The sequence below is a fragment of the Streptomyces sp. NPDC048002 genome (assembly GCF_040653275.1).
In the GTDB taxonomy this organism is placed as follows: Bacteria; Actinomycetota; Actinomycetes; order Streptomycetales; family Streptomycetaceae; genus Streptomyces.
In genome coordinates, this window is sequence record NZ_JBEZNL010000004.1 from 287,862 (window position 1) to 372,911 (window position 85,050).

Below are 85,050 nucleotides of genomic sequence, written 5' to 3' on the forward strand. Positions count from 1 at the left end.
TACGGGAGGATCGCCGGGTACGCGGCCACCTTCGACCCGGCGCCGGGATCGGGCGGCCCTTCGCGGCTGCGTGACGCCGCCGAACTCGCCCTGCGGGACGCGCGGGTGACCGCCGCCGAGGTGGACGTGGTGTTCGCCGACGCCGCCGGTGTCGAGGCCGCGGACCGCGCTGAGGCCCAGGCGCTCGCCGAGCTGTTCGGCCCGTACGGCGTCCCGGTCACCGCGCCGAAGACCATGACCGGACGGCTCTCCTCGGGTGCGGCCTCGCTCGACCTTGCGGCGGCCCTGCTCTCGATGCGCGACCAGGTGATCCCGCCGACCGTCAACGTCGACGGACCCGGCCCCGGGCTTCCCATCGACCTGGTGACCGAGCGGCCCCGTCCGGCCGCCGTGCGCACCGCACTGGTGCTGGCCCGCGGCCGGGGCGGGTTCAACGCGGCGATGGTGGTGCGCGACAAGGGCTGACCGGAGCCGCGTCCGGGGCTGACGGAACCTCACCCGGGCCTGACGGAGCCGCGACCGGGGCTGACAGAGCCCCACCGAACTCCCGCACAGCCATACAGCCGCACCGCCGCACAGCCGCACCTGCACCGAATCCGGTTCGACTGCGCGAACGCGGATGCCAACCCTCCCAGGAGAAGGAGACATCATGCCGACGGAACTCACCCTCGACGATCTGACCGGTCTGCTGCGCGAGTGTGCGGGAGAGGACGAGACGGTCAACCTGGACGGAGACGTACTGGACAAGCCGTTCGTCGAACTCGGTTACGACTCGCTCGCGGTGCTCCAGACCACCGGCCGGATCGAGCGGGAGCACGGTCTCTCGATCGACGAGGACGCGGTCGCCGACGCCGAGACGCCCCGCGCCTACCTCGCCGTCGTCAACGCGGCGTTCTCGGCCGCCAGGGCGGCAAGCGCCTGATCCGCACACCGGCCGGCGCCGAAGCGTCGGCCGGTGTGCGTTTCCCGCGCGGGCCGGCTACCAGTTGAGCCCGCCGTTCACCTCCAGCACGTGCCCGTTCACATAGGAGCTCTCCGCCCCCGCGAGGAACACCGCGGCGGCGGTCACCTCGTCCGGGGTGCCGAGCCGCCCCGTCGCCAGCTTCGGCCCGTACACCGCCCACACCTTCTCGTTGTCCCGGATCGAGCGGGTCATCCCCTCGTCGATCAGACCCGGGCACAGCGCGTTGACGGTGATGCCGCGTGGCGCGAGCTCGACCGCGGTCACCCTGGTGAACATCTCCACCGCCGCCTTGCTCGCCGCGTAGGCGGACGCGCCCGGGGCGACCCGGCTGGCCAGCGCCGAGGACAGGTTGACGATCCGCCCGCCGAACTCGCTGCGCTCCAGGTACGGCACCGCGGAGCGGGTGCAGTGGAAGACCCCGCCGAGGTTCGTGGCCATGGTGTCCGAGAAGTCCCCCGGATCGAGCTGCGCGGCCGGTCCCGGCCGGCTGACCCCGGCATTGGCGACCACGATGTCCAGGTGGCCGAAGTACTCGGCGGCGGTGCGCATCAGGTCGTCCACCGACTCGGCGTCCCGTACATCCGTCTCGTGGACGATCACGTCGCCGCCGCCCTCCACGAGGTCCGCGCCGGCGCTCTTGTCCCGGCCGGCGGCGACGACCTTGCAGCCCTCGCGCACGAACGCCTCGACGATCCGCCGGCCGAGTCCCTTGGTGCCGCCCGTGACGACCGCGACCCTTCCGTCGAGCCTCATCAGATGTCTCCCTCCGGAGGTGGCTTGTCCTGGAGGGAAGCGTCGTGGCACCCGCTGTGCGATGAATCGAGTCCACCTCAAGAGACCGCTGTCAGTCTCTGCCCGGACGCGGAGGCATCCGCGCGCCGACGAGACGAGGGGACGAGTCCGATGACCGAAGCCGCGGCCGTGCCGGACCAGGCCCCGGAGGGCGGCCTGTACCAGCGGATCCAGCAGTTCTACGCACGACAGATGCGGCTGCTGGACCACGGCGCCGTCCAGGAGTGGGCGGACACGTTCACCGAGGACGGCGTCTTCGACCAGAACGTCGCCGCACCGCTGAAGGGCCGCGTGGACATCGCCGCGGCCTCCCAGAAGCGGGTGGACCAGATCGTCGCCGACGGCATCACCCGGCGCCACTGGCTGGGCATGCTCGAAGTGGACCCGCAGGACGACGAGGGCGTCGTACGCACCCGCTACTACGCCGTCTCCCTGGCCACCGAGCGCGGCGCGGTCGTACCGCCGCGCATCACGGCCAGCACGTACGCCGAGGACACGCTGGTCCCCTCCGAGGGCGGCTGGCTCGTCCGGTACCGGCGGGTCACCCACGACGGCACGGTCTGAACCCACTTCCCATACCCCTGAAGGAGGCGCACATGGCAACGCAGCGGGTCGCCCTGGTGACCGGTTCGACATCGGGCATAGGCGCGGCGACCGCCCGGACCCTGGCCGCCGCGGGCTACCGGGTCGCGGTCAACTCCCGCAACTCGCCCAAGGAGGGCAAGGAACTCGCCGACTCGCTGGCCGGTGCCGTCTATGTGCAGGGCGACATCGCGGTCGAGGAGCAGGCGGCCGTGATCGTCGCCACCGTGGTCGAGCGGCTCGGCCGGCTCGACCTGCTGGTCAACAACGCGGGCGCCACCCGCCTCATCCCGCACGCCGACCTCGCCGCGGCCTCGCCCGCGGTGTGGCGCGAGATCCTGGACGTCAACGTCGTGGGCACCTGGCAGATGAGCGTGGCGGCCATGCCCCACCTCAAGGCCGACGGCGGCGGAGCCATCGTCAACATCTCGTCGATCGCCGGCGTCAAACCGACGGGAAGCTCGATCCCGTACGCCGTCAGCAAGGCGGCCATCAACCATCTGACGCGGCTGCTCGCCAACGTGGCCGGGCCGGACGTGCGGGTCAACGCGGTGGCCCCCGGACTCATCGACACCCCCTGGACCGCGGACTTCACCGGCCCGCGCGAGGCCGTCACCGCGGGCGCCCCGCTGCGCCGGATCGGCACACCCGAGGATGTCGCCGAGGCCGTGCTCTCGCTGGCCGGCGCGGCCTACTCCACGGGTGTGGTGCTGCTGGTGGACGGCGGCATCCACAACCTCTGAGCGGACAAGAGCCGGCATCGGATCCCCGATGCCGGCTCTGTCGCGCCCGTGACCCGCACCGGTCACGCTGCGGCGAACGCCTCCAGTTCACCGACCATGGCGGCGGGAGAGGGCTGCTCGCCGACCTCGGCGGCCACCCGCCGGGCCGCGGCCCGCAGGCTCTCGTCCGTCAGCACGCGGGCCAGGGTGTCCGTGGTGACCTCGTGCGGGTCGACGGCCAGCCCCAGGCCCGCCCGGTCGATGACATCCGCGTTCATGAAGTTGTCCGCCCCGTGCGGCAGCAGCAGTTGGGGCATGCCGAAGGTGAGCGCGGTCAGCGTGGAACCCGAACCGCCGTGGTGCACGGTGGCGTCGCACCGCTCCAGCAGCGCGTTCAGCGGCAGCCAGCGCACCACCCGCACGTTCTCCGGCACCAGCGGCAGGTCCTGCTCGCTCATGCCCGTGACGACGAAGTCGGCGTCGGTCTCGGCGGCGGCCCGCAGCAGCTTCTCCAGCCCGCCGGTGCCCAGCATCCTCGGCACGATGGTGCCCAGGGAGACCGCGATCCTGGCTCGCGTGCGGGGGGCCGTGAGCCAGCCGGGCAGTTCACCGCCGGCGTTGTAGGGCACGTACCGCATGTTCCAGCCGCCGCCCTCGCCGCGCATCAGGCTCGGCGGGGCGACATGCAGCACCGCCGAGGCCGGCAGCTCCACCGGCACGCCGTGACGTTCGAAGGAGGGCGCCAGGTACGGCAGGAAGCCCTGCGCGAAGCCGCCCTCGCGCAGCATCCCGAACCCGTGCTCCACCGCCGGCACCCCCAGCCGCCGCGCGGCGAGCAGCCCCGCGCCCTGGAGCCGGCCGTGCACGACCAGATCGGGCCGCCACTCCTCGGCGACGGCCAGCGTGCCGTCCGCCATGAGGTCGCACACGGTCGCGAAGCGCTCCAGCACCGCCGGTGTGGTGGCGCCCCCCGCCTTGACGATCGCCTGCCCGCGCGCCTTCATCTGCTGCGCCAGCCGGTTCGGGGCGAGTTGGGGTCCGCCGCCGAAGACCTGGTCGAAGTCGGTGCCGGGGGAGACGTCGACGACGGGCAGGCCCGCCTTCACGGCCGCGTCCACCGCCGTGTCCGACGAGGCGACGAGCACCTCGTGGCCCGCGGAACGCAGCGCCCACGCGAGCGGGATGACCGGGAAGAGATGACCCAGGGCGGGGGGAGAGGCGAACAGCACGCGCATGGTGGGGACTCCGTTCGTCGATCGGAACGACCGGTGCCCCGAGGAGGGCCGGAGCGCGACTCTCGGGGCACGGTGTCGGGGTCGGGGGTTACGAGGTCCGGGTGGCGACGACGTCCACGGTGAAGGTGCTCACCACGTTGCCCTGGAGGTCGAGGACCTTGGACACCCCGTGCGAGGTCCAGTGGTCGTTGTCGCTCAGCACCGCGTCCTGGTGCCCCACGACCGAGCCGTCGACGGTGCCGGTGGAGTCCTTGTGGGGGTGCGCGATGTCGTACGAGAACGTGGTCCGGCCCGTGCAGTACCAGGTGTCGGTGGCGTTGCCCATCGTCCCGTCGGCGAGGAACACGAAGCTGGTCGTGCCGGAGCTGGGTATCGAGGTGATCACCTGGGCGGACCAGGTGCCCACCGCCGAGTAGCGCTTGGCCGCAGTGGTGTCCGCCTCGGCGGCGCCGGCGGCCATGAGCAGCGACGGAACGGCCAGCACGGTGACGGCCAGCGAGCGCAGGACGCGGCGGCGGGTTCGGGGAGAGGTGACGGTTGCTGCGGACATGGCGGCTGCTCCTTGTGGTGAAGGCTCGAAAATGAGCCGTGCGAGGCGCAGCTTTACGGCCTCCGCTCGAAATCCGCTGACGCGGCACTTGAACCCTCGTCGCTCTCCGGCGCGTCCGGTTCCGCGTCCTGGCGGGGGCGGCCCGGCAGGAACATCGCCGGGATCAGGCCCAGCGCGCACAGCCCGGCGGTCCACCAGAACGTCGTGTTGAACGCGTCGGCGAGCACCGCCGGGGACGGCTCGGCGCCGCCCTCCGCCCGCCCGCCCAGCTGTCCCTGGAGGAGTACGGCGAGGGCGGCCGTGCCCAGAGAACCGCCGATGCGCTGGACGATGACGAGCGCGGAGGCGGCCCGGGGCACGGCGTCCTTGGTGAGCGAGCGGTACGCGGTGGCGGTCAGCGGGGTGGCGACGGCGCCCAGACCGAGGCCGCGCAGCACGAGCGAGCCGGTCAGCAGGGCGTCACTGGTGCCCGGATCCGCCGAGGTGAAGGCGAGGGTGCCCAGGATGGTCAGCGCGATGCCCGACAGCACGATGTAGCGGGGGCCCAGACGGTCCACCAGGGTGCCCGCGAGGGCGAGCGCGATCACCGTGCCGGCGCCCTGCGGGGCGAGCAGGAGCCCCGCCTGGAGCGCGTCGTGGCCCTGCACCTGCTGGTAGTACAGCGGCAGCAGGAACATGGCGCCGAAGAGGGTGGCGCCGAGCAGGAACAGCAGCCCGGAGGAGAGGGCGAACGCCCGGTTGCCGAACAGCCGCAGATCGACGACCGCGGGCCGGTCCCTTCGGCCCAGCGCCCGGGCGACGAACACCGCGAGCAGCACCAGTCCGCCACCGACGCAGGCCAGCACCTTGGTGGAGCCGAAGCCGTCCGGGGACTCCTCGACCACGGACAGCCCGTACAGCAGCACGGTCAGGCCGGGGGAGAGCAGCAGCAGGCCCAACACGTCGAGGCGGGGGGTTTCGCCGGGCGCGGGGCTGTCCTTCTCCAGGGCCAGCCAGGCGAAGAGGAGGGCGACGGCCCCGAGGGGCAGATTGATGTAGTAGATCCACCGCCAGCCCAGGTCGTGAATGAGCAGGCCGCCCACGCTCGGCCCGACGATCGGCGCGAGCTGGGTGGGCACGCTGACCATCGTCATCACCCGCCCGATGCGCTGCGGTCCGGCGGCCCGCACCAGCAGGATCTGGGCGAGCGGCGGAATGAGTCCGCCGCCCAGGCCCTGGAGCAGCCGGAAGGCGATCAGGCTCTCCACCGACCAGGCCGCGCCGCACAGCACCGAGGCCCCGACGAACAGCGAGAGCGCGAACAGCCACATCCGCCGCGCGCCGAAGCGCTCCGCGGCCCAGCCCGTCACCGGTACGACCATGGCGAGGGCGAGCAGATACCCCGCGGCGACCCACTGGAGCGAGGAGAGCGGCGCGGAGAACTCACGGCCGACGCTGTCCAGGGACACCGACACGATGGTCGCGTCCATCGCCGAAAGAAACGCGCCACACACAATGATCGCGCCGAGTTTCACCAGCCCCGCGTCCAGCTTGTCATTTTCAGCCATGGTTCTCTCCCGCTGGGTGAGACGCATCCTTGAGCCCCTCAACTGCCAAGCATCGTAGGGTGGTTGAGCAGTGCATCAGCGCTCCGGGCGCCTTCGGCAACCTGACGGGAACCCGGCCCGGACCGGTAACGGGAGGAAAATCCGCATGGCCACGGCAATTGCGTTCTCCGCCTACGGCGGCCCCGAGAAGCTCAGCCCGCTGGAGATCGACGAACCGGACGCGGGCCCCGGCGAGGTCCGCGTCCGCGTCCGCGCGGCCGGCGTCAACCCCGTCGATGTGAAGCTGCGGCGCGGCGACTTCGCGGGCACGGTCGCGGTGACGTTCCCGCAGCGCCTCGGCAACGAGTTCGCGGGCGTGATCGACCAGGTCGGAGCGGACGTCACCGCCTTCGCCGTGGGCGACGAGGTGCTCGGCTTCACCGCGATGGCGGCCTACACCGAGGTCCTGACGGTCCCGGCCGGCTCGGTCGCCGCCAAACCGGCCGCCCTGTCCTGGGAGGTGGCCGGCGCCCTGTCGGCCGTCGGCCAGACCGCCTGCAACGCGCTTCAGGAGCTGAAGGTCGCCTCCGGCGAGACCCTGCTGGTGCACGCGGCGGCCGGCGGCGTCGGCACCGTCGCCGTGCAGCTGGCCCGGCGTCTGGGCGCACGGGTCATCGGTACGGCGAGCGAACGCAACCACGCCTACCTGCGCTCCCTCGGCGCCGAACCGGTCGTGTACGGAGCGGGCCTGGTCGAGAGGGTGCGGGCACTGGCCCCGGACGGTGTGGACGTCGTCCTCGACGCGGTCGGCGGGCCCGCGGTGGACGCGTCGCTGGAACTCGTCGCCGACCGCACCCGGATCGGCACCACCGTGGACCAGCGGGCGGCCGACGAACACGGCATCCTCCGGCTGCGGGGCTCCCGCTCCACGGAGATCCTCGCCGAACTGGCCGGCCTCGCCGCCGGCGGTGAACTGGAGTTGCCCGTCGCCGCCGTCCACCCGCTCACGGCCGCCGCGCAGGCCCACCGTGAGGTCGAGGGCGGCCATGTGCGCGGCAAGGTGGTCCTCGCCGTCGGCTGACAGCGGCACGGCGGGGAGGGCACCGGCAGCGAATGCCGGTGCCCTCCCTGTGCGCGCGGCCGTCGCGGGCGGTCTCGTCACCCGCCGCGCCGCCGGCGCTCCGCGAACTCCTTCGCCCGCGCCAGGACTTCGGTGCTGCTGGTGCTCAGTGCCCGCCGGGTGAAGTCCCCGGCCGCGACCACGTCCGCCCCCTCGCCGAGCACGCTCGCGATGCCGGACGGGGAGAGGACCACGGTGTGCCGGGACGATACGAGGGTTCCGTCGCCGTCGGCCGTCACGGTGTACGCGCCGGTGTGCACGGCGGCCAGCGGCGGCAGCAGCAGATGCCGGTAGACGATCCGCTCCGAGGGGAAGCACACCCGGACGACCTTGGAGGGGTGGTCCACACCCCGCTCGGTGTGGGTGACCCAGTCCAGCAGCTGTACGCCGTCGCCGCCCTCCCGCGCCGCCACCGACACGATGTGGGGGATGCGCTCGGGCCAGGCGGCCGCGTCGGACAGGAACTCGTAGACGTCCTCGACCGATCCGTCGATCCTCGCGGTGTCCTCGATCGGCACCACCAGCCGCTCGTCGGCGGCCTCCCGTTCGGCCGCCTCCTTCAGCGCGGCCAGTTCGGCGGTGCTGTTGCGGTCCAGGGTCTCGGCGATGAACTTCAGGACGGCGGGGTCGGTCGAGGCCGGCCGGCAGTCGTGCAACAGCCGCACCAGGCAGGTCCGTTCCGAGCGCGGCTCCACGACCCAGGAGCCGCCCATGTCGGCGACCGGCGCCTGAGTGGTCTCCTGCCGGTAGTCGATCCGCAGTTCCGCCGGTCGCAGCACCCGCAGCGCCACCCAGGGGAACACCCGGTCGCCCGACATCAGCCAGACGCCCACGCGTTCGGTGGTGCCGTCGCCCGAGAACCGTTCCATGTGCGCGATGTTGGGGAACAGCCGCGGCCCGTGGGCGACATCGGAGAGCAGCCCGTAGACCAGGGCCGCCGGCGCGGCGACCTCGGCACGGTGCTCCACCTCGTGCACCTCACCGGGCGCGGTGCTCGCGGGCGCGCTCATACGGCATCTCCCCCTGACGCGGCGGACTTCGCGTCCAGGCCCGCCGTGAAGCGCCGGCAGGCGTCGTAGTCCGGGAGCAGCCCGTCCTCGGCGAGCTGTTTGACGGTCGGCGCGGTCGAGTCGCGCTCGGACAGCCGCGGCTCGCCCAGGGCCGGCCACTCGATCGCCAGGTCGGTGTCCATCGGGTGCACGGCCCGCTCCCGCTCGGGGGCGTAGACCGCGGAGCACAGATAGGCGACGGTGGCCGAGTCGGTCAGCGCGCAGTAGCCGTGCCCCAGGCCCTCGGAGATGTACACCGCCTTGTGCATGTTGCTGTCCAGCCGGACCGCCTCCCACTTCCCGAAGGTCGGCGATCCCTCCCGCAGGTCGACGATCACGTCGAGCACCGCACCCGAGGGGCAGGTGACGAACTTGGCCTGTCCGGGCGGTACATCGGCGTAGTGGATGCCGCGCACCACCCCGAGGGAGGAGACCGCGAGGTTCGCCTGCTGGAGTTCCAATGGGTGTCCCACCGCCTCGGCGAGGTGGTCGAAGCGGTACCACTCCATGAACCGGCCGCGGCTGTCCGGGTGCTGGCGGGGAGTCACCTCCCACAGGCCCTCGATCGACAGAGCTCGAATCTGCACGGCGCCTCCTGTGGCTCCTACTGGTCGGCTGTGGCAGGCGTCGCGGCGGCCACGGCGGCGCTGAACCGGGCGGACGGTGCGGCGGCCAGGTCGGCGCCGAACCGGGCGGACGGATCGAGGAGTTCGAGCAGGTACGGGCCGTACCCGCTCTGCATCAGCGGCTCGGCGAGACGGGCGAGCTGGGCGTCGTCGATGAGCCCGGCACGCCAGGCCGCCTCCTCCACACAGCCGATCATCAGCCGCTGCCGTGTCTCCAGGACCCGGACGAACTCACCGGCCTGCATCAGCGAGGTGAACGTGCCGGTGTCCAGCCAGGCGGTGCCCCGGTCCAGCACGGTGACCTGAAGTTGACCGCGCCTGATGTACTCCGCGTTGACGTCGGATATCTCCAACTCGCCCCGCGCGGACGGGGTGAGCTTGCGGGCGATGTCCACGACCTCGTTGTCGTAGAAGTACAGGCCCGGCACCGCGTAGGGGGACTTGGGACGCTCGGGCTTCTCCTCGATCGAGGTCACCCGGCCCTGCTCGTCGAACTCGATCACGCCGTAAGCGGTGGGGTCCTTGACCTGGTGGGCGAAGATCCAGCCGCCCTTGATGTTCCGCCGGGACCGCAACTGCGTTCCCAGACCGACCCCGTGGAAGATGTTGTCGCCCAGGATCAGGGCGACCGGGTCCTCGCCGATGAAGTCGGCACCGAGCAGGAACGCCTGGGCGATGCCCTCGGGGCGTTCCTGGGCGAGGTACTCCAGCCGGAGCCCCCACTGCGATCCGTCGCCGAGGAGCCGCTGGAACTGGTCCTGCTCATGGGGCGTCGTGATGACCAGGATCTCCCGGACACCGGCATTGATGAGGGTGCTCAACGGGTAGTAGATCATCGGTTTGTTGAACACTGGCATGAGCTGCTTGGAGACCGCCTGGGTGAGGGGCCGTAAACGCGACCCCGTGCCACCGGCGAGAAGAATGCCGCGCATGTTCGGCAGCATAGGCGCAAGGCACTTCCGCGGTACACCCGGGCACAGTTGAATTCAACTGCCTCGCGAGCACGACACCACCGCATATTGAGCCGATGGTTCCAGTCTCTGCGGTCATGAGGATTCTCGTGACCGGCGGCGCCGGATTCATCGGCTCCCATTTCGTGCGCAATCTGCTCTCGGGACGATATCCGAAGATCCCGGAACCGAAAGTCACTGTACTGGACGCGCTCACCTACTCGGGAACACTCACCAATCTCCGGCCGATAGCGGACCATCCCCGGTTCACTTTCGTCGAGGGTGACATCCGGGACACGGAACTGGTGAACTCCGTACTGCCCGGCCACGACGCGGTGGTCCACTTCGCCGCCGAGTCCCACGTCGACCGCTCCATCCACGGGGCGCTGCCCTTCGTCACGACGAACGTGACCGGCACCGGCGTCCTCCTCGACGCCGCCCACACCCACGGCCTCGGCCGCTTCGTGCACGTCTCCACCGACGAGGTGTACGGCTCCATCCCGACCGGCTCCTGGAGCGAGGAACAGCCCCTGGCACCCCGTTCCCCCTACGCCGCGAGCAAGGCCGGCTCGGACCTGCTGGCGCTCGCCTACCACCGCACCCACGGCCTCGACGTCGTGGTGACCCGCTGCTCCAACAACTACGGCCCGTACCAGTTCCCGGAGAAGGTCATCCCCCTCTTCGTGACCCGGCTGCTGGCCGGGCAGGACGTCCCGCTGTACGGCGACGGCGGCAACGTACGCGACTGGCTGCACGTCGACGACCACTGCGCGGGCATCGAACTGGTGCTGCGGGGCGGCCGGCCCGGCGAGGTCTACCACATCGGCGGCGGCACCGAGCTGACCAACCGCGAGCTGACCGGCCTGCTGCTGGGTGCCTGCGGAGCGGACTGGGACCGGGTGCGCATGGTCGAGGACCGCAAGGGGCACGACCGCCGGTACTCCCTCGGCATCGACAAGATCAAGGAGGAACTCGGCTACCGGCCCGGTACCTCCTTCGCGGAGGGGCTGGCGGCCACCGTCGCCTGGTACCGGGACAACCCGGCCTGGTGGGAGCCGCTGCTCGACCGCGCGGCGCTGGGTGTGTGACGGTCCGCCGGCGCGCCCCCGGCCATTCGGCGTCGGGGGCGCCGCTGCCGGGTGCCCGGGGGGCGCCGGGTGCCCGGGTGCCCGGGTGCCTTGGTGTCGTGGCGTCCGGGTGTTGTGGACAGGCATCAGGGGTGCCGTCCCGGACAGCCCCGCCGGGCCCGGGACGGCACCCCCGGTCAGGCTGCCCGCAGCGGGAACAGCCCCGGCAGCACCTGCTCGGCCAGCAGGCGCAGTGTGGTCGCGGCGTCCTCGTAGGACAGATGACCCGAGTGGACGCCCAGACTGAGGGTGAGGTCGTCGCCGTACCACTCGGCGAGCGTCTCGAGTTGGCCCCGGACGCTGTCCGGCGTGCCGACCAGCAGCTTGTTCTCGGCCACCTTGGCGTCGAAGTCGGAGCCCTTCGCCAGCTTCTCCGCGAGCTTGCTGTACCCGGGATACGCCGTGCTCGACACATGGCGCCAGGAGTCGACCGCGGCCCGGAACGACGCCGTGTTGGCCTCGTCGTCCGTCCGCCCCGCCTTCCGCGCCCACTCGGCGTCCTCGCTCACCACGGTCGGATAGCTCAGGTGGATCCGGGGCTCCCCGGCCCCCGCCCACTCCGCGCGGAACAGGCTCAGCCGCTCCTGAAGCCCCTCGCGGGACATGGCGTTCGGCACCGTCTGGAGATGGTGGCCGAGCCGGGCGGCGTCGGCGACGGAGTCCAGGCTCTGCGCGGTGGTCACGAAGACGGGCGGATGCGGCCGCTGCACCGGCCGGGGCAGCAGCGTCACCGGGCCGAACCGGTGGAACTCCCCCTCCCACACCACGTTCTCCTCCGACCACAGCTTCTGAATGGCCGCCACATTCTCGGTGAAACGGCGGCGGCTTTCATCGATCGGAATACCGAACGCCTCGAACTCGTCGGGCAGGAAAGCCCGGCCGAAAGCCGCGTCCAGACGCCCCTGGGAGAGGTTGTCCAGCATCGCGAGTTTCCCGGCCAGCTTCACCGGGTGTTGGAACGCCGGAATGGTGGCACTGGTGCCCAGCCGTACCCGCCGGGTCCGGCCGGCCGCGGCGGCGAGAAAGGTCGTGGCGTCAGGACTGTATCCGCCGTACGTGAAGAAGTAGTGCTCCACTATCTTGACGTGGTCGTAGCCCAGCTCTTCCGCCAGATCGACGAGCCGAAGGCATTCGTCGAAATACTGGTCGGCAGGTTTGTCGCCCGGCCCCACGGTCGGGAAAAAGACGATTCCGATACGCATGCCCACTCCTGTCGGTCCTGCCGCGGATTCAGCTCTCCAACGCTTCGATGCCGACGTTGCGGTGGCGCACCAGCCAGTGACCGCCCTCCCGCACCAGAACGTCGCGGCAGATCACATGCCCGAAGATGTCCGGCCGCTGCCCGCGCGGTGCCCGCATCGCCAGCGAGTAGTACCGCGCGTGTACGGTTCCGTCCGGCTGCTCCGCGACGACCAGGCTGTTCACCCAGTGCCGCATCACGGTGCCCGCCGCGGCGAGTTCCGCGACGCGCTTGGTGATCGAGGCTCTGATGGCCTCCCGGCCGTACAGTGCGTCGGTGCGCCCCGGCTCCTCGAACACGGCGTCCTCGGTGTACGCGTCGGCCCAGGCGTCCGGCTCGCCGTCGTCCATCAGGCACATGTGCCAGGCGTAGAACTGGGTTATCTCGGCGTAGAGTTCGGGATCGGCGAACGCGGGTCGTGCCGTCGCGGGCGGAGCGGTCTCTCCTTGCACCTCAGTCACCTTCTCCTCTGGATGTGCCGGTCGTGGTAGTGGGTCAGGTCGTCCTCGTGGCTGCCGGCGGAGTCCCCAGCAGCTGACTGCCGTACGCGCCGCCCGCGGTCTCGAAGCGCAGGGCGACATGGCTCGCCACGCAGTGCACATCCCGCCAGATCCGCTGAAGCGGATCGTCCTGGGCCTGCGCGCCGGATCCGGCCGAGCGGAACAGCCGCTCCACCGCGTCGACCAGGAACTCCGCGGCCAGCGCGCAGTCCCTCGGCCCCCGCGCGCCGTCGGCGCCGGCCCGCCCCTCGTCACCCGAGCGCGCCACCCGGCGCAGCAGCAGCGCCGCGCTCTCGATCTCGCCCTCGGCGCGGGCCAGCACGGCGTGCGTCGACGGACCGCCCCGGCCCGACATGCGCGCCGACCAGGCCCGTACCGCGGCACGTGCCGCACCGAGCGCGGGGGCGGCGAACAGGGTGCCGCTGATCGCCCGCAGGGGTGCGGTGTGGCAGTCGGCGTCGGAGCCGACGGCCCGCCCCTGCCAGATGGCGTCCCGTGTGACGGACCGGTGCTCGGGGACGAACACGTCGTCGACGACCAGGGTGTTGCTGCCCGTCGCACACATACCGACGTTGAACCAGGTGTCGGCGACGCGGTAGGCGCCGCGAGGCACGGCGAAGAACCGGGCGACCTCCTGGTCGCCTTCGGCCGTCAGCGCGCAGATCAGCGCCCACTCGGCGAAGTCCACCCCGCTGACGAGCGACCACTGCCCGCGCAGCCGCCAGCCGCCCGGTACGGCGGTCGCCCGCCCCGTGGGGTTGAGCGCTCCCACGACGACGGTGTCGGCCCCGGCGGCCCACAGCTCGCGCTGTCCCTCCTCCGGCAGGCAGACCCCCATCCGGCCGGCACCGGAGGCGACGGCGGCGATCCACGCGGCCGAGGTACAGCCCTCGCCCACCGTGGCCACCGACTCCAGCAACTCCCCGAACCCACCGGCCCGGCCGCCCCAGCGGGTCGGCACGAAGTGCCGCACGAACCCCGCCGCGACCAGCGCCTCCACCACCTCACCGGGCAGCCGCCGCGCGATGTCCGCCTGCACGGCATGCCGGGCGGCCACCTCGGCGGCCACCCCCACCGCACCGGCTCTACCGGTGCGGTCCAGTAAGGAACCGGACATACGCGCTGCCTCCTCGCGATCGGACCTTGGAGTGCCGCACATCAACTTGGTCGACCGGGCTGGAGGGGGGTTGGGGGATCTCTGGAGACCCGGTGGAGGGCGGGGGCGGCTGACTCAATCCACTGTCCGTGCAGCGGCTGCTTCGATGCCTGACGCCCGCAGCCTGCGCGCCAGGCGTTCCATCTCGGGCAGGGTCCCTGAGTACTGCCCGGTCAAGACCTGCTCCAGGACGGCCCGGACACCGTCCAGACCGATGCCGAGTTCCGCTCGCAGCACCCGCATGATGGCGGCGTTCCTCGTCGTCGGAGCTACCCGTAGGCTTGCCCGCCCGTGCTCGGAGAGCATTCGGCCACGCAATTCCGCCGTCAGGTCACCGCCACAAACGGCCAGGGCGAACTCGCAGGCCGCGCACGTCGACTCGACATCCCACCGCAGTGCCTCGCCCACCAGCGCCCGCGAACGTCTTCGTGAGGCGCCAATCCAGAAGCGAGGTGCTTCGGGCGAACTCGGCAAGGGGGCGCTCGTGCTGAGCCGTTTCCTGGGAGCGGATCTGCAGGCCTGATCCAGGGCGTAGATGAAGAGGAGTGCCCGGCGGGTTCCTACAGCTTGGCGCCGAAGGCCTGGGTCCACCAGGGGCCGCCGGGGCCGTCGTGCATGCCGATGCCGATGTCTTTGAACGAGCAGTTGAGGATGTTCGCGCGGTGGCCGGGGCTGTTCATCCAGGAGTCCATCACGGCGGCCGGGGTCTGCTGGCCCTTCGCGATGTTCTCGCCGTAGGTGGACCAGCGGTAGCCGGCCGCCGTGATGCGCTGACCGGGGTCGGTGCCGTCGGGGCTCGTGTGGTCGAAGAAGTCGCGGGCGGCCATGTCCTGGGAGTGACCGAGCGCGGCCTGGTTCAGCAGGGAGTCCGCCGCGAGCGGGCCGCAGCCGGCGCTCGCCCGCTCCTCGTTCACCAGCGCGACGACCTGTCCGACGGTGCCGGTGGGGGCTGACTGCGCCTGGGGCGTGCTGGACGCGGTCCGGGTCGGCTTCGGGGTCGGGCTAGGAGTTGGCGTCGACTTCTCGGTCGCTTTGGGGGAGCTGGAGGGCTTCGCCTTCTTCGAGGCCGAGACCGACGGAGAGGGGGACTCCGACGGCGGCGCCGAGGTCTTGAGGGGACCGGACTCCGAGAGTTCCGGGACGGGCGCGCCGGCGCCGGTGGCCGTCGCAGGCTCCTCCGTCCCGGTGCCGGGGTCCGAGCCGAAGTACCACAAGCCGCCGCCCGCCACGCAGGCCGCGACGACCGCACCTGCGGCGGCCCGGCGTCGGTTGCGTCTATTGCGGCGCGCTTGCACGCGGGAGACGCCCCGTCCGCCCGGGGCGCGACGCCCGGCCCCGGCGCCGCCGTGTTCACCCGAGGCGCTCACCGCCAAGGCCGACCCGGCCGGAGCCATCCGGTCGGCGGCGGACAGCACCCGCTCCAGCAGCAGTGGCGTCGCGGCGACCAACGCGAGGCCGGCCAGGAGCCCTTCGGCGGGCATCAACCCGCTCCACATACCGGAACAACGCCCACATTCCCGGGCGTGCCGGGCTATTCGCTTGCGCCACAGTGCCGAGGGTCGACCGTCCCACGGCGCGAGCAGGTCGTGCAGCTCCTCGCAGCGCGGGCGCGCGTCCAGCGCCCGCACGACCACCCGGGCCGCCTCCAACTGCGCCTTCATCCGCTGCACCCGCACCGCCGTGTGCTGCGGCGACAGTTCCAGCGCCGCGGCCACCTCGGTCCGGGTCAGCTCGCCGGCGCACTCCAGCCACCACAGTGACAGCAGGCCCCGGTCGTCGGGCTCCAGCCAGCGGGTGGCACGCGCCGCCTCCTGGCGCTGCCCGGACAACTGCAACTGGACCATGGTCAGATCGACGAAGTCGGCGCCGGGGTCCGCCAATTCCGTGGCCTCCTCCACACCGCCCGGGGCGCTCTGCCGGGTGTGCCAGTGCGTCCGGACCTGGTTCATCGCGATCGCCACGAGCCAGGAGCGGAAGCTTTCGGGAGTCCGCAGGCCGTCGAGTGAGTCGAGGGCGCGCATCATGGTCTCCTGGACCACGTCGTCGACGTCGACGGAGCCGTTCAGCGCCCGCCCCACGATGTTGTAGACCAGCGGAAGGTACGCGCCGACCAGGGCGTCCTGGGCCTCCGGGTCGCCACTCCGGGCGGCCGTCACCAGTGCCGCGAGCTCCCTCGTGGGCTCTGTACTCATCACAAGCTTCCCTGTCCTCGACGCCGAACGATGCTGTCCGATACCTGGGAGATCGCTGGGTGGACCCCGGATAACAGTTCTTGACGCGGTTCTTTCGGACGCGTGTTCCAGGAGAGCCTCACGAGGCTGACGCGACGGCGCAAGGAAGAACGTCACATCCACGGGCCCTTGGCACGGAAGAACGTGGCGATATGAATTGAATGCCCTGTTCCGTACCGCGCCCGGAGCGGTTCACCTTTGCCAACCCCTGAGCGTTGCATGGTGAGTTCCGTTCCGCCCCTGTGGGCAACCATCCTTGTCACCCGGCGGTCACATCCGCAGCGGCGGGCCTGACCATGAACGCCCGCCCTTCCCGTGAGCACTGGTGTGAAGGAGTCTGTCGGTGAGTCCAGCGAGGTGGACCATCGCGGTGGCGGCCGCGGTGGCCCTGGCCCTGGGAGGGCTTCTGGTGCTGCCCGCGCTGCTGCGGGACAGCGCGTCCGTCACTGCCGTGCACCGGGCTCCCGACTTCGATGGCGATGGTCGGGGAGATCTGGTCATGCCGGACCAGGACGGCAGAGTCGATGGGCTGAATCAGGCCGGATATGTTGCCGTGGCTTACGGGCCCGAACCCGGCCGGACTCCGAAGACGCAGGTCATCACCGAGGACTCGGCCGGAGTGCCCGGTCGTGCGGGCGCTCACGAATACTTCGGCGGCGGTTGCGTGTGGTGGGACTTCGATGACGACGGCTACACGGACCTGGTGGTGGGCGCTGCCGGCCGGGCGAGCGTGGTGTGGGGCGGACCGGAAGGTCTGTCGGGCGGCACCGTCCTCGTCGCAGGAATGAGCGAGGCACTGACAGGACAGCTCGTCGTCGGCGACTTCGACGGCGACGGTCGTCAGGACGTCGCCGCGGAAGGGTGGATCGCCTACGGGCCCCTCACCCGCACCGGCGGCGCGGCCCGCACGGAGCGGATCCACCTGGACACCGGCGAGCACGCGGTGCAGGAGGCGGAGGAGGAGTACTGGAAGACGTATGACATCGCGGCCGGGGATGTCGACGGTGACGGTTTCACCGACCTGCTCGCTGTGGCCTCAGTGGACCACGACGGCGAACCCGGCGACGCCCTCCTGCTGTTCCTCAGGGGGAGTTCAGCTGGTCTGAAGGCGCCGGTCACCGTGCGCAAGGGGGAGAGCGGGGATCGTCCGGACAACGTCGGCCGCGAGATCGAGACGGGCGATCTGAACAGCGACGGTTACGACGACATGGTCTTCGGCGACTGGTCCGGTACGGGCTCGGTGAAGGTGGTTCTCGGCAGCGCCGCCGGACCGGATCCGGACCGGATCAGGACCGTCGACCAGAAGTCATCCGCGGTGCCCGGTCCGCGGACCGGCTCCGGTTTCGCCTCGTCCGTCGCGGTCGGTGACGTCGACGGCGACGGGAACCTCGACGTGGCGGTGGGCGACCCGTACGCGAGGGTGGGCAAGCAGCAGCGCGCCGGGCGGGTCGTGGTGCTGAAGGGCGACGGAGCAGGGAAGCTGACCGCTCCGGGCGCCCAGTCGGTCCACCACGCCCTGCCCGGCGTGCCGCTGGAAGGAACGTCCTTCAGCGCATGGCACCTCGCACTCCTGGACACCGACTTCGACGGCCGCACCGACGTCGTCGTGGGCACCAACCCATGGGGTGCCCACCCGGACGGCTACTGCGTCCTGCCCGGCACGCGCGAGGGGATCACCGGCACAGGCTCGTACTGCATCGCCGTACCCGAGCCGGGCAGGTGAGCCGACGCGCTGATGACGGCATGGAAAGCCGTGGCCTGAGGTGGCGTACCCCCTCCTCCCTCCAGAGGGCTCCTCTCCCGCTGTACGGGCTCACGGCGGCGCATGGGGTGCGGCATCGGTGGGTCGCCGGTCAGCGGTCGGCGAGAGCCCGGATCTCGTCGGCGATCAGCTCGGGGTCCTCCTCGGCCATGAAGTGGCCGCAGGTGACGGTGCGGTGGCGAAGGTCCCCGCTCCAGGCACTCCACAGGCCCTGAGCGTGGTAGCCGAGCGCCGCGCCCCAGTCCTGTTGGAGGACGGTGACCGGCATGGCCAGCTTGTTGCCGGCCTCGCGGTCGATGGCGTCGTGGTCCACGTCCGCACCGGCCGAGGCCCGGTAGTCGGCGACGATCGAGGGCACGGCCGCCGCGGAGGCGGCGAGGTAGTGGGCGCGGACGTCGGAGGGGATGGCGTCCGGGTCCTTGGTCCAGGCGTCGAGGAAGTAGCCGAAGAAGCTGTCGGCGGCCCCCTGGATCATTTCCTCGGGCAGGCCGGGGGCCTGAGCCATCAGGTAGAGGTGGAAACCGACGGCGCCGTTCACGCCGCGCAGCGCGTCCCACATGTCGAGCGTGGGCAGGACGTCGAGGAAGAGGGCGCCGGCCACGGCGTCCGGGTGGTCCATGGCGGCGCGGAAGGCGACCAGGGCGCCGCGGTCGTGGCCGGCGAGGGTGAAGCGGTCGTGTCCGAGCCCGGCGGCCAGACGCACGACGTCACGGCCCATGGTGCGCTTGGAGTAGACGTCCGGCCCGGTCTCGGCGGGCTTGTCGCTGGCGCCGTAGCCGCGGAGGTCGGGGCAGATCACGGTGTTGTCGGCGGCGAGGTCCTCGGCGACGTGCCGCCACATCAGGTGGGTCTGCGGGAATCCGTGCAGCAGGACGACCGGGGTGCCCGTGCCACCGACGGCGGCGGTCAGAGTGACGCCGTCGTCGACGCGGACGCGGTGCTCGGTGAAACCGGGGATGTTCAGGGTGGTCAACGTGACTCCGGTGCTTCGTGGCAGAGTGGACGTTTCCGGGCTTTCGGCCTCGGCGGCCCCGGTGATCCGGGGACGGCACCAAGGTTGCGAGCCCCGGATCAGCGATCGATGAGTGGACATGCGGCACGCCCGACGGCGCCGCCCGTGAAGGGACCCTGCGGTGGGCGTGGAGTTCGGACTGCTGGGGCCGGTGGTCGCCCGGGACGCCGACGGTTCGTCGCTCCCGCTCGGCGCACCCCGCCATCGGGAGGTGCTCGGGCGACTGCTGGTGGCGCGGGGCCGGGTGGTGCCGGTCGCCCGGCTGGTGGCGGATCTGTGGGAGGGCGAACCGCCGGCGGGTGCGGTGGGTTCGGTCCGCACCTTCGTGGCGGCCCTGCGGCGGGCACTGGAACCGGGCCGCCTTCCACGGACCCCGTCCCGCCTGCTCGTCACGGACGGTCCCGGCTACGCCCTGCGCGCCGGACGCGACGCGGTCGACGCCTGGCGGTTCGAGGACACCATCGCGCGGGCCGCCGAGGCGCCGCCCCAAGCGGCCGTCGCCCTGTGGGACGAGGCGCTCGCCCTCTGGCGGGGGTCTGTGCTGGCCGACTTCCCCGCGGCGGCGTGGGCCTCCGCCGAACGCGCCCGCCTGGAGGCCCTGCGCCTCGACACGGTGGAGCGGCGCGCGGACGCCCTGCTGGCGACCGGCGCCGCTCGGGACGCCGTCGCCGATCTGCGGGCGCATGTCGCCGCGCACCCCGGCCGGGAGGACGGCTGGGTGCTGCTGGCCACCGCATTGGATCGCGCCGGGCGGCGCGGCGAGGCCCTGGAGGCGCTGGCCCAGGCGGGCGACGCCCTCGCCGGGGGACGCGGCGGGCGCGCCCTGGCGCGGACCGAGGCACGCATCCTCAGCGGTACGGAGGACTCGGCGGCCGAACCGGCCGGGACGGCCGACAGCATCTGGAACCGGGCGGCGGCCTCCTGGGACCGCTCGGTGCCCGCCCGGTCGCGGGCCCGGCTGCACGCCACCGCCGGCCTGCTGCGCGACCTCGCGGTGACAGGAGCCGACGGACTGGTGGAGGCCGGCCGGCACCGCCGGGACCTGGTCGCTGCGGCCGAGACGACCGGCGACACCGAACTCGCCGCCCGGATCATCGGCTCCTACGACGTCCCGGCGGTGTGGACCCGCGCCGACGACCCCGAAGCCGCAGGTGAGCTGTCCCGGGCCGCCGCCCGCGCCGCCGCCAGGCTCGGCCCCGACGGACCGGCGGCGCTGCGCGGCCGGCTGCTGTCGGTCGTGGCCGTCGAGTCACGGGGCGACGCCGCCGCCGACGCGCCGCTCGCCCGGGCCGCCGACGCACCCGCCGACGCACCCGCCGCCGAACCGTGGCGGCGACGTGCCGCGGGCGCCTCCGAGGAGGCCGTCCGGCTCGCCCGGCGCCTCGGCGACCCCGCCCTGCTCGCGTTCGCACTCAACGCAGCCTTCATGCAGTCCTTCGGCGACTGCGGGTCGGCGGCCCGTCGTGACGCGCTCGGCGCCGAACTGGCCCGGCTCGCCGTCGACCACCAACTCCCCGAACACGAGGTGCTGGGCCGCATCGTCCGCCTCCAAGCGCTCGCCGGCCTGGGCGACTTCACGGCAGCCGACACCGAGGCCGAGGAGATCGACCGGCTCGCGCACCGCAACGAACGCCCCCTGGCAGGGGTGTTCACCGCCTGGTACCGGGCCCTGCGCATCTGCGAGGCCGAGGGCTGGGCGGCAGCCCGCACCCCTTACCTCCAGGTTCTGGCGGACACCGCGGACTGCGGCATGCCCGGCCTCACGCGGGGAGCCGCCGCGCTGGTCGCCCTGGTCCCGATCATGCGCGAAGACGCTCTGCCCGACCCCGGCGACTTCGCCCACCTCGACGCCGGCCCCTACCGGCCCTGGCTCGACCCCCTGCTCCTCGCCGCCTCGGGCGCCACCGAACAGGCCCACAAGGCACTCGCGACGGTGCCCCGGCCACCGCACGACCACCTCCAGGAGGCGCTCTGGTGCGTACTCGCCCGCGCCGCCGGGGCAGTCGGGCATGTGCCGGTCCTGCGCCGCGCCCGAGAGGAACTCACCGCTGCCGAAGCCGAGTACGCCGGGGCCGGCAGCGGCCTGATCTCCTTCGGCCCGGTCTCCCACCACCTGGCCGCCATCAACGCGGCACTCGACGCGCACGCCCCCTCTTCCAGCGCAACAGCCGACGGCAAGCTGTAGAAGCACGTCACCCGGCAGTCTTCATCAACCGCTCGGCATGGCACCGACGTAGGCGTCGATCAGCCGGGCCGCCTCACCGAATTCCACGCGGAAGAACTCACGGTCCTTACGCAGCCGGTACTCCGCGAGCAGCGCGTGGACCTCGGATTCGACGTGGCGGGCATGCGGAACCATCCAGGCCCCGCGCGCCCCGTACGGGATCGGTACGCCGGTCGAGGCATTGATCTCCCGCGCACGAGTGGCGATGTCCCTGTCCGTGTAGCCCACCTTCAGGATGCCGGGCGTCTCGCGGGTCGACAGCACGTAGATGAAACCGTGGCCCGGCTTGCGCAGCGGCGTTCCCGCGACGAAGCGCTGGAGGGTTTCAACCAGCCCTCGACCGCTCAGTGAGGCGATGAGCCGGGCCGTCTCGGTGCTTTCGCAGGCTTGTATCGCCCGGCGGAGCGCGAGAAGTTCACCGGATGCCGCCCGCGCTGTCCGGTAGGCCGGAAAGCCGAGTTGGCTCCAGACCGTGAACCAGTCCCACTGGTCCTTCTTGTAGGTGCGCGTGTACAGCCCCTTGATCACGGACAGGTCGTCCAGCCGTCCGAGAGCCCCGGTACGGCCGTTGGCCAGCGTCTCCAGCGTGGTCAGTGCAGCCCTGGTGCGTTCGGCCTGCACGTTGGGCTTGATCGGCGCCATGCCGAAGCCCCACTTCTGCTCGACCCTGCCCGGTTCTCTCACCTCTGCGCTCATTCGAGTGATCTTACGAATGGCTCCTGGGCGGGGTTGGGACAGGGGCCCTCATTGTCCTGCCAGGGCGAAATAGCAGCAAGGGAGCGGATTACGCCTCGGCCGTCCGGCGCTTCCTACGTCCGTGACCTCGCCCAGATCGAGCAGGCGAACGCCTCCGGCCGCATTCCCGCCGTGTTCATTCATGGTCTGTGGCTGCTGCCCACCAGTTGGGACCGCTGGGCCGCCGTTTTCGAGGAAGCCGGCTTCGCCCCGGTCCTGCCCGGCTGGCCCGACGACCCGGAGACGGTCGAGGAAGCCAACGCCCACCCGGAGGTGTTCGCCGGCAAGAGTGTCGGGCAGGTCGCCGACCACTTCTGCGACCTGATAGGCAAGTTGGAGAGGAAGCCCGTCGTCGTCGGCCATTCCTTCGGCGGCCTGATCACCCAGATCACCGCCGGACGGGGGCTGTCGCAGGCATCCGTCGCCATCGACCCGGCCCCGTTCCGCGGAGTCCTGCCGCTCCCGCTGTCCTCCCTGCGCGCGGCGAGCGCGGTCCTGGGCAACCCCGCCAACTACCACCGCGCCGTACCGCTGACGTACGAGCAGTTCCGCTACTCCTTCGCCAACGCCGTCAGCGAGGAGGAGGCGCGCGAGCTGTACGACACCTTCGCCGTTCCCGCCCCCGGTGAGCCCCTGTTCCAGGCCGCGGCAGCCAACCTCAACCCCTGGACCGAGGTCAAGGTGGACACCACCGCCGCAGACCGAGGCCCCCTGCTGATCATCTCCGGCGAGAAGGACCACACCGTCCCCTGGGTCATCGCGAACGCCTCCTACAAGAGGCAGGCGCAGAACGAGCACGCCGCGACCGAGATCACCGAAATGCCCGGCCGGGGCCATGCCCTGACGATCGACGACGGTTGGCGCGAGGTCGCCGACACCGCGCTCACCTTCGTACGGCGATTCGTCGCCCCGACTACCTGACAGGCGTCGCCCGGCTGGCCCTCCCGCCGGCCCTGCGCCGACGGCTCACCTCGTCGGCCGCGCGACCGTGCTACCGGAGCCGACGGGTGCTCGGCTGCCGGATCCACAGCAGCCAGGCCATCAGGCAGGTTCCCGCGCCGAACACCAGGAGATCGGTGAGGGGGCCGGGTACGGAGCGGGCTGTGCGTTCGAGGAACACGGAGAGGATCAGGACCGTCAGGGCGCGGGCATAGCGGACTCGTGGGGCGAGCATCGTCCACGCCCCGACATACGGCTGCCAGAAGCGCCGGGTGGTGCCGGCGACTGCCAGCGCCGCGGCCACGGTCCCCAGGCTGACCAGAAACCGGATGAGGACGTTGCCGTCGAGCGCGTAGCCGATCGCGGACGACGCGGTCAGCACGATGACCGCGGTGGCCTCGACGGCGGCGGTGGCACGCGCCGCGCGTTTGGCGTCGAACGAGTGCACCACGGTACGGGCATCCTGGACCGGCTGGGACCGGTAGCTGGCGCGACCGCGGTGGCTGGCAGCGAAGGCATCGAGTGCGGTGAGGGCCTGCGCCCGACGGGCGGCGTCACCCCGCACGATGCGTACCAGGGTGTTCACAGCCTCGGCCTGCTTGTGCTCCGCGCTGCTCGACAGAGAGCTGACGGCATGGTCCATCTCCTGGCGGGGTCGGGTCATGGCCCCAGTGAAGCAGCCGTCACCGGCAGGCCACCCCAGCCTCGCCGTTCGGTATTTTGTGTCGGCCAGGGCGTGGGCGGGCTGCCTCTCGGGCGGCTCCCGGCGCACGGCCGGCGATCAGCCGTGCGCCGGCAGCCTTCCTTCGCGTCTGCTCACGAGACGCCGATGCGGCCTGGATCTGCCTCGCTTCCGCCTGCCGGTCTCAGCGGCGCCAGGAGCCCAATCCTCCCGGCTCAACTCATCGGGAGAATACGGCGTGTTTCGTACGCCCACATCGCGATCTCGACCCGGTTGCGGGCCCCGAGTTTGGCCATCAGGCTGGCCAGGTGCGTCTTCACCGTGCTGAGGCTGATGTGCAGTGCGTCGGCGACCTCGGTGTTGGTCAGCCCGCGGGCGACGGCGAGCAGCACCTGCTCCTCGCGGGCGGTGACGGGGGAGACCGGCTGGGCCACGGGCCGGCCGGCGGGCAGGTCCGCGAATGTCTGGAGCAGACGGACGGTGACGCTGGGCGCGATGAGCGCCTCGCCGTCGGACGCCGACCGTACGGCCTGGGCCAGCAGGTCCGGTCCCGTGTCCTTGAGGAGGAATCCGCGGGCACCGGCGCGCAGGGCGCCGTAGACGTACTCGTCGAGGTCGAACGTGGTGATGACGACCACGGCCAACGGGTCGTCGATACCCGGGCCGGCGACCAGCCGGGTGGCCTCCAGCCCGTCCAGCTCGGGCATGCGGATGTCGAACAGGCAGACGTCGGGGCGCAGTTCGCGGGCCAGACGCACCGCTTCCCGCCCGTCGGCGGCCTCGCCGACCACCTCGATACCGGGCTGGGCGTTCAGCATGATCCGCAACCCGGTGCGGACGATCGTCTGGTCGTCAGCGACGAGCACGCGAATGGACACCGCTCTCGCTCCTCGCTCTCGGAAGTTCGGCTTCGACGTGCCAGCCCCGGTCGATACCCGGGCCGGCTCGCAGCATGCCGCCGAGCAGGGTCGCGCGCTCGCGCAGTCCGGTCAGTCCGTATCCGTCGCGGCCCCGGCCGGTGCGTCGGCCGTTGTCGCGCACGCTCACGCTCACCGTGTGCCGTTCGGCGGCGACCCGGACGACGAGTTCGGTCGCGTCGACCGCGTGACGCAGCGCGTTGGTCACCGACTCCTGCACGATCCGGTAGACGGCCGCGTCCACGGCCGGTGGCAGCGCGTCCAGTTCGCCGTCGAGCCGCAGGTCGACCTTGAGGCGGCCACGCGGAGTGCGCACCAGGCGTTCCAGATCCGCGACTCCCGCAGGCGGCGCCAGTTCCGCGCCCACCCCGCGGTCGCGCAGCGTGGCGACCATGGCGCGCATTTCCTCCAACGTGCGCGCTCCCTCCTCCTCCAGCCCCTCCAGCGCTTCGACGGCGGCGGACGGGTCGGTGTCCGCGAGCACCCGGCCCGCCTGCGCGATGATCACCATGGCCGACACGTGATGGGCCACCGTGTCGTGCAGTTCCCGGGCGAGCTGCTCGCGCTCGCGGGAGCGCACCTGCTCCAACTGCCGCTCGCGAGCGGTCCCCCGGAACCGTACGGCGGCCCCGATCACGCCGGGCAGCAGAAGGAACACGAAGCCCACGACCTGTTCGACGATCGCGGTCCCGTCGGTGACGGAACACAGAGCGCCGGCCGCGAGGATCACCGCGCCGCCCAGCACGATCTCGCGTCCCGACCCCCACCGGGGCAGCGCGTACACCAGCACGAGTACGACCGCGCCGGTGTACAGGCCCACGGGCTCGCGCGGTGCGGCGACGAGCGTGGCCAGCTGAAGCCCGGTCACCGAGCCGAACGCCAGCGTCACCGTCGCCAGCGGGCGGGTCCGCCGCCACAGGGGCAGCAGGCACAGCCATACGGTGAACACCACCGCCACCGGCCGCCACACGACGTCCTCGCGCAGGGCCGCCTCCAGCACCGCACCGCCCAGACCCGCGGCGAGCAGCGCCCAGTCCCGCCACACCCGGGCGGGCACGTCGGGTGGCCGGGGTTCGGTCCACAGGGTTCGCACGTCGTCTCGGAGCACGGTTCTCAGCCTAGGGACTGTGGCGCGGTCCGCATCGGCCGAAAGGACGGGGTCTTGCTCCGCCCTGAGGTCGACGGATCCGCGGCCCGCGGGCCGATGCCGCGCGGCGCCGTGGCGACGAGCCTCGGATCCGGCGGCCGCACAAGGACGGCCGACGAGGTGGTTGGAGGACCCCGATGCTCTCGAAAGCCCTGTTGCGTCTGGGCGTTGGCGCAGCCCGCCATCCCTGGCGGGTGATCGCGACATGGCTGCTCGCCACCACGCTCGCCGTCCTCGCCGCTGTCGCCTTCGGCGGGCGGACCGCGGACTCGATGACCGCTCCGGGACTGGACTCCGCTCGGGCCGCGGAACTGATCGAGCGGGCGGGCACCGGCCAGGAGGGGATGACCGCCCAAGTGGTCGTCACCCCCCTCGACGACGGCGCGTCGTTCTTCGGCGACGACGGAGCGCGCACCGCTCTCGCGCGGCTCCAGACCGAGGTGCGGCGACTGCCGCACGTACTCGGCACGAGCGACCCGGCGAGGGCGCTCGACGCGGGCGGGGACACTGCAGCGCGCGCCGGCCTCGTCTCGGCCGACGGGCGGATCGCGGTCGTACGGGTGCAGTACCCCGACCAGAGCCGGCTGTCGGCCGAAGACCTCGACGCCATCGTCGATCTCGGCGACCGGCTGCGCGCCGAACTGCCCCTGCGCATCGAGATGGGCGGGAACCTCTTCTACGTCTTCTCCGACGCCGACGGCGGCGCGAGCGAACTGATCGGCCTCCTAGCCGCGGCGGCGATCCTGTTTCTGGCCTTCGGTTCGCTCGTCGCCGCCGCGCTGCCGATCGGCATGGCGGTCTTCGGGCTGACCATCGGCGTGGCCACGATGACGCTACTCGCGGGAGTGACGGACGTTCCGACCTTCGCCCCCGTCCTGGGCAGCATGGTCGGGCTCGGAGTGGGCATCGACTACGCGCTGTTCGTGCTCGCCAGGCACCGGGAGTACCTCGCGCGCGGGCTCGAACCCCACGAGGCGGCGGGGCGCGCGGTGGCCACGGCGGGGCGGCCCGTGGTCTTCGCCGGCGGCGTTGTCGTCGTGTCGATCCTCGGCCTGGCGGTCGCGAACGTGCCGTTCATGACGGTGGGCGGGGTCGCCGTCTCGATCGTCGTCCTGACGATGGTCGTCGCGTCGGTGACGCTGCTGCCGGCCTTCCTCGGCGCTGCCGGCCCACGCCTGGCCCGCACCGGCCGGATCAGCCGGGCCTTGCGGACCAGGAAGCCGGGCCGACTCGCGCGGCGGCGGAACCCGGTGGCGGGCGCCGACCACGCCACCGGGTGGCGGCGCTGGATCGGGCACGTCAGCCGGCACCCCGTCCTGTACGCGGTCGGCGCGGCGGCGCTGCTTCTGACCGCGACACTGCCCGTGCTCGGCCTGCGCGTCGGCCTGCCCGACGACGGCTCACTGCCCCACAGCCGTACCGAGCGCCGCGCCTACGACCTCGTCGCCCAGGGGTTCGGCCCGGGCACCAACGGCCCCCTCGTCATCGCCGCGGACCCCGCCGGAGACCAGGGGGTGCTGGACCGCCTGGTCGGGGCGGTCTCGGCGGATCCGGGCATCGCATCCGTCGCCCCGACACACATCGACCGGGCCACCGGCATCGCGACCCTCGTCGTCTTCCCGACCACCAGCCCTCAGGACGAGGCCACGGCCGACACCATCGCCCGGCTGCGCACCGACGTGCTGCCCGAGGCGATCGGACACGGCCCGGCCAGGGCCCACGTGGGCGGCGCCGCCGCGAGCCTGTCCGACGTGGGCCAACGCACCAGCCAACGCCTGCCGCTCTTCGTCGCCGCCGTGCTGGCGATGTCGTTCCTGCTGCTGATGCTGGTCTTCCGCTCGGTCCTCGTACCGCTCAAGGCGGTCCTGCTGAACCTGCTGAGCATCGGCGCGTCCTACGGCCTCATGGTCGCGGTCTTCCAGTGGGGCTGGGGAGGCGCACTCATCGGGCTCGAAGCGACGGTTCCGATCGTGTCGTTCATTCCGATGTTCCTCTTCGCCATCCTGTTCGGCCTGTCGATGGACTACGAGGTCTTCCTCCTCTCCCGCGTACGTGAGGAGTACCTGCGCACCGGCGACAACGGCACGGCGATCGTCGAGGGCATCTCGCGCACCGCCCGGATCATCACCTCGGCCGCCCTCATCATGGTGGCGGTCTTCCTGTCCTTCGCCGTCGCCGACGACCCCTCCACCAAGATGTTCGGGCTCGGCCTGGCCACCGCGATCTTCATCGACGCCACGGTCGTACGCATGGTGCTGGTGCCGGCGACCATGACACTCCTCGGCCGGACCAACTGGTGGCTGCCGAAGTGGCTGGACCGGATCCTTCCCCGCGGCCCGGTCGGCACCGACGGCACCGACGGCACCGACGACACTGACGCGCACTCCACGGACGAGGCCCCCCGTCCACGGCTGGTCGACCGTTGACCCAACTCCCGCCCGCCCTCGGCGTCCGGCACGGAAGCCCCATCGGTCCCGCCCGGCTGCCGGGCCGCCCGACCCCCAGCTGTAGCGTGTGGGCGGGGTGCCGCGACTGCCCGGTGCCTGACCGCGACCGGAAGGTGTCCCGTGCGCCCATGTCACGCGGTGGTGGTCGGCGCCGGGATCGGCGGTCTGACTGCCGCTGTCGCACTGCACCGCCGCGGCTGGCGTGTCACCGTCTGCGAACGCGCCCCCGAACCGCCCACCACCGGCGCCGGTATCGGCCTGGCCCCCAACGCCCTGCGCGCCCTGGACGCCATCGGCCTGGACGCCGCCCATGCCGTCGGCAGTGCCGTACCCGCCACGATGGGCCTGCGCCGCTGGGACGGCACCTGGCTGGTGCGGGAGGCCACCACGGACATGGCGGCCCGGTACGGCATGCCGCCGATCGCCATTGCCCGCCCGGCCTTCACCGCCGCCCTCGCCGCTGCCCTGCCCCCGGCGGCCCTGCGCTACGGCACCGCCGTGACCGGTGTGGACGATGCCGAGGGCCGCCCGGTGGTCCGTACGGCAGCCGGCCCGGACCTGCCCGCCGATCTGGTCGTCGCCGCCGACGGCATCCACAGCCCGCTGCGCCGGACGTTCTTCCCCACCCACCCCGGCCTGCACTACATCGGCGAAACCGCCTGGCGGTGCCTCGTGGAGGCCCCGGAGCTGGAGGTGACGGCCACGAGCGAGACCTGGGGCCGGGGCGAGCGGGTCGGCATCACCCCGCTGTCCGACGGCCGGCTCTACCTCTACGCCACCGCGGTCGTCCCGGCCGGCACCCGCTGGGCCGACCCGCGCGCCGAACTGCGCCGCCGCTTCGGCTCCTGGCACGACCCGATCCCCGCCCTGCTGGAACGCGTCGGCCGCCTGGACGCGGCCGACGTCCTGCACAACGACCTCCACGACTTGGCGGCGCCCCTGCCCGCCCTGCACCACGGCCGGATCGCCTGGCTCGGCGACGCCGCCCACGCCATGGCCCCCAACCTCGGCCAGGGCGGCTGCCAGGCCATCGAGGACGCGGTGGTCCTGGCCCACCTGCTGCCCGCGGCCGACACCCCCGATACGGTCGCGGACCGGATCCCGACCGCTCTCGCCGCGTACACGGCCGCCCGCCGGGCCCGCACCGACGCCGTACGCGTCCGCGCCCGCCGGGTCGGTCGCCTGGGCGCCGTACGCAACCCGCTCGCGGCGGCCGCCCGGGACCTCGCGGTCCGCGCCACCCCGAACCGCCTGGCCCGCCGCGGCTTGGACGACCTCTTCACCGGCTTCCGCCTCCCCGGCCGCTAGGCATTCGGGAGGCGCGGCACCCCGCATGGGGCTGGGGGTAGGCGGCGTGCCTCAGCACAACCCTTGGTTGACCTTCACCTTGGGGGATGCCGCAGCATCAGTGGGGCCGGGCGAACCTGCTCGGCATGAGGAGGAGCGGGCATGGGGCTGATGACCATCGGGGCGTTCGCGAAGGCGGCCCGGCTGTCACCGAAGGCGCTGCGTCTGTACGACGAGCTCGGCGTACTGACCCCCAAGCGTGTCGACACGGTGACCGGCTACCGTCTCTACGCGCCCGAGCAGTTGGACCAGGCCCGCCTGGTCGCCTGGCTCCGGCGCCTGGGGATGCCGCTGGCCCGCATCCAGCCCGTCTGCGCACTGGACGCGGGACCGGCCGGGCAGGAGATCCGCGCGTTCTGGGCCCAGGTCGAGGCCGACACCGCCGCGCGGCGGGACCTGGCCACCTTCCTCATCGACCACCTGTCACGGAAGGAACCCGCCATGAACCCGACCGCCCCGTCCCTGGGAATCCGCTACGCCGCACTGTCCGATACGGGTCTGGTCCGCGAGACCAACCAGGACACCGCGTACGCGGGATCGCGCCTCCTCGCTGTCGCCGACGGCTGGGGCAGCCAGGGAGCCCCCGCCGGCGCGGCCGCCGTCGAGGCGTTCAAGCACCTCGAAACCGACAGCATCCCGGCCGGCCCACTCCTGAACGTCCTCGAAGACGTCATCGAACAGGCCAAGCAGGCCGTGCACGACGTCGCCGCGACGGCCTCCGCAGCCGAGGGCACCGGCACGACCCTCACCGCGATGCTCTGGACCGGATCACAGCTGGCCCTCGTCCACATCGGCGACTCCCGCGTCTACCTCCTGCGCGGCGGAGAGCTGTTCCAGATCACCCACGACCACACCATGGTCCAGTCGATGATCGACGAAGGACGCCTCAGCCCGGAAGAAGCCGCCTCCCACCCCCAACGGTCACTTCTGGTCCGGGCTTTGGGCCCGGGAACCGACACCCATCCCGACCTGCGCCTGCACGACGCCCAACGGGACGACCGGTACCTGCTCTGCTCCGACGGCCTGTCGACTGTCGTGCCCACCCCGGAAATCCAGCGGGCACTCTCCGAGACCAGTGATCCCGACCAGGCCGTCCGTGAACTCATCACCCTCGCCAACGCCTCCGGCGGCCCCGACAACATCAGTTGCGTGATCGCAGACGTCGTGGAGCTCTAGCCGGCGCCGGGATCTCGGCGAGACGAAGCCTCGGCCGAGAGAGAGCCGGCCGAGGCTTCCCGCCAGCTAAGAGTTGCTCCATCCGGTGGTGCTGGAGTACGAGTCCAGCAGGTCCACCACGAAGATCAGGGTCGAGCCCGGCGGGATCAGAGACGAAGGCGACTGATTGCCGTAGCCGAGGCGCGGGGGGACGATGATTTCGCGTCGACCGCCGACCTTCATGCCCCTCACCCCCCGGTCCCAGCCCTTGATGACCTTTCCGCTGCCCAGGCCGAACTTGTAGGGCTGACCGCGGTCCCAGGAGGCATCGAACTCCTTCCCGGACTCGAAGGTCACCCCGACGTAGTGGACCCTGACCACCATGCCCGGCTTCACCTCGGCTCCGTCTCCGACGATCAGGTCCCGGATGGTCAGCTCGGTAGGAGCGTCACCCTTCGGAACATCGACTTGGGGTTTCGTCAGTTCAGTCATAGCAGCCTCATCACTATCAGTCGGAAGCCGTCGCGGGGACCAGTTGAGACATGGACACTCCGTGCAGCTGAGACGTTCGCCGTCACCTTCGAGCGAAGATGATGCGCATGAGCGAATCGCGAAGTGCCGGTACCGGAGGCAGAGGCAGGCTCGCGCACCGACTGGTGCCGATGACCGGACGTAACCCCGAGGAGATCGGCCGGGTCGCCACACCGCTGGAGCTGTTGTTCGACCTGACCTTCGTCGTCGCGGTCGGCACCGCGGCCCTGCACTACTCCGAACTGCTCGCCGACGGGCATCCCGGGCAGGCTGTCGGCGCGTTCCTCCTCGCCATGTTCGCGATCAGCGTCGCCTGGATCGGCTTCAGCTGGTTCGCCTCCGCGTTCGGCACGGACGACTGGCTCTACCGCGCGCTGACGATGGTGCAGATGACCGGCGTCGTCGTCTTCGCGCTCGGGATCCCCGCGATGTTCCACTCCGTCGAAGAGGGCGACCACCTGGAACTGCGGGTCATGGTCCTCGGCTACATCGTGATGCGCGTCGCCGTGGTGCTGCAATGGTGGCGCGTGTCCCGCCAGTCCCCGTCGTATCGCAAGGTGGCCGGGGCGAACATCCTGTGGACCCTGATCGCCCAGGTCGGGTGGACCGTGGTGGCGTTCGCGGATCTGCCGCTCCTGGCAGCGGTCATTCTTGTCGTCGTGCTCGGAACGCTGGAGCTGCTGCTGCCGCTGTTCGCCCAGGGCGGGGCCGGCGGCACGCCCTGGCATCCGCACCATGTCGCCGAGCGCTACGGCCTGTTCGCGATCATCGTGCTGGGGGAGAGCGTGGTCGGTACCGTGGCCTCCTCGGGCGATCTCCTCGGCGGCGCGGACGGGACACACTGGACAGGCAACGCCGTTGCCGTCGTCGTCGCGGGCGTCGGACTGACCTTCGGGATGTGGTGGGTCTACTTCTCCACCCCCTTCGGCGACATCCTCGTCCACCGCCGCGGGCGCGGATACCTCTTCGGCTACGGGCACATCCCCGTCTTCCTCGGCATCGCGGGTGTCGGAGCGGGACTGCACGTGGCCGGGCTGTACATGGAACACCACGCGCATCTCGGCCCAACCGCCGTCGTGCTGTCCCTGGCTCTCCCGGCCGGTCTCTATCTGCTCATGGTCTACCTGCTCCACACCTTGCTGTTGTCGGCCGCCGACCGCTTCCACCTCCTCCTCATCACTCTCACCCTCGTCGTGCTGGCCGCAGCCGTACTGCTGTCGGCCGCAGGGGTCTCCGTCGCGGTGTGTCTGCTCGTGGTCATGCTCGCCCCCTATGTCACCGTGATCGGATACGAGACGATCGGCTACCGCCATCAGCAACAGATGCTGAACCAGCTGCCCTCTCGGCGCCCGTGACAGCTCGATCGCAGCCCCTGGGTCAGCGATCGAATTTCGTGCGCGGGACGTCTTCCGCGAAATTTTCCGCTCGACATTGAACGCCGAGGCTCATTGGTACGTTGATGGGGCAGGGGGCCCTGTGATGCCGGCCGTTGGGGACCAAGCGCGCGTCGTGCGATGCGCCGCCGGCATCGGCCGAACACGGGGAACAACGGGGGATGCGCAAGTGTGGCTGGCGACAGGCCAAAGACGGGTTCGACCGGGTGGGCGCAGGCAACGCGCAGCCCTCGCACGGCAGTACGATCGGTGCCGGATGAGTCCATGGGCAGGTAGAGGATCCATCCGCCGACAGTCCGTCGCTTCGTGTCCGTTCCCCGAATCAACACGGGGCGGGTCGGGCCTCCCGCGTGGGCGAGGCGCGGTGGTACGCGTCTCCATCCGGCGTGGTTCTGTCGGTACTTCAGGCGATGCCGTCCGCGCGTGGTCGGTGATCCGGGGGCCGCGTCCCCGCCCCGACGAGCCGCTTGCGTGTCGAAAGGAAGAAACACGCTGATGACCGATCAGGACTCCGGGTCCCAGAAGACAGAGCGTCCGCGGGTGGTCGCCGGACGCTATGCCCTGGTGTCGCCCCTCGGCGAAGGCGGCATGGGCACCGTGTGGCGCGCCCGTGACCAGGTGTTGCAGCGCGAGGTCGCCATCAAGGAGGTCCGGGCACCGGCCGGGCTCTCCGCGGCAGCCATCGAGCGGATGTACACGCGACTGGAGCGCGAGGCGTGGGCCGCGGCACGCGTGGCGCACCGGGGCGTGATCACCGTCCATGACGTGGTCATGGAGGACGGCCGTCCGTGGATCGTCATGGAGCTGGTCCGCGGCCGGTCACTGGCCGCCCTACTGGAGGCCGAGGGCACGCTCACCCCTCGCCGAGCCGCGTTCATCGGTGGCGAGGTCCTGGCCGCACTCCGCGCCGCCAATGAGGCCGGTGTACTGCACCGCGACGTCAAGCCGGCCAACGTGATGATCGCCGACGACGGCAGGGTCGTGCTCACCGACTTCGGCATCGCCACGGTCGAGGGCAGTACGGCCCTCACCATGACCGGAGAGGTCGTCGGTTCGCCTGAATTCCTGGCGCCCGAGCGGGCGTTGGGCAGGGAACCCGGACTCGCGTCCGACCTGTGGTCGCTCGGCGTGCTGCTGTACGCGGCGGTGGAGGGGATCACACCCTTCCGCCAGAACACTCCGCTCAGCACCTTGCGGGCCATCGTGGACGAGCAGTTGCCCCCCGCCCGCCGGGCCGGTCCGCTCACCGCCGTCATCGACGGGTTGCTGCGCAAGGACCCGGACGAACGCCTCGGTGCCGAACAGGCGGCGCGTGACCTGCTTTTGGTGAGCGAGGGCGGCGCTCCCGAGACGGGCACCGCTGATGTACCCACCGTCACCGGGGATTCCGTGACGCAGACGGTGACGGGGCTGGCCCGGACCGCGTCTGCGGCTGACGCCGAGACCCCGTACGCGACACCGGTCATCGCCGAAGACCAGGCCGGGACTTCGAGCACGACACAGGTGTCCCCGGTTCGGTCAGAGACGGAGCACGACCCCGCGGCCGCAGTCACGGCTACGACCACTGCCGCGGCCCCGGAGCAGGCCCCGGCCACGGCGCAGGGTCCGGCCCCGGCGCAGGGTCCGGCCTCGGCGCCCGCGACGAGCCCCGCCCGACCAGGTCCGGGCGACACCCACGTAGCGCAACAGCCGGCCCCCGCGCGGTCCGAGGGCCCGCCTCCCACCGTCACCGGGTTCCCGGCGCAGCCACCGCACCCCTACGGCGCGCACCCGGATCCCACCACGGCGGGAGCAGCCCTTCCCCAGGAACCCCCTGCTCGGCGCAGTCGGCGCGGCGCCGCACTGATGGTGGGCGCGCTCGTCGCCGCGCTCGTGGTCGGCGGGACCGGATACACGCTCATGAACGCCGGGGACGACGACAAGGCGAAGAACCAGAGCCAGGACGCCGGGTCCGGTGCGGGAGCCGACGAGCAGGACGGCGCCGCTTCCGAGGGCGTGCGGATGAACGTGACCGGTGAACGGACGACGTACTCGGGCCCGTGTCCGCCGGCCAACGGCGAGGCGCCCACCTTCACGGCGACCTTCACGGTGGACCGCCTGCCCGCGCAGTTCTCCTACCGGTGGGTGTCCACGGACGGCACGGTCACCGACGACGAGTGGCGGACGATGTCCTTCCCGAACGGTGGCAGCCTCACCAAGGAAGTCAGCGTCAGCCTGACGACGTGGGCGAAGGCCGGCACCTTCGAGAGCGCGATCGGCGTAGAACTCAACGCGCCGCTCAGCGGCAGGTCCAACACGGTGCCGCTGTCCCTGACCTGCACGGCCTGATCATTCCGTTGTCGGGTGGACCGCCTGACGCGGTCCTCCCTTTTCCAGTTCAGTTTGTTCGCTAGGAGTGCGAGTGCCATCGGTCATCGTGGGCCAGACGGGTCCCTTCACCGGTCAGAGCGTGGTCCTGGGCGCCCAGCCCCTGACCTTCGGACGCAAGAGCGACAACGGCGTCGTCATCGTCAGTGCGAGCGCTTCACGTCTGCACGCGGAGATCGTCCTGGAGGACGCGGGCTTCGTTCTCCACGACCGCAGCCGGAACGGCACGTTCGTCAACGAGGTACGCGTCACCCGGCACGCACTCCGGGCCGGCGACCTCATCCGGATCGGTGACGAGACCTTCCTGTTCGAGGCCCAGGAAGCCCTGGAGACGGTCATGGACCTCTCCCTCCTCGACATGCCCCGGGCGCAGGCCTCCGCCGATCCCGGCCTGCTGCGCGTCACGATCACCGGCGGGGGACCGGTCGGCCTCGCCTTCGCGCTGACGCTGGAGAGCATGCTGCCCGGGAGGGTCGCCGTCACGATCCACGAAGGGCGCTGGATCAAGAACGGCTCCGCCGTGGTCTGGAAGGACGAGACCCACGGCAACACCCGGCGCCAGCAGGTCGTGACCGTACAGAGCCGCCAGTACCTCGCGCTCCCCGACGAGTTGCGCACGGCGCTGTTCACCTCCGGCGACTACACGGAGATGTGGCCGGTCGGACCGGACTCGGTGGAGGGCAGCCCTCCCCGCAACATCCGGATCGCCCACATCGAGGACCGGCTGCTGGAACTGGCGAACACGAAGCCGGCGATCAGGCTCGTACCGCGACGGTTCGATCCCTCGGAGCACCAGGGACGGCTCAGCCAGGAACACGTCCTGGTGGTCTGCGAGGGCGGACGGTCCCGCACCCGGGAGTACTACGGCGACCGCTTCGGCGCGGCCGACGCGTCGATCTACTCCCTCGACGGCGACCATCTCCAGGACGTGGTGCTGGGCCTGCGGGTGAAGTCCCCCCTCCCGGACCCCATGAGTGTGCTGCTGACCGTCTCCCAGAACCGATTCCTGCTCAACTCCCTGCGCGGCGAGGGCTTCTTGAACATGCGCCTCACTCGTGAGGAGGCCAGGAACGTCGTCGGTATCGACCCCGTACGCCAGGTCTTCGAGGAGTGCATCGCCTCCCGCCCCTGCGTCATGAGCCGTGGGGAGGAGAACGAGTTCGTCTGCCCCACGCACGGGACGCTGTTCCTGCCCGCCCTGCTGCGCAGCTCGCCGCTGTGGAAGCGGATCCGGGAAGGGCTCCGGCTGTTCGGCATGGACGAGGAGGCCCTCACCGCCGTGACCTCGTTCCGGCTGGACATGGTCCAGCGTCCGCGGTTCACGGCGCAGTTGACCCGCCCGACCGCGACGAGCCCGGGCACGTACGGATTCCTGCTGGGCGACGCGGCCAACGCCATCCACTTCTGGCCGGGCCGCGGCCTCAACAGCGGTCTGGCCTCCGCCACTTCACTGGCCCGCTCGCTGAGCCGCGCCTGGCAGGGCAAGCCCTTGCGGGACGCCGACTTCATCCGGCACGAGGCGGCCATGTCGATGCTCCAGTACCGGCACAAGAGCCGTGCCTGGAACGCCATGGTCACCACGGACGAGCACGGGGTCACCCGTGCCATCAAGGACATCATCGCCCGCAGCATGGAACCGACGCCGGACGCCGACGCCGCGGCCCCGGACTTCCACCTCGACGCCCTGCTGGAGAGGATGGGCTCCATACGCGACCGGCTCAGCTCCCGCCTGCCCGGCATGCCGACCGACGATGAGCTGCGCGCCCACCTCTCGACACTGGCCCCCGCCACACTGCGCACGCTCTGGGAGAGCGGCGCCTGGGACACCCTGATCGTCGGTGGCGAGGAGGCCGACATCGACCTCTTCTACCAGTCGGACTCCCCGGTCTACGTCCCACGCCCGGCGGACCCGCGAAGCCTCCCGTCCAACCTCGCACCGTAGCCAACTCGCAGCGCGTTCCACGGGGTTTCGCATCCCGTATGCCCGCCGGCGCTCGCGCCAGAGGCGGAGGCACCGATCACGGGTCTGTGCGGTGAGAAGACTCACCGCACAGACCCCGCACCGGACTTGAGGGCCGCCGGCCCCGGGCATGCCCCAGTTGGGCTTGGGGATCCCGAAGGGCAGGGGTGTGGTCGCAGACCTGCCAGCTACTTCCTGTGAGGTCTGCTGGACTGATCGCGAATCCCGCTGCCTTCACAGGACGGAACGCCATGCAGTCAACCACCGCCGTTGCAGGCGACGGCACATCCTTACCCTCCCGGTCCCCGCTGGTGGAGTGGCTCGCTGTGTTCTCGGTGATGCTGGGGATCTTCGTCATCGTGACCACCGAGATCCTGCCGATCGGTCTGCTGACCTCGATCGGATCGAGTTTCGGCGTCTCGGACGGGACCGCCGGTCTGATGATGACCGTGCCGGGCTTCGTGGCGGCGATCGCCGCTCCCTTGGTCACTGTGGCGACGGCACGCCTCGACCGCCGACTGATGCTGTGCGTCCTCATGTTCCTGCTGGCCGTGGCGAACTTCCTTGCCGCCGCTGCACCCAGCTACTGGCTGGTGCTGGCCTCCCGGGTCATGGTCGGGGTCACGATCGGCGGCTTCTGGTCGATCGGGGCGGGGTTGGCGGAGCGTCTGGTGCCGCCGGCGTCGGTGGGCAGGGCCACGGCGGTGATCTTCTCTGCCGTACCGCTGGGATCCGTCCTCGGTGTGCCGATGGGCACTCTCATCGGTGATCTCGCCGGATGGCGGACGGCCTTCACCGTCATGGGAGCAGCCACGGTCGGCGTGCTGGTCATGCTGTTCTGGTTCGTACCGCCGCTGCCTGCGGTCCGGGCCACCCGCCTGGGCGTGCTCAACAGCATGCTCCGCAGCAGGAGCACTCGCTTCGCCCTCCTGCTGACGTTTCTCGTGGTGCTGGCGCACTTCGGCACCTACACCTACGTGACACCGTTCCTCGAACAGGTCACCCACGCCGGCGGTCATCTGATCACTGCTCTCTTGCTGCTCTACGGCGTTGCCGGCGTCCTCGGCACCTTCCTGGGCGGCGCCTGGGTGGCCCGGTACCCACGCATGGTCTTCGGCCTCGCTGCCGCCCTGATCGCCGGGGTGACCCTCCTGCTTCCGGCGCTGGGCCGCTGGGAGGTCGGCGCGGTCGTGCTGCTCAGTGTGTGGGGCATCGCGTACGGCGCCGTACCGGTCGCGTCGCAGACCTGGTTCGCCAAGGCGGCGCCGCACGCCCCGGAAGCGGCATCCGTCCTGTTCACCGCCACCTTTCAGGCGACGATCTCGATGGGTGCCCTGGTCGGGGGAGTCGTCCTGGACCGCACCTCAGTGTCGACGCTCATGGTGCTGGGCGGTTGCACCGCACTGCTCATGGTCCTGGCGGTGTGCGGCGACTTCGGTGGGTAGGGCGGTGGTGAGGAGATGCGGTGCCAGCACCGCATCGGGCCCCAAGGGAACCGAGAACAGCAAGGGCGACGCTGGAAGCGCCCAGGATCACGGGTGGTTGCTGATGCGATACGCGCGGGTGGAACCGCTCGCCGACTACTACGGCTTCGCACTTGATCCGCAGCCGTATCTCGATGCTCTGGCCGGGCTCGCGGAGGACCTTCCTCCGGGGGCCCGGGAGTGGGCCTGGGACCCGGCCCACTACGACTTCTCCTCCGTCCGGTGCGTCAAGGACCTCACCGTCGGACGGATCGGGCTGGTGGACGAAGGCCCGCGGCTTGTCGTGGAGATCGACCTGCGGCCCAACAAGTGGAAGCACGACGAGGGCCTGCTGTTGCGGTACTCGGACGTCCGGAACCTGCGGGTCGACACGGACGAGGGCGACGGCACCGAGCCCCGGCTCGGCAGCCTCCAACTCGACGAGGCGCTTCCCCACCCGGCGGGCGTCGCCCACGAGATCGCCTTCACCAACGGCTCGGTCCTCGTCGTCGCGGCTGATCTGACCGCGCGGTGGCACCAGGTCTGACAGCACGCGTACGCTCCCAAGCTCAAGGGGTGAGTTCCAGGGGCCGATGCCGTACGGGTGATCGACTGGCTGCCGGCGGCATCAGAGTGAACCGGCCCAGCACACAGCCACCAGTTGGAGCCTCGATACGGGCAGCGCTACTTCACCACCTACCTGCACCTGCAGAGCCGCGCTGTCAGCGTCGGCCAGACGGTGCAGCGCGGCCAGTTGATCGGCCGGGTCGGCAGGACCGGGCCCACCTCCAACAACCACCCGCACCTGCACTTCGAGCTCGCCTACGACGCCGACAACAACGGATCCGCCACCTGGGGCAACCCCACCTCCGAACGGATCCGCCCCTGGTTCAACGGCGTCGAGTACGGCCAGGCCAACGGCCGGACCTGGCGGAACGTCACCAGCAACAACTGCGGCGGCGGCACACCGGCGCCCACCTGCACCGGCATCAACCTCGACTTCGCCGCGTACCCCCTCATCCAGCAGGGAGCCAACGGCAATCTGGTCAAGGCGGCCCAAATGCCGGCTGATCACCGCCGGACACAATCCGGGAGAACCGGACGGCGACTTCGGACCCAACACCGCGACGGCGACGAAGGCCTTCCCAGTCCGCCCGAGGCCTCACGGCCGACGGTGACATCGGCCCCAAGACCTGGACGGCCCTGCTGTCGTACGGCTCGACACCGGCCCTGCAGAACGGGTCGACCGGCGCGGACGTCAGCCGACTGCAACGAGCACTGACCGCGGCACTCGGCCGCACCGTGGGCATCGACGGCGACTTCGGCCCCAACACCGATCAAGCCGTACGCGACTACCAGACCAGCCGCGGCCTCGGCGTCGACGGCGACGTCGGCCTGCAGACCTGGACAGCCCTGCAGGCCGGACCATAGGCCGCCCTCGTGGGCGGGGAGGCACAGCCACTCCGCCCACGACCGCCGCCGGATCGGCCGCCAGTACATCCCGTGCATGAACGAAAAGGGGGCTGGCTTGCCGTGTCGTGACAGAGGGGCCGCGAACGACCATGTGCGACCTGCGGCTCGCTGCTTGTCAGTTCTGTCCGTACCCCGGGTTGTGCGGGGCAGGCGGGAAGGCCAGACCGGTCGGGGTACTGAGCCCTGTGAAGCCGAGTGTCACCTGTTCTCCTCCGGCCTCGCGGACGCGCACCACGCGGTTGTTGAACCCGTCGGCCACGTACAGGTGGCCGTTGCCGTCCAGGGAGAGTCCCAGCGGGGAGTTGAGCCCCGTGACGGCAACGGTGCTCTGCCGGCCGCTTCCGCCGGCGACCTTCACCACACGGTTGTTGCCGCTGTCGGCGATGTACAGGTCGCCTCCCGTGCTCAGCGCCAGCCCGGTCGGCTGGGAGAGGCCCGTCGTCGGGACCGTCTGCTGGCCGCCGCCGTCCACCGCGACCCTGACGACCCGGTCGTTGACGAAGTCGGAGACGTACAGATGCCCGTCGGGTGCCCAGGCCAGCCCCCAGGGGTGCAGCAGCCCCTCCGTGGCCAGCACCGTCCGGCCCCCGCCGTCGGCCGCCACCCTCACGATCCGGTCGTTGAAGCTGTCAGCGATGTACAGGTTCCCGACCGGGTCGACCGCGAGCCCCAGCGGGCGCGACAGATCTCCCGCCGGTACGACCGACTGCTCCCCACCGCCCGGGGGCAGGACGACGACCCGGTTGTTGCCGGTGTCGGAGACGTAGAGCCGGCCGGCCGCGTCCCGGGCCATACCGGTCGGACGCACCAGCCCGTCCAGGGGGACGGTGACCTGTTCACCGTGGGACAGGGTCAGCACCCGGTTGCCGCCGTAGTCGGACACGTACGGGGCCGGACCGACGGGAGTGCCTGCGTCACCGGCCCGGACGGCGTCGCTCGCCCCGGCGGGCAGCGCGCACAGCAGGACCAGACCCAGCGCGGCGGCCAGCCGCCGGGACCACCTCCGGGCCGGCCCGTGCCCGCTCGTCGCCGATCCGGCCGTCATCCGTTCCATGACTTGACCTACCCGCCTGTGCGCTTGTGACGGTCGGCGCCGTGCCGTACCCCCGCCGACCCTAGGAAGCCCCGCGCGGCGGTGAGGTAGCCACGCCACCGGCCCGTTCGCCCGCCACTCCAATGCCCCCGGACGGCGTCGGCGGTCCAACCGAGTTCGTTGAGACGGAGGGCGTCATCAATCTCGCTCAGCTTCTGGGGGGACAGGACGGCCGCCCGCTCGATCAGGTCGTCCCGGGACACGGTGGTCAGCCACGTGCACGGGGTGAAGCCCGGACGCGGGAACGCGAGCCGCAGCACGCCTTCGAACGGCAGTCCTTCACCGGTGCCGACCGTCACCTCGATGCCCAGGCCGCTGATGTCGACGCCCGCCGGAGCGACGACCTGCATCACCCGGATCCCGGACGAGTCGTCTCCCGACAGCAGGACGACCAACCTCCGCTCGTCGAACTGGACCCACCAGACTTCGCCACGTTGCACAAGTCCTCCAGACACAGGACGGCAGGCAGACGCCGGGCGACCGTGAGGACTGAAGATCATGCGGTGGCCGCGGGTCACAGCGTAGACCCTGGCAGGAGACGTCCGAGGGCCGGAGGCACGCGGTGTCAGTCGGCTGACCGCTCATTGATGAGGGAGCCCTGGCTCAGCCATCGGACGAAGGCGAAGATCCAGGCCGCGGTGAGCAGGAGCAGGAGGATGAGGGCGAGGAGCCAGGGGACGGGACGGGCCCAGCCGACGACCAGGGCACCGACAGCCGCCGTGACGAGCAACGCCTGCACGGACTTGTAGACGGAGGGGACACGGTCGTAGTCCGCCAGGGTGGGCAGCAGCACGACGATGGTGATCAGCATGACGGCCACGGACCCGCCCATCAGCCAGCTCACCGCGGTCGGTGTCCGGTGTTCCGTGGCGTGCTCCACCAGGCCGACCATGCCCGCGCCGGCTGCGGCCACGGCCATGGACAACGGCAGGTGAGCGAAGATCCATGTCGCCAGGGAATGACCGGTCTCACGGGGCAGACGACGGGCGACAAGGTCGGCGTAGTTCCACCAGAAGCCGAAGCCGACGGCGAGGCCGAGCAGGCCGGTGGTGGTGACGAGGGTGCTGCGTTCGGTGTCCGTCAGGCCGTTCACGACACCGATGACGACCTCGCCGAGCACGATGATGATGAACAGCCCGAAGCGCTCGACCATGGGTTCGGTCACCACGTCATAGCTGGGGCTTCTGCGCCAGGAGATGAGAACGACGCACTCCATGGCGCACCACGCGACGACGAACACCGCCCAGACGACCAGTCGGGCGTCTACGGACAGGGGCACCGAGGCCGCGATCACGATGATGCCGGCGACCATGACGATCAGATAGCGTCTCGGGGTCCTGCGCAGTTCCGGTAGGTCTTGCCGGTAGACCGAGTACCACTGATAGGTCAGCAGGGCGAGCAGCAGCACGTAGAGCACCGCCAGGGTGCGGCCGTCGCTACCGTCGGCGTGACCGACGTAGACCGCCATCAGGGACAGCAACAGCATCTGCACGAAGATCAGCGAGCGGGTGTGGCCGTCTTCGCGACCGTGTAGTTCGTAGAAGAGCGTGCCGTTCAGCCAGGCGATCCAGATCAGTCCGAAGACCACCGCGAACGTCGCCGTGCCCCGCCAGGTGAAGTGCTCCGCGAGGGTGTGCGCCGCCTCACCGACCAGGACGACGTAGACGAGGTCGTAGAACAGCTCCAGAAAGCTGACCCTTCGACCGGTGTCCGCCTCGCCGTGGCGCCGTGGCGGACGAAAGAGCCATCGGCGGGTGCCGGTGCCCAGAGGCACCGCCTTCGCGGTGACGGGACGGGGCTCGGGGGCGCTGCCAGACATACGAGCCTCCTGTTCGGCACAGCCGGGTACGTGCCGGAATGATCGTGACGGCTGGACTTCCGCGCAGGCCACGGACGCGCCGCATTTGGGCGCGCAGTTGTCGGCTGTTCGGGGGAGCGCAGCAGGGAGGGTTGCGTCCCGATCAATTGCGCGGACCTGGACGGCCAGGGGAGGAGCCGAGCCGGCGGCGCCGGATCTATTACCCGGTCGCGGGCTTCACCGGACACTCAGGCTTTCGGAGGCTCCTCCAGCCAGCTCAGGTCCGCCATGAGACTCTGCAACTCGTTGACGAGCCGCGCGGAGTGAAACCCGTCCGTGGCAGCGTGGTGGACCTGTATGGCCAGGGGGAGCAGAACCCTGCCGTCCCGCTCGGTGTAGCGCCCGAGGGTGAAGATCGGCGCGAGGTGGTTCCAGCTGTTGCCGCCGATGTTGAGGTTGAACCCGGTGAAAGACGCCCAGGGCAGGCTCGACACGTCGAACACGTTGGCCGGTAGCTCCCCCTGCGGGAAGAAGTCGTCGGCCCGGCTGTGCTCCGCGAGCAAAGGGGCGGCTACATCGTGGAACGCGCCGAAGTCGGAGTCGTAGGGAGCCCACACGCAGGCGAACGTCTCGCGTTCAGGGTTGAACACGGTGAACGCCGGATGGACGACCGGCCAGACGGCCGGCTCCTCCGCGGCAGTGAGGCACATCCTGAACTCGTCGTGACGGTTGACGACCGTGGAGAGTGCCCAGACCTGCGCGATGTAGGACTTGCGCCGCGATCGACGCAGGGCCGCAGTGAAAGCGGTGACATCCAACTCGACCGTAATCGAGTACGTACACGGGACGAGTCGACGGTAGTGCTCGAAGTGCTGCCGACGCGGCCACGTGTCGAGGTCGATCGGGATAGGGACGTCCATCGGGTCATGATGCCATCTGCCGGCATTCGACCCGGAACAGTAAATGAGGAGAGCGTCGGGTTCGGCCGTCGGCGAGCAGTCCGAGCAGGGTTGACGGGCCCTGCAACGGTCGTCGCACCCCAAACCCCCTCCGCTCCCGGTTCAGGGCTGAACACGATCAACTGACGCACTGGGCAACCTCGTTCCATATGGTTCTGGCCTTCGGGATCGAGGGCACCGGTTCCGACCCTTCTGCACTGCCCGCACGAGCCTCACCCGCTTCTTTCCTGTACTGGTTTGCAGGCTCCTTTCTGGAGACAACGTGAAAATCCTTCCCGAGATCTCTCGCACGCTGAGTGAATACCTCCTCATCCCCGGCCTGACCACAGAGGACTGCACGCCGGACAATGTGGATCTCGGGACGCCCCTGGTCCGTCACCGAGTTGGCGAGGAGTCGGCCCTCCGGATCGCCACGCCCATGGTGAGCGCCGTCATGCAGGCGGTGTCGTCGCCGACGCTGGCGGTGGCCCTGGCGCAGGTCGGCGGACTGTCGTTCATCCACCAGAACCAGCAGATCGAGGACCAGGCCGCGGATGTCCAGGCGGTCAAGCGGCACAAGGCCGGCTTCCGCACCATCGAAGTCACCGTGACGCCAGGTACCCCCCTCGGTGAGCTGGCCCACCGACTGTCCCGGACGGAACAGGGCGTGGCCGTGGTCACGCGAAGCGGTGACGTGGACGGCGAGTTCCTCGGCATCATCAGCCTTGACGACTTCCACCTTGAGCGTCACGGGGCGTCGGAGAACGTCGGCAACCGTATGCGGGGCCGCGACAGCCTGGTCACCGCTCCCGCATCCGTCCCACTGTCCGAGGCCAACGAGCTGATCTGGCGGCACCATTTGGACGTGCTGCCGGTGCTCGAGGACGACCGGGTGGCTTCCCTGGTCCTCAAGCGGGACTACCAGGCCCACAAAACGTACAACCGCGCGACCGTGGACGGGGAGAAGCGTCTGCGCGTGGGCGCCGGCATCAACTCGCGTGACTACAAGGACCGCATTCCCGCTCTGCTGGAGGCCGGCGCGGACGTACTGTGTCTGGACTCCTCGGACGGCTATTCGGTCTACCAGGCGAAGACCCTCGAATTCGCCCGGGAGGCATACGGGGACGAGGTCTACGTCGGTGCGGGCAATGTCGTCGACGGCCGGGCATTCCGATATCTGGCCGAGGCGGGCGCGGCGTTCGTGAAGGTGGGGATCGGCGGCGGCGCCATCTGCACCACGCGGGAGCAGAAGGGCATCGGCCGCGGTCAGGCCTCCGCGCTGCTCGACGTGGTCGAGTCACGCGACGCCTACGCCCAGGAGACCGGCGTGTACGTGCCGCTGTGCTGCGACGGCGGACTGCTGAACGACTCGCACATGGCGATCGCCCTGGCCATGGGCGCGGACTTCATCATGCTCGGCCGCTACTTCGCCCGGCTCGACGAGAGCCCGTCGCGCAAAGTGCAGATCGGCGGCCAGTGGTACAAGGAGTACTGGGGTGAGGGCTCCAGGCGCGCGCAGAACGCGGCCCGCTACGGCCAGCGCGGCCAGATGGTGTTCGAGGAGGGCGTCGACGGCTACGTCCCGTACGCGGGCAGCCTGTACGACAACGTGGAGCGCACCCGGGCGAAGCTGATCTCCACCATGATCAGCTGCGGGTCGACGAACCTGCGCGACTTCCACCGGGACGCGGTGCTGGCGCCGGTGTCGGCGGAGTCGTTCAAGCAGACCGGCGCCGAGATCGAGGTACGCCGGCCCGCCATCGACGCGGGGGAGTGATCCGGTAGAGCGGACGGCCCCGCGCCTCGGCCCATGCTGAAGGCGCGGGGAGCGCGGGATGGATGGCTGCCGGGCTCGCGTCCCATCGCAGCCGCGGCGGCGAGCCGGTGCCGTTGGTGGTGCGCGAACCCCCGCGCCGGGTGCACTTGTTCGGCTTCAGACTGGACTGGATGTGCTCGAACAGCCCTGGTTGACAGCGGACTTGTCTGTGAAGCTATGGCGATGATCACCACACCAGCATGGGAGCAGCGCTCCGCCGACCTGTGGGCTGCCATCGAGAGCTTCGCCCCCGCCGACTTCCGCGCGAAGATCGAGGCGTTGGCCGACGAACTCCCCGAGGGCCACCCGGTCGCGTACTTCGAACGCGCGTCGGCGAACGACTCAACCGGCGAGGGCGAGACGGCGGTACCGCTCTACCGGAAGGCGCTGGAGGCCGGGCTGACCGGCGAACGCAGGCGGCGGGCCGTGATCCAGATGGCGAGCACGCTGCGCGCGCTCGGCGACGCCGAGACGAGCATCGAACTGCTTACCGGTGAGCGGGAGAATGGTTCCGACCACCTTGACGATGCGGTCTCCGCCTTCCTGGCGCTCGCGCTGATCGACGTCGGCCGGGAACGCGAGGCGGCCGCGCTGGCCCTCGGCGCGCTCTCCAAGCACCTGCCGCGCTACAACCGTTCCCTTGCGAACTACGCGAAGATCGCGATCGGCGAGGAGCCGACGGCCTGAGCGCCGGACTCAGGGCTATCCGGCGCTCCGACGCTCACGCCCGCCTGGTCGCCGCGCTGCTCGACGACGACCGGACGACCGAGGCCGCCGCCCCGACCGCCGTGTACACGCTCGCTCGCGATCCGCGGGGCAGCTGATACGAGCAGCCGGACCATAGTTACTCCATGGAGTCAGGATCTTCGACCGTGAACGTCACAAGTTCGACTTCGGCATCGGAGGGCAGGCCGGGGTAGTGGCTCTCAAGAGCCTTCTTGAGCTGGCCGATGCTCGTGAAGCCATCGAGTCGAGCCTGTTCGGCGGTGAGGTGATCGAGCCGCTGCCGTTCGACGCCGGTCACGGTGCCCTCCAACGTGCGGGAGGCGTCGTCGTCCTCGAAGAGGAAGATCGCGGGACCCGGCGCGATCGGATCCTCATAGCGAACGGTGGAGGTCTTCCGCGCGGCGGCGATGTCGTCGTAGTAGCGCTTGTGGAACCGTACGATTCGGCGCGCATCCGCATCGGGGTGGAAGTAGGTATCCGGCAGTAGCCTCCGGATCGGACGCAGTGCCGGTCCGTCGTCGGTCGGTACGGCGACGTAGACGTCGGGATGGAGGTCGAGAAGCGCTTGGCGGCAGCGGCCGCACGGTGGGATCAGGCCGCGCCCCCGGTCTCCTGCGGCGGCGATTGTGACGAGCGGGCCGGCTCCCGCTGACGCGGCGGCACCGAGTACGACGAGTTCGGCGCACGGTCCGCCGGTGAAGTGGTAGACGTTGACCGCCTGATGGATCCTGCCTGCCGTGTCCATCGCCGCCGCGGCCACGGTGTGGTTCGGGTCGGTGCCGAGGGAAGCTGCAAGGCGTTCCGCAGCTTCGATGACACGGCGCTCGGAGTCGAGGAGGGCAGGGGAGGCCATGGCGCCGACCCTAGATCGACTCGGCCTTGCTCCTCGACACAATTGATCCAGGAAACGCTCTCAGCGTGGTCGGTGAGCGGCGTAGGACCCTCTGCGCGGACCGAGGAACGACTTCCTCGGCGCCGCGCACGAAAGCTCGGCTGACCGTCAGGGCGTGTTGGCCACCCGGGTTGGGCGCCGGTGGGGTGGCTGACCTCGGTTGGTGGGTGTCCGGGCTGTGTGTTGTGGCGCTTGCGGGGCATTCGCACGGGACACGGGCGAGGAGCCCTGAACCGAAGGGATGCACCCCTATGTTGGCCATCGTCTCCGCAGTGCTGTTCTTTATCGCGTTTCTGATCAACGCTGCTGACATATCGACCAATGATGCGTTCAGCTCGACGAATGTGATGCTTCTGGGGCTGACGGTGCTCGCTTTGCACCTTGGTGGAATCGGCAGCGGCTGGTCGCGTGGCGGCCGCAGACGCTGACCGCGCCCGGCCGCTGAGGCCGGTGCTCGCGAGCCCCGCGCGCCCCGGTGGGCATTGGCCCGCCGGGGCGCGGCGCGGTGGGAGTCCGTGTCCGGCATGGTGCCACCTGAGCGTTGAGGCGCTTGTGGCGGTTGGGGAAGCGCGCTTTCTGAACCCATTGGAGTGAAGATGCGGTTCTAGGCGCGTTGGTGTGCAACCGTCCGCTTTCGTTGCGTGTCCTTCGCTTGCACACAGTGACTCCCAGGGGGCCCTATGAATCAGCAGCAGTATCCGCAGCAACCGCAGCAGCCGGGCTGGGGACAGCAGCCCGCCCAGCCTGGATTCGGCTACCCGCAGCCGCCCGGCCACCCCCAGCCCCAGCCGCCGAAGAAGCGCAAGGTCGGGAAGGTCCTCGGCATCACGGCGGCGGTGTTCGTCGGCCTCGTCGCTGTCGGCTCCCTCGCCGACGGTGGCAGTGACGCCAAGGACGACAGCAACAAGGACAAGGCCGTAACCGCTCCGTCGGAAGAGCCGAAGGCGGCCGACGGCGCGGAGCCGGACGCCGAACCCGCCCAGCAGGAACCCGCCAAGGAGAAGAGCCAGGCTGAGGAGTTCAAGGACTGCGTCGCCGAGTCCGGCACCGCCGGTGAGAAGCAGGCGGTCGCGCACGTCACGAAGGTGACCGGCGCGGACAAGAACAACGACATCCTCGACTCGGCGGAGGTCTTCACCGACTTCACGGGCGGGTTGATGAGCGCCGACAACGGTGAGGCGAAGCTGATCGCCTCCGCGTTCGCTTCCTGCTACGAGTCGGAGAACGGGCTCGTGACCGTCTACGGCTCCGACGGCGACATCATCTCCAACGGCAACTACTGACCCGGCCCACCATCGGCCCGGCCGGCGCCCGCGCCAGGCCGGGCCTCGCTGCGCGCACCGCCTGACGGGGAGTTCGGCCTGGGCTGTCCACCACATGATGCACTGGTGGCTCGCCGGACCCTTGAACCGTCGCCCCCCACGGCCGGGGTACGGCCCGGTGGTCGTGAAGGGGGAGTTCCGGCCTGCTCGGTACCGGCGGAATCCGCCCGTAGGTCGCAGGGTGCCGACGCCGTTGGCAGCGAGAGTGCCGGTGAGTAACGCGTTGCGCTGCTCACCGGCTTTAAATGTGTCGACAGCGCCTCTCGGGGCCCGGCACAGTGGCCTTCCGTGACGAGCAGTGAACTGTGGACCCGCGCGACCGCCGAGCGTTATGACGCCGAGGAGGCCGAGGCGTCCTCTGCTGCCGCTCTCGCGTCGGCCCTCGCCTTCCTCGCCGAGCTCGCCGGAGACGGCCGGGCGCTGGAGTTCGCCATCGGAACCGGACGGGTGGGAGTACCGCTGCGTGAGCGGGGCGTGCCGGTGGTGGGCATCGAACTGTCCGAGCACATGGCGGCGGTGCTGCGGCGCAAGATCGACGAGAGCGTCCTTCCGGTCGTCATCGGGGACATGGCCACCACGGTGGTTCCCGGCGGTTTCACCCTGGTCTACCTCGTCTACAACACCATCACGAACCTGCTCACGCAGAACGAGCAGGTGGAGTGTTTCCGCAACGCCGCACGGCACCTGGAGCCCGGCGGCCGGTTCGCCATCGAGTTGGGTGTGCCGCCGCTGCGGCTCCTGCCGCCCGGCCAGGTCGCGGTGCCGTTCGATGTCTCGCAGCGGCATCTCGGCTTCGACACCTTCGACCTGGTCGAGCAGATGCTGGTCTCGCACCACTTCACCCGCGACGGCGACGACGGCCGCTACCGCCGTGAGAACTCCCGGCACCGGTACGCCTGGCCGGCGGAGCTCGACCTGATGGCGCGGATCGCCGGGCTCGAACTGGAGCGTCGCGTTGCGGACTGGGACGGGTCTGCGTTCACCCAGGACTCCGTGAAGCACGTCTCCGTGTGGCGCAAGCCGGCCTGAGGTCGGCCGGCGGGCCGTCACCGTTGTCCGGGCCTGCCGTAGAACTCCTGTCCAAGAATTCAGGCGTCGCCGACGGAGCGCTGCGCGCGCACGCGCTCGTGCTCGTGCTCGTGCTCGGGAGAGACGGTCTCGCGGATACGGGCCAGCAGGGAGCGCAGGAGGGCGCGTTCCTCGGTTGAGAGACTCCCGGTGGCGACGCGGAGGGCCTCGCGGTCCAGGTCCTCCGCCTCCTGATGGCAGGTGCGGCCCGCGTCGGTGAGGGCGAGCAGGTGAGCACGGCGATCGGTGGGGTGGGGCAGCCTGATCACGAGCCCTTCCTTTTCCAGCGAGTCGACGAGGCTGGTCGCGGTGCGGGCGGCGACGCCGAGCATGTCGCTGAGGTCGCGCATCCTCATGGGCTCATTCGCGTGGGAGAGGAAGCGCAGCGCGCGCAGACGCGCCACGGTGGTGCCCTTCTCGGCCAGCCTGCCGTCGACGAAGAGACGCAGCCTGTGAGTGGTCGCGAACATCTCGTCCACCAGGGGATTGCTGCTGCCCGGTACGTCCTTCACCGCGGCGCTCCTGTCGTTGTGCGAGTGGCCTGCAACGTTCCTTCCTACCTCATCCGGCGACCGGTACGCCCCGGCGACCGGTACGCCCCGGCGACCGGCACCAGCCGTGCACTCGCCCCCGGGAATACTGAGGCTACTCATACTGAGTATGCTCAGCATGTGCCGAAACGTCTCGACCAGCGCGTCGTCGTCCCCATAGTCTGCGTCGTCACCGCGTTCATGTCCGTCGTGGACGGTGTCGGCATCGTCGTCGCCCTCCCCTCCATCGGGCAGAGCTTCCAACTCCCCACCGCCGGGCTCGGTGCCGTCATGGTGGTCTACCCCGTCTGTGTCGGCCTGGCCGTCCCGGCCTCGGCCTGGCTCGGTGACCGATTCGGCGCCCGGCGCACCATCCTCGTCTCGTTCGCCGTCTTCACCGCGGCTTCCGGGCTCTGCGGGCTGTCCGGATCGCTGGGACAACTCATCGTCTGGCGCGCCCTGCAAGGACTCGCCGCAGGTCTGCTGCTTCCGGTCACCGGCGCCCTGCTCTACCGCACCTTCAGCCTTTCCGAGCAGGTCAAGGTCGCCCGCTACATGATCATTCCGCAGCAGATCGCACCCGCCTTCGCACCCATGGCAGCCGGCTGGCTCGTCGACCACGCCGGCTGGCGCTGGGTGTTCTACGCCAACCTGCCCGTCGGTGCCGCCGTCCTGCTCTTCGGGCTGCTCTTCCTCGACCAGCACCGCGACCACCACCCCGGCAGCCTCGACGTACCCGGCCTGATTCTGACGGCCCTCGGCACGGCCGGGCTGATGTTCGGCGTCAGCGAGGGCGCGGAACTGGGCTGGACCCATCTGGCCGTACTCGCCGGACTGACAGGCGGAGCCGTCCTGCTGACAGCAGCCGTCATCACCGAGCTGCGCACTCCGCAACCCGCCCTGCGTGTCCGCCTCTTCGCCGACCGGCTCTTCCGCGACACCAACATCACAGCGTTTCTCGGCTTCATCGGATTCATGGGCGCGATGTTCCTCGGCCCCCTCTTCCTTCAGCAGGGGCTCGGGATGAGCGCCTGGGACTCGGGCTCCAGCACCTTCTCCGAGGCCATCGGCGTCCTGGTCACCGTCCAGCTGATCGGCCCCGTGTACGCCCGCATCGGCCCGCGCCGGATCGTCGGCTGCGGCCTGCTCGGCGTCGCCCTGGTCCTCGTCGCCATGTCCCGGCTCGGTGCGGACACTTCACTGTGGGCGTTCCGCGGCCTGATGTTCCTGCTGGGCGGAGCCATGGGCGCCGTGTTCATGCCCACCACGGTCGCCTCGTTCACCCGGATCCAGAAGCCCGACGTCTCCCACGCCGCCACCCTGAACACCGTCGTCCGTCAGGCCGCCACCGCCATCGCTCCAGCCGTGGTCGCCCTCGTCCTGGCCTCGTCGGCAGCCGTGGGCACGGGAACCGACGCCCGGCCTTCCGTCACCGCCTTCCAGAACGCCTACCTCGTGCTCGCCGCCATCAGCCTCGCCGCCGCCGCATTCGCCTTCACCACTCCGGACCGGGCCGCCCGAATCGCGGCCCGCGCCTCACGCCGGGAGGAGGACCGCGCGGACGTCCCGGCGCCGCCCCGCCGCTGACGTGACCGTGGGCTGCAGGAATGGGCAGCCGGTACTCCCGTCACCCGACAATTCTCCGGCCGACGGGCCTCCCTTCCACCTAGGGTGTCGATCATGTTCAAGTCAGGGGTGGGGTTCCTCGCACTGTTCGGTCTCGGCTGGTGGCTGCTGGCCACGAGCGCGTTCGACGGCTGGGTAAGACTGATCGAGGTAGTGGCTGGCTGCGCCGTCACGTTGGGGCTGATGCTCGCCGCGCGCCGGTTTCTTCCCGCATCGGCAGGTGGTCCCTTCCCGCCCGACCGGCGACGGCGGTTCAACCAGATCAACGGTGTCCAGTGGCTGCTGATCATCGGGATAGCCGTGGTGTGCGCACGAGCCGGTGAACCGGTGCTCGTTCCGCCACTGGTCGCGGTGGTCGTCGGGCTCCACTTCCTCCCGCTCGCGGCGGTGTTCGAGCAGCCCCGGCTGAGGGTGCCGGCGGCTCTGCTGGTCGCAGCCGGAGCGTCGGGCCTGGCCGTGTGGCTGTCCGACGGCCCCGACGCGTCCGTTCGCCTCGCGGTGGGCCTCGTCTCCGCGCTGTCCTTGTGGGGCGTGGCGATCTGGACGGTCACGGGGACGGCTTCCGCTGCCGAGCCTGCCGGGAGTGAGGTCGCCGACGGCGCCTGAGATGCCGCGGACCGTGACAGCCCCTCAGGGCGCCGGCGTCAAGGACGACGGGTCCTCCACGTCTCTGCACGAAGCTAAGTGGTACGTGTCCAGCACCGGGTGTCCGTCGAGAATGCCCGTCTCACCCTCACTGAACTCGTAGCTGACACCGATGCCGAGACCTTCCGGACAGCGCAGGCGGTTGGGCCGCCCCTCTCCTTCGCACCACTGTGACGTTCAGGAGCCGACATGACGCTGCGCCTGCGACGCCAGTCAGGCTTTGAGCAGGCGGAGGCCGAGATCTGCCGCGTCGAGCCCGGCGAGTTCGCCGTTGCGCTCGGCCCACCGGCCGGAGCTGAGGTCGTCGCTGAGGCATCGCACCGCCCGCTGCTCAGCCGCCGGCCCGACGCGCGTCCACACGGACATCGCACGGCGCACGTGATCCTCCAGATAGGCCTCCGGCCGGCGCCAGTACGCCTCGAACAGGCCGTCAGCGCAGTCCCACGGGACAGGTACCGGTTCAGCGCGGGCGCCGATCGCGTCAGCCATCCCGGCAAGCGAGGGAAACTCCGCAAGCACGGCGGCGAATTCGGGCAGGTAGTCGCGGGTGAGCCAGAACCGGTCCTGCCATCCGGGCTCGTCGGTGTCGAACGTCAGCACCACCACCCGGCGGGCCACGCGCCGCATCTCGCGCAGCCCCGCCATCGGGTCTCCCCAGTGGTGAACGGTGGAGACGGCCATCGCGACGTCGAAGGACTGGTCCTCGAACGGCAGGCTCTCGGCGTCGGCGGCCACACAAGGCGCCGAGCCGGCGGGCCGCTGCCCCCGCATGACCGCCGATGGCTCCACCGCGGTCACTTCGCGATCAGCAGGCTCGTAGGAGCCGGTGCCGGCCCCGACGTTCAGCACTGTCCGCGCGTCGCCGAGCGCGTTCCAGATCTGCGCGGCGATCCGTGGCTCGGTACGCCGTGTCGCGGGGTAGGCGCCGCCGATCGCGTCGTACAGCTGTGCACCGAGCATCTCCAGTTGCTCCTGCGGTGTCACCATCAGTCCCTTCGCCCGTGTCTCAAGTTCCCTGTCGATGGCCGCCACCATGGCGTCAGCGCGATCACGCCGTTCCAGCAGGAGGCCGCGCAGTTGGCGCAGATGTGCGACCGCGTCGGTGGACGGGTCGCCGACCAGTTCGGCCACCTCCCGCAGGCCGAAGCCCAACCGCCGATAGGCCAGCACCTCCCGCAGCCGCTCCACGTCGCCCGCCGAATAGGCCCGGTACCCGGCCGCGGTCCTCGTCGACGGCCGAACCAGCCCGATCTCGTCGTAGTGATGCAGCGTGCGGACGCTCACGCCGGCCAGCTCGGCCACGCGCCCCACGGTCCAGTGATCCTCCACGGCACCGACTATGCAGCCTGACGCCACGTGAGGGTCAAGCACCCCACTTACGGCAGCGAGAGCCGAACGCGAAGCAGTGACCGGCGGCTCATGCGGCGTTGGCCATACGCGGGCTGAACACGCAGAGCCGGGCAGCTGCTGCTCAACTGTCAGCACAGACTGGCAGTTGACCCGCACAATCGTGTGATGACCAACCCTGTCGATGCGGCCTGGCACAAGGTCCTGACCTTTTACGGCGAGTCTTCCCGACCGGGGGAGCTGCCGCTCCTCAAGCCGTTTGCGGAGCTGGTGCGGGTGGCGCATGCCGAACCGCTGCTTCGTCAGCTTGCCCCGTGGGCCGGTATGTGGGAGCTGCACTTCAGCAGGTGCACGGAGGCGCCCTTCACCTGGGACGTCCCGTACATCGGCACGCTGACCGACAGCCGGTACTACGTCGAGGGGCCGAGCCGGAGCAGTCGGCGGATCGCCGAGACGGACAGCGCGCAGGTGGCAGTGGCGATGGTCGTCGACCGCCTGCCCCCGGGCTGCGGCCCGGCCTTTGTCGGCGACGCACGTGAACTGGCCGCCCACGAGAAGGCAAGAGACAGCAGGTAAGACGGGCCCACCGGGAGAACCAGCGCCTCGGCGGTGTTGAGGACTTGAGCCCCCGCTGCGGGGAACCGGGCGATCGAGGCCGCACGTCCCCCTGTACGTGCTGATCATCCTGGGGATACTCTTCGCCCTCGTGCCCGTCGTCGTCTGGGCCGTGATCGCCCGCACCCGCCCTGTCGGCTTCGCGATCGGCGGCATGCTCCTCGTCGGAGCAAGTCTGCTGATCAGCGTCCAGCGAGGCTGGATTGACGCCCCCAGGCCCGATGTCCATCTCGTGTTCACGGCCCTGGCGCCTGTGCTCATCGCCTGCGGTGCGGGACTGGAAGGTCGGCACGAGGATTCCCCTCCGCCGGAATGGATTCCCCGCCGCAACGGAGCGATCGGCTGGCTGGGGATGCAGTTCGCGCTCACCCTCGTGGTCGGCATCCTGTATGCGCTGATGATCAGCGAAGGCTCTGACGCCCCGCCCTCCAAGGACCTGACCCCGCTGCCGCCAGGCCTCAGCATCGTCAACGAAGGCATCGGCTGCGGTTCCGGCGGCTGCTATCGCCTGGCGACGGTCACCAGCAAGGACGGCTTGTCCCGCCCGGAGATCATCCGCGAACTGGGCCTCCAACAGGAGAGCTGCCGCCCCAGCGGTTGGCTGCTCGACTGGCGTGACGTGTGCGTCGGAGCCAGGGACAACGGCGAGAACGTCACCGTCTACGTCAGCTGGGGCTAGCGAGAGGCCGTGTCCGATGTCGGTCACGGTGGTCCCCGAACGAGGACGCGCGACAAGCCGCATGTTCAATCGGCTCCGGTGGTGACAACTGCCGTGCTCGGCCCACTCGCTGAGCCCAGGCCCGGCGGCTGTTCCCGTAGGCGGTCTCGTTGTCACCAGCGAGGTGGGCCGCAGGAAGGACGCCACTCTCAACTCTCGACGGCTTCTGCGACCTGCCGGGCGGCCTGGGCCGGGGTGAGATGCGTGGTGTCGACGACCTCGGCCTCGGCGTGCAGCCATGTGCGGGCCGCTTCGGCGTAGGGCTGGAGGTATTTGAGACGGAACGGGGAGTTGGGGCCGAGAACGGAGTCACCCGCGATGCGCCGGCGGAGGGTGTCCTCGTCGGCATGGAGGACGAAGTGCCGAACGGGAATGGCGTGCTGGGCGAGGCCCGAGCTGATCTCCCGCCAGTACTCCTCGACCAGGACCGTCATGGGCATCACCAGGGTGCCGCCGGCGTAGTCGAGTACGCGCCGGGCGGTCTCCACTACGAGCGGTCGCCACGGCGGCCAGTGCTGGAAGTTGTCCGTCGCGGGCAGCCCTGGCGTGATGTCCATGAGTGTCTCGCCGACCTTCTCGGCGTCGAGCACCCGTGAGCCCGGTACCAACTGCTGCACAAGGACACTGGTCGTTGTCTTGCCCGCTCCGTGGGTTCCGTTGAGCCATACGATCATGCCCTTGACGCTAGCGTCGCGCGGGCCGCGGGGACGGCTTTGGGTGACATAGGGACTGCTGAGTGAGCGTGTTCGCCGACCAGGAGGACGCGGTCTGACCGCAGCCTCGGGAGAGCGGGACCCGCTTCCGTAGCAGGCCGAAGCCGGCACAGCCGAACCCGGGAGCGTGGTTGTCGCACGCCCGGCCGTGGTTGCGGTGAGGATGACGCTCTCGGTGATGCTGTTTGAGCGACTCGTTCCGCATTGGTGGAACAACATCGGCTCTCTGCTTGACAGTTGTCCGATCATGCTCTGTCATTTGCTCACCTGTGGTGATCTTGTGAGCAAGGGGTGGGGCAGTGGGGGTCAGAGGGCTGCGTTGGCATTTCGCGTCGGAGCAGGCGCAGCGGCACGTTCGGACCACCGGTGAGCCGGTTGAGGTGGCGGCCGAGCGCACCGAACGGGTGACGGTTTTCGCCAACGGCAACATCCGCAGAGGCGGGGCGCAGCGCATGGCGGGCCTCAGCGGCAGACGCCAGACGTCCACAGCAGCGATGGCTGTGGTGGTGGGCCTGGCTGTACTGGCCATGGGGTGTGGAACCGATGTAGCAGCATCCGGAAGCCGTTCACCGTCACCGAAGCATTCGGCCCTTGTGGATTCCTCCGCTACCGCCGACGCCGTCCGTGCAAAGGTCCTGCATGTCGGTGAGGTGAAGGGCGTCATGCCCGACGCGGCAGCGCTGCCCGGCTGGAGGGACACCGAGCCACTCGTCACCGAGGACCGCTTCCTGTGTGAGCGAGTAGTCCCGAGAGGATGCCGCAACACTGTCGCCATCGGGACAGTGAAGTTCCTCCGAGGCAAGAAGATGAGCAAAACGGGAGGTGAGCTCACGTTCACCTTCTATTCCTGCACCAGCGAGCGCACTGCTCGAGAACTCTTCGCCGAACTGTATCTGCGCGGGTCGAAGACCCGCCTCCCGGGTTCCCTGGGGGACGAACGGGCCGCCGTACACGAAACGTTGAGCGCGGGGGGACAGGCCGTTGTGCTGGCTTCGACGAAAGTTCGCGCAGGCACCGCGGTCCTCTGGGTCACCGCTGCCGGTGGCGAACAGCACACCACTGAGCAACGGTCCCGGGAAGCGGCCGAACTGTTCCACGACCGCTTCGAGCGAGCCAGAACGGGTGAGAGGCCCACAACGAGCGCGCGCATTGACTAGGCCGGCAGCAGTCCCCACTGCCCGCGTCATCTGACGTCCCGCGCTTTCAACCCTGCCGCTCCCTACGTACGTTTCGTCGCCGAGGGTGCCGGTCGCTTCGCGGGCGGGCGTCGGTAGCCGCAGCACCTTGGGATCATCACGGGACGCAAGGCGTTCCTGGCGATCGGCATGCGTCACGAGTCGGGTATGGCCAGGTGCCGTGGGGCGGGGCCGGTGCCAGCAGCTACGACTGGGCAGGGGCAGTAAACGTCCAAGCTCTTCGCGCCCGTCTGAACGACGCCAGGCGCGCGCCCGAACTGCACTGCTCCCTGCCCGTCGGTGGCTGCTGCGGGTGCAGCTCAGAACCCTGAGCTTGATGCGGCCCTGGGCTGTTTGGGGTCGCCGGTGGGGGTGAGGGTCCACTGGCCGCGTGAGCGGATGTACAGCAGACAGGGCTTCTTGGGTGTGACGGCTGCCGTGGTGAATGCTCCGGTGCCCTCGCACAGGAGGTCTCCGGGCCGGAAGTCCGCCCTCAGGGCGTGGAGGGAGAAGGCGGACCCGTCGTGCTGGGTGACCCGCAGAGGCTCCCGGCCGCCGGGATGGCGCAGCACGTACGAGCCGGTCGAGCCCACCTCGCCCAGCAGGAGCGGGATCTCCTCGGGCGGGTGCAGCCAGATCCGCCAGCCTCGCCGCGTGTGGATGTCCAGGTGGACCGTGGACCGTCCGTCGGTGGGGACCGGCACGATGGCCCGCGCCAGCGAGGAGGCGTGCGTGAGGATTTGTGGCGGCAGATCGTTGCTGCGCGGGCTGGTCAGCTCGACCCAGGAGTCGGTCGCCCGCTCCAGGTGGACCACGAGCAGAGCGGGCGAGCGCGGGTCGATGCGGCTGAGCTGGACCCCCGTGCTGCCGCGGCTCTCCCGGCGTTGCCGTGTTCCCGTGTGCGCGGGCCAGGTCCCGTACGGGTCCGCAGAAGCGGACGGGGCGGGCGCCGAAGCCGTCGCAGCCGGGCCGCGGTCGGAGCATTCCATTGGGCGGGAGCCGGACGGATGGTCCACTGCCCGTTCCCGCAGGCCGCTTTCGATCGGCGGCCGCCCCTCCGCCAGGCGTACGGCATCGGCGGCACAGACGGCGACCGTCCGCGGGGCGCCACCCGCGGGGGCCCAGCGGACCTCCTCGGCCGATTGCCCATGGCGTGGGTCGAAGAAGCAGAGGGGCAGCCGATGGGGGCGCGGCAGGCCCGCGACGGTGGCGTCCACGCAGGCCAGCGCGTGGCGTCCCTCGTCCAGGGCCCGCAGTACGTCGGCGGCGTCGCGCAAGTTCCGGTCGCCGACGAAGTCCCGCTTGGCGCGCTCGTAGGCGTCCAGCGCCCGCTGGTAGTCGGCCAGGAGCCGGGGGCTGTGCGCGCGGTGGTCGGGGAGGAATGGGTGCCCGGCCAGCACTTCCCCGAATGCTGTGATCTCTGCTTCGATCCGGGCCAGTTCGGCCGCGTGCCCGTCGGTGCGTCCGCCCGCACGCCCACGCCTGCGGAACAAGCCGGTGATCGCTGCCGCTATGCCGTCAGCCACGTGGGCGATCGTAGTAGCGCGAGGTGCGCCTCGGGGAATACTTCGGACCTGTCCGGTGGATCATGTCGCCGGCGTGGCCGCCGTGTTGGCCGACAGGCCGGTGCGGGCTGGGTGTGCCGTCGCTGTTCGTGTGTGCCGTGCCCGCTGCCGGATGGCGTTCCAGGTGTTGGGGATCACGGTGAAGTACCGGTGGCGCTGCCCGCAGAGGCAGGGCGTCAGCAGCCACGCGCACCCGTGGCACAGTTCGGCTCAGCCGTGTCCGGTCGAGGGCAGCACGCGCGGTCCCTGATCGCCGAAGGCTGGGCAGCAAGGCGGCGTGGAGCCGTCCAGGATCGCGTTCTGCCGCCGGACGTAGTCGGGCAGCCGCAGTCGCAGCGGCGGGTGGCGGGGGACCGTGGTGCTGAGGGCGAGGTGGTGGCAGGTCGCCCGCAGGCCGTAGGAGGGCAGGCGGTGAGGCCGGTCCGTAGTGCGCTGTGCCGCCGGTTCAGGGGAGCCGGGCGTTGTGCACGTGGGCGCGGTGGGTCAGGAAGCTGCTCATGGTGCGGGATCCGGGTTGAGGTCCAGTGCGCGGGTCAGGGCGGCGGTGACGGCGGTCGCGTGGGCCGGCAGGTGCTGTTCGGTCCAGGAGCGAGTCAGGTTCACGGCGCACGATCAGCAGCAGCCCGCGCCGTCGGCGTTCACACGCACCTGGTACCTGTTCTGCCACCGGCACAGGTTCCAGCGTCCACAAGCCCGGTCCGACGCTCCAGGCGTCTTGGCCCTCCGCAAGGAGCCGTGGCGGTGCAGTCCGGGCGATCGTTGTCAGGGTTCCTTGACATACGTGCTCTGTCAGGGCAGCCTGACAGGCATGGGAGCTGAGGACACCCCGGCCTCGCTGGCCGGACAGGTCACCAACAAGGACCCCGCGGTGGGACTGCAGGCTGTCGTCGCCCTGCGCCGTCTCCTTGAAGAACTCGAACGGGTCCACGTCGACAACGCCCGCGACCAGAACTGGTCGTGGCAGAGCATCGCCACGTCGCTGAACGTCAGCCGCCAGTCGGTGCATGAGAAGCATGCGAGCAGGCGCAAAGCCGAAGGCAAGGAGAAGTAGAAGTGTTCGAATTCTTCACCGACCGCGCGAGGCACGCCGTGTTGCTGTCCCAGGACGAGGCAATCGCCCTCGGACATGACTTCATCGGTACGGAGCACGTGCTGCTCGGCCTCGTCGGCACCGGCCAGAGCACGGCTGGGGACGTGCTGCGCGAGCACGGAGTCGAGCTGACGCGGGCCAGGGAGGAGACCGTACGCATCCTGGAGGCCGCCGGAATCGTCGCCACCGGCGGGCAACCCGCGAAGGACGCGCTGGCGTCCCTCGGTATCAACGTTGACGAGATCCAGCGTCAGGCCGACACCAACTTCGGCCCCGGAGCCTTTCAGTACCCCCGGCCCGCCTACACCCCGGACGCCAAGAAGGCGCTCGAACAGACCCTGAGCGAAGCCCGCGCGCTGGGTCAGGAGCAGTTCGGCACCGAACACATCCTTCTCGGCATGCTGGCCGCAGGAGAAGGCCGCGGCCTGGAGGTGCTGGCCGCCCTGGAGGTGGACCGCGACGGTCTGCGCGAGGCGGTGCTGACTCGCGTGGCCAGGGAGGCTTCGTAGCGAAGGCCGGGAGATGCGGGCGCAGTCCGGCCGGAAGGGCCGGGCGGCGTTGAGTGCCGTCCTGTTGAGCGGACCGCCCTCGGACCGCTCAACCTATGGTCAAGCCGCCGTGTCGACGACCGGCGGCTACGCACTGTCGTCGACAGGGCGCACGTGCCGGAGCGTAACCGGCAGCGACCCGGACGGTGCCCCCGGCCCGGACCTGGGCCGAGGAATCCGCAAGTACAAATCTGGGCGACTCACCGGAACCCTTCGCTGGTGCCGTCGTCGAATGCCGTGACCGTGACCGTGACCGTGACCGTGACCGCGACCCACCCGGCACAGGCGCTGCGAGCCCTACGCGTTCCCGGCATCGGTCACCGGGCCGGCCCCGCTACCCGTCTCTGGCTGGACTGTGAGCGCAGCGTCGCCAGCCTGCCGTGGTCGTCGGGTCCGGCGAGGCTCTCACTCAAGGCCAGGATCGACAGAAGTTGCGCGGGACGTCCAGCCGTTGCTGCCGCCTCCAGCTTGTGATGACCGTCGAGGAGAAGTGTGTCAGCCCCCAGTGTTCGTACTCGTCGGTCGACTCGGTGCTCACCGCGGGCCGGCACAGATCCAACGTTGAGACCGCTACGGCTGTCGGCATGGCTCCTCGTGCCAGTTGTTCGGCATACTCCTCCACCCGTTCCCGTTCGTTCCAGGACGGAGGAACCATCGGCACGACGAACTCGTAGAGGTGCGCGCTGTCATCGACCGCGGTCTCGAACGTGCGGTAGTACGGCGTGCGCGGGTGCTCCGGAAGGCCCCAGAAGTGATCGATGCCCCACGTGGCTACCTGCTCACTGCTGAAGTAGTCGCCCTCCTGCCCCGGCACGACCAACCGCGGCTCGACACGGAGCAGGAGAGGGAGATAGTCGCCTTCCGGCAGCAGGGAGCCGAACGCGTCCAGGACGTCGTCGTCCAAGGCGGACACCCTGCCGGCGAGGCGTTCCCGCATCACCTGCAACGACAGTGTCTGATTGGCGCCTTCGAGCCGCTGAAACAGAAACGGGCACGTCCCACACCACATGGAGAGTTCGAACGCCGGCTGCCCGTCAGTACGAGCAGCCTGCGCCGTGACGCGGACCCCAGTTCCTGAAGCTCCTTCTCGAACCTCAGTCTCGCCTCGGATCCGGGTACTCCGAGCCTGCGGGGTTCGCCAACCATCATGCTCATCACGCCCGCGACCGTACGAGGGTCCACCACTGGGCAACAAGCCGATTCTGAGGGCGTGCCGGGCGGCTCCCCCGTGACGCAGGAGCCGCGGACGTCCAAACGGGTGGGGTGAGCAGCAGGCCGATCAGCCGGTGGTGCCGGTCGTGTGCACCGGCGTGGTTCCAGGGTGCGTTGGTGGGTGGTCGGGGAGTGGGAACAGGGCCAGCGGGACGTGATGCTGGCCCGCGTGGATGTCGCGGTCGCGGAGGCTGCCCTGGGGGACCGGGCGCGGGAAGGAGATCTTGACGACGTGCAGCGCGGGGATACGGAAGATCTGCACGGTGTCGGCGTCGATGCCGTACAGCCGGGCGATGGTTGAGGCGTTGAGGTAGGCGGGGTCGGCGACGGTCGTGTAGCCGGCCGAGTCGCGCATGAACAGTTCCATCGTGACCCAGAAGGGGCCGGCGTTCTTGGAGCGGACCTCGAGGGCGAGGTCGGCGATGGTACGGGTCTCACGCATGGCCGTCCTCCGGCAGGTTGATGCGGAACATGCTGGTGGGGGAGTCCACGTCGATGGCGTGGTGCAGTGCGAACTCGTAGACGGCGCCACGTTCGGTCTCGGCCGGCGAGGTCGCGAAGGCGAGGCTGGGCAGGTAGGTCATGTCCGGCGTGGGCAGGTGCAGCATGAGCGGGTTCGCGACCTTGGCGATGGCCGTGGCGGTCGCCTGGTCGGCGGCCCGTACGAGCAGCATGGCGCCGACCTCGCGGGGTGGCCGCCGGTCTGGCTCGATGGCGTCGAGGACGGCGTTGTGGCCGTACAGGCGCAGGTCGACGGCGTAGTCGTCGTCGCCGAGGCCGAGGGTACGGTTCACCCACTCGCCGATCATCTTGCGCATCAGGGCTGCCCAGGTGTCGATCTGCCCGAGGATGTGCGGGTCGCGGATCGCGGTGAACGACATGGTTTCGTAGCCGGTGATGCGTGCGCCTTCGAGCTTGATCGTGTGCTGTTCGGCGGGTGTGAACCGGGATTTCCGCACCCGTACGCGGCGTGGGCCGAGGGCTTCGTAGACGGCGTCGGAGACGTCGATGGTCCCGGCCGGCTCGCGCATGGTGAACGGGTTGACCGTCTCGTAGAGCATGTGTGCGGCGACCGATGTGGGGGTGCAGGCGTTGTCCGGATCGAGCGGTTCGATGGTGAAGCCGTCCGCGTCGATGGTGGCCAGTACCCCGCCGGCGCGCGGGTTGGTGGTGCATTGGCCGCCGCACTCGACGATCTTCGCGGCGTGCCAGACGGGTCCGGCGGGCATGCCCTTCATCAGCGGGAACGCGGCCGCTATGGCGGTGTCGGTGGCCCGCCCGGCGAGCACCACGTCGGCGCCCGACTCCAGGGCCGCGACGATCGGTTCGTGGCCCATCATGCCGACGATGTGCCGGCAGCTGTCGAGTGTCGCGGTGTCGAGCGGTCCGGCGGGAGCGAGCGGGTGGATGCGGTGGAGTCGCGCGCCGAGGTCGGCGGCCCGCTGTTCGCTGTAGATGGTGGCGACCTTCAGATCGAGGCCCTCCTCGGCGAGGATGCCGCGGGTGATGTCGGCGACCCAGTCGACGCCCGAGTCGGTGCCGCTGGTGCCGCACGAGCCGATGATCAGTGGGATTCCGGCGTGGGCAGCGGCGCGCAGGAGCAGCCGCAGGTCCTGGGCGACGGCCGCGGCCGCGGTCTTGGCGGTTCCGGTGCCCAGGTAGTAGGGGCCGGAGTCGGTCGAGCCGCCGTCCACGGCGATCACGTCGGCGCCCAGTTCTAGGCCGCGGGTCAGGGTCTCGGGCGGGAATCCCGCGCCGAGCATGCCGACCGGCGTGAGGACGCGTACTTCGTTCACCGCAGTGCTCCTTGTAGTGGTGATGTGGGTGAGGGGTCGGGCCGCCTTGCGGCCGGGGGAAGGTACGTCAGCCGTGGAAGGGACGTGGGCCGGCGAAGGGACGTGGGCCGGCGAAGGGGCGTCGGCCGTGGAAGGCGCGTCGGCCGGGGACGGCACGCCGTCCGTGGAAGGGGCGTCGGCCGAGGAGGGTGCTCTCCGGTGCGGGTGGCCGGGTGTGCCTCCGCCGCCGAAGTCGGCGGGTTCCCCCGCGTGGTTGGTGCTCACCGCGGGCCCGTCACGGCGTGCGTGGGGTGCCCGGCGAGGGCGGCGACCAGTTCGTGGGCGCCCTTCATCCCGGCGTCGCGGCGGGCCTCGGCGGTCTGCCCGGCCATGTGCGAGAAGACGGTGATCCCGGTGACGTCACGGAGCACGCTGCTGGCCGGCAGGGGCTCGGTCTCCGTGACGTCCAGGGCCGCGCCGGCGATCCGGCCGCTGCGGACCGCTTCGGCCAGCGCGTGCTCGTCGACGATGCCGCCGCGTGCGGTGTTGATCAGGTGCGCGGTCGGTTTCATCCTGGCCAGGGCCGCGGCGTCGATCAGATGCCGGGTTCGGTCGGTGAGCGCTGTGTGGAGGGACACGAAGTCCGCTACGCGCAGCAGTTCTTCGAGGGGGAGACCCTGGGGTACGTGCAGGCCGAGTGCCTCGGCGAGCGGCCTGACCCGCCGGGCGACCGGGCCGCGTCCGATGATGCCGAGCGTCTTGCCGCGCAGTTCGAAGCCGTCGCGGCGGGGCCAGCCGCCGGCGGCGACCCCGGTGGCCATGCCGACCAGGTCGCGGGCCTGCGCGAGCAGCAGGCCGATGGTGTACTCGGCGACCGCGTTGGCGTTGATGCCCGGCAGGTTGCTGACGCTGATGCCGAGCCGTGAGGCGGCATCGACGTCGATGGAGTCGTATCCGACGCCGGTACGCACGACGGCCCGCAGCGCCGGTGCCCGGCCGAGGACCTCGGCTGTCATCGGCTCGTTGGCGACCAGCGCGCCTTCCACACCGTCCAGGGCGGTGATGAGTTCGTCGGCGGTGCGCTGCGCGCGCATCGGGTCGTGACGGGTCGTGAAGCCGAGGCCGGTGAGGTAGTCGTCGACCTCGTCGCCCGGGGTCAGATAGTCGGTGGTGATCAGAAGGGTGGGCATCGGCTTATCACTTCAGGATCGGGGTGACGGCCAGGCGCTGGAGCCGGCCGAGTCGGAGCAGGACGAGGAGGGACAGGACGGCGAGGAAGGCGATGTGGAGCATCAGCAGGTTCCAGCCGGTCAGGTCGACCGCACCGCCGATCAGGGCGGGGCCGCCGAAGCCGCCGAGATACCAAGTCACCGCGTACAGGCCGGTGTAGGTGCCGAGCACCCGGCTGGACGGGGCCAGGTTCCACAGCGCGACGACCGCGTTGATGAGGAAGGCGGCGGCACCGATGGCGGCGATGCAGAAGACGGCCACGGTCGCCGTGGTGGTCCGCAGCAGGGCACCGGCGATCATCGCGGCGGCGAAGAGGGCTATCCCGGCGCCCATGGTCTTCATGCGGCCCCAGCGCTCGGCGAGGAGTGCGGCCGGGTAGGCGGCGATCACGTAGGCGATGCCGCTGGGCAGGGTGAGGCCGCCGGCTTCGCCGCGGGACAGGCCGAGGGCTTCCATGCCGTAGGGGGTGACGAGGGAGCGTGAGGCGAACCAGGCGCCGCCGAACAGCATGATGGTGAGCAGCAGGAGCAGCCGCCGCCGGTCGGTGTCGGTGAGCATCTCGGTGATGACGTGCCGGAACGGTTCCCGTGCGGCCTGGGGTCCGGCGGTTGCCTCCTCGGCCACCGCGGCCCGGTAGGCGGCCGACCGGTTGTCGCGCACTTTGACGACCACGGCCCCGGTGACCAGCAGCAGGATCGCCGACGGGATGGCGAATGCCGCCCTGGGGTGTTCGTCGACGACGAAGATGCTGATCAGCGACGCGACGATGATGGTCAGCGCGGTGGCGATCTTGACGATGGCGTTGGCGCGGCTGCGCCGTTCCGGCGCGATGAAGTCCGGTACGAGTGATTCGGCGAGCGGACGCATGGTGTTGGCGACCAGCGCGTATCCGACCATCACCGCGATCAGCATGGCCGCGGACGTGGTCCAGGGCAGGACGGTGAAGAGCAGTGCCGCGAGGGGCATGCCGACGGCCAGGTACGGCACGCGCCGTCCCCACCGGGTGCGGGTGTTGTCGGAGCGGTTGCCGATCCAGGGCTGGACGAAGATGCCGAGCAGGTTGTCCATGCCCATGAGCGCGCCGACGAGGGCGGCGCTGGTGACGTGCTCGCGCAGCAGTACCGGCACCTGGTTGTCGTAGAAGTTCCAGGTTGCTTCCTGGGCGAACAGGGCGAGAGCGATGAAGAGGGTGATTCTCCGGGGGGTTTCAGCCATGTGACCTCCACGTGTCCGGCGTCACGCTATTTTGATGTAGCAAAATAATCAACGGTTGCAAAAGAGGTTCGCCATGGCATGGGCTAGGCTGTGGCCATGAACTCCGCCGAGACCCTCGCCGACCAGGCGTACCGATATGTCCGCACCGCGATCGCCAGCGGGGAGCTCGCGGCGGGGGAGAAGGTGACCGAACGCGGCATGGCCGACCGCCTCGACATCAGCCCCACCCCGGTCCGCGAGGCCCTGCGACGCCTGGAGATCGACGGCCTCATCGAGAGGATCGGCCCACGCACGGTGCTCGTGGCCGAGATCCGCGACGCCGCCAAGGACGACCTCGCGGAGGTCGAGGTCGGACTGCGCGGCCTGGTCGCCCGGTTCGCCGCCCGGCACGCCACCGCCGAACAGCTCGACACCCTCGACGCCATCCTCGACCGCGCCGACGACCTCCTCATCCTGCTCAAGGAGCGCAGCCGCCAGGACCGGCCCACCGACCGGCATCTGAGCGAACTCCTCGACACCATGCAGGAGTTCAACGACACGGTCAGCGCCTGCGCGCACAACCCCGTGCTGGTCCGCATGCTCGAACACAGCCGCGTGTTCACCCCCACCCGCCGCCGCGAGCTGCTGCTGAGCCGCGTCGCCGAGGACGAGACCTTCGGCCTGGAGCGGTATTCGAGTCACCGCGCCCTGGTCCGCGCCCTGCGCGCCCGCGAAGAGGCCACCGCCGAACGCCTCGCCCTGTCGGACGCCCAGGGCGGCCTCGACGCGCTGCGGGAGGCCCGGTGACCCGGCACCGCATCGCCGTGATTCCCGGCGACGGCATCGGCAAGGAGGTCGTGCCCGCCGCCCTGGAGGCGCTGCACGCCACCGCCGGCCGCTTCGGCATCAGCCTCGACCTCGACGACTTCGACTTCGCCAGCGCCGACTACTGGCAGCGGCACGGCACGATGATGCCGCCCGACTGGGAAGAGACCCTGCGCCGCTACGACGCCATCTACTTCGGCGCGGTCGGCTGGCCCGAGACCGTGCCCGACCACATCTCACTGTGGGGCAGTCTCCTGCAGATCAGAAGGACCTTCGACCAGTACGTGAACCTGCGCCCCTGCCGGCTCATGCCCGGAGTGCGCAGCCCGCTCGCCGGTCGCGAGCCCGGAGACGTCGACTTCGTCGTCGTGCGCGAGAACACCGAAGGCGAGTACTCCAGCGTCGGAGGGCGCGTCTTCGAGGGCACCGAACGCGAGACCGTGCTCCAGGAGACCGTCATGACCCGCATCGGCGTCGACCGGGTCCTCCGCTTCGCCTACGAGCAGGCAATGCGCCGCCCCGCCAAGCACCTCACCTCGGCCACCAAGAGCAACGGCATCTCCATCTCGATGCCCTACTGGGACGAACGCGTCGCCGCCATGGCCGGGCAGTACCCCGGCGTTCGGGTCGACAAGCTCCACATCGACGCACTGGCCGCGCAGTTCGTCCTGCACCCCGACCGCTTCGACGTCGTGGTGGCCAGCAACCTCTTCGGTGACATCCTCTCCGACCTGGGCCCCGCCTGCGCCGGAACGCTCGGCATCGCCCCCAGCGCAAACATCAACCCCGAGCGCGACCACCCCAGCCTGTTCGAGCCGGTGCACGGCTCCGCCCCCGACATCGCCGGGCAGGGGATCGCCAACCCGGTGGGCCAGATCTGGTGCGCCTCGATGATGCTGGAGCACCTCGGCCACCCCGAGGCGGCCGCCCACCTGCTCGGCGCGATCGAGGACGTGCTGGCTCTCGGCCCCGCCGAGGCGCCCCTCACCCCCGACCTGCACGGCAAGGGCACCACGGTCGAACTGACCCACGCGATAGCGGACCGGGTCCGCGAACGACCGCAGAACTGACCTCGCTGCCATGCCCGGCCCTGAGCAGCGGTGGAGCATTGAGTCGGGCTCGCGCAGTGACCTGGGCCAAGGGCCACGGGTTCGATCTAGGCCGTTAGGCGTCCTACTTGGGTTCTACGGTCGTCCCACGACGGGATCCGACGAGGGGACGAGACCGATGAAGCACACTGCACCGGAGGGCTACACCAGCGTTGCACCGTGGGTGGTCACGGACGACACCGGTGCGCTGCTCGACTTCATCACCGCCGCGTTCGAGGGCGAGGAACTCGCGCGGGTGCCGGTGGAGGACGGCACCATCGGTCATGGCGAGATCCGTGTCGGCGACACGGTGGTGCTCGCCTTCGACCGGCGGTCGGACTGGCCGGTGATGCCCGCGCTCCTGCGGATCTACGTCCCGGACGCGGACGCCGCCGTGGCCGCCGCAGTGGCGCACGGGGCGCGGGTGGTCACCGAGGTTGCCGACAGTGCGTGGGGGGATCGCGGTGGCCGGGTGCGGGATCCGTTCGGCAACATCTGGTGGGTGGTGAGCCGGGTCGAGTATGTCGCACCGGACCAGGCATGGGAGCGCATGTTCGAGCCGAAGTACGCCGAGGCGATGCACGTGGCCCAGGAGACGCTGGACACCGAGTTGAGCGGCCGGGACGAAGGGGTGGCGAGCGCTCCGCTGCGTCCGAACCCTTGAGTCCTGCCGGTTATGAACTGGGCGATCGATCCGGTGAGGCAATGGCCGCGGAATCCACGGAATCCTCGGACAGGTCGATGGGGATCCAGCTCCTGCTCGAGCTCGGAGCCTCCCGTCCGGAGCTGCTGCTGACCGGGAAGGCGCTGACCGACCAGGGCCGCGTCGTGACCGTGATGCTGGAAGCCGGCTGGAGCCGCGAACAGCTGCGCCACGTCATCACCCACCGGCCCCTGCCCGACCCGATACGGACCACCGTCGGCGCAATCGTTGCCGCCCGGCTGCGGGCCGCCCAGGCCTACCCACCACCTGCCACTACTGCGGCCGAACCCAACGAGGCGCCCGGATGGGACGACGTGCGGCCGCACCCGACGGCTGCCTCCTCCGCCGCCCACTCGGTGGGCGATGCCCTGGCCTACCGCGCCCTGGTCGAATGCGCCGGCTGCGGAGTTCCCGCAACCGCCCCCGGCGAGGACCTCTGCCCGGCCTGTCTCGGCTGGCCGTCCTGCGGCACCTTTACAGGTCCCACGCCGCGTCGTGCCCGCCCCGATGGCGACGGCCGCTGCACAGCGTGCGCATCCACCCAGCCCAACGAACCGGAAGGAGCAACCCGTGACCGGCACCCGCCCCGAACAGTCGCTGACCGCGGTCGCGCCGTACGTGCGCCCTTTTGCCCATGACCCGCAGGCTGCTGCGCCTTGGCGTACTCGGCACTGTGGTTGCAACCCTGGTGTCCAGAGCGAGCTGGACGGCAAGGATTCGACAACCTCCGCCACTGCATTCTTCAGCCCTGAGGCCTACTTGGCGTCACCACCGAATGGGCCAGTCCGAACGTCTTGCAGTTACCCGCCTGCGTCAGGTGACCAGTTCGTAGATGCTCGCGGCGGTCAGCCACAGGCCGGCGGCGAGGGAGAGCGTGACGATCAACTGCTCCTGGTGCTGGCTCAGCCAGTTCCGGAGGGCGTTGAGCCGGGCTTCTGCGGCCGCAGGTGCCCAGACCGCGTACATCTCCATGATGATGAGGCTGAGCGTTGCCAGCAGGCAGTAGCCGGTCAGCGCGAACCAGTCGCCGGCGGAGGACAGGTTCGCGTCGAGGGCCGTCGCGGCACCGGCGCCGACCAGTCCCCAGGGCTGCAACAGCCACGCCAGGCCGGCCGCCGTAACCCAGGTGGCGTTGTCGACCCGGGCGGCCCAGCGGGGCGGGCCGTGCGGTCGGGGTGGCCGTCGTCGCCGGTGCGCGCCGTACAGCACCAGTGCCACACCGATGGCGAGTTTCGCGGCGATCGCGGCAGTCGAAGGCGCGCTGTGGCGAGCCGGAGGCTGGCCGCCGGTCAGCAGCACCACGACGGCAATCACCGCGACCAGGTTGGCCAGCCACGACAGCAGAAATGCCAGCCCTTGACGTACACCGCGTCGCGAGGAGAGCAGCAAGATGAATGCACTGTTGTGCAGGGGCCCCAGGCTGATGGCCGTACCGATCACCAATAGGTCGAGGACCATCGAACGAGTCGCTCCTGGCAATTTGGGCCCACCGGCCACTCATGGAGGAATGGAGTAATGGAGTAAGGGACCGGTCGGCAAAGGGATACGGCGCTGCCCCCGTGCCGTATCTCGACTTTGCGGCCACCGGCCTGGCGGGTCAAGCAGGCCACGCCCACACAGGGCCTGTGTGGCTGACCGTGGGACTCGGTTGGTTCTGTTCAGCGGCGTTCGGCGATGAGTCGGCCGTCGAAGGTGACCGGTCGAGACACAGGCCGGCCTGGGTTCTTGACTCGGGCCCGCGCCTGAGTAGAAGGATGCTCCTTGCAGGGCTTGGTCAGGTTCGTAGGGGTGTGGTCATGTCTCGGTGGCAGGTGGGGCAGGCGCCGGTCCAGAGAGCGAGGAGTGTCTGCAGGTCCCGGACGACTTGGTAGAGGCTCAGACCTGCCCTGTGTTCTTCGGGTCTCGTGCCAGTCGTTGCAGGGTGCTCGGCCACTGGCCGCATGAACGTGGTCAAGGCCGTGCCACGGCAGGCCGTTCTACTCGCCGACGTCGGAGCCCAATTGATGCAGACCGGCAGCGTCGACGCGGCGGTGCGAGTGCTCTGGGAGACACTGGCCCTCTGCGACGCCGCCCACCGCTGGGACACTCAACTCGGCGACGGCTCGGTCGGGCCGCCGCTGCACGAAGCGCAGGAGAAGGCCTTGGCCGGAGCTGCTGCCCTGGTCGATCTGCTGAAGCAGGCGGGGGATCCGTCGGCCGACATCCTTGCCGCCGACCTGAGGACCGCGAGGGCGCGCCTGGCCTCGTCGTAGCGCTGAGCTGTGAACCATCACGAGTGTGGTTCACGCCGCGGTTCCGTGAGTCCCCTGGGCGCGGTCATCTCGGCGACTCCGAACTCACCGGAGCCCCCCTGGTGCCCCTGGTTCATTCCGGCGCACGCTTCGAGCACGGCGTTCTGGCCGAGTGGTCCGACGGCGTGCCGTGAACGCCGGTTTGGATCAACGAGCGAGGCTACGGCCACCAGTCGCTTCCTCGGCCGGCCGGAACCGGTCCGTGGCCGCCAGCACGGCCTCTGTCATGGCGTCCCCCGACAGGCCGTGCCCCGCCTCGCCGAGCAGGACGAGCTCGGCGTCCGGCCACACCTGTGCCAACTGCCAGGCGATGTCCGGGGGGCTGCTGATGTCCATCTGCCCGTGGATCATCACGCCGGGGATGCCTGCGAGCCTCCCGGCATGGTGCAGAAGTGCCCCGTCCTCCAGGAAGCCGGCGTGCCGCCAATAGTGCGTGACGAGGCGGGCGAAGCGCAGCCGGAAGTGTGGGTCCTTGTAGCGGGGGCTGGGCGTGTACCCCTGGTGGGTCGACACGTGGACGTCCTCCCACCGGCACCACTCCAGGGCCGCACGCTCCCGTACGGCAGGATCGGGATCGGCGAGCATCTTGGCGTAGGCATCCACCAGGCTGCCGCCGCGCTCCCGCCGCGGCACGGCGTCGCGGAACCGGGCCCATTCCTCGGGGAAGAGCCGCCCCATGTCCCGGGTGACCCACTCCACCTCGCGGCGGGTGGTGTTGGTGACGCTGTACAGCACCAGCTCGGTCACGTGTCCGGGGTGCTGTTCGGCGTAGGCCAGAGCGAGGGTTGTGCCCCAGGAGCCGCCGATGACCAGCCATTTCTCGATGCCGAGGAGCTGGCGCAGCAGTTCAATGTCGGCGATCAGATGCGGGGTGGTGTTGGCGGCGAGCGAGGTCTGCGGATCGGCGGCGTCGGGTGTGCTGCGCCCGCAGCCGCGCTGGTCGAGGAGCACGATGCGGTACGCCGAGTGGTCGAACAGCCGGCGCCAGAACGCTCCTGCGCCGGAGCCCGGCCCGCCGTGCAGGACGAGGGCGGGCTTGCCCGCGGGATTCCCGCAGGTCTCCCAGTACATGTGGTTGCCGTCGCCGACGTCGAGCATGCCGTGCTCGTACGGCTCGATGGGGGGATGGAGCTCGGTCATGTGAGACGTACCCTCCTGTTAATCTAACAGCGCTGTTAGATTAACAGGATGAGGAACCATCCTGACCGGGTAGCCGTCGGAGCCCTGCTCCGCCACGTCCTTGAGCTGCTCGACGGCGACGTGGCCAAGGTCTACGAGGAACAGGGCCTCGCCGAGTACCGGCCCCGCTTCTCCCCGGTCGTGCGGGCCCTGCAGGCCGAAGGCCCGCTCTCGGTCCGCGACCTGGCCGCGGCGGTAGGTGTCACGCACTCGGCCGCAAGCCAGACGGCGTCACAGATGGCCCGCGCGGGCCTGGTGGTCCACACCCCCGACCCGCGAGACGCCCGCCGCCGGCTGGTCGGGCTCACTCCGAAGGCCCTTGCCCTGCTGCCGCGGATCGAGGCGGAGTGGGATGCGACGGCGGCGGCGATGGCGGAACTGGACGCGGAGCTGTCGATGCCGCTGGCGGACCTGCTGGCAGAGGTGGCGGAAGCGGTTCGCAGACGACCGTTCCGGGAGCGGATCGCAGCGGCCTGCCGGGACTAGGGATCATCCCTCCTCGGTGTCGGCGCGCTGCGGGGGCACAGCGACTTCGAGCTGACGCACCCATATAGATCGACTGCTCCGACCAGCACGCACGACTCCGGTTTTCCCTGCAGCGCTCCCAGGCCGCAGAAGAGGTGATCGGCACGTTAGCGCAGGTCGAGGGAGGGGTCGTCTGCACTGCACCGCACCGCAACAGGAGCGAAGCTGGGTGGGCACACGATCGAGCCGCAGACTTCTCCGGTTTGCCGCAGCGGGGCCATTCACCCCGCATTCGGCGTCCCACCCGTACCTGTGCCCGATGACTTGCTCACGGTTGGGTGCGGCGTCTCCGGTGGGACCGGTCCGGTCTGTCCTGATTGACGCCGCCGGGCGCGCCGCCAGCGGCACGGCCGGTACGTCTGCTCAGAGGAGCAGGCGCGATCATGGAGCGAGCACGACTGGACCGTGGAACAGGAATCCCATGACTTTGCAGGAAGGCCAGCGCGTCAAGCTGGCAGCCGATCTTCGCCTGAGTGACCCGATCGAGGTGTCCGGGGCGGTCATTGGCATCCTTTCCCTCGCCGCCGACACCGCGGGAACCGTAGTAGAAGTCACGGAGCACGTTCGTGAGGACGCCGACGTCCGCGAATACGAGCGGCTCAAGTCGCTGCTCGACTCCTACGGTGACGGCATGCCCCCGGAGAGCAGGAGGGATCTGGAGCAGAAGGTTGGCGCGCTGCAGCCGGCGTGGGTGGCATTCCAGGAACAGGGACCCCTGGTGACGGTGCGGGTCCGCTTCGACAACGGACTCGTCCTGGGCGCATCGCCGCAGGAGCTTTACGTGCCCGTGTGAAAACGGGGCGAGGCCGCACGTCCTTGCTGAACCGACGCACAGCCCGGGGACGGCCGGCTCGCGGACGAGTACGTGGAGGGGTTCGTGGCCGTGATCCGCGGACCGGTCCGGGACGGTGCCCTGTGGAAGTGGCCTACGGAGGGCGGGTGTTGCGTGCCCGCGGTGCGGACCGCTGACGTACGCTCCCGGGGGATCACCACGCGGATGATCGGGGGGCGCGGTGCAGGCAATGCGGGAGACCGATCCTCGGAGGATCGGGCCGTACGAGGTGCTCGGGCGGCTGGGGGCCGGAGGTATGGGCGAGGTGTTCCTCGCCGAGGCGCGCGGCGGGCTGCGGCTGGCCGTCAAGGTGGTGCGGCCCGAGCACGCCGGGGACCATACCTTCCGCGCCCGGTTCCGCCAGGAGCTGCGGGCCGCGCGCGAGGTCGGCGGTGGCGGCACGTACACCGCCCGGGTGGTGGACGCCGACCCCGAGGGCGAACCGCCGTGGATGGCCACCGAGTTCGTCGAGGGACCCACGCTCGCGCACGCCGTGCACGACGAGGGCCCGCTGTCCGGTTCCGCCGTACGGATTCTCGCCGCGGCCCTTGGCCGGGCGCTGGCGGCGATCCATGCCCGGGGCCTGGTCCACCGGGACCTCAAGCCCTCCAACATCCTGCTCGCGGCGGACGGTCCGCGAGTCATCGACTTCGGGATCGTCCGGGCGCTGGAGGCGACCTCGCTGACCAATCCCGGGTCGGTCGTCGGCACGGTCGGCTACGTCTCTCCGGAGCAGATCCGCAACAGCGCCGAAGTGGGCCCGCCCAGCGATGTGTTCGCTCTGGGCGCGGTCCTTGCGTACGCCTCCGGCGGCCGTCGGCCCTTCGGCGAGGGGCATGACTCGGTGGTCCTGCTGCGCATCCTGAACGGCGACCACGACCTGTCGGCGGTGCCCGCAGAGTTCCGCCCGCTGGTGGAGTCCTGTCTGCGCCCGGACCCGGCCGAGCGGCCGGGCCCGGAGACCGTCATGACGGCCGTCGGGCACACCGAGGAGTCACTGCGCGCGGTGGTGCGGCCGGACTGGTTCACCGGCGGCGGCGCCCGGTGGGTGACGGGTGAGGACGTGGAGGGGGCCAGCGGGGTCGAGTACATGGCCCCGGCCACGGTGCCGGACGCGGTCGCGCCACCCGCCGTCGTGCCTGCGGCGCCGCCGCGCCGGGGAGTGCTGCGGGCCGCGGCCGGCGGGGCGGTGGTGGCCGTCGCCTCGGGCGTGGGCGGCTGGTGGTGGCTGCGGGAGCCGGAGCGGGGGAAGAAGGAGGCGCCGTCCGCGACGGCCACCGGGAAGCCGGCCGTGCGCTGGCAGTTCTCCCTCGACCAGGTCATGACACGACAGCTCGGCACGCTCTCCCCCCGGGGCGACGTGCTGTACGCCGCCACGTCCTCCATCGACCTGTACGCGTTCTCCGCCGAAGGCGAGGACCTGTGGAGGGCCACCCTCGGCGGCTCCGGTCTCGATCCCGTGGCGACGGCGGACGGTGTCTACTGCACCGTTGTCGAGGGCGACAGTACGGACGGCTCCCAGCGGTTGCGGCTGTGCCGGTACGACACGGCGGGCAAGAGCGGCTGGAGCAGGGACCTTGGGCCGCAGGGCACCGCCCCCGTCCTCGGGGTGGGGGACACGGTCGTGGTGGGCGGCGGGGACGAGGAGATCGGCGAGCTGCGGGCCTACGCGGCGGACGGCAGCATGCGCTGGCAGCGTGGACTCCTGGGCCCTCTCACCGGGGCGCCCCTGCTGCACCGGGGCGTGGTCTACGCGGCTACCCGCGCAGGTGTGCTGGCTGCCGTCGAGGCCAAGGACGGCACGCCGCTGTGGGAGGCCGAGGTGACTGCCGCCGACCTGCGGCCGCCGGTGGTGGTGGACGGCCGGGCGCTGGCCGCGGCCTCCAGCGGCGAATGGACCTGGCACGGCTTCTCGCTCGACGGGAAGCGCCTGTGGCGGAGCAAAGAGGCCGACGGCGAGTGGGAGCACCCGGTCACTGGGGCCGGTTCGCTGGCCCTTGTGACGGCGAACGAGGTTGTGAAGGCATTCACGGCGGACGGCGAGCCCGCCTGGACCTACCGTGCCGGGGACAACGACTTCACCGAACCGGGGGTCTCGAGCGGCCGGATCTTCCTGCAGACCTCCGAGCAGATTCACGCCCTGAACCTCAAGGGCGAGCGGATCTGGCGCTTCCCGTTGGCCGCCGGCTACCCGGTGTCGGCCCCGGTGATCCGCGGCAACCGCGTCTACGTCACCTCGGCAGAGGGCATCGCAGCCCTCGACCTGACGTCGTAGAAGGGTGCCCAGTAATTCTCGGGTTCTGGCCTTGGCTCGGTAGAGCTGGGGGCAGTCGTGTTGGCATGCAGGGGGAATGGGCCGGGGAGACGGTCGGGCCGGATGTGTCGGAGACCTGCCGGGAGTTGATTCCGGCGGGAAGTGTGTTCGCGTTCCCGGCCGAGCATCGCGAGGTGCTGCTCCCGCCGCGCAGGGAGGCGTCGAAGCCGACATTCGGCTTCCTGACGGCTCCGAGCGGACCGTAGTCGGCGGCGCACACATCTTCCGTTTACTGCTGGCGAGTTGGCCGGCGGCCGATCGCCTCGTCACGCCTTCCACCACCAGGCTTCGAGTTCGTCATCGTCGGCGAACTCGACCGGGGCCGCGTAGGGCGACTTCCGGGCGAAGGCCAGCGCCCCAGTGCGCCGAACGGCGGCGCGCAGGTCGCGTACGGCGGGCATGTCGGCGAGTTCGTCGACGTCGAAGGGACAGCCCGCCGGACCGCCGACCAGCGTCTCGCAGCCGAACGCGTACCACTCACCGATGAACTGAGGGCTGCCGTCCGCTTCGGCAGCGACGGCGATCTCACGGACCACGTCGATCAACGGGGTCTGTCGAGGCGGGACGCTGTCGGGGCCGCGGAGTTCACCGAGGGAGACCATACGTCGCCACAGGGCGGTGTCGGCGTCGCAGTACAGGAACGGCGGATCGACGTAGCCGTCCTGGAGCCAGTCGTCGTAGCCGTCGAAGTCGGGCGCGTCCTCGTCGATCGTGCGCAGCGCGGTGAACTCCGTCAATGCGGCGAAATACGCTGCCCGTTCGGTGAAGTCGGGGTGCCGGTCGAGCGGGAACCGGTATGCGTATCCGCGCCGCAGCAGGATGTCCATCACCCGGAAGTGCGTGAACGAGCAGTCGAACCCGTCCTGGAAGCCGTACAGCCTCGCGAACCAGTCCCGGACGCGTGGATCGCCCGACGCGGTACGGTCGTCCAGCAGACGGACCGAGTCCGCCACCAGATCCTCGATCACATGCTCGGACATGCCCTGCTACCCTCCCGTTCGGCCACCGGCTTGCCCGCATCCAAGCAGCCTCCACCGGCATCCCGACCCCGACCGTGACCGTGACCGTCAGGCGGTGAACCTCGTCAGGATGTTCGCGATCCTGCCGTCGCGGATCGTGATGACGTCGATCCCGCGGACGGCGGGTGCGCCGGGTGGGCCGAAGGCCCAGGTGAGGGCTGTGGAGTCGGGGCCGGCGTAGCGCGGGCCGTCCTCGGTGAACCGGAAGTCGGCGGGGTCCTTGGTGAGGAGGACGTCGACGTTGTCCTCGGCGGCCTCGCGGCCTGTGGTGACCCCTTCCAGGTCGGTGAAGGCGACGTCCTCGGTGTAGATGCGGTCGATGGCCGCGCGGCGGGACGCGGCGTCACGGTGTCAAGGGTGTTCGCGATGTTCGGAAGGCTGGGGCGGGGCGCCGGCCGGTGTGGCCGGCCGCCCCGGTGCGGTCGAGTGAGGGAGGTCGGTGGTGTGTTGTGCTTGTCGTCAGATGCGGCACGAGCAGTGAGGGAAACAGGGAATCCGTCACCGCTCCGGTGACTGCACCGGACGCGCCGGCTATCACGACGTCCCGGCCCAGGCCGGTGTCAAGCAACTGCGGCGGTGCGGCCGTCAGTAACCCGAAGGTGCTCGTGACGGGCACCCCGTGCCAACGACGGCGCACTGGCCGGAAGTTCCCGCTCACGGGCTTGCTCCGCTCTGCCTCCGGCCCGAGGCTGCCAGATTCGCAGAAGCTCACGAATGCGGCAGGGTAGGCCCCGGGCCATGCGAAGGGCGGCAGTTGGGGCGGCAGTTGACCGGCAGTCCACCGACCCGCGGTGCGATGGAAGCCCTTGCGGGTGCGGGAATGGCCGATTTCTTGCCTGTCCTGATGAATTCCCGGCGACGCCGTGGACCCCTCGGTATTACGGTCCGGCAGTTCCGCCGTAACGGCGGGACCGCCGGATTTCGTGCCTCATTCGTCCCCCGTCAGCCACCCTCGCGCCACGGCGCGGCAACCTGCCTGGAAGCGGCTGCGGGCGCCGAGGAGTTCCATGAGGTCGGCCGCGATGCGCCGGGCCGTGCGGGGGGAGACCCCGAGCCGTTTGGCGACCACTTCGTCGGTCAGCCCGCGGCCCAACAGCCGTAGCGTCTCGGCTTCCTGGGGCGTCAGACCGCGCTCGTCGCGGTCGCGGGTCGCCGTCCCGAGGGGTACGGCGTTCTCCCAGATGGTCTCGAAGAGGGCGCTCAGCGCGGTGAGGGTGCCGCTCGCGGTCAGTACCAGCGCGGAGGCCCCGCTGTCCTCCTCGTCGGTCGGCACGATGGCCGTGCGGTGGTCGAGGATCATCAGGCGGATGGGCAGCGACGGGGCGGTGCGCACTTCGCCGCCGAGGCCGGTCAGCCACTTCGCGTAGGTGGTGGTCGCGGGACTGTTCCGTACGCTGTCCAGATAGACGGTGCGCATCCGCACGCCGTTCTCCAGCAGCCTGAGGTCCTGCGGATGGGCCGCTTCCATGTTCTCCGCGGTCTGGGCACCGTCGGGCGCCAGCGTCATCACGTCGGACGCGACGTCCTTGACGAGAATGCTGATCCTGTCCCGTATCTCCTCTATGCCGTCGAGGCGTTCGACCTTCTCGGTGATGTGCCGCGGCCTGGCAAGCGAGAACTCGGCCGTCAGATGGGCGGCGGCGAGGCGGAGTTGTTCGATGCGCTGTTGCTCAGAGGCCAAACGTTCCTGCTGTTGCGCGATGAGCGCCTGGACGCCGATCTCCGGGTCGACGGCCCGGAACGAGTGAGGGGCGTCGAGCGACGTCCGGATCAGCGCCAGTTCGCTGAGCTTGTCCAGTGCTCTTCGCAGCTCGGCGTCCGAAAGGCCGAGATCGTCCCGGAGTTCACTCAGGCCCAGCTGTGGGCGGGCGAGCAGTGCGCGATAGACGGATTCGCAGGTGTGGTCAAAACCGAGCGCAGCCAGAACCATATCTCTCCCCCGGGCCGGTGGCTGTCCGACGACGGGGGCCATCCAAGCACGCATTCCCGGGTGTCACCAGTTGCCGGGAAAACCGTGAAGGCTCCTTTGCTTCGGCGAGTGGCCCTTTCAGGCCCTGGCAGAAAGCGTCCATCTCTCCTGGTTGCTGCTCCTCGTCGGCTTCCCGAGGATCGAAGGATGCATCTCATCCATGTGCGTCTGCACACGCCCCGCGACTTCCGGGTGCCGGACGACCTGGCCGCACAGTTCATCGCGCAGGCGACCTCCGCGGAGGGCGTTGAGCATGTGAGCGTCCACCCGGGCGCCGGCCAGGGGCTGACCGTGGGGCTGTATGTCGTGGCCGAGTCGCTTGTGAGGGCGGAGCAGGCCGCGCTCGCGGTCTCGCGGCGCACCGTCGCGCGGGTGCCCGCCCTGCAGCGGAGCAGCATCACCAGTTGCTCGGCGGCGATCGTAGGGGCGTACTTCGACGGACTCCTGGGACGTGCAGGTGAGGATGGACGGACTATGCGGCTGCCGGATGAGGACACGGCCGAGAGCTGACATGCACGCAGCGCCGGCCCGAGAGTAGTGGCACCGGCAGGCGGCGGAACCCCGAGCGGGGATACGCCACCGGACGCCGGGGGCGCACCCGCAACTCCCGGCTCGAACCCACTGAACCAGCACCAGCACCAGCACCCTCAACCAGGAGGCCGTTCAATGTCCGCTATGCCCAACATTGTCGCCAAGTTTGCCGCCACGCTCGCGCTCGTCGCCGTCCCCGCCGTCGGTGTCGCCGCAGTCACCGCGCACTCCGCGTCCTCCGGCGCCGGTGCCCGGGTCGTGGCCGAAGAGGGCGCCGCCACCTCCACCCCCACCCCCGACCCGACGGCCGGCAAGGACACCACCGGCTGGCAGTGACCGTTCGCACTCCACACACGAAGAGACGGGAGACAGGAACCTTGACCACGCCGACCAAGGCCAGCCCCTTCGCATCCCTGCTGCAGTTCCACCGGATCCGGGAGGGCTACACCCAGCAGCAGCTCGCCGACTTCTCGGCACTGAGCGTCCGGGCCATCCGCGACCTCGAGCACGGGCGCGTGGAACGGCCGCGGCAGGACACCGTACGCCTGTTGGCGGACGCGCTGAGACTGGACGAGGAGAGCCGCGGCGCCTTCGCCAAGGCGGCCCGCGCCGTCCCGTCGGACCGAGCCGGCGCCACCGAGTGGGCCGCCGTCGCCTCGTCCACGGGATTCGAGTACGCGACCATCCTGCTCGCCTCCCTGGCTCCCGACGCCGGTGACGGCACCTGGGAGACCGCCCTGAACGACATGGCCAAGCAGTCCTGGCGCCTCCTGGCCGTCGACCAGGGCGTGGCATACCTGGAGCGTCGGCTCGTCGGCTAGAGGCTTCCCCTCCTGCGGGGCAGGAGTTGTCCAGTGCGGTGAAACGCCGTAGCCCTTGAGCCGGCGGACCCGCATCACCCTTCAGTTCTCTTCCAGCCCGGACACGGTGTGTGCGACCCGTACCCGAGGCTCCACGTCACCATTGCGGCGCCGCACCAACGCCACCAGCAGGACGAACCGTACTCGCCCAGCCTCAAGAACTGCTCGATCCACCTCGGGCCATCAGCGGGCACCGCCGGCCCCAGTACGGCCGACGCACCCACCACCCCACCACTTCCGGGACCGCTCCGATACCCGGCCGACCCACGCTCCGCCGCGCTTCGGCGCCGCCGTGCCTGTGCCGCACGCGCCCGTTCAGGGTCCGCCGGTCGAAGTTCCGCGAATCTGCCGTACGCAACTGCCGATTGACCGTAAAACCGCGAACTAATCTCACGCTGAAATCAGCCGGAGCCGCTGCCGACCGGACCCGATCGGCCCGGTCGGCACGCCCTTTTCAGAGAATCGAGACCTCACATGGCAACGGGCCTGAAGGAAACGGCGGCACTTCATCGGCAGCGCCCGCCGGACTCGCCTCAGCACCATCTCTCCGACCCGGTCACCCGTGACGTACTGCGTATTCAGTACCGGATCCTGATGGCGATACGCAGACACCTCGACGAGGCCGGTTTCGTGGAACTGCGCGCGCCGATCATCGGTCCCGTCACCGACCCCGGAGTACGTGGCGCCAAGCAGGTCGACATCGACTACTACGGCCGCCGCTACAAGCTGATGACGAGCGCGATCCTGTACAAGCAGGCCTCGCTGCACGCCTTCGACAAGATCTTCTGCATCGCGCCCAACGTCCGTCTGGAGCCCCCGGAGACCGCCGACACCGGCCGCCATCTGGCCGAGTTCCACCAGATCGACGTCGAAGCCGCCGGACACACCCGCGAGGAGATCATGCGGGTCGCTCAGGGCATCGTGGTCACCGCGGTCCGTGAGGCCACCACCACCATGGGGGAGGAACTGGCCCGGCTGGGCCGGGACACGAGCCGGTTCCAGGACGTCCTGGCCGGCCCCTTCGACGTGATGTCGCACGTCGACGCCGTCGCCCGAGTGGCCGGCGACCCGCACGCCGAGATCGCCTGGGCCGACGAGGCGCGGCTCTCACGCGAGACCGCCCGCCCCTTCTTCGTCACCGACTACCCCAAGGGATCGCGCGGTTTCTACGACCGCGAGAGCCGCGAGAACCCGGGTGTGCTGCGCAACTTCGACCTGCTGCTGCCCGAGGGATACGGCGAGATAGCCAGCGGCAGCGAACGCGAACACGAATACCAGCGGATCGTGACCCGTATGCGGGAGACCGGGGAGAATCCCGCCAAGTACGGCTGGTACCTGGACATGGCCCGCGCCGGAATTCCGGCCAGCTCCGGATTCGGTATCGGCCTGGAACGGCTCACCCGCTATGTCACGGGCGTCGAATCCGTGTGGCAGGCCAGCGCCTACCCGAAACTCCCCGGCGTCTACTCGGCCTGATCCCCGGCCCACCGGCCGCGCCCCCCGCACTTCCCGTTCGTGAGATCCATCAACCCCAGACAAGGTGGAGTGGAAAGCCATGCCGACCCATCGTGACGCGGACATGCCCGAGGATGGCCTCTCGTCGATCGGAGCCGAGGCCCGGCAGGGCAGCGGAGCGGTGGGCGGCGACAGTGGCCCTGCCGGCCCGGACCACTTCGGCCATGTCGTGGCCGCCTTCACCGCACAGGCCCGGCGGGCTCCCGACGCCGTGGCCCTGCGCGGTGACGGCACGCTCCTCACCTACGGCGAACTCGACCGCGCCGCCAACCGGCTGGCGCACCGGCTGGCCGGGCTCGGTGTGGGCGACCGCCCCGAGACCGCCGTTGCCGTGCTGATGGAACGCTCCGCCGACCTGGTGGTGGCCCTGCTCGCGGTCCTCAAGGCGGGCGCCGCCTATGTGCCGCTGCACCCCTCCTACCCCGCCGCGCGCATGCAGGCGGTCATCGAGCAGACCGGCGCCCCGGTACTGCTCACCGACCGCGCCACCCACCCGGGCGACCTCTTCGACGGCCTGGTGACCACCCTCACCGTGGACGACGACACCGCCCTGGCCGACTGCCCCGACACCGACCCCGGCACGGTCATCGACCCCCTCGGGCTCGCCTACGTCATGTTCACCTCCGGCTCCACGGGCGCACCCAAGGGCGTCGCGGTGACCCACCGGGACATCCTCGCCCTCGCCGCCGACCACTGCTGGGACGGCGAGGCGCAGCGCCGGGTCCTCGTCCACTCCTCGCACGCCTTCGACGCGGCCACCTACGAGGTGTGGGTGCCGCTCCTCGCCGGCCACCAGGCCGTGCTCGCCCCGCCCGGCCAGCTCGACCCGCGCACCCTGCGCCGCCTCACCGAACAGCACGGCGTCACCAGCCTGTTCCTGACCACCGCCCTGTTCAACCTCGTCGCCGAGGAGGACCCCGAGGTCTTCGACCTGGTGCGGCAGGTATGGAGCGGCGGCGAGGCATGCTCGCCCGAGGCGATCCAGCGCGTCCTCGACCGCTGCCCGCACACCGAGTTCGTCCATGTCTACGGCCCCACCGAGACCACCACGTTCGCCACTTTCATCGCCCTGCGCCCGCCCCACCGCGTCGGAGCGACCGTCCCCATCGGACGCGCCATGGACGGCATGGCCGCACACGTCCTGGACGACACCCTGCGTCAGGTGCCCGAAGGGGCGACAGGCGAGCTGTACCTCGCCGGCGCCGGCGTGGCCCGCGGCTACACCGCCCGGCCCGCACTGACGGCGGAACGGTTCGTCGCCTGCCCGGACCGCCCCGGCGAGCGCATGTACCGTACGGGCGACCTGGTACGCCTGTTGCCCGACGGCGTGATCGAGTTCGTGGGCCGGGCCGACGCCCAGGTGAAGATCCGCGGCTTCCGCATCGAACTCGGCGAGATAGAGGCCGTCCTGGGCCGCCTCCCGGGTGTCGGCCGGCGCATCGTCGTCGTCCGCGAGGACCGGCCGGGCGACAAGCGCCTGGTCGCCTACGTCGTCCCGGGCGAGTCCGGCCACCCCGACCCCGACGAGCTCGCTGCGCGGGCCGCCGAGGAACTGCCCCCCTACATGGTGCCCACCGCGTTCGTGGTGCTGGACTCGCTCCCGCTCAACTCCAACGGCAAGGTCGACCGCAAGGCCCTGCCCGCCCCCGCCGCCCACACGGACGGCATACGGCCGCCGCGCACACCCGACGAGGAAGTGCTCTGCCAGCTCTTCGCCCAGATCCTGGGTCTCGAACGAGTCGGCGTCGACCAGAGCTTCTTCCGCCTCGGCGGCCACTCGCTGCTCGGCTCCCGGCTGATCAGCCGCATCCGCAGCGCCCTCGGCGCCGAGATCACCTTCCCCATGCTGTTCGCAGCGCCCACCGTCGCCGAACTCGCCGCCGTCCTGCGCGACAACGGCGAGCGCCGGCCCCGGCTCACGGTCGCCGAACAGCGCCCCGACCCGGTCCCGCTGTCCTTCGCCCAGCTGCGTCTGTGGTTCCTGCGGGAGTGGGAGGACGGCGGATCGACGTACAACATCCCGCTCGCCGTCCGGCTGCGCGGCCCCCTCGACGGCCCCGCCCTCGAAGCCGCCCTCAACGACGTGGTCCTGCGTCACGAAGCCCTGCGCACCCTCTTCCCGGCCGTCGACGGCGAACCGCGCCAGGTCATCCTCACCGAGCCCCACCTCACCTTGCGCGTCGCCCCCGCGACCGAGGACCGACTGCCCGCCCTGCTCACCGAAGCCGCCGGTCACGTCTTCGACCTCGCCACCGAACTCCCGCTGCGCGCGGCCCTCTTGGAACTCGGTGAGCAGGAGCACGTGCTGGTGCTGGTCCTGCATCACATCGCCGGTGACGGCTGGTCGATGGCTCCGCTCACTCGCGACCTGGGTCGCGCCTATGAGGCGCGTGTGGCCGGGGAGGCGCCTGACTGGGTGCCGTTGCCGGTGCAGTACGCCGACTATGCCCTGTGGCAGCGTGATCTGCTGGGTGACGAGCGCGACGATGACAGTCTCGCGTTGCGCCAGCTGCGTTACTGGACTGAGGCGTTGTCCGGTATGCCGGAGGAGTTGGAGTTGCCGGTGGACCGGCCGCGTCCGCCGGTGGCGTCGCATCGGGGTGCGATGGTGCGGGTGCGTTCGGATGCGGAGCTGCATGCGGGTCTGGTGCGGTTGGCGCGGGAGAGCGGGACGACGCTGTTCATGGTGTTGCAGGCGGCGGTGGCGGCGCTGCTGAGCCGGCTGGGTGCGGGCACTGACATTCCGCTGGGTACGGCGGTCGCGGGGCGGACCGATGAGAGCCTGGATGAGCTGGTGGGGTTCTTCGTGAACACGCTGGTGCTGCGGACGGATGTGTCGGGTGATCCGACGTTCCGTGAGCTGCTGGGCCGGGTGCGGGCCGCCGATCTGGAGGCGTATGCGCATCAGGACCTGCCGTTCGAGCGGGTGGTCGAGGCGGTCAACCCCGCCCGCTCCACCGCCCGGCACCCCCTCTTCCAGACCATGCTCGTCCTCCAGAACAACATCGACGGGGTGTACGAGTTCGCCGGTGCCCAGGCCGCCACGCAACCCCTGGAGCACCCGGCGGCCAAGTTCGACCTCACCTTCTTCGTGGAGGAGATCACCGGGGACGACGGTCGTCCGGCCGGGCTGTGCTGGGACGTGGAATACGCCACCGACCTCTACGACGAGAGCACGGTCGCGGCCATGGTCGACCGGCTCGCCCGGCTCATGGACGCCGTCGTCACCGACGCCGACCTGCCCCTCACTTCCCTACCGATGCTCAGCGTGGAGGAGCAGCGGCGGGTTCTGGAGTGGGGTGGTGTTGGTTGCGGTGGGGTGGATGGCCGGTCGGTGCCTGCGGTGTTCGAGGCGCGGGTGCGGGAGGCGCCGGATGTGGTGGCGTTGGTTCAGGGTGGGGTGGAGCTGACGTATGGGGAGGTGAATAGCCGGGCGAATCGGCTGGCTCGTCATCTCGTCGATGTGGGTGTGGCCGCGGGTGACGTGGTCGGGGTTCATCTTGAGCGTGGGCCTGAGCTGATCGTGTCGTTGCTGGGTGTGCTGAAGGCGGGGGCGGCGTACACGCTGCTGGACCCGGCTTTCCCGGCGGAGCGTTTGGCGACGGTCGTCGCCGATGCCGGTGTTCGTGTTCTGGTGACGCGTGATGACCTTGCCGGTTCGCTGCCCGGGTTGGGGTTGCGTCGTGTCCTGCTCGACCGTGATGCGGCGCTGATAGCGGGACGGGATGACTCCGATCTCGCTGTGGTGTGTGGTGGGTGGGATGCGGCGTGTGTGATGTTCACGTCGGGTTCGACGGGGCGGCCGAAGGGTGTGGTGGCTCCGCATCGGGCGTTGGTG

General features: G+C 70.4%; 78 protein-coding genes and 5 pseudogenes (1 of these 83 cut by a window edge). 45 read left to right on the plus strand and 38 right to left on the minus strand.

The window, feature by feature from the left end:
* Positions 1-465 carry the 3' end of a ketosynthase chain-length factor gene (locus AB0E07_RS08690; RefSeq protein WP_362247615.1) on the plus strand. Its footprint begins 819 nt before the window's first position, so only the last 465 of its 1,284 coding nucleotides appear in the window; the start codon falls outside the window, past its left edge; the stop codon is at positions 463-465.
* Positions 466-649: 184 nt separating this feature from the next.
* Positions 650-922: an acyl carrier protein gene (locus AB0E07_RS08695; protein WP_362247616.1), complete on the plus strand. Its 273-nt coding sequence runs from the start codon at positions 650-652 to the stop codon at positions 920-922.
* A gap of 57 nt (positions 923-979) precedes the next feature.
* Here the strand turns inward: AB0E07_RS08695 and AB0E07_RS08700 are convergent, their stop codons facing one another.
* Positions 980-1,717, minus strand: coding sequence for an SDR family oxidoreductase (locus AB0E07_RS08700; protein WP_362247617.1), 738 nt, complete (start codon positions 1,715-1,717; stop codon positions 980-982).
* Between the two features lie 150 nt (positions 1,718-1,867).
* Between AB0E07_RS08700 and AB0E07_RS08705 the strand changes: the two genes are divergently transcribed.
* Together AB0E07_RS08705 and AB0E07_RS08710 are read left to right on the plus strand one after the other, a co-directional pair.
* Positions 1,868-2,320, plus strand: a complete 453-nt coding sequence (locus tag AB0E07_RS08705) for a nuclear transport factor 2 family protein (RefSeq protein WP_362247618.1) — start codon at positions 1,868-1,870, stop codon at positions 2,318-2,320.
* 32 nt (positions 2,321-2,352) lie between these two features.
* Complete coding sequence (locus AB0E07_RS08710; RefSeq protein WP_362247619.1) at positions 2,353-3,081, plus strand: SDR family oxidoreductase; 729 nt, start codon at positions 2,353-2,355, stop codon at positions 3,079-3,081.
* A gap of 62 nt (positions 3,082-3,143) precedes the next feature.
* Here AB0E07_RS08710 and AB0E07_RS08715 read toward each other — a convergent pair whose 3' ends face one another.
* The 3 genes from AB0E07_RS08715 to AB0E07_RS08725 form a co-directional block, all read right to left on the minus strand.
* Positions 3,144-4,295 (minus strand): nucleotide disphospho-sugar-binding domain-containing protein, encoded by a 1,152-nt coding sequence (locus AB0E07_RS08715; RefSeq protein ID WP_362247620.1) that lies wholly within the window; start codon positions 4,293-4,295, stop codon positions 3,144-3,146.
* An 88-nt stretch (positions 4,296-4,383) separates the two neighbouring features.
* The gene (locus tag AB0E07_RS08720; protein ID WP_362247621.1) at positions 4,384-4,845 is read right to left on the minus strand and encodes a hypothetical protein; all 462 of its coding nucleotides are present in this window, start codon (positions 4,843-4,845) and stop codon (positions 4,384-4,386) included.
* Positions 4,846-4,898: 53 nt separating this feature from the next.
* The gene (locus tag AB0E07_RS08725) at positions 4,899-6,392 is read right to left on the minus strand and encodes an MDR family MFS transporter (RefSeq protein WP_362247622.1); all 1,494 of its coding nucleotides are present in this window, start codon (positions 6,390-6,392) and stop codon (positions 4,899-4,901) included.
* A gap of 145 nt (positions 6,393-6,537) precedes the next feature.
* Here AB0E07_RS08725 and AB0E07_RS08730 point away from each other — a divergent pair, with 145 nt between their 5' ends.
* Complete coding sequence (locus AB0E07_RS08730) at positions 6,538-7,452, plus strand: NADP-dependent oxidoreductase (protein WP_362247623.1); 915 nt, start codon at positions 6,538-6,540, stop codon at positions 7,450-7,452.
* Between the two features lie 77 nt (positions 7,453-7,529).
* On the opposite strand, the gene AB0E07_RS08735 is transcribed toward AB0E07_RS08730, so the two are convergent.
* Genes AB0E07_RS08735 through rfbA form a run of 3 tightly spaced genes read right to left on the minus strand, consistent with a single transcriptional unit; the run spans position 7,530 to position 10,098 of the window.
* The gene (locus AB0E07_RS08735; RefSeq protein WP_362247624.1) at positions 7,530-8,501 is read right to left on the minus strand and encodes an SRPBCC family protein; all 972 of its coding nucleotides are present in this window, start codon (positions 8,499-8,501) and stop codon (positions 7,530-7,532) included.
* Entirely contained in the window at positions 8,498-9,121 is a 624-nt protein-coding gene (rfbC, locus tag AB0E07_RS08740; RefSeq protein WP_362247756.1) for a dTDP-4-dehydrorhamnose 3,5-epimerase, read from the minus strand. Before rfbC ends, AB0E07_RS08735 begins: the two co-directional genes overlap by 4 nt.
* Before the next feature lie 23 nt (positions 9,122-9,144).
* On the minus strand, positions 9,145-10,098 hold the full coding sequence (gene rfbA / locus AB0E07_RS08745) for a glucose-1-phosphate thymidylyltransferase RfbA (protein ID WP_362247625.1): 954 nt from the start codon (positions 10,096-10,098) through the stop codon (positions 9,145-9,147).
* Between the two features lie 116 nt (positions 10,099-10,214).
* Here rfbA and rfbB point away from each other — a divergent pair, with 116 nt between their 5' ends.
* Positions 10,215-11,204, plus strand: a complete 990-nt coding sequence (gene rfbB / locus AB0E07_RS08750) for a dTDP-glucose 4,6-dehydratase (protein ID WP_362247626.1) — start codon at positions 10,215-10,217, stop codon at positions 11,202-11,204.
* 176 nt (positions 11,205-11,380) lie between these two features.
* Here rfbB and AB0E07_RS08755 read toward each other — a convergent pair whose 3' ends face one another.
* The 5 genes from AB0E07_RS08755 to AB0E07_RS08775 form a co-directional block, all read right to left on the minus strand.
* Complete coding sequence (locus tag AB0E07_RS08755; protein WP_362247627.1) at positions 11,381-12,445, minus strand: LLM class flavin-dependent oxidoreductase; 1,065 nt, start codon at positions 12,443-12,445, stop codon at positions 11,381-11,383.
* 28 nt (positions 12,446-12,473) lie between these two features.
* Positions 12,474-12,944, minus strand: coding sequence for a nuclear transport factor 2 family protein (locus AB0E07_RS08760; protein ID WP_362247629.1), 471 nt, complete (start codon positions 12,942-12,944; stop codon positions 12,474-12,476).
* A 34-nt stretch (positions 12,945-12,978) separates the two neighbouring features.
* Complete coding sequence (locus AB0E07_RS08765) at positions 12,979-14,100, minus strand: hydrolase (protein ID WP_362247630.1); 1,122 nt, start codon at positions 14,098-14,100, stop codon at positions 12,979-12,981.
* A 114-nt stretch (positions 14,101-14,214) separates the two neighbouring features.
* A complete protein-coding gene (locus AB0E07_RS08770) occupies positions 14,215-14,382 on the minus strand; it encodes a hypothetical protein (RefSeq protein ID WP_362247632.1) in 168 nt (55 codons plus the stop codon).
* A 317-nt stretch (positions 14,383-14,699) separates the two neighbouring features.
* Positions 14,700-16,331, minus strand: coding sequence for a sigma-70 family RNA polymerase sigma factor (locus AB0E07_RS08775; RefSeq protein ID WP_362247634.1), 1,632 nt, complete (start codon positions 16,329-16,331; stop codon positions 14,700-14,702).
* Between the two features lie 382 nt (positions 16,332-16,713).
* Between AB0E07_RS08775 and AB0E07_RS08780 the strand changes: the two genes are divergently transcribed.
* Entirely contained in the window at positions 16,714-18,093 is a 1,380-nt protein-coding gene (locus AB0E07_RS08780) for an FG-GAP and VCBS repeat-containing protein (protein ID WP_362247636.1), read from the plus strand.
* 130 nt (positions 18,094-18,223) lie between these two features.
* Here AB0E07_RS08780 and AB0E07_RS08785 read toward each other — a convergent pair whose 3' ends face one another.
* Positions 18,224-19,105: an alpha/beta hydrolase gene (locus AB0E07_RS08785; RefSeq protein ID WP_362247638.1), complete on the minus strand. Its 882-nt coding sequence runs from the start codon at positions 19,103-19,105 to the stop codon at positions 18,224-18,226.
* Between the two features lie 160 nt (positions 19,106-19,265).
* Here AB0E07_RS08785 and AB0E07_RS08790 point away from each other — a divergent pair, with 160 nt between their 5' ends.
* Positions 19,266-21,329 carry an AfsR/SARP family transcriptional regulator gene (locus AB0E07_RS08790; protein ID WP_362247640.1) on the plus strand — a complete coding sequence of 688 codons (2,064 nt, stop codon included), beginning with the start codon at positions 19,266-19,268 and terminating at the stop codon, positions 21,327-21,329.
* A gap of 24 nt (positions 21,330-21,353) precedes the next feature.
* Here AB0E07_RS08790 and AB0E07_RS08795 read toward each other — a convergent pair whose 3' ends face one another.
* Positions 21,354-22,064, minus strand: coding sequence for a GIY-YIG nuclease family protein (locus tag AB0E07_RS08795; RefSeq protein WP_362247642.1), 711 nt, complete (start codon positions 22,062-22,064; stop codon positions 21,354-21,356).
* Between the two features lie 162 nt (positions 22,065-22,226).
* Here AB0E07_RS08795 and AB0E07_RS08800 point away from each other — a divergent pair, with 162 nt between their 5' ends.
* Positions 22,227-23,024, plus strand: coding sequence for an alpha/beta hydrolase (locus AB0E07_RS08800; protein ID WP_362247759.1), 798 nt, complete (start codon positions 22,227-22,229; stop codon positions 23,022-23,024).
* A gap of 70 nt (positions 23,025-23,094) precedes the next feature.
* On the opposite strand, the gene AB0E07_RS08805 is transcribed toward AB0E07_RS08800, so the two are convergent.
* The 3 genes from AB0E07_RS08805 to AB0E07_RS08815 all read right to left on the minus strand — a co-directional run bounded on the left by AB0E07_RS08805 (position 23,095) and on the right by AB0E07_RS08815 (position 25,749).
* Positions 23,095-23,706 carry a hypothetical protein gene (locus tag AB0E07_RS08805; RefSeq protein WP_362247644.1) on the minus strand — a complete coding sequence of 204 codons (612 nt, stop codon included), beginning with the start codon at positions 23,704-23,706 and terminating at the stop codon, positions 23,095-23,097.
* A gap of 233 nt (positions 23,707-23,939) precedes the next feature.
* Positions 23,940-24,602, minus strand: coding sequence for a response regulator transcription factor (locus tag AB0E07_RS08810; protein ID WP_362247646.1), 663 nt, complete (start codon positions 24,600-24,602; stop codon positions 23,940-23,942).
* The gene (locus AB0E07_RS08815) at positions 24,577-25,749 is read right to left on the minus strand and encodes a histidine kinase (protein ID WP_362247648.1); all 1,173 of its coding nucleotides are present in this window, start codon (positions 25,747-25,749) and stop codon (positions 24,577-24,579) included. Before AB0E07_RS08815 ends, AB0E07_RS08810 begins: the two co-directional genes overlap by 26 nt.
* Before the next feature lie 176 nt (positions 25,750-25,925).
* On the opposite strand from AB0E07_RS08815, the gene AB0E07_RS08820 reads away from it, so the two are divergent.
* The 3 genes from AB0E07_RS08820 (at position 25,926) to AB0E07_RS08830 (ending at position 30,758) form a co-directional block, all read left to right on the plus strand.
* On the plus strand, positions 25,926-28,214 hold the full coding sequence (locus AB0E07_RS08820; protein WP_362247650.1) for an MMPL family transporter: 2,289 nt from the start codon (positions 25,926-25,928) through the stop codon (positions 28,212-28,214).
* Positions 28,215-28,355: 141 nt separating this feature from the next.
* Complete coding sequence (locus tag AB0E07_RS08825; protein ID WP_362247652.1) at positions 28,356-29,543, plus strand: FAD-dependent oxidoreductase; 1,188 nt, start codon at positions 28,356-28,358, stop codon at positions 29,541-29,543.
* Positions 29,544-29,684: 141 nt separating this feature from the next.
* Positions 29,685-30,758 carry a MerR family transcriptional regulator gene (locus AB0E07_RS08830; RefSeq protein ID WP_362247654.1) on the plus strand — a complete coding sequence of 358 codons (1,074 nt, stop codon included), beginning with the start codon at positions 29,685-29,687 and terminating at the stop codon, positions 30,756-30,758.
* A 66-nt stretch (positions 30,759-30,824) separates the two neighbouring features.
* Here the strand turns inward: AB0E07_RS08830 and AB0E07_RS08835 are convergent, their stop codons facing one another.
* Positions 30,825-31,229: an FKBP-type peptidyl-prolyl cis-trans isomerase gene (locus AB0E07_RS08835; RefSeq protein ID WP_362247656.1), complete on the minus strand. Its 405-nt coding sequence runs from the start codon at positions 31,227-31,229 to the stop codon at positions 30,825-30,827.
* A 107-nt stretch (positions 31,230-31,336) separates the two neighbouring features.
* Between AB0E07_RS08835 and AB0E07_RS08840 the strand changes: the two genes are divergently transcribed.
* From AB0E07_RS08840 to AB0E07_RS08870, 7 genes and pseudogenes are all read left to right on the plus strand, one after another.
* A complete protein-coding gene (locus AB0E07_RS08840; protein ID WP_362247658.1) occupies positions 31,337-32,623 on the plus strand; it encodes a low temperature requirement protein A in 1,287 nt (428 codons plus the stop codon).
* Between the two features lie 534 nt (positions 32,624-33,157).
* A complete protein-coding gene (locus AB0E07_RS08845; RefSeq protein ID WP_362247659.1) occupies positions 33,158-34,990 on the plus strand; it encodes a protein kinase in 1,833 nt (610 codons plus the stop codon).
* 73 nt (positions 34,991-35,063) lie between these two features.
* Positions 35,064-36,971, plus strand: coding sequence for an FHA domain-containing protein (locus AB0E07_RS08850; RefSeq protein ID WP_362247661.1), 1,908 nt, complete (start codon positions 35,064-35,066; stop codon positions 36,969-36,971).
* 356 nt (positions 36,972-37,327) lie between these two features.
* Positions 37,328-38,434: an MFS transporter gene (locus AB0E07_RS08855; RefSeq protein WP_362247761.1), complete on the plus strand. Its 1,107-nt coding sequence runs from the start codon at positions 37,328-37,330 to the stop codon at positions 38,432-38,434.
* Positions 38,435-38,537: 103 nt separating this feature from the next.
* Entirely contained in the window at positions 38,538-38,999 is a 462-nt protein-coding gene (locus AB0E07_RS08860) for a hypothetical protein (RefSeq protein WP_362247663.1), read from the plus strand.
* Between the two features lie 114 nt (positions 39,000-39,113).
* Positions 39,114-39,269, plus strand: a pseudogene (locus AB0E07_RS08865) (M23 family metallopeptidase); the annotation flags it as partial.
* 283 nt (positions 39,270-39,552) lie between these two features.
* A pseudogene (locus AB0E07_RS08870) lies at positions 39,553-39,883 on the plus strand (peptidoglycan-binding protein); the annotation flags it as partial.
* A gap of 157 nt (positions 39,884-40,040) precedes the next feature.
* On the opposite strand, the gene AB0E07_RS08875 reads toward AB0E07_RS08870, so the two are convergent.
* The 4 genes from AB0E07_RS08875 to catA form a co-directional block, all read right to left on the minus strand.
* Entirely contained in the window at positions 40,041-40,979 is a 939-nt protein-coding gene (locus AB0E07_RS08875; RefSeq protein ID WP_362247665.1) for a hypothetical protein, read from the minus strand.
* Between the two features lie 8 nt (positions 40,980-40,987).
* Positions 40,988-41,458: a type II toxin-antitoxin system PemK/MazF family toxin gene (locus AB0E07_RS08880; protein WP_362247667.1), complete on the minus strand. Its 471-nt coding sequence runs from the start codon at positions 41,456-41,458 to the stop codon at positions 40,988-40,990.
* 125 nt (positions 41,459-41,583) lie between these two features.
* Positions 41,584-42,837, minus strand: a complete 1,254-nt coding sequence (locus tag AB0E07_RS08885; protein ID WP_362247669.1) for a low temperature requirement protein A — start codon at positions 42,835-42,837, stop codon at positions 41,584-41,586.
* Between the two features lie 227 nt (positions 42,838-43,064).
* The gene (catA, locus tag AB0E07_RS08890) at positions 43,065-43,736 is read right to left on the minus strand and encodes a type A chloramphenicol O-acetyltransferase (RefSeq protein WP_362247672.1); all 672 of its coding nucleotides are present in this window, start codon (positions 43,734-43,736) and stop codon (positions 43,065-43,067) included.
* A 301-nt stretch (positions 43,737-44,037) separates the two neighbouring features.
* Between catA and AB0E07_RS08895 the strand changes: the two genes are divergently transcribed.
* Positions 44,038-45,531: an IMP dehydrogenase gene (locus AB0E07_RS08895; RefSeq protein ID WP_362247674.1), complete on the plus strand. Its 1,494-nt coding sequence runs from the start codon at positions 44,038-44,040 to the stop codon at positions 45,529-45,531.
* A 222-nt stretch (positions 45,532-45,753) separates the two neighbouring features.
* Positions 45,754-46,257 (plus strand): tetratricopeptide repeat protein, encoded by a 504-nt coding sequence (locus AB0E07_RS08900; protein ID WP_362247676.1) that lies wholly within the window; start codon positions 45,754-45,756, stop codon positions 46,255-46,257.
* A gap of 157 nt (positions 46,258-46,414) precedes the next feature.
* Here the strand turns inward: AB0E07_RS08900 and AB0E07_RS08905 are convergent, their stop codons facing one another.
* Together AB0E07_RS08905 and AB0E07_RS08910 are read right to left on the minus strand one after the other, a co-directional pair.
* A complete protein-coding gene (locus AB0E07_RS08905; protein ID WP_362247763.1) occupies positions 46,415-46,801 on the minus strand; it encodes an ASCH domain-containing protein in 387 nt (128 codons plus the stop codon).
* 48 nt (positions 46,802-46,849) lie between these two features.
* A pseudogene (locus AB0E07_RS08910) lies at positions 46,850-47,149 on the minus strand (cytidine deaminase); the annotation flags it as partial.
* A 290-nt stretch (positions 47,150-47,439) separates the two neighbouring features.
* On the opposite strand from AB0E07_RS08910, the gene AB0E07_RS08915 reads away from it, so the two are divergent.
* The 3 genes from AB0E07_RS08915 (at position 47,440) to AB0E07_RS08925 (ending at position 49,539) form a co-directional block, all read left to right on the plus strand.
* On the plus strand, positions 47,440-47,616 hold the full coding sequence (locus tag AB0E07_RS08915; RefSeq protein WP_351931898.1) for a hypothetical protein: 177 nt from the start codon (positions 47,440-47,442) through the stop codon (positions 47,614-47,616).
* A gap of 252 nt (positions 47,617-47,868) precedes the next feature.
* A complete protein-coding gene (locus AB0E07_RS08920; protein WP_362247678.1) occupies positions 47,869-48,471 on the plus strand; it encodes a hypothetical protein in 603 nt (200 codons plus the stop codon).
* A gap of 327 nt (positions 48,472-48,798) precedes the next feature.
* Complete coding sequence (locus tag AB0E07_RS08925) at positions 48,799-49,539, plus strand: class I SAM-dependent methyltransferase (RefSeq protein WP_362247680.1); 741 nt, start codon at positions 48,799-48,801, stop codon at positions 49,537-49,539.
* A gap of 59 nt (positions 49,540-49,598) precedes the next feature.
* Here the strand turns inward: AB0E07_RS08925 and AB0E07_RS08930 are convergent, their stop codons facing one another.
* Positions 49,599-50,090 (minus strand): MarR family transcriptional regulator, encoded by a 492-nt coding sequence (locus AB0E07_RS08930; protein WP_362247682.1) that lies wholly within the window; start codon positions 50,088-50,090, stop codon positions 49,599-49,601.
* A 159-nt stretch (positions 50,091-50,249) separates the two neighbouring features.
* On the opposite strand from AB0E07_RS08930, the gene AB0E07_RS08935 reads away from it, so the two are divergent.
* Positions 50,250-51,695: a DHA2 family efflux MFS transporter permease subunit gene (locus AB0E07_RS08935; protein ID WP_362247684.1), complete on the plus strand. Its 1,446-nt coding sequence runs from the start codon at positions 50,250-50,252 to the stop codon at positions 51,693-51,695.
* Positions 51,696-51,788: 93 nt separating this feature from the next.
* Complete coding sequence (locus tag AB0E07_RS08940; protein ID WP_362247686.1) at positions 51,789-52,340, plus strand: hypothetical protein; 552 nt, start codon at positions 51,789-51,791, stop codon at positions 52,338-52,340.
* A 252-nt stretch (positions 52,341-52,592) separates the two neighbouring features.
* On the opposite strand, the gene AB0E07_RS08945 is transcribed toward AB0E07_RS08940, so the two are convergent.
* On the minus strand, positions 52,593-53,690 hold the full coding sequence (locus tag AB0E07_RS08945; RefSeq protein ID WP_362247765.1) for a MerR family transcriptional regulator: 1,098 nt from the start codon (positions 53,688-53,690) through the stop codon (positions 52,593-52,595).
* Positions 53,691-53,894: 204 nt separating this feature from the next.
* Between AB0E07_RS08945 and AB0E07_RS08950 the strand changes: the two genes are divergently transcribed.
* Entirely contained in the window at positions 53,895-54,302 is a 408-nt protein-coding gene (locus tag AB0E07_RS08950; RefSeq protein ID WP_362247688.1) for a DUF6193 family natural product biosynthesis protein, read from the plus strand.
* A 97-nt stretch (positions 54,303-54,399) separates the two neighbouring features.
* Positions 54,400-55,020, plus strand: coding sequence for a hypothetical protein (locus AB0E07_RS08955; RefSeq protein WP_362247690.1), 621 nt, complete (start codon positions 54,400-54,402; stop codon positions 55,018-55,020).
* Between the two features lie 188 nt (positions 55,021-55,208).
* Here AB0E07_RS08955 and AB0E07_RS08960 read toward each other — a convergent pair whose 3' ends face one another.
* Complete coding sequence (locus AB0E07_RS08960) at positions 55,209-55,733, minus strand: AAA family ATPase (RefSeq protein ID WP_362247692.1); 525 nt, start codon at positions 55,731-55,733, stop codon at positions 55,209-55,211.
* A 338-nt stretch (positions 55,734-56,071) separates the two neighbouring features.
* On the opposite strand from AB0E07_RS08960, the gene AB0E07_RS08965 reads away from it, so the two are divergent.
* Positions 56,072-56,929, plus strand: a complete 858-nt coding sequence (locus AB0E07_RS08965; protein ID WP_362247694.1) for a hypothetical protein — start codon at positions 56,072-56,074, stop codon at positions 56,927-56,929.
* A gap of 338 nt (positions 56,930-57,267) precedes the next feature.
* Here the strand turns inward: AB0E07_RS08965 and AB0E07_RS08970 are convergent, their stop codons facing one another.
* The gene (locus AB0E07_RS08970) at positions 57,268-58,473 is read right to left on the minus strand and encodes a hypothetical protein (RefSeq protein WP_362247696.1); all 1,206 of its coding nucleotides are present in this window, start codon (positions 58,471-58,473) and stop codon (positions 57,268-57,270) included.
* A gap of 847 nt (positions 58,474-59,320) precedes the next feature.
* On the opposite strand from AB0E07_RS08970, the gene AB0E07_RS08975 reads away from it, so the two are divergent.
* The 3 genes and pseudogenes from AB0E07_RS08975 to AB0E07_RS08985 all read left to right on the plus strand — a co-directional run bounded on the left by AB0E07_RS08975 (position 59,321) and on the right by AB0E07_RS08985 (position 60,111).
* A complete protein-coding gene (locus tag AB0E07_RS08975; protein WP_019883847.1) occupies positions 59,321-59,563 on the plus strand; it encodes a hypothetical protein in 243 nt (80 codons plus the stop codon).
* A gap of 2 nt (positions 59,564-59,565) precedes the next feature.
* Positions 59,566-59,754: pseudogene (locus AB0E07_RS08980) on the plus strand (Clp protease N-terminal domain-containing protein); the annotation flags it as partial.
* Positions 59,755-59,940: 186 nt separating this feature from the next.
* Positions 59,941-60,111, plus strand: coding sequence for a Clp protease N-terminal domain-containing protein (locus AB0E07_RS08985; RefSeq protein WP_362247766.1), 171 nt, complete (start codon positions 59,941-59,943; stop codon positions 60,109-60,111).
* Positions 60,112-60,559: 448 nt separating this feature from the next.
* Here AB0E07_RS08985 and AB0E07_RS08990 read toward each other — a convergent pair whose 3' ends face one another.
* From AB0E07_RS08990 to AB0E07_RS09010, 5 genes are all read right to left on the minus strand, one after another.
* Positions 60,560-61,054 (minus strand): hypothetical protein, encoded by a 495-nt coding sequence (locus tag AB0E07_RS08990; RefSeq protein ID WP_362247698.1) that lies wholly within the window; start codon positions 61,052-61,054, stop codon positions 60,560-60,562.
* A 375-nt stretch (positions 61,055-61,429) separates the two neighbouring features.
* Positions 61,430-61,804 carry a DUF4387 domain-containing protein gene (locus AB0E07_RS08995; RefSeq protein WP_362247700.1) on the minus strand — a complete coding sequence of 125 codons (375 nt, stop codon included), beginning with the start codon at positions 61,802-61,804 and terminating at the stop codon, positions 61,430-61,432.
* Positions 61,797-63,158: an acyclic terpene utilization AtuA family protein gene (locus AB0E07_RS09000; RefSeq protein WP_362247702.1), complete on the minus strand. Its 1,362-nt coding sequence runs from the start codon at positions 63,156-63,158 to the stop codon at positions 61,797-61,799. The genes AB0E07_RS08995 and AB0E07_RS09000 overlap by 8 nt, the downstream gene beginning before the upstream one ends.
* Before the next feature lie 260 nt (positions 63,159-63,418).
* Positions 63,419-64,327: an NAD(P)-dependent oxidoreductase gene (locus AB0E07_RS09005; RefSeq protein WP_362247704.1), complete on the minus strand. Its 909-nt coding sequence runs from the start codon at positions 64,325-64,327 to the stop codon at positions 63,419-63,421.
* A 7-nt stretch (positions 64,328-64,334) separates the two neighbouring features.
* A complete protein-coding gene (locus AB0E07_RS09010) occupies positions 64,335-65,582 on the minus strand; it encodes an MFS transporter (RefSeq protein ID WP_362247706.1) in 1,248 nt (415 codons plus the stop codon).
* Positions 65,583-65,678: 96 nt separating this feature from the next.
* Here AB0E07_RS09010 and AB0E07_RS09015 point away from each other — a divergent pair, with 96 nt between their 5' ends.
* The 4 genes from AB0E07_RS09015 to AB0E07_RS09030 all read left to right on the plus strand — a co-directional run bounded on the left by AB0E07_RS09015 (position 65,679) and on the right by AB0E07_RS09030 (position 68,815).
* Complete coding sequence (locus AB0E07_RS09015) at positions 65,679-66,368, plus strand: GntR family transcriptional regulator (protein ID WP_362247708.1); 690 nt, start codon at positions 65,679-65,681, stop codon at positions 66,366-66,368.
* Positions 66,365-67,456 (plus strand): tartrate dehydrogenase, encoded by a 1,092-nt coding sequence (locus AB0E07_RS09020; protein ID WP_362247710.1) that lies wholly within the window; start codon positions 66,365-66,367, stop codon positions 67,454-67,456. Before AB0E07_RS09015 ends, AB0E07_RS09020 begins: the two co-directional genes overlap by 4 nt.
* Before the next feature lie 157 nt (positions 67,457-67,613).
* Positions 67,614-68,138, plus strand: a complete 525-nt coding sequence (locus AB0E07_RS09025) for a VOC family protein (protein ID WP_362247712.1) — start codon at positions 67,614-67,616, stop codon at positions 68,136-68,138.
* 41 nt (positions 68,139-68,179) lie between these two features.
* Positions 68,180-68,815, plus strand: a complete 636-nt coding sequence (locus AB0E07_RS09030) for a hypothetical protein (protein ID WP_362247714.1) — start codon at positions 68,180-68,182, stop codon at positions 68,813-68,815.
* Positions 68,816-68,990: 175 nt separating this feature from the next.
* Here AB0E07_RS09030 and AB0E07_RS09035 read toward each other — a convergent pair whose 3' ends face one another.
* Complete coding sequence (locus tag AB0E07_RS09035) at positions 68,991-69,635, minus strand: GAP family protein (RefSeq protein ID WP_362247716.1); 645 nt, start codon at positions 69,633-69,635, stop codon at positions 68,991-68,993.
* 482 nt (positions 69,636-70,117) lie between these two features.
* On the opposite strand from AB0E07_RS09035, the gene AB0E07_RS09040 reads away from it, so the two are divergent.
* Positions 70,118-70,429: a hypothetical protein gene (locus tag AB0E07_RS09040; RefSeq protein WP_362247718.1), complete on the plus strand. Its 312-nt coding sequence runs from the start codon at positions 70,118-70,120 to the stop codon at positions 70,427-70,429.
* Positions 70,430-70,615: 186 nt separating this feature from the next.
* Here AB0E07_RS09040 and pip read toward each other — a convergent pair whose 3' ends face one another.
* Positions 70,616-71,608 (minus strand): prolyl aminopeptidase, encoded by a 993-nt coding sequence (gene pip / locus AB0E07_RS09045; RefSeq protein ID WP_362247720.1) that lies wholly within the window; start codon positions 71,606-71,608, stop codon positions 70,616-70,618.
* Between the two features lie 48 nt (positions 71,609-71,656).
* On the opposite strand from pip, the gene AB0E07_RS09050 reads away from it, so the two are divergent.
* The 3 genes from AB0E07_RS09050 to AB0E07_RS09060 all read left to right on the plus strand — a co-directional run bounded on the left by AB0E07_RS09050 (position 71,657) and on the right by AB0E07_RS09060 (position 75,279).
* The gene (locus tag AB0E07_RS09050) at positions 71,657-72,133 is read left to right on the plus strand and encodes a MarR family transcriptional regulator (RefSeq protein ID WP_362247722.1); all 477 of its coding nucleotides are present in this window, start codon (positions 71,657-71,659) and stop codon (positions 72,131-72,133) included.
* 460 nt (positions 72,134-72,593) lie between these two features.
* Entirely contained in the window at positions 72,594-72,965 is a 372-nt protein-coding gene (locus AB0E07_RS09055) for a hypothetical protein (protein WP_362247724.1), read from the plus strand.
* A 229-nt stretch (positions 72,966-73,194) separates the two neighbouring features.
* Positions 73,195-75,279 (plus strand): serine/threonine-protein kinase, encoded by a 2,085-nt coding sequence (locus AB0E07_RS09060; protein WP_362247726.1) that lies wholly within the window; start codon positions 73,195-73,197, stop codon positions 75,277-75,279.
* A gap of 305 nt (positions 75,280-75,584) precedes the next feature.
* Here AB0E07_RS09060 and AB0E07_RS09065 read toward each other — a convergent pair whose 3' ends face one another.
* From AB0E07_RS09065 to AB0E07_RS09075, 3 genes are all read right to left on the minus strand, one after another.
* Complete coding sequence (locus tag AB0E07_RS09065) at positions 75,585-76,298, minus strand: hypothetical protein (protein WP_362247728.1); 714 nt, start codon at positions 76,296-76,298, stop codon at positions 75,585-75,587.
* An 87-nt stretch (positions 76,299-76,385) separates the two neighbouring features.
* A complete protein-coding gene (locus tag AB0E07_RS09070) occupies positions 76,386-76,658 on the minus strand; it encodes a nuclear transport factor 2 family protein (protein ID WP_362247768.1) in 273 nt (90 codons plus the stop codon).
* Positions 76,659-77,265: 607 nt separating this feature from the next.
* Positions 77,266-78,309, minus strand: a complete 1,044-nt coding sequence (locus AB0E07_RS09075; protein WP_362247730.1) for a LuxR C-terminal-related transcriptional regulator — start codon at positions 78,307-78,309, stop codon at positions 77,266-77,268.
* Positions 78,310-78,453: 144 nt separating this feature from the next.
* Here AB0E07_RS09075 and AB0E07_RS09080 point away from each other — a divergent pair, with 144 nt between their 5' ends.
* The 5 genes and pseudogenes from AB0E07_RS09080 to AB0E07_RS09100 form a co-directional block, all read left to right on the plus strand.
* Positions 78,454-78,816: a hypothetical protein gene (locus AB0E07_RS09080; protein ID WP_362247732.1), complete on the plus strand. Its 363-nt coding sequence runs from the start codon at positions 78,454-78,456 to the stop codon at positions 78,814-78,816.
* Positions 78,817-78,981: 165 nt separating this feature from the next.
* On the plus strand, positions 78,982-79,173 hold the full coding sequence (locus tag AB0E07_RS09085; protein ID WP_362247734.1) for a hypothetical protein: 192 nt from the start codon (positions 78,982-78,984) through the stop codon (positions 79,171-79,173).
* Positions 79,174-79,214: 41 nt separating this feature from the next.
* Positions 79,215-79,412: pseudogene (locus tag AB0E07_RS09090) on the plus strand (helix-turn-helix transcriptional regulator); the annotation flags it as partial.
* Between the two features lie 759 nt (positions 79,413-80,171).
* On the plus strand, positions 80,172-81,173 hold the full coding sequence (locus AB0E07_RS09095; RefSeq protein ID WP_362247736.1) for an asparagine synthetase A: 1,002 nt from the start codon (positions 80,172-80,174) through the stop codon (positions 81,171-81,173).
* A 79-nt stretch (positions 81,174-81,252) separates the two neighbouring features.
* The coding region (locus AB0E07_RS09100) for an amino acid adenylation domain-containing protein (protein WP_362247737.1) at positions 81,253-85,050 on the plus strand (3,798 nt) is incomplete at its 3' end.

Excerpts from the sequence above, each read along its gene's own strand:
- AB0E07_RS08855 (WP_362247761.1), top strand. The coding sequence starts at position 37,328 with ATGCTGGGGATCTTCGTCATCGTGACCACCGAGATCCTGCCGATCGGT.
- AB0E07_RS08715 (WP_362247620.1), bottom strand. The coding sequence starts at position 4,295 with ATGCGCGTGCTGTTCGCCTCTCCCCCCGCCCTGGGTCATCTCTTCCCG.
- pip (WP_362247720.1), bottom strand. The coding sequence starts at position 71,608 with ATGACCGAGCTCCATCCCCCCATCGAGCCGTACGAGCACGGCATGCTC.
- rfbA (WP_362247625.1), bottom strand. The coding sequence starts at position 10,098 with ATGCGCGGCATTCTTCTCGCCGGTGGCACGGGGTCGCGTTTACGGCCC.
- AB0E07_RS08795 (WP_362247642.1), bottom strand. The coding sequence starts at position 22,064 with ATGAGCGCAGAGGTGAGAGAACCGGGCAGGGTCGAGCAGAAGTGGGGC.
- AB0E07_RS08875 (WP_362247665.1), bottom strand. The coding sequence starts at position 40,979 with ATGGAACGGATGACGGCCGGATCGGCGACGAGCGGGCACGGGCCGGCC.
- AB0E07_RS09065 (WP_362247728.1), bottom strand. The coding sequence starts at position 76,298 with ATGTCCGAGCATGTGATCGAGGATCTGGTGGCGGACTCGGTCCGTCTG.
- AB0E07_RS09085 (WP_362247734.1), top strand. The coding sequence starts at position 78,982 with ATGCCCAACATTGTCGCCAAGTTTGCCGCCACGCTCGCGCTCGTCGCC.
- AB0E07_RS08770 (WP_362247632.1), bottom strand. The coding sequence starts at position 14,382 with ATGCGGGTGCTGCGAGCGGAACTCGGCATCGGTCTGGACGGTGTCCGG.
- AB0E07_RS08775 (WP_362247634.1), bottom strand. The coding sequence starts at position 16,331 with ATGAGTACAGAGCCCACGAGGGAGCTCGCGGCACTGGTGACGGCCGCC.
- AB0E07_RS08975 (WP_019883847.1), top strand. The coding sequence starts at position 59,321 with ATGGGAGCTGAGGACACCCCGGCCTCGCTGGCCGGACAGGTCACCAAC.
- AB0E07_RS08960 (WP_362247692.1), bottom strand. The coding sequence starts at position 55,733 with ATGATCGTATGGCTCAACGGAACCCACGGAGCGGGCAAGACAACGACC.
- AB0E07_RS08805 (WP_362247644.1), bottom strand. The coding sequence starts at position 23,706 with ATGACCCGACCCCGCCAGGAGATGGACCATGCCGTCAGCTCTCTGTCG.
- AB0E07_RS09050 (WP_362247722.1), top strand. The coding sequence starts at position 71,657 with ATGAGGAACCATCCTGACCGGGTAGCCGTCGGAGCCCTGCTCCGCCAC.
- AB0E07_RS08700 (WP_362247617.1), bottom strand. The coding sequence starts at position 1,717 with ATGAGGCTCGACGGAAGGGTCGCGGTCGTCACGGGCGGCACCAAGGGA.
- AB0E07_RS08995 (WP_362247700.1), bottom strand. The coding sequence starts at position 61,804 with ATGCGTGAGACCCGTACCATCGCCGACCTCGCCCTCGAGGTCCGCTCC.
- AB0E07_RS08950 (WP_362247688.1), top strand. The coding sequence starts at position 53,895 with ATGACCAACCCTGTCGATGCGGCCTGGCACAAGGTCCTGACCTTTTAC.
- AB0E07_RS08765 (WP_362247630.1), bottom strand. The coding sequence starts at position 14,100 with ATGTCCGGTTCCTTACTGGACCGCACCGGTAGAGCCGGTGCGGTGGGG.
- AB0E07_RS09030 (WP_362247714.1), top strand. The coding sequence starts at position 68,180 with ATGGCCGCGGAATCCACGGAATCCTCGGACAGGTCGATGGGGATCCAG.
- AB0E07_RS08845 (WP_362247659.1), top strand. The coding sequence starts at position 33,158 with ATGACCGATCAGGACTCCGGGTCCCAGAAGACAGAGCGTCCGCGGGTG.
- rfbB (WP_362247626.1), top strand. The coding sequence starts at position 10,215 with ATGAGGATTCTCGTGACCGGCGGCGCCGGATTCATCGGCTCCCATTTC.
- AB0E07_RS08725 (WP_362247622.1), bottom strand. The coding sequence starts at position 6,392 with ATGGCTGAAAATGACAAGCTGGACGCGGGGCTGGTGAAACTCGGCGCG.
- AB0E07_RS08720 (WP_362247621.1), bottom strand. The coding sequence starts at position 4,845 with ATGTCCGCAGCAACCGTCACCTCTCCCCGAACCCGCCGCCGCGTCCTG.
- AB0E07_RS08755 (WP_362247627.1), bottom strand. The coding sequence starts at position 12,445 with ATGCGTATCGGAATCGTCTTTTTCCCGACCGTGGGGCCGGGCGACAAA.
- AB0E07_RS09025 (WP_362247712.1), top strand. The coding sequence starts at position 67,614 with ATGAAGCACACTGCACCGGAGGGCTACACCAGCGTTGCACCGTGGGTG.
- AB0E07_RS09010 (WP_362247706.1), bottom strand. The coding sequence starts at position 65,582 with ATGGCTGAAACCCCCCGGAGAATCACCCTCTTCATCGCTCTCGCCCTG.
- AB0E07_RS08885 (WP_362247669.1), bottom strand. The coding sequence starts at position 42,837 with ATGTCTGGCAGCGCCCCCGAGCCCCGTCCCGTCACCGCGAAGGCGGTG.
- AB0E07_RS08835 (WP_362247656.1), bottom strand. The coding sequence starts at position 31,229 with ATGACTGAACTGACGAAACCCCAAGTCGATGTTCCGAAGGGTGACGCT.
- AB0E07_RS08830 (WP_362247654.1), top strand. The coding sequence starts at position 29,685 with ATGGGGCTGATGACCATCGGGGCGTTCGCGAAGGCGGCCCGGCTGTCA.
- AB0E07_RS09035 (WP_362247716.1), bottom strand. The coding sequence starts at position 69,635 with ATGGTCCTCGACCTATTGGTGATCGGTACGGCCATCAGCCTGGGGCCC.
- catA (WP_362247672.1), bottom strand. The coding sequence starts at position 43,736 with ATGGACGTCCCTATCCCGATCGACCTCGACACGTGGCCGCGTCGGCAG.
- AB0E07_RS08730 (WP_362247623.1), top strand. The coding sequence starts at position 6,538 with ATGGCCACGGCAATTGCGTTCTCCGCCTACGGCGGCCCCGAGAAGCTC.
- AB0E07_RS09015 (WP_362247708.1), top strand. The coding sequence starts at position 65,679 with ATGAACTCCGCCGAGACCCTCGCCGACCAGGCGTACCGATATGTCCGC.
- AB0E07_RS08705 (WP_362247618.1), top strand. The coding sequence starts at position 1,868 with ATGACCGAAGCCGCGGCCGTGCCGGACCAGGCCCCGGAGGGCGGCCTG.
- AB0E07_RS09040 (WP_362247718.1), top strand. The coding sequence starts at position 70,118 with ATGAACGTGGTCAAGGCCGTGCCACGGCAGGCCGTTCTACTCGCCGAC.
- AB0E07_RS08820 (WP_362247650.1), top strand. The coding sequence starts at position 25,926 with ATGCTCTCGAAAGCCCTGTTGCGTCTGGGCGTTGGCGCAGCCCGCCAT.
- AB0E07_RS08940 (WP_362247686.1), top strand. The coding sequence starts at position 51,789 with ATGTTCAAGTCAGGGGTGGGGTTCCTCGCACTGTTCGGTCTCGGCTGG.
- AB0E07_RS08915 (WP_351931898.1), top strand. The coding sequence starts at position 47,440 with ATGTTGGCCATCGTCTCCGCAGTGCTGTTCTTTATCGCGTTTCTGATC.
- AB0E07_RS08920 (WP_362247678.1), top strand. The coding sequence starts at position 47,869 with ATGAATCAGCAGCAGTATCCGCAGCAACCGCAGCAGCCGGGCTGGGGA.
- AB0E07_RS08735 (WP_362247624.1), bottom strand. The coding sequence starts at position 8,501 with ATGAGCGCGCCCGCGAGCACCGCGCCCGGTGAGGTGCACGAGGTGGAG.
- AB0E07_RS09080 (WP_362247732.1), top strand. The coding sequence starts at position 78,454 with ATGCATCTCATCCATGTGCGTCTGCACACGCCCCGCGACTTCCGGGTG.
- AB0E07_RS08840 (WP_362247658.1), top strand. The coding sequence starts at position 31,337 with ATGAGCGAATCGCGAAGTGCCGGTACCGGAGGCAGAGGCAGGCTCGCG.
- AB0E07_RS09075 (WP_362247730.1), bottom strand. The coding sequence starts at position 78,309 with ATGGCCCCCGTCGTCGGACAGCCACCGGCCCGGGGGAGAGATATGGTT.
- AB0E07_RS09005 (WP_362247704.1), bottom strand. The coding sequence starts at position 64,327 with ATGCCCACCCTTCTGATCACCACCGACTATCTGACCCCGGGCGACGAG.
- AB0E07_RS09095 (WP_362247736.1), top strand. The coding sequence starts at position 80,172 with ATGGCAACGGGCCTGAAGGAAACGGCGGCACTTCATCGGCAGCGCCCG.
- AB0E07_RS08710 (WP_362247619.1), top strand. The coding sequence starts at position 2,353 with ATGGCAACGCAGCGGGTCGCCCTGGTGACCGGTTCGACATCGGGCATA.
- AB0E07_RS08860 (WP_362247663.1), top strand. The coding sequence starts at position 38,538 with ATGCGATACGCGCGGGTGGAACCGCTCGCCGACTACTACGGCTTCGCA.
- AB0E07_RS09060 (WP_362247726.1), top strand. The coding sequence starts at position 73,195 with ATGCGGGAGACCGATCCTCGGAGGATCGGGCCGTACGAGGTGCTCGGG.
- AB0E07_RS08900 (WP_362247676.1), top strand. The coding sequence starts at position 45,754 with ATGATCACCACACCAGCATGGGAGCAGCGCTCCGCCGACCTGTGGGCT.
- AB0E07_RS09055 (WP_362247724.1), top strand. The coding sequence starts at position 72,594 with ATGACTTTGCAGGAAGGCCAGCGCGTCAAGCTGGCAGCCGATCTTCGC.
- AB0E07_RS08695 (WP_362247616.1), top strand. The coding sequence starts at position 650 with ATGCCGACGGAACTCACCCTCGACGATCTGACCGGTCTGCTGCGCGAG.